Raw genomic sequence first — 86,667 nt, forward strand, 5'->3', positions numbered from 1 at the left:
ATCGGCAACCTGTGGGTGCTGCTGTCCAACGTCAGCATCAAGAGCCCGGCGGCACTGCAGGCGATCAAGTCGACCGGCTACAGCGAGACCGCCTGCCTGATGTTCTTCTTCGCCGGCTTCGCGCTCGTGGCCGCGACCCTGTTTGCGCTCGTGGCAAGGCGCTATCCGATGCTGAACAATTACCGCAGCTGAAGTGCGGCGGTGAATAGCCACCTTGGTTTCAGCGCCTGGCTCAGTAAGCTGCGCGGCACATGACAGACGCTCAAAATCGCCGCCCCTACGTCGATCCCACGCTGGTCGATCACCATGCACCACGCGCCGCGCCTGAGCCGGCGCCCGAAGCTGCGGCCTGGCAGCAGTCCTCGAACCGCCCGCGTCCGGCGGGCGCCCGGTCGCCGCGCACCCGCGTGATCCGCGAATCCAAGCGCGGCTACTTCGCCCGCCACTGGCATGGCGAGATGAGCCTGGTGCGTAGCTACTGGGTCAACAACTTCCTCGTCGCCACGCCACTGGCTTTCCTGCTGACGGGCCTGATGACCTGGATCAGCGTCAAGGGCGACTCGCTACAGGTCAGCGCCATCTCGCTGCTGGTGACCATGCCGCTGCTGCTGGCGCTGAACCTGTGGTGCATCGTCGGCGCCTGGCGTGCCGCGGCCAACTATCTGCGCGAAAGCGGCTCGGCACTCTGGGGGTGGCTGGCGCGCATCACGCTGGCATTGAGCACCCTGCAGTTGTTGGCCTCGGTGGTGTTCGGCTTCCTGCCCAGCGTGGGCGAGTACTGGTCCATGGCCCGCGGCGTCGACCCGCTGGGGCAGGCCAAGTTCAGCTTCTCCGCCGATGGCCGCAGCCTGCGGCTGGATGGTGTCATCGGCATGGGCGACGGCGAGCGACTGCGCCAACTGCTGAACAGCGAGGCAGCACGGGACCTCAAGCGCGTGGAGCTGGCATCACCGGGCGGCCGCGTGCGCGAAGCCGAGCGCATGGCCGCTGCCCTGAAGGCACGCGGACAGGCCAGCCGCGCGGTGGGCACCTGCGCCAGCGCCTGCACCCTGGTCTTCCTGGCCGGGCAGCCCCGCCATATGACGGCCACGGGCGAGCTGGGCTTTCATCGCGCATCCACCGGCACCTACAACCCGGTCTTCGAGGAACTGGCCAACCAGCAATTGGCCAAGACCTACACCGAGCTGGGCCTGCCACAGCCCATGATCGACAAGACGCTGCGTACGCCGTCGCGCAGCATGTGGTTCGTGCCGCGCGACGAGCTGGTCTCCTACGCCTTGATCGCGCCAGCGCCACCCACACTGGCGGTGCCACTGCCGGCCGCCAATGCCACGCTGGCCGATTTCGACGACGCGCTGCACATGCACCCCGTGTGGGAGGCGCTGGACAAGCGCACCCCAGGCACCGTGGACGACATCGCCAAGCGCATGCTGGCCGCCCACCAGGCCGGCGCCAGCGAGGAGGAGGTGCAAGCCACCGTGCTGTCGCCCCTGGCCCGCCAGATGCCGGATCTGCTCGGCGGCACCGACGCCGTGTTGCGCCACCGCTATGTGCAACTGGTGTCCGACCAGCTGAAGGCCCTGCGCACACCACCCGCGGGCGTCAGTGCCGGGGCCTGCCGCGACCTGCTCGACGGGCGCATGGGCGTGCGCCCGCAGCTCCCGCAGGCCTTACAGGTGCGCGAAGCCCAATGGCTGCAGGACGTGGCCAATGGCACGCTGCCACACCGGCAGCCCAAGCCGGTCAGCGCCCTTGAGATCGAGGTCCTTGAGCGCACCGTGGGGCCGACGGCCATGGGCATGCTGTCGCGCCTGTGGGTCGACGCGCCCGAGGCGGCCAAACCCAGCGTCGCTGCCAGCTGCGACCCCGCCATCGCCATGCTGGACCGCCTGCAGGGCCAGCCCCCGGCCCGCCGGGACCTGGCGGAGCGGCTGCTCTTCCAGCCATCGCGCTGATCAGGACCGCATAAGTTCGCTTGGGTGAAATTACCCAGGCCAGCTGATGCCGGTCGTCCCTTCGCCCTTTCTACGATACCGCTCGGTTGCCAATTCGGCACCGCTTTTCATGGAGTTGCTTTCGTGACCATCGCCTCCCCGCTGCGCCTGCCTTTGCTTGGCGCCCTGCTCGGCCTCAACCTCGCCGCCCAGGCGGCACCGAGCGCGCCCGCCGCCGTCAGCTTCGACACCACGCCACGTGCCGGCCAGCATCAACGACAGCAGATCGACTTGCAGGCCGTCATGAAGATGCGCGTCGAGGCCAGCCCCGAAGCCACGGAAGAGCAGCGCGCCAAGATCACCAAAGCCGCTGAGGGCATCAGCCTGATGGGGCCGATGAAGATGAGCATGCGCATGGAGCAGACCATGAAGGTAGATGCCCCGGACACCGCGGGCTGGCTGCCGCTGAGCTTGGCGGTCGGCGCCAAGGGCGGCAGCGTGGAAATCGGTGGCAAGCCCACACCGCTGCCCAGTCTAGGCAAGACCGACATGCGCATTGCAGCGCGCTTCAACCCCAAGGACTTCGGCTTCGAGGTGCAAAAGGTCGAGGGCGGCTCACCCGAGCTGAGCGAGGCCATGAGCAATCAGGGCAAGGCCGCGATCAGCGAGTCCCTGCAACTGCTCAAGGCCCTGAGCCAGCGCCCGTTGAAGGTCGGCGACAGCGTCGAGGTGCCGCTGAACATGGCCCTGCCCATGCCGCTGCCAGGCGGCGCCGGCGGCATGCAAGGCCTGGTGCGCTACACGCTGGCCCGCGTGGACAAAGGTGTGGCGCATTTCGACCTGAGCATGGATCTCAACATGAACATCGACACCCCGCTGCCCAAGCTCGCGGCTGCTGCATCCGCGGCCAGCGGCGCGGCCGCGGACGCTGCACCGCCGATGCTGCACATGCTGATCACGGGTGGTGGCAAAGGCACGAGCTCGCTGCGCCTGGCCGACCGCCTGCCACTGGCCAGCCAGCTCGCCATGGACATGAAGATGACGATGAACGGGCCCGACAACGGCCGGATGTTCATGGACATGGACATGGTCGTGCAGTCCAAGGGCGAGTCCCTCGCCAAGCCCGCTGCCGCCAAGCCAGCGGTCAAGACGGCGCCCTGAGCGGGGGCGCCAGGACTCGACTCTAAGGCGCCGACTTCTCCACGACGACAAAGGCGACGGCATAGTCCTGCTCGTCGCTGACCGTCACATGGGCGCTCAAGCCTCGGGCGGCGAACCAATCGGCCAGCGCCCCATGCAGTGCGATCTCGGGCTTGCCACTGCGCGCCTTGACAACCTCCATGGCCCGCCAGGTCATGGGCATGCGCATTCCCATGCCGATGGCCTTGGAGAAGGCCTCCTTGGCGGCGAAGCGCGTTGCCAGATAGGCCTCGCCGCGCGCGTCGACCTTGGCACGGCGCTCCCTGAAAACGGTCAGCTCGTGCGGGCCCAGCACCTTCTCGGCAAAGCGCTCACCGCGCCGCGCGAGCGTGGCTCGGATGCGGCGGATGTCGCAGACGTCGGTGCCGATGCCGTAAATCACTGGTACGCCGTGGCAATGACCTGTTGATAGCTACGCACCGTATCGGCGTAGCCCAGCTCCAATGCATCGGCGATCAGGGCATGGCCGATGGACACTTCCTGTACACCCGGGACATGGCGCAGGAACAGGCTGAGGTTGTCGCGATTCAGGTCGTGGCCGGCATTGATGCCCAGGCCGACCCTGAGCGCCGCCTCGGCCGTGGCCGTGAAACCGGCCAGCACGGCGTCCTGGCGTTCGGTACCGAAGGCGCTGGCAAAGGTCTCGGTATAGAGCTCGATGCGATCCGCGCCCAGCTCGGCCACGGCCGCCATCGCGGCCGGATGCGGGTCCATGAAGAGGCTGACGCGCACACCCAGGCTTTGCGCTTCACGGATCAACGGCTTCAGTCGCCCGGCGTCCTGCGGCAGCGTCCAGCCATGGTCGGACGTGAACTGCTCTTCCGAGTCCGGCACGAAGGTGACCTGATGGGGCCGGTGCTTGCGCACGAAGTCCATCAGGTTCTGCGTCGGGTTGCCCTCGATGTTGAACTCGGCTTGAGGCCAATCCTTCAGGAAGGCGGCGAGGTCCTCGACGTCACTGGCGCGGATATGGCGAGCATCGGGCCGTGGATGCACGGTGATGCCCTGGGCACCTGCCAGCAGGCACTGCTCAGCCGCACGCAGCACGCTGGGGATCCCGAGGTGGCGTGTGTTGCGCAACAGCGCGACCTTGTTGACGTTAACGGACAGCGCGCAGCGGGCGCCGGCGTGGGCAAGCGGGTTCATGCCCCCATCGTAGTGGAGCGTCACAACCCCTGGCGCGTCAGGGGGAGGTGCTGAGCACCATCAGCAGTCCGTCGCGCACGTCACCACCGGCCGGCAGCCAGACGACCGAGAAACTGCGCTTCGCGTCCCCGGCGGCCGTGAAGCGCTGCTGCCAGGCCGGGTTGCCGGTCTCCACGCGGCCGGCACTGGCGGCGAGCTTCCAGGCCGGCGTGGCAGCCTGCTGGTAATGGCCCAGCACGACCTCCCAGGCGGTATCGCCGGGCAGCCGGTAGAGCTGGGTGTCCACGACCCGCGCCTGCATCGCCTTGCTGACAACCACGTTGGCACGGCGAGCGGCGGACAGCGAAGGCTCACCGAAATGATCCCAGTCCACCGCCACGGCGCCGGCCGGCGGAGTGGGCAGCGCCACGACCGGCGTTGCGGTGGCGGCGGTGCTCATCATCAGCAAGCCCAGGCCGGCGAGCAGGCAGGCGCGGCGGGCCGGGTCGGTGGGAAGTTGGGACTCATGGCTTGGCATGTTCGCGGGTGACGATCCAGGTGCCGTTGAAGGCCGCACCGGCGCCGCTGCTGGCGGCCTGCTCCAGATCGGGACGGCCGTTGGGCAGGGTGCGCGTGGCGACGCTGGGCACCAGCGCCCAGAATAGCTTGTCGTCGGCACTGACCTGGTCGCTGATCTTGGCGTCCATGGCGGCCTTGACGCCGAACTGGGTCCATTCCTTCAGCACCGAGGCGGCAATGCCCACGGCCGGATTGGCACGGCCCGCGGTCTTGTCGACAACCGTCAGCACGCTCTTCAGCGTCGCATTGATCAGGTCGCCCTGCTCCTTCGCGTCCTTGGTGATGTCCTTGACCGCTGCGCTCACGGCGCCGGCGTAGTAGCCGGCCGTCTCCGCGTTGACGAAGCGCTGGCCGCCACCGGGAGCAGCAGTCTGGGCCTCGAAGCGCGCGGCCGGGTTCTCGTTCTTGCCGTTGCCCAGCGAGATCTGCGCCTGGATCTCGCCCAGGGTGTTGAAGTCCTTGGCGTTCAGCGAAGCCTTGGCATAGGCCGCCAGCGCCGAGCCGTTGGCCGTTTCGCGGTTGGCGGCCAGTTCGCGCATGACGCCATTGGTGTCGCTCAGGATCAGCTGGCCCATGCTGCGCCGCACGTTCTCGGCGGCGTCGGGCCGGCCGCGGCCCGCCAGATCGGTCATCACCGAAGCGGCGTCGGCGAAGACGCGGGCCTTGGTGTCGGCATCACCGATGCCGCTGGCGACCTTGAGCAACTGCTCCAGCGACTTGGTGTCGGTGCGCACCGCGCCGACGCCGCCACCCATGCCACCCGCGACGAGGAGGGTCTCGTTGGTGGCCGCCTTCAGTACCGCCTGGCGCTGCTCGGGCAGCAGGCCCTGCAGGGCCTGCTGGGCGGTGGCGGAATCCATGCTGCCGATCACCTCGGCGATCGCGCGAGCCTGCGGATCGTGCAGGCGCGACTCGTTCATCGTGTCGATGGCAGTTTGGTCTGTCGAGGCGCCGGCCAGCTGTTTGACGAAGTCGAGCTTGGTCTGGCTGCTGCCATGCTGACCGACGGCGGCGGCCAGGTCGGTGATGTTGTCGTCGGACAGCAGGCGGTCGCGCGAGGTCTGGCGGCCGGTGGTGCGGTCGAATGCCTGTGACAGCTTGGCCAGATCAGCGCCGCTGAGGTCGCGGGCCATCTCGTTGAAGAAGTCGCGCCGCTCGCCCTGGCTCAGCCCGCCATTGCCGAACCACGAGTCGTCGTTCATCTCGTCGGCGATCTGGCGCAACTCGTCCGCGCCGAGCTTCGCCATGACCGCCCGGCTGTCCGCCGCGTCGAGGTTGGACAGGATGGACTTGACGCTCTTGATGTCGCCGTTGGTGACGGGGTTGAACCAGCCCGTCTCCATGTGGTGGCGGATGTCCTTGACGGCGCTGTCGACGGTGTTGGGCGGCATGGTGGGCTCTCGGTCGGATTGCAAGGCGCCGGGCAGTCATGCAGCACCAGCTCATGCCGCGCATTCTTGGCAGTACCTGGCCGCGCCGAAAGCTGCGTCTGGCCCTAGCCGCGGCGCAACCCTAGCTGCGGCTGACCCTAGCCCCGTCCAGCAATTGCTGCACGTCGACCATCAGCGAGCGGGTACGCAGCTGCTGGTGGCCAAGGTGGTAGTGGAGCAAGCCGCGCAACGTGGTCTTCAGGCCTTGCAGCTCCGCCGCGCAGGCCTGACGCAGCGCGGCGGGGCTGCCGTGCAGCAGCGCGGCCTGGAGCTGGATGAGCAGCGTGCCGGGCAAGCTGGCGTCGCTGGTGGGCGGGATGAGGCCGGACTCGGGCGAGAGCTGGTAGCGGCGCGCGGGATCGATGGCAGTCTGCGTGGTCGTGACGACGCTGAGGTCGGGCAGCAGGCCCAGCTCGGCCAGCAGCCTGATCTCGAAGGCACGCAGCGCCGCGTCGCCCTCGGCCAGATGGGCCAGCGTGTCGGCGTAAGCATCGAAGAGCCGGGGATGCGGGTCGTGGCGGGCCAGCAGCTTCATCAGCAGCTCATTCAGGTAGTAGCCCGAGAACAGCGCCGCACCCGCCGGCAGGGTCGCACCGCCGCCCCACTCCGCGCTGCGCAGGGTCTGCACCTCACCGCCCTCCGCCTTGGCGGGCTTGGAGAGACTGACAGAGATGCGCTGCAACGGCAGCAGTACGGCGCGCAGCTGCGAGTAGGGCCGTTTGGCGCCCTTGGCCGCGACGGCGAGCCGGCCGGACTCGCGCGTGAACAGGTCGAGGATGAGGCTGGACTCGCTCCAGTCGTGCTGGTGCAGCACGTAGGCCTGCTGGACCGCAGGCGGGCGCGTCAGCCGCATCGGCTCGGCCGATGAACAAAGCCACAGAGGCACAGAGGCACAGGGAAATTCAAGGTTTTCCTCTGTGTCTCCGTGCCTCTGTGGCTGTGTTGTCTTTGACGATCACTCGTAGCCGTAGCTGCGCAAATGCTCTTCGGTATCCGCCCAGCCCGAGCGCACCTTGACCCACAGCTCCAGGAAGACCCGGCCATCCATCAGATGCTCCAGTTCCTGGCGCGATTCGGAGCCGATGCGCTTCAGGCGCTCGCCGCCCTGGCCGATGATCATGCCTTTGTGAGCGTCGCGCTCGACGACGATGCTGGCGCTGATACGCCGCAGCTCGCCCTCCTCTTCCCACTTGTCGATGATGACGGTGGAGGTGTAGGGCAGTTCGTCGCCGGTCAGGCGAAACAGCTTCTCGCGGATGATTTCGCTGGCGAGGAACTTCTCGCTGCGGTCGGTCAACGCATCCTCTTCGTAGAACCAGCCCTGCTCGGGCAGATAAGGCTTGAGGATCTTGAAGAGGCGGGTGACGTCGGATTCCTTCTTGGCCGACAGCGGCACGAACTCGCTGAAGTTGCGGCGCTCCTGCATGCCCTTGAGCCAGGGGGCCAGCTCCGCGCGGCGGTGCACGGCATCCAGTTTGTTGGCGATCAGCACGACCGGCTTGTCTTCAGGCAGCAGGCCCAGCACCTTGGCGTCGTCCAGGCCAAAGCGGCCGGCCTCGACGACGAAGAGCACGAGGTCGACGTCGGCCAGCACGCCGTGTACGGTGCGGTTGAGCGTGCGGTTGAGCGCGGCGTTGTGCTTGGTCTGAAAGCCGGGCGTGTCAACGAAGACGAACTGCGCCTCCTCGACAGTGCGCACGCCGGTGATGCGGTGGCGCGTCGTCTGGGCCTTGTCGGACGTGATGCTGACCTTCTGCCCGACCAGGGCGTTCAGCAACGTGGATTTGCCGACATTGGGGCGACCGACGATGGCGATGAGGCCACAACGCTGGGGAGGACCGTCAGCGGTGGCGGCGGCAGGGGGTACAGCGTCGGTGGTCATGATTTGCCTCGTTCGGCGGTGAGTCTATCCAGCAGGCGGCTGGCAGCCTCCTGCTCGGCGGTGCGGCGGGAGCGGCCTTCGCCGAGTTCGGCCACGTCCAGGGCCGGCACCGCACATTCGACCTCAAAGGTCTGGGCATGGGCCTGGCCGCGCGTCGCGACGATACGGTAGCTGGGTACGGCGATGCGGCGGGCCTGCAGCCATTCCTGCAACGCGGTCTTGGCGTCCTTGGCGAAGTCACCGGCACTGGTGGCGGTCGTGATGGTCTCGCCGAGCAGGCGGCGCACGATGGCCAAAGCAGCGTCGTAGCCAGCGTCGATGTAGGCCGCGCCCAGCACGGCCTCGACAGCATCGGCCAGGATGGACGGGCGCTGCGCGCCGCCGCCGCGGGCTTCGCCGTCGGACATCTTCAGCACCGCCGGCAAGCCCATGGCCAGCGCCAACTTGTGCAGGCTTTCCTCGCGCACGAGATGGGCGCGCACGCGGGTCAGGTCGCCTTCGTCGGAGCCGGCATAGCGCTCGTACAGCAGGCTGGATACGGCCAGGCTGAGCACGGCGTCGCCGAGAAACTCCAGGCGCTCGTTGTGATCGGCGCCGTAGCTGCGATGGGTCAGGGCGCGTGCCAGTAGTTCGGGTCGCTGGAAACGATGGCCCAGGCGCTGTTGCAGGGCCTCAAGCACGGCGCTCATCGAAGCGGAAGCAAGGTCAACGCGACTTGCCGTGGTACTTGATCAGCAGGTAGACCGGCCCGAAGAGGTCAATCTCCTTGTCCCAGGCGAACTCGATGACGACACGGTCATTGCCGTCCTTGGTCACGACGAGGTCGCTGCTCTTGAGGCTCTGGATCGAGTATTCGACGGCGATGGCTTTGTCGAACTCCTGGCGCACCTGAGGCACGGTGGAGGGGTTGCCGGCCGAGATACGATCGACCACGCGCTGCACGGTGTAGTACTCCAGCACCGTCGGGAAGACCTTCATGCCGACGACGGCCGTGGCGGCGAGAACGATGCCCCAGAACAGCAGGCCGAACAGCGTGACGCCACGCTGGCGGCGAGAGGAGGTCGGCGACGAAAGGCGGCTGCTGCTCATCTGCGTGTCAATTGAAGAAGGTACCGATGCGCTTGAGGTTACCGAAATTCATCCACACCAAGAAGGCCTTGCCGACGATGTTTTCATCCGGCACGAATCCCCAGAAGCGCGAATCACGCGAGTTGTCGCGGTTGTCGCCCAACATGAAGTAGTGTCCGGCAGGCACCTTGCAGGTTACGCCCTCGATGGTGTAGCGGCAATTCTCCTGGAAAGGGAAGGGGCCGTCGGCACGGTCGGCACGGAAGAAGGTCTGGGCCTGCGGCTGCACGAGGATCTCGTGCTCCTTGTCGCCGAGCTTCTCCAGGAAGCGGGGTCGGTAGACGCGCGGCGAGCCACTGTCGTCATAGAAATTGCCCTGGGGCTGCACCGGCGCGGCCTGGCCGTTGATATAGAGCTTCTGGTTGACGTAGCTGATCTCGTCGCCCGGGATGCCGGCCACACGCTTGATGAAGTCGGTGCTCGGGTCTTCGGGGTAGCGGAAGACCATCACATCGCCACGCTTGACGTCGTTGTTCGGGATGATCTTCTTGTTGATCACCGGCAGGCGGATGCCGTAGTGGAACTTGTTGACCAGGATGAGGTCACCGACCAGCAGCGTCGGCACCATCGAGCCCGATGGGATCTTGAACGGCTCGAACAGGAAGCTGCGCAGCAGGAAGACGACGAGGATGACCGGGAACAGGCCGGCGGTCCAGTCCAGCCACCAGGGCTGCTGCAGGATTTGCTGGCGGGCGGGCTCCACGTCGCCATCCACCCGGGCGATGCCCTGAGCAGCCAGGTTCTCGCGGCGCTTGGCGTCGTTGGACACCAGCGCGTCGGCTGCAGCGCGGCGTGCCGGCGCGAAATGAAAGCGCTCGGCCAGCCAGTAGAACAGCGTCACCGCCGTCAGGACAAAGAGCAGCAGCGCGAAGTTGCCGTTCCATCGGCCGGCGTACCAGCCGCCCAAGTAGGCCACCAGGGCCGCATACAAAACGCCGGTGAGAACGCTCATCGATTGAAGGGGCATGGGGAGTTAATCGTCGACTTGCAGGATGGCGAGGAAGGCTTCTTGCGGCACTTCCACGGAGCCGATCTGCTTCATGCGCTTCTTGCCGGCCTTTTGCTTTTCCAGCAGCTTGCGCTTGCGGGTGATGTCACCACCGTAGCATTTTGCCAGCACGTTCTTGCGCAGCGCCTTGATGTTCTCGCGGGCGATGATGTTGGCGCCGATGGCGGCCTGGATGGCCACGTCGTACATCTGGCGCGGGATCTGCTCGCGCATCTTGGCGGCCACGCCGCGGCCGCGGTACTGGCTCTGGCTGCGATGCACGATCATGGACAGCGGGTCGACCTTCTCGCCGTTGATCATGATGTCGACCTTGACGACGTCGGCCGCGCGGTATTCCTTGAACTCGTAGTCCATGGAGGCGTAGCCGCGCGAGGCGCTCTTGAGCTTGTCGAAGAAGTCCAGCACGATCTCGGCCAGCGGGATCTCGTAGGTCAGCATGACCTGCTTGCCGTGATAGGCCATGTTGAGCTGCACGCCGCGCTTCTGATTGGCCAGCGTCATGACGACGCCGACGTAATCCTGCGGCATGTAGAGGTGCACCGTGACGATGGGCTCACGGATCTCCTTCATGCGGCCGATCTCGGGCATCTTGGACGGGTTCTCGACCTGGATGACCTCGCCGTCGTTCATCTCGACTTCGTAGATGACGCTGGGCGCGGTGGTGACGAGATCCTGGTCGAACTCGCGCTCCAGCCGCTCCTGCACGATCTCCATGTGCAGCAGGCCCAGGAAGCCGCAGCGAAAGCCAAAGCCCAGCGCCTGGCTGACCTCGGGCTCGTAGCGCAGCGACGAGTCGTTGAGGCTGAGTTTTTCCAGCGCATCGCGCAGCTGGTCGTACTCACTGGCCTCGGTCGGATACAGGCCCGCGAAGACCTGAGGCTGGATTTCCTTGAAGCCGGGCAAAGCCTCGGTGGCCGGGCCGGCATTGTTGGGCAGCTTCTTTTCCAGCGTGACGGTGTCGCCGACCTTGGCCGCCGCCAGCTCCTTGATGCCGCAGATGATGAAGCCCACCTCGCCGGCCTTCAAGCCATCGCGGTTCTCGCTCTTGGGCGTGAACACCCCCATGTGCTCGATCGGGTACACCGTGTTGGTGTTCATCATGCGGATGCGCTCGCCCTTCTTGAGCTCACCATCCACCACGCGCACCAGCATGACGACGCCGACGTAGTTGTCGAACCAGGCGTCGATGATCATCGCGCGCGGCGGGCCGTCCGGGTTGCCGCGCGGCGCCGGCATGCGGGCAATGACGGCCTCGATGATCTCGTCGATGCCCATGCCGGTCTTGGCCGAGCAAGGAATCGCGTCATCGGCGTCAATGCCGATGACGTCCTCGATCTCCGCCTTGGCGTTCTCTGGGTCGGCGGATGCCAGGTCCATCTTGTTCAGCACCGGCACGACCTGGACGCCCAGGTCCAGCGCCGTGTAGCAGTTGGCCACCGTCTGCGCCTCGACACCTTGCGAGGCATCGACGACGAGCAGCGCGCCTTCGCAGGCCGACAGCGAACGGCTGACTTCATAAGAGAAGTCCACATGCCCCGGCGTGTCGATCAGATTGAGGTTGTAGATCTGGCCGTCCTTGGCCTTGTACTGGAGTGCCGCGGTTTGCGCCTTGATCGTGATGCCGCGCTCACGCTCGAGATCCATCGAGTCCAGCACCTGCGCTTCCATCTCGCGATCGCTCAAGCCGCCGCAGCGCTGAATGATGCGGTCGGCCAACGTGCTCTTGCCGTGGTCGATGTGGGCAATGATGGAGAAGTTGCGGATGTGATTCATGGAGTCGGCTGCGGCTCTGGAGTGCTGGAGACACAACGGCAAAGCCGTTGCACCGAAGACTCATATCGCGCAGCGATGTGAAGGCGCGGGAGCGCCGTGTCGCAGGTAAAAAAAAGGCACGTCGAAGAGGCGACGTGCCTTCCAACAAAAGGTATGGCAACTGCTTGTTGGGCCTTCATTGTAGCCAAAAGGCCCTGCCGGGAAGCCGCACCAGTATTGGTTTTCCGGTCGTTGCAGGCTGCCAACAAGGAATTTTAACCACAGGTTATCCACAAGTTCCTGTGGATCGCCTGTGGATCAAATCGAGGTGTTGCCGGTGGGCGTCGATTCCACCGCCAGACACCCTTTCCAGGGCGCATCGAGCCGCCATTTTAGCGGCGGGCGCGAACAATCCCCGCCTTTATCTAAGAGTTAGCCAGCGCCAACTTCCATATTCAGTGGACAACCCGGGTCGGGGCGCTCAGCGGACATACCGCATCGCGGAAAGCCCGAGCAGACAGCCCAGGTTTTGCCGCCTCACTTGGCCGGTTTGAGCAGCACGAAACTGGTGACGTCCTCCCGGCGCACGACCAGATTCATCGCCTTGTTCTTGTCCGCCTTGGCGATCTGGGCTTGGAAGACCTTCACCGAGGACACCTCGACGTTGTCCACCGACAGGATGAGGTCCCCCTCGCGCAGCCCGGCGCGAGCGGCTGCACCCGTGGCACTGTCGACCTTGACACCGGACTTGAGCTTCATTTCCTTGCGCTGCGCATCGGTCAGTTCCGACACCTTCAGGCCAAGGGCCGCGCTGGGTGCCGTCGCCGCCGGCGCCGGCTCGTTGCCGCCTTCGCTGCCGCTACCCGGCTTCTTGCTGCGCTCGTCTTCGCCAATGGTGACGACGACATCCTTGGTCGCACCGCGGCGGAAGACGGTCAGCGTCGTCTTGGCGCCGGGCTTCACATTGGCCACGAGGCGGCGCAAGTCGGCCGCCTTGTCGACGGTCTTGCCGTCGACCTTGGTGACGACGTCGCCGCCTTCCACTCCCGCCTTCTCGGCCGGGCTGCCGGCGATGACGGAGCGGATCACGGCGCCCTGCGGCTTGCCCAGACCGATGGCCTCGGCGATTTCCTTGGTGATGTCGTCCGGCAGCACGCCCAGGTAGCCGCGCACGACACGCCCGCCAGCGCGCAGCTCATCGGCCACGCGGATCGCGTCGGCGATGGGGATCGCAAACGAGATGCCCATGTAGCCGCCGTTCTGGCTGTAGATCTGCGAATTGATGCCAATGACCTCGCCGCGCATGTTGACGAGCGGTCCGCCGGAGTTGCCGGGGTTGATGGCCACGTCGGTCTGGATCAGCGGCAGCAGATCGCCGGTGTCGCGCTGCTTGGCGCTGATGATGCCGGCCGTCACAGTGTTCTCCAGGCCGAAAGGCGAGCCGATGGCCATGACCCATTCGCCGACGCGTGACTTGTTGCTGTCGCCGACCTTCACTACCGGCAGGCCGGTCGCCTCCACCTTCACGACCGCCACGTCGGAGCGCTGGTCGGCACCGATGAGCTTGGCCTTGAGTTCGCGCTTGTCCGTCAGCGTGACGATGACTTCGTCAGCGCCCTGCACGACATGGGCATTGGTCAGCACGTAGCCATCGGCGCTGAGGACGAAGCCGGAGCCGACACCACGGCGCATGGGGCCGTCGTCGTCGGGCGTGCCGCCACCGCGCGGCGCGCCGCGGCGCTGGTTGGGCACCGGGATGCCGAAGCGGCGGAAGAACTCCTGCATCTGCTCGTTCATCTCCGCCTGGCCTTCGGCCATCTTGACCTTTTCGGAGGTACGGATGTTGACGACCGCTGGACCGACGCGCTCCACGATCTCGGCGAAGTCCGGCAGCTCGCGCGACTGCGCCACGGCGGGTGCCTGCCCCAGCGTCAGCGCCAGCGCCAGCGCCGTGCCGGAAAACAGAAAGCGCGCGCGCGCGGGGTGAAGGCGGGTCTCAGCGTGCATAAGGGAGTTCCAGGGATTCAGCAGGACAAGGCAGATGGGGCATCGAAGCGTCACTTCAAGGACGGGACTGCGAGGCGGCGGATTCCGGCAGGGCCAAGCCCCAATCAATGATCTCTGCCGGCGCCTCTCCTGGCAATCCGGCCTCCCGCGCCGCGCCAACGGCAGGCAGGGTACGGCCTGCAGCGGTCTGCGCAAAGCTAAGGCCGCCAAGTCCCTGCGCGCGCGGTGTTGTGTTCGGTGCAGCGGCGACCTGGGCGTCCGGCGCAGGCGCAGGCCGCAGCAGGCCAACGCCCAGGGCCAGGGCCACGAAGCTGGCGGCCACCGCGACGGGCGCTAACCAGTCGCGTCGGCGCGGGTGGTCGACCACCTCGGCCGGTAATTGCGCATGCAGGGCTGCGAGCAGCGCTTGAGGTTGCCGGTGCAGTTCCGGCAGTTCGGTGGCGCGAAGGCCATCACCGGCCGCATGCCAGAGCGCCCAGCGCTCGCGCAGGCCCGGGTCGCTCGCCCAGGCCGCGTTCACGCGCGCCCAATCGACCGGCGTGGCGCGGCCGTCCATGACGGCGGACAGCGCTTCGTTCAGTGAGTTGTCGGCAGCGCTCACCATCGCCGCCCTCCGCCGCCGCCCAGCAGCGGCCGCAGCCGCGCCGCGACGGCCTCGCGGGCGCGGAAGATGCGCGAGCGCACGGTGCCCGGCGGGCAGTTCATCAGGTCGCCGATCTCGTCGTAGCTCAAGCCATCCACCTCTCGCAGCAACAGCGCCCGGCGCTGATCCTCGGCCAGGGCTGCGACCGCGTCGTCCAGTTCCCGTGCCAGCTGGCGACCGGCGAGCAGGGCCTCGGGGGTCGCATCGTCGCTTGGAGTCGCGTCGGTGCCGAAAGTTCCCTCGCCGTCGTCCAGGGATTCGACGGGCCGCTGGCGGGCGCGATGGGCGTTGTGGCGTTTGGCCGCGTTGATCGCGATGCGGTAGACCCAGGTGTAGAACGCGCTCTCACCGCGAAAGGCCGGCAACGCGCGATACACGGCCAGGAAAGTCTCCTGGCAGAGGTCGGCCACGTCTTCGGGCGAGCGCACGCTGCGCGAAAGCAGCCGCTCGACGCGACGCTGGTACTTCAACACGAGCATGTCGAAGGCCGCGCGGCTGCCGCCCTGGGCTTCCCGCACCAGCAGGGCATCGGCATCGGCGTCACTCATTGCGGCGCTCGCGGTGCGGAGAACAGCGTCGCGCGCAGTGCCGTCCATTGCGTGGGCTGCTGGGTACGCGACAAAGGCAGCCAGCGTGGGCCGGGGCTGGCGCGCAGCAACAGCCAGGCATCCAGATCGATCAGCACGGCCAGTTGCACTCGGGGCCCGTCATCGCGACCGGGCTCGTCCAGCCACCAGGCTTCGCCGTCCCAGCGCAGCCGTCGCGGCAGCACGGCGGCCATGCGCCAGGCCCACCAGGCGACCAGAGGCACGGCCAGCAGAATGGGCCAGGCCAGAGCCCGGTAACTGAGTGCCCAGGCAGCCAGGCCACCCGAGGCCAAGGCCGCGATGCACGACACGAAGGCCTGCACCGCCGGTTGGGGCTGCAGATGCACGACGACCGGCGGCGTGCGGCGCATCGCCGGCGAGCGCGATCAGACGCGCTTGAAGATCAACGTGCCGTTGGTGCCGCCGAAACCGAAGTTGTTCTTCGCTGCGACGTCGATCCTCATGGGCCGCGCCTCGTTGGCGCAGTAGTCCAGGTCGCACTCGGGGTCCTGGTTGAAGATGTTGATCGTCGGCGGCGCGACCTGGTCGCGGATGGCCAGCGCGGTGAACACCGACTCGATGCCGCCCGCGCCGCCCAGCAGGTGGCCGGTCATGGACTTGGTCGAGCTGATGACCATCTGCTTGGCGTGGTCGCCAAAAGCCAGCTTGATCGCGTTGGTCTCGTTCACGTCGCCGAGCGGCGTGGAGGTGCCGTGAGCGTTCATGTACTGGACCTGGTCGGGGTTCATGCCCGCATTGCGCAGCGCCGCGCGCATGGAGCGCTTGGGGCCATCAACGTTGGGAGCGGTCATGTGGTACGCGTCCGCACCCATGCCGAAACCGGACAGCTCGCAGTAGATCTTGGCGCCGCGCTTCTTGGCGTGTTCGTACTCCTCGAGCACCAGCACGCCGGCGCCCTCGCCCAGCACGAAGCCGTCGCGGTCCTTGTCCCACGGGCGGGAAGCGGTCGCGGGGTCGTCGTTGCGGGTGGAAAGCGCGCGGGCAGCGGCAAAACCGCCGATGCCCAGCGGTGACACCGCGCCTTCGGCACCGCCCGCGACCATCACGTCGGCATCGCCGTACTCGATGAGGCGGCCAGCTTCGCCGATCGCATGCAGGCCCGTGGTGCAGGCCGTCACGATCGCCAAATTCGGTCCCTGGAAACCGAACTGGATGGAGACATGGCCCGAGATCATGTTGATGATCGAAGCCGGGATGAAGAACGGCGAGATACGGCGAGGGCCGCGGTTCATCAGCTCGGTCTTGGTGTCCTCGATCAGCGGCAGGCCGCCAATGCCGGACCCGACGAGCACGCCGATGCGCTCGGCCTGCTCTTCGGTCAATTGATCGCCGGTCGGAAGACCGGCGTCGCGCACCGCCTGCATGGACGCCGCCAGCCCGTAATGGATAAAGATATCCATGTGCCGAGCTTCTTTCGCGGGGATGTAGTCCTCGATCTTGAAGCCCTTGACCTCACCCGCGAAGTGGCACGCCAGATTGCTGGCGTCAAAACGGGTGACGGTGGCGATGCCGGAACGACCGGCGAGGATATTGGCCCAGCCTTCGGCAACGGTATTGCCGACGGGACTGATCAGGCCAAGACCGGTGACGACGACGCGGCGACGGCTCATGCAGTGCGGATCAGAGTTGCGAGAGAAAGAAAGCCTTCAGGCCTTCTGGTGCTTGACGGCGTAGTCGATCGCCAGCTGCACGGTGGTGATCTTCTCGGCTTCTTCGTCCGGGATCTCGATGCCGAACTCGTCTTCGAGGGCCATCACCAGTTCCACGGTGTCCAGAGAATCGGCGCCCAGGTCGGCAACGAAAGCCTTCTCGTTCGTAACGTCGGCTTCCGCCACGCCAAGTTGCTCGGCGATGATTTTCTTGACTCGTGCTTCGATATCGCTCATGAATCCTCCAGGAGGGATTTGCTGAAAACAGCCCAGCATTCTACGGGCTCTAGATGGACGCCCCTAGATCAGGGCGCCCGGGCCAAATCAGGCCATGTACATGCCGCCGTTGACGTGCAGCTCGGAACCAGTGATGTAAGCACCGCCCGGTGACGCCAGGAAGACGACCGCGGCGGCAATTTCCTCGGGGGCGCCCAGGCGGCCCAGCGGGATCTGCGACAGCAGTGCGGCTTTCTGGGCTTCGGGCAAGACCTCGGTCATGTCGGTGGCGATGAAGCCGGGTGCGATGCAGTTGACCGTGATGTTGCGGCTGCCCAGTTCACGGGCCAGCGAGCGCGTCAGGCCGGCCACACCTGCCTTGGCGGCAGCGTAGTTGGCCTGGCCGGCATTGCCGGAGGCGCCGACGACGGAAGTGATGTTGATGATGCGGCCCGACCGCTGCTTCATCATCGGCTTGGTGGCGGCGCGGGCGAGGCGGAAGACCGCCTTCAGGTTGGTGTCGACGACGGCGTCCCAATCGTCGTCCTTCATGCGCATGGACAGGCCGTCGCGCGTGATGCCGGCGTTGTTGACCAGCACATGCAGGCCGCCTTCCTTGGCGACGATGTCGTCCACGGCGGCCTGGCTGGCGGCCGCGTCGGTCACGTTCAGCACAATGCCACGACCGCCTTGGGGGCCAAGGGCCTCGGTGATGCCAGCGGCGCCCGATTCAGAGGTGGCTGTGCCGATGACGCGCCAGCCTTCGTTGGCCAGGGCCAGCGCGATCGCGCGGCCGATGCCGCGGCTGGCGCCGGTGACGAGGGCGACGCCCTTGGGTGCGGATTCAGTCATTTCAGCCGCCTCCCAGCAGCGCACGGGCTTCGGCCAGCGAAGCGGGGTCGAAGACGCAGGCGGCCTGCAGCTCGGCGTCGATGCGCTTGGCCATGCCGGTCAGCACCTTGCCGGGGCCGGCCTCGATGATGTGGCCGACACCGCGGGCTTTCAGCGCCTGCACGACCTCGACCCAGCGCACCGGGCCAAAGGCCTGGCGGTAGAGGGCGTCGCGCAGTGTCGCGTCGTTGTCGGTGATGGCCACGTCGATGTTGTTGATGACCGGGAAGGCGGCGGCATGGAACTGCACGGTCGCCAGCTTTTCCTTCAGCCGCTCGGCGGCCGGCTTCATCAGGCTGGAGTGAAACGGCGCGGACACCGACAGCGGCAGCGCACGCTTGGCACCGGCGGCCTTCAGGATCTCGGCGGCCTTGTCGGCGCCCACTTTGCTGCCGGCGATGACCGTCTGCTTGGGATCATTGAAGTTGACCGCCTCGACCGCCTCGCCAGTCTCGGCTGCGGCCTGGGCGCAGCCCGCGCGGACAGCCTCGCCGTCCAGCCCCAGGATGGCGTACATCGCGCCGGCGCCGACAGGCACCGCCTCCTGCATCGCCTGGGCACGAAAGCGCACCAGCGGCAGCGCATCGGCCAGGCTCAGCGCGCCGGCAGCCACCAGCGCCGTGTACTCACCCAGCGAATGACCAGCCGCAGCGACGGGCACCGCACCCGTCTCGGCGACGAAAGCGCGCCAGCAGGCGATGCCGGCCGTCAGCATGACGGGTTGGGTGTTGGTGGTCAGGTCCAGCTGCTCTTTGGGACCGGCATGGATGAGCGCACCGATGTCCTCGCCGAGGGCGGACGAGGCCTCTTCCAGTGTGCGGCGGACTTCCAGGTGGTCGCCCCAGGCGTCGAGCATGCCGACGGCCTGCGAGCCCTGGCCGGGAAAGACAACGGCGAAAGGTGCGGTCATGAGAACAATTCCAAATCAGTAGCAGTCAGAGGTGCCGATGCGGCAGCATCTGGACGGCTAGTACTTCAGCAGGGCGGCGCCCCAGGTGAAACCGCCGCCGACCCCTTCCAGCATGAGGGTGTCGCCACGCTGGATGCGACCATTGCGCACCGCGACGTCCAGCGCCAGCGGCACGGAAGCGGCCGACGTATTGCCGTGCTCGTCGACGGTGGCGATGAGCTTGTTCAGGTCCAGCTTCAGCTTCTTGGCCGTGCCCTGCATGATGCGGATATTGGCCTGGTGCGGGATCAGCCAGTCGAGGTCGGCCTCGGTCAGGCCGGCCTTCTCGAGCACCGAGCGGGCCACCTTCTCCAGCACGCCGACAGCGAGCTTGAAAACGGCCTGGCCGTCCATCTTGAGGAAGGGGCTGCCCAACACCTGGCCACCGGCGACTGTGCCGGGCGTGCATAGCACGTCGACATGGCGCGAATCGGCGTGCAACTCTGTCGCAAGGATGCCGGGCTCGGAGCTCGCACCCAGCACGACGGCGCCCGCGCCGTCGCCGAACAGCACGCAGGTCGTGCGGTCCTTGAAATCGAGGATGCGCGAAAACACTTCGGCGCCGACGATCAGAGCCTTGTTGGCAGCGCCGCTCTTGATCATCGAGTCGGCCACGCTCAGCGCATAGACGAAACCCGAGCAGACGGCCTGCACATCGAAGGCCGCGCAGCCATGCACGCCCAGCTTTTTCTGCAGCAGGCAGGCCGTGGACGGGAAGACCATGTCAGGCGTGGACGTCGCGACGATGATGAGGTCGATCTCTTCGGCAGCGATGCCGGCGGCTTCAAGCGCCGCCTGCGCGGCCGGCAAGGCGAGGTCGCTGGCAGTCTGGTCAGGCGCCGCGAAATGGCGCGCGCGGATGCCCGTGCGCTCGACGATCCAATCGTCCGAGGTCTCGACGCCGTCGGCCGCGAGGCGATCGGCCAGCGCCTGGTTGGTCACGCGGTCGGCGGGCAGGAAACTGCCGGTGCCGAGAATGCGGGAATAGCGGGAGGTAGAGGTGGCGATGGGGCTCATGCAGCCTGCGCGACGGAGTTCGCCGCGTTGTCTCCAGCATCATTCGCCTTGGCCTGAAGCGTGGCGACGATGCGGTCGTGGACCCGGTCAAGCAGCCGGTTGCGGGCGGCATCATAAGCGCGGGCCAAGGCCTGCTCGAAGGCAAAGGCGTCAGCCGAGCCATGGCTCTTGAACACCAGGCCGCGCAGGCCCAGCAGGGCCGCGCCGTTGAAACGGCGGTGGTCGACACGGTGCTTGAAGGCATTCAGCACCGGCATGGCGATCAAGCCGGCCAACTTGGTCAGCCAATTGCGATTGAACTCTTCCTTGATGAAGCCGCCCATCATGGTCGCCAGGCCTTCCGACGTCTTCAGCATGACATTGCCGACAAAGCCGTCGCAGACGACGATGTCTGTCGTGCCCTTGTAGATGTCATTGCCCTCGACATTGCCGAAAAAATTCAACTGGCCGGCCGTACCAGCGGCACGCAGCAGTTCGCCGGCATGTTTGATGGTCTCGCTGCCCTTGATGGCTTCCTCGCCGATGTTGAGCAGGCCGACGCTGGGTTCCTCGTTGCCCTCCACGGCCGACACCAGCGCGCTGCCCATGACGGCGAACTGCAGCAGGTGTTCGGCCGTGCAGTCGACGTTGGCGCCCAGGTCCAGCACGGTCGTGAAGCGACCGCGCTGGTTGGGCATGACGGTGGCGATGGCCGGGCGGTCGATGCCGTCCAGCGTCTTCAGCAGGTAGCGGGCCACGGCCATCAGCGCGCCGGTGTTGCCGGCGGACACGCAGGCATGGGCCACAGCCGGGTTGCCATCGCGGTCGGCCTTGAGCTGCTGGATGGCGACGCGCATGGACGAGTCGCGCTTGCGGCGCAGCGCGACCTCGATGGGGTCGTCCATCGTGACGACTTCGCTGGCCGCGACGACACGGCAACGCGGCCAGGCCGCAGCGGCCGTCAGTTCCTCGGGCTTGCCCACAAGGATGAGCTCGGCGCCCGGATGCTTGTCCAGAAAGGCGCGGCAGGCCGGCAGCGTGACCGAGGGGCCGTGATCGCCGCCCATGCAGTCAACAGCCAGGCGGATCGGTTCAGGCGGGGGTACTGCGGTCATGTCAGTGGTTTTCGTGAGCCACAAAGACCAAACCCGGCGCTGCGCGGTACGCAGGCCGGGTCGGCAGATTCATCGATAGTTTGGCGCCGCGCCTGGCGGCACCGGGCACCATCAGGCCGCGTCGGCCTTGCTCTTCAGCACCTTGCGACCACGGTAGAAACCGGTGGGGCTGATGTGGTGACGCAGATGCACTTCGCCGGTCGTCGGCTCGATGCCGGTACCCGGGGTGACCAGGGCATTGTGCGAACGGTGCATACCGCGCTTGGAAGGCGACTTCTTGTTTTGCTGAACAGCCATGAAATTCTCCAGACTCTGCGGGATTTGGGGGCGGACTGTGGGGCCTTGTGGTCACAACCCCGGGGAGTGAGATCAAAGCTCGAACTCCAGACCGCAGAAAAGCCCACGAGTGTAGCACCGGATGAGAAACCCGCCAAGCTGCTACTGTCGACAGCGAGAGCCAAGCGCCTGAAGCCATGGCTTCAGGCGCTGCCGCCCCGCTTCAGGGTTGCGAGCTTGGCGAAAGGGTTGGGACGCTCCTCCTCTCCTGGCTCAATCACTTCGTCCACATGGGCCAGGGGCTCGGGGCAGATCTCGTGGCGCGGCACCAGCGGCAGGGCCAGCAGCAGTTCGTCTTCGATCAATTCGCGCGCGTCGAGGTGGCGCGGCAGGGCCAGCACATCATCGTCACTGTCCGCGTCGAGCGCGGCCGCCTCGACCTCGGTGTCGACGAAGCGGATCCAGCGGTCGATATCAATGTCTTCGTGGACCGGCTGCAGGCAGCGCTGGCAGGTCAGCGCGACCTGACCGGAGGCGGTCAGGTGCAGCCAAGTCTGGGCCTTGCTGCCCTTGGGCTGGCGGATCTCGCCGTGCAGGCTCCACTGCAGCGCTGGCCAGTCACTGGCCGGCGCTTCGGGAGCGGCCGAGTCGGCCAGCCGCTCCAGCAACGTCGCCGGCCATTCGCCAGACAGGCTGGCGTCATCATGAGCGAGAGCCGCGACATCGAGCTTCTCGGGAACAAAGGCGCGCGATTTCATGGTCGAGAGTTTAGGCGGGGGAGAATGTCCCGATGCCCCAGTTGATCCTTGCCTCGACCTCCCGCTACCGACAGGAATTGCTGGCCCGGCTGCGCCTGCCGTTCGAAGCGGTTGCGCCCGACGTCGATGAAACCGCCCTGCCCGGCGAGGCCCCGGCGGCCCTGGCCGAGCGGCTGGCCTTGACCAAGGCACGCGTGGTCGCGGCGCGGTTTCCTGGTGCCATCGTCATCGGCTCCGACCAGGTTGCCGACCTGGCCGGGGAGGCCATCGGCAAACCCGGCTCCCACGAGGCCGCCACCGCGCAGTTGCGGCGAATGAGCGGCCGCGAGGTCGTGTTCCAGACCGCCGTCGCCGTCGTCGCACCGGGTCTGGCGGCCATTGAGCGCGCCGAAGTTCGTGTGCGCTTGCGTGAGCTCAGCGACTCAGCCATCGAAGCCTATCTGCGCGCCGACCAACCCTATGACTGCGCCGGCAGCGCCAAGGTGGAGAGCCTGGGCATTGCGCTGCTGGAGGCCGTCGAGTCCGACGACCCGACCGCGCTGATCGGTCTGCCGCTGATCCGCACCTGCGCCCTGCTGCGGCGCGCCGGCCTGGAGCCTCTCGCATGAACAAGGGCCGTCTGATTCTGATGCCCAATACGCTGGATTTCGGCGTGGACGATTCCCTCGACCTGCGCGAGGTGCTGCCCCAGCGGGTCATTGAGCAGGCCGCGCGGCTGACGCACTGGGCTGCCGAGAGCGCCAAGACCACGCGAGCGCTGCTCAAGCGCGTCGATGCCATTGCGCCGCTCGTCCAGCCGCTGCAGGCCATGCAGATCGTCGAATTGCCACGCCCACCCAAGGGTGGCAGGGGCGGCGGCGATGACGTGGCCGCGTGGCTGGTGCTGCTGGACCCGGTGCAGGCCGGGTACGACCTCGGATTGATCTCGGAAGCCGGCCTGCCGGCCGTGGCCGATCCGGGCGCCCGCCTGGTCGCGCTGGCCCATGAGGCCGGCATCGAGGTGGTGGCGCTGTCCGGGCCGAGCTCGCTGCTGCTCGCCGTGGCGGCCAGCGGGCTCAACGGCCAGAGCTTCGCGTTTGTCGGCTATCTGCCGGTGGACGCCGCACCTCGTACGGCACGCATCCGCGAGCTGGAGGCCTTGTCGGCCAAGGCCCAGCAGACCCAGTTGCTGATCGAGACGCCCTACCGCAACGAGGCGCTGCGCCAGGCGCTGCTGGCGGCGCTGAAGCCCGGCACGCGGCTGTCGATCAGCGTCGGCCTGACGCTGCCAGGCGGCTGGACGCAGACCGCCACCGTGGCGGATTGGCGGTCCAACGGCACCAAGGTACCCGACCGCATCCCGGCCGTGTTTTCAATCCTGGCTTAGGACTCGACCGGCGCCGGCGCAGGCTTGGCACCGAACAACGCGGCCACTTGCTTCTTGGGCTTGATGTAGCTGGACAGGCCCTTGCCTGCGCCAGCCGGCGCCGCTGCAGCCTTGGTTTTTTCCCAGGCTGGTGCCTCACCGGCAGCGCTGGCCTCGTAGGGCTTGTCGAAGAAGGGATCCTTGGGCGGGGAAGGCGGGCGATAGGTGGGCCGCACGGCGGGACGGGCCTCGAAAGAAGCTTCTCCTCGCTCCTCGCGCGGGCGCTCGAAACGCGGCGGGCGGCTGTCCTGCAGCTCGAAGGGGTCGAGGTCGATCTTGCGCTTGAGCAGCTTCTCGATGTCGGCCACCAGGCGCGCGTCAGACTTGGTGACCAGCGTGACTGCCAGGCCCGAAGCCCCCGCGCGGCCCGTGCGGCCGATGCGGTGGACGTAGTCCTCGGCATTGAAGGGCACGTCGAAATTGAAGACCGCCGGCAGGTCGGCAATGTCCAGGCCGCGCGCAGCCACGTCCGTGGCGACGAGCAGGTCCACTTCGCCGCGCTTGAAGGCGTCGAGCGACTTCAGGCGCTCATCCTGCGATTTGTCGCCATGCAGGGCGGCCGTGCGCAGGCCGTCGCGCTCGAAGGAGCGCGCCAGACGGGCCACACCCAGCTTGGAGTTGCCGAAGACGATGGCCTGGCGGATGGAGCGCTCCTTCAGGATCTGCTTCACTGCGGCACGCTTGTCGTCATCGGTGACGCTGATGAAGCGCTGCTCGACGGTCGAGGCCGCCTGATTGGGGCGGGCCGTCTCGACCAGGATGGGGTCCTGCAGATAGCTCTGGGCCAGGCGCTTGATCTCGGGCGAGAAGGTGGCCGAGAACAGCAGCGTCTGGCGCGCCTTGGGCAGGTAGCTGAGGATGCGCTGCAGGTCGGGCAGGAAGCCGATGTCCAGCATGCGGTCGGCTTCGTCGAGCACGACGTACTCGACCTGGTTGAGCACACAGTTCTTCGCTTCGATGTGGTCCAGCAGGCGGCCCGGCGTGGCGATCAGCACCTCGACGCCGGCCTTGAGCGCGGCCGTCTGCGGCTTCATGTCGATGCCGCCGAAGACGACGACGGAGCGCAGATGCGTGTGCTTGGCGTACTTCTTGACGTTCTCTGCCACCTGGTCAGCCAGCTCACGCGTGGGCGCCAGCACCAGGGCGCGCACCGGATGGCGGGCCGGCGAGACGCTGGGGTTCTCGTGCTTGAGCATGCGCTGCAGCAAGGGGATGGAGAATGCCGCCGTCTTGCCCGTGCCGGTCTGGGCGGCGCCCATGACGTCACGGCCTTCCAGAACGATGGGAATCGCCTTGGCCTGGATGGGCGTCATCGTCAGATAACCGGAATCAGCCACCGCGCGCAGCAGCTTGGGGTCCAGCGGCAGGGTGTCGAAACGGGCAGGCGCGGGCGCCTCGGCGGGCACCGCGACTGCGGACTCAGGGGTTTCTTGCATCCGGTGATTATCCCGGATAGGGGAAAAGGCCTGCCAGCCCTACTCCGGCCGGGTCACCGGCGGCCGTAATTCGGCTCGCGTATTCAGCACCATCCAGCGGGGCGTGCGGAAGCGAACGATGCGCCAATACAGCAGCACGTAGAAGACAACGAACAGCCCGAGGATGACCTGCAGCATGACGGTGTCGTCCCACCAGATCGTCGCTGGCACGACGGACAGGCTGCACAGCACCCAGAGATAGGGCGCGGTCAGGGCATTGCGGCGCGTCAGCACGGCGGCGTCCCGGCTGCCGATGGCCCAGCGCATCAGGCGGCGGTAGATGAGGCTGTGCAGGTGGATGCCATCGGGCATGCCGACCGGCCGGCCACGCACCACCTTGCGCCGGTACATGGAGAACACCGTCTCCCAGACTGGATAGGCGCACAACAGCAGCGGGAACATCGGCGAGACCTCGGGGTTGCGCACCAGCAGCAGGATGGCCAGCTCCGACAGTATGAAACCGAGGAAATAAGCCCCGCCGTCGCCCAGGAAGATCAGGCCGAACGGGTAGTTCCACATGAAGAAGCCCAGCACGGCGCCTATGACCGCGATGGCCATGGCCGCGACGAACTGGTCGCCCGCCTGCAGGGCGACATAGGCCAGGCCCGCCAGCATGATGGCCGAGCACATGGACGCCAGACCGTTCATGCCGTCGATGATGTTGATCGAATGGGCCACGCCACTGACAACCAGCAGCGCAAGCAGGTAGCCGCCCACCGTCGTGGCCGCGATCAAGTCCAGCCCGGGGATCTCGGTCACCTTGATCTGCGCGCCCAGCAGCCAGGCGCCCAGGGCGGCTGCCAGCAGCGTGGCCAGCATGCGGCGCAGCGGGCTGACGCGCTTGGTCAGGTCTTCGATGACGCCGGAGGCGAAGGCTGGCGCGCTGCACGCGAGCAGCAGCCCAGCCATGTGGCGCATGGCCGGATAACGCCAGGTGAGCAAGACCGTGCCGACGGCAAAGCCACCGAAGATGGCAAGCCCGCCAATGCGCGGCACGGGGCGGGAGTGAAACTTCTGCGGGCCGGACAGGTCATGGTCGGCCGACAGCGCACCGTGCAGGTGCGATGAACGGATGATGAGCAGCGTTGCAGCAGCTGCAATCGCAAAGCTCAGGGCGAGAATCGGAAGCATGGAATAAGAGCGCAGGCCTGGATGCGGGGCAGCGGCTGTGACCACCGTTCGGCCGACATCAGCAGTGTAACGACGGGAGACTGCGCCGGGCGCTATCCGGGTTGCCCCCAGGCGCGTAGCTAGAATCCGCGCCGATTCGAGCCCCGTCGGACGTCCGGCGTCTGGGCTGCTCCTCTCAACTTCACGCAGCCCCCATGACTAGTCCCGGTCTCTTGGAATTGCCTAAATATTCACCATCCACCGTGACTCAGACATTCGCCAAGGTAAAGCGCGGGGCGTCCACCCATCTGGCCTGCCACCTGATGGCCTCGCTGGCATTCGGCCTGCTGGCCAGCATGACCTCGCTGAGCAGCCGTGCGGCCGAGACCAACAGCAACGATTCACAGGTAGGGCCGGTGCGGCTGGTCGCACCGTCGCAGACGCCAGCGCGCCCCGCAGGCAGCGACCCGGGCAGCGAAGCACCGCGGGAATCTCAGCGCGAGCTGCAGCGCGGGCCGCAGCGGGAGTCGCTGCGCGCGCTCGATCCTTCGGAACGCGATGCGCGTCGGATTCTCGAGATGAGCGAGTTCGAACGCTACGTGCAGCGTGCCGTCGGTGAAGACGTTGAAGTGCCTCGCTTCGGCATGGAGCTGCTGAGCCCGCGCGTCGGCACGCCAGGCGAAGGTTCCAGCCAGATTCCCGGCGACTATGTCGTCAGCGTGGGCGATGAGCTGCTGGTCAACCTTTGGGGCGCTGTCGAGGCCGACCTGCGCCTGACCGTCGACCGGAACGGACGCATCACCATTCCGCGGGTCGGACCGGTCATGGTGGCGGGCCTGCGCTATGGCGACCTGAATACAGCCATCGACCAGCGGGTGAGCCAGGTGTTCAAGAACTACCGACTCAGCACCTCGCTGGGCAGGCTGCGCAGCATCCGCGTCTATGTCACGGGGTTCACGCTCAAGCCCGGCGCCTATGCAGTCAGCAGCCTGTCAACCATCGTCAATGCGCTGATCCAGGCAGGCGGGCCTTCCGCAGCTGGCAGTCTGCGTCAGATCGAATTGCGCCGCGGCGGCAAGCTGGTCAGCCAGTTCGACCTGTACGACCTGCTCCTGCGCGGCGACAAAACGGCGGATCGCGTGCTGCAGTCGGAGGACGTCGTCCATATCGGCCCTGTTGGGCAGCAAGTCGCACTGATTGGCAGCGTCAACCGCCCTGGCATCTTCGAACTCAAGCCGAGCGAGACCATTGACGACCTGTTGCGGATGGGCGCAGGCTTCAATGCGGTAGCCGACCGGTCGCGCCTGGCCGTTGAAAGCCTGGATACGCGCAACGATGCTCGCATCACCGAGTTGACCCTGCCGCAACAACTGCGCGCAACGCTCAAGAGCGGCGACCTGGTGCGCGCCTTCAACGCGACTGCCGCCTTGTTGCCCCAGCACCGCCAGAACAAGCGGGTGCGAATTGAGGGCGAAGTCCAGCGCCCAGGGGAATACATCCTCCCGCCCGGAAGCAGCCTGACGGACGCCGTCAATGCCGCCGGTGGCCTGACGCCAGGCGCCTTTGTCTACGGCGCCGAATTCAACCGGGAAAGCGTGCGCGTCACGCAGCAAACTCAGTATGAACGCGCACTGCGGGATCTCGAAACCGAGTTCGCTCGCGTTCAAGTGAGTCAGAAGGCGCTGACAGCCGATGAAGCGAACGCGCAGGGCGCGCGAGTGCAGAGCTCCAATCGACTCATAGACCGACTGCGCGCCGTCAAGCCGACCGGCCGCATCGTGCTGCAAACCGCACCCAACGCCGCTCGCCTGCCAGACTTGATGGTCGAAGACGGCGACCGCCTTACCGTGCCTGCCAGGCCAACCACCGTTGGCGTATTCGGTAGCGTCTTCAATGGTGGCAGTTTCGTGTTCCGCCCGGATGCGAGCATTGAAGACATGCTGCGCCTGGCTGGCGGCCCAACCCGCGGCGCCGACACGTCAAGCACCTTCGTGATCCGCGCCAACGGCAGCGTGGTCAGCGCCAAACAGCAGTCCTCGGGCTGGATCTCCATGGGCTCCGGCTTCTCGACACTCGCCGCCTTGCCGGGTGACACCGTCTTCGTGCCCGAGGACCTGACACGCACGAGCTTCAGCCAGGAAGCCAAGGAATGGACGCAGATCCTGTACCAGTTCGGTCTGGGCGCTGCTGCATTGAAGACTCTCAAGAACTAACGGGCAGGTTTTTCGATGCTTCCCAACAATGCGGCAAACATGCCCGTCGAATCCGAGTTGACCCTCTCCGAGTTTGCAGGCGCGCTGGGCGCTCGATGGCGCCTGCTGGTGGTCGCACCGCTCGCGACTGCCGTGCTGGGCCTGGGAGCCAGCTACCTCATTGCGCCCACGTTCATGGCCCGCACGAGCATCATGCCGCCCCAACAGCAGCAGAGCGCCGCGGCCGGCGCCCTGGCTTCTCTTGGAGCGCTGGCCGGGATATCCGGCGGTGTTCGCAATACCGGCGACCAGTACGTCACCTTCGCGCAGAGCCGCACCATCGCCGACCGCATGCTTGAGCGCTTCGACCTGAAGACGGTCTACGAAGAAAAGCTGGCGCACGACGCTCGCCTTGAGCTCATGCGCAACACCCGGATCAATCTTGGCAAGAAGGACGGTGTGATCTCCATTGAAGTGGACGACCACGATCCCAAGCGCGCTGCAGACATGGCAAACGCCTATGTTGAAGAGCTGCGCAAGCTCACCGCCGGCCTGACCCTGACCGAGGCCCAGCAGCGGCGAGCCTTCTTCGAGGGGCAGTTGAAGCAGGTGCGCACCAAGCTCGACGCCGCCCAGGCTGTGCTGCAGGGCGTTGGTGTGTCGGCCGAGACTCTCAAGGCGGAACCCAAGGCTGCGATGGAAGCCGTGGCCCGCTTGCGCGCCGAGCTCACCAGCGCCGAAGTGCGTTTGCAGATGCTCAGCAGCAGCCTGGCCGAGCACACGCCCGAGGTGCAGCAGCAGACCGCCGCGGTCACGCGGCTGCGCAGCGAACTGGCGCGTGCCGGTCAGGCTGAGCAGTCCACCGCGGGGGCGGGCTACATCGGCGCCTATCGCGAGTTCAAGTATCAGGAGACGCTGTTCGACCTGATCGCCCGCCAGTACGAACTGGCGCGCGTGGATGAAAGCCGCGACGGTGGCCAACTGCAGGTCATCGACGTGGCCCAGGTGCCGGAGCGCAAATACAAACCCAAGCGCAGCCAGCTGATGATGGCCGGTTTTGCCCTGGCCCTGATCGCAGTGGCTGCTCATACCGCGCTGGTGCTGGTCCGCCAACGCGCCAAGAGCCAGATCTAGAGCGCTGATTGCCCGGCAGAACCGTTTCTGCCTGGAAATCCAGTTCCCCCATACCGAGCAGGTCCCTGCATGAACGCCCTTTTAAAACCCATTCTCGGCCGCAAGGTCCGATTCGCTCTGGTCGGCTGCGGCCGGATTGCGAACAACCATTTCGAGTCGATCAGGAAGCTCGCCGACGACTGCGAGTTGGTCGACGTATGCGACATCGAGCCCGACGCGCTGGCGGCCGCTACCGCGTCGACCGGTGCCAAGGGCCACGGGAACCTGACGGACATGCTGGCCGCCACCACGGCCGACTGCGTGATTCTCACGACGCCAAGCGGGCTGCATTCGCGCCAGGCCATCCAGGTCGCGCAGGCTGGTTTTCATGTGATGACCGAGAAGCCCATGGCTACGCGCTGGCAGGAAGGCCTGGACATGGTCCGCGCCTGCGACGAAGCCGGCGTGCGACTCTTCGTCGTGAAGCAGAACCGTCGCAACCCAACCTTGCAGGTGCTGAAGAACGCCGTCACAGCCGGGCGCTTCGGGCGGATCTACATGGTCAACGTCAATGTGTTCTGGACCCGCCCGCAGTCCTACTACGACAGCGCCGCTTGGCGCGGCACCTGGGAGTTCGACGGCGGCGCCTTCATGAACCAGGCCAGTCACTACATCGATCTGCTGGACTGGATCGTCGGCCCGGTGGAAAGTGTCATGGCCTACACGGGCACCCTGGCTCGGGACATCGAGGTTGAAGACACCGGCGTGGCGGCGGTGAAGTGGCGCAGTGGCGCCATGGGCTCGATCAACGTGACCATGCTCACCTATCCCAAGAATCTCGAGGGGTCGATCACCATCCTGGGCGAAAAGGGCTCGGCAGTCATTGGTGGCGTGGCCGTCAACGAGATCAAGCACTGGGAGTTCCAGACGCCCGATCCGGCGGACGCCAGCATCAAGGATGCCAGTTACCAGACCACGTCGGTCTATGGCATCGGCCACCCGCTCTACTACCTCAACGTCATCGACGTGTTGCGCGGCCAGGCCAAGGCAGAGACCGATGGTCGCGAAGGACTGAAGTCCCTGGAATTGCTGATCGGCATGTACCAGTCAGCCCGCGACGGCCGCCGCGTCAACCTGCCCCTGCAGTTCTGAGCCTGCATGAGCGTCGGCATCCACCCTTCCGCCATCGTTGACGAGGGCGCGCAGATCGGCGACGGCAGCCGCGTCTGGCACTTCGTGCACATCTGTGGCGGCGCGCGCATCGGGAAGGGCTGCTCCTTCGGACAGAACGTGTTCGTCGGCAACGACGTGAGCATCGGCAACAACGTCAAGGTGCAGAACAACGTCTCCGTCTACGACGCAGTGACGCTGGAGGACGACGTGTTCTGTGGCCCGAGCATGGTGTTCACCAATGTATACAACCCCCGCTCGGCAGTGACCCGCAAGGACGAATACCGTCGCACCGTCGTGCGCCAGGGTGCGACGCTGGGGGCCAACAGCACCATCGTCTGTGGCACGACGATCGGTCGCTTCGCCTTCATCGGCGCGGGCGCCGTCGTCAACCGCGACGTGCCCGACTTCGCCCTCATGCTCGGCGTGCCGGCGCGGCAGACCGGCTGGATGAGCCGCCATGGCGAGCGCCTCGAATTCATCGACGGCGAGGCGACCTGCCCCCAAACCCATGACCGCTATCGGCTCGTTGAAGGCCGATGCGAATTGATCCAAGACTGAACATGCAATTCATCGACCTCAAGAGCCAGTACCACGCGCTCAAGACCAGCATCGACGCTCGCATCCAGAAGGTACTGGACCACGGCCAATACATCATGGGCCCCGAAGTGGCCGAGCTCGAAGCCGCGCTCGCCCAATTGACCGGCGCCAAGCACTGCATCACCGTCTCCAGCGGCACCGAGGCCCTGCTGATTGCGCTGATGGCCGAGGGCATCGGTGCCGGCCACGAAGTCATTACCACGCCTTTCACCTTCGCCGCGACGGCCGAAACCATCGTGCTGGCCGGCGCCAAGCCGGTCTACGTGGACATCAAGCCGGGCGACTGCAACATCGATCCCGCCCTCATCGAGGCAGCCATCACGCCGGCCACGCGCGCCATCATGCCGGTGAGCTTGTATGGCCAAGTCGCCGACATGGACGAGATCAACGCCATCGCCGCCAAGCACAACCTATCGGTCATCGAAGACGCGGCACAGAGCTTCGGTGCGACCTACAAGGGCCGCAAGAGCTGCAACGTCTCGAAGATCGGCGCGACCAGCTTCTTCCCCAGCAAGCCGCTCGGCTGTTATGGCGATGGTGGTGCTCTATTCACCAGCGACGATGCCCTCGCGCAGGCCATGCGCGAGATCCGCGTGCATGGCCAGAGCCAGCGGTATACCCACACCCGCGTGGGAGTAGGTGGTCGCATGGACACGCTGCAATGCGCGATCGTGCTGGGCAAGCTTGAACGCTTTGAATGGGAGATCGCCCAGCGCAAGCAACTGGGTGATCGCTACGCGGAGCTGATCAAGGCCAGTGGCGCGCCGGTCGACCTGCTACCGGTGGCCGATGACCGCGACTGCGTGTGGGCTCAGTACACAGTCAAGGTCGAGGATCGCGCGGCCGTCATCGCCGCACTTAAAGAGCAGGGCATTCCGACGGCCGTGCACTACCCGCGCCCATTGCATCGCCAGCCGGCTTACGAAAGCCCGGGCTGCCCGGCGGACAGCCTGCCACATAGCAACGCGGCTGCAGCGCGCGTCATGAGCTTGCCCATGAGCGCGGACCTCACAGAAATTCAACAGCTGCAAATCGTCGAGGCTCTCTCACGCGCGCTCCGTGGCGCTTGACTGAATTCCGCACCATCCCAGAAGGCCGGGGCAGTCAGATGAAGCGATTACTCTTTGCGCTCTTTGTCTTCTTGTACGCCGCCTCCTTCGGCTATGCCTACGTGGAGTACCTCAATCCAGTTTGGGAGTACTTCGGCTTCAAGATGTATCCCATGGACGGTGCCCGCCTCGCGGTCGGTGTATCGATGCTGGCCCTTAGCGCTTTCGCTCAGGCCCCCCGGATCACGACACCGGCCAGCTTGGTCGTCTTCGTTCTCTATTTCAATGTCTACATCCCCTGCCTGATCACGTCGCTGATGCTCAGCAGTGACGCACTGAGGCTCTATGGCCCCATGCTGCTCGCACTGACCGCCATCTTTGTGTTGGCCGGCATAGCCGCCTCCTCGTCGCAACCCGGCACACTCAAAGGCACCGATGGACTCCACCCGGGATTCGAACGCTTCGTGCTCATAGCATGGGCGCTGGCCTTTGTCATCATTGCTGCCTATTCAGGCTCGTCTCTGAGCTTGACCAGTCTCGACGATCCGGCCGCGGTTTACGAGCAGCGCACCGCGGGCGCTACTGACAATCCTGTCATCCGCTACATACAGACTTATTTCAGCAACATCTTCACGCCCACCCTGCTATGCATTGGGCTGATCAGGCGCCGTCCCCTCTGGATTGCCGGCGCCTTCGCAGGTGGTCTGTTGATGTATGCAGTCAATGCCCAGCGCACCCTGCTGCTGCTGCCGCTGATTCTGGTGGCTGTTTTCTTGCTCATCTCTCGACCACGCCTGCACCAGTACGCCGCACACACGATACTGGCTGTGTTGTCCGTTGCGATGATCTGGTCGGCACACACACAGGAGGAGAGCCTCTTTGGTGCGGCGTTCGCGGTTTTGCTGACATTCCGTACCATCGCCATTCCGGGCCTGACCGTCAGTCAGTACGAAGACCTGTTCTCAGAGATTGGTCATACCTACTGGTCCAACGTCAAGGGCTTCAGTCTATTCGTGCCGCCACCGGACTGGGCCTTCAATGAGCCCCTTTGGCCAGACCTCGGCTACATCGTTGGGGACAAGCTCTACAACAATCCCATCTTCAACGTGAACGCCAACCTGTTCGCCGGCGACGGCGTCGCGGCAGCGGGCACGGTCGGCATCCTCATCATCGGACTTGTATTCATCGGCTGGATCAAGCTTGTAGATCGGCTGTCGATGAGATGGAATACCTTGTTTGCTGCAATGGTGACATTGCCGCCCGCGATCTCGCTGACCAACGGGCACTTCTTCACAACCATGCTCTCGTTCGGCGGCATCTTTTGGTTACTGGTCTTCAGATTCGTTGAGCCACCGAAGATATCTGCACGCATGCAGGAGACTGCTCCGCAGCCCGCAGGAGACACGCCATCGTGACGGCGCGTGCGTCGTTCTGGTCAGACGTTCGCTGGCAGGCAATCGGCAACACCTCGGCCCAGGCGCTCGGTGTGCTTGGCATGCCGCTGCTGACGCGGCTGTATACGCCGGCCGACTTCGCCGCGCAAAGTGTGTTCTTGCAGTTTGCGATGTTCTTTTCCGGGCTGATGACTTGGCGCTACGAGTACTTCGTGCAGCTCCCCCGGCGTGATAGCGATGCCCTAGCCCTGCTGCGCCTTACGCTGCTGCTGGCCGTAGCTGGCTGCGTACTGCTGACGCCGTTGACATGGTTGTCAGCGCCATTGCTATCCATGGACCCAGGGCAGACACATTGGCTGTGGTTGAGCCCGATGACTGCAGCGTTGATCTCCCTATCCCTAGCCCATCAGCACTGGACGCAGCGCAAAGGCCTGTTCAAGCTGTCGGGCATGGGTGAAGTGCTGGCCAAGCTCGCCTACATTGGCACCGGTGTGCTGGCGACGTTGTGCGGCCTGGCAACATTGGGGCTGATTGCCACGATTGCTGCGGGCGCTGCAGCCAAGCTGGTCTTGCATCTGTTGGCCGGCCGCGCCGACCGACATATTGCAGCCAAGGCAGGTGGCGCCTCCAGCGCCATTCAAGCGGCTCGGACGCACGCGAGACACGCCGGCTCCATGTTTGGCTCGCACCTGCTGGGCACAGTCACAGGCTTGGTGACCATCCTTTTCATCGGCCAGTTCTACGGCAGCATCGATCTCGGCCAATACAGCCTGGTTGCGGCCACCATCTTTCTGCCGGCCGGGCTGATCGGCAGCGCAATCGGCCAAGTCTATTACCAGCGGGCTGCAGCCCTATGGTCACGGGGCGAATCCTTCGCGCCACTTTGGCGACAAACCTTCGCACGGCTCAGCGCGATTGGCGTGCTTGCGTACGCACTCATCGCCCTGCTGTCGCCTTGGGCCTATCCCTTCATCTTTGGTGATGCATGGGAGGCGGCGGGCAGGTATGCGGTCTGGATGTCGATAGCGGCCTTCTTCTCCTTCGTCAGTGCTCCCATGGACCGCTCAAGCCTGGTCGTTGGTCGCCTGCACTACCTGCCGATCTGGCACGCAGCAAGAGCACTGACCACACTGTGCGCGTTGGCCCTCGCCTGGCGCTGCGCGCTGTCCTTCGATGCTTTCATGGCCCTGCACGCCGCTCAAATGTCAGTCTTGTATGTCGTTGACCTGCTCGCCGAACGCAGCTTCGCACGCCTGTGTCCGCCCGACATGGCCCTATCACCCGTTGCACTCGCCGCACAATGAGTCATGTGCTGATGATCTGCGACTTCTACAACCAGTCGCTCAGCTATCAGGAGAACTTGCTCGAAAGGTATTTCGGCAAGTTGGGCCATCGAGTCAGTATCGTCACGGCCACTACCACCGATGTGTTCGAGTTCGTAGAAAACCGCCACGACGCTCGGCGCCCTGCAAGTATCGAGCGCCACGGTACAACGACCGTCTACAGGCAACCCTATGCCTTCAACTTCGTTTCGCGAATTCGTAAGTTCAAGGGCGTGTCGGATCTGCTGGAGCGAGAGCGCCCCGACGTCATCTTCGTCCACGACATCCAGTTCAACCTGTCCGAAGTCAGCAGGTACAGACAACGCTACCCAGGCACGCGTGTCGTACTCGACTATCACGCAGACTTCAGCAACTCGGCACGCAACTGGCTATCCCTTGCGGTTCTGCATAAGGGCTTACGGAGGCCGCTGCTACACCGATACCTCTCGATGCTCGACGCGATCTATCCGGTCACCCCGGCCAGCCAGCGCTTTCTGAACGAGGTATACGGCGTCTCCAATGACCGCATGACGTTGCTACCGCTTGGTTGTGACATGGATGCGTGCCGCCGGATTCGCAACGAACGGCGTGGGCGCCAGCTGCGTCAACAATATGGCATTGACGCCAAAGCTTTGGTCATCTTCGGCGGTGGCAAATTAGCCCGTCCCAAACGCGTGGAACGCCTGCTCCGTGCCTTCCTGACCCTGCCTGGAGATTCGACATGGCTCATCATTGCCGGAGATGCCAGCAAGGCTGACGCAGCGTACCTTGAAGAATTGCGCGGACTTGCCGGCAGTCATCCACGCATCCGCTTCACCGGCTGGCTCGATCAAGAAGCCATCCTCGCCCACCTGGATCTGGCCGACCTCGCGGTCTTCCCTGGCAGCCAATCAATCCTTTGGCAACAAGCGATCGGCATGGGCAAGCCTTTGCTGATTGGAGAACCCAAGGCAGTCATTGGCGGCGATCAGGAAGTTGGCTACCTGAACCGCCACGCCAATCTGGAGTTGTGCATAGAACCAGAGGGTGCACATGCACTCCTGAGCGCCCGCTTGTCGGCCCTGGCAGCGGACCGCACGCAAGTAGAGGATATGGCCGCTGGGGCGTTGCGCACGGCCGATGAGTTGCTCGACTGGAACGTCATCGCTACGCAGACGCTTGGAACTTGAGCATGAAGGTCTTGTTCATTGCGCCACTGCCCGACCCGGTCACCGGCCAATCGCTGGCCTGCCGGGTATTTCTCGACGAACTCGAGAAGCAATACGAGATCGACGTCATCAACATCAACAAGACCAGCCTGAAGAGCGGTGTGATGGGTGGCGCACTGGGGCGCGTGCGCGAGGTGCTGGGATTTGTCTGGCAGGCTTGGCGCCGGGCCCGGCACTGCGACCTTGTCTATTTCACGATCTCGGAGTCGGTGGCCGGCAATTTGAAAGATCTGTTGATCTACGCCGTTTGCGCCAGCCGGCTGTCGCGCATGGCCATTCACCTGCACGGCGGCGCCGGCATGAAGGCTCTGCTGCGCGACCACCCTCTGCTTGCGGCCCTCAACCGCTTCTTCTGGCGACGCATGGGTGCTGTCATCCTGCTCGGCGAGCGGCACCTGCCACTACTGGAGGGCCTGCCGCAACGATGGCGCGAGCGGCACGCCCATCTCATACCCAACTTCGCGCAGGACTATCTATTCCGCGATGTCGCCGAGATCGAGACCAAGTTCGCCGCGTCCGGGCCGCTGCGCCTGCTCTACCTGAGCAACCTGATTCCCGGTAAAGGCCACGAGGAACTGCTGGGCGCCTACCAAAGCCTGAGCCCTGCGGAACAGGCGCGAATCCGGCTGGATTTTGCCGGCGCCTTCGAAAGCGAAGCCGCCCGCGGCGAGTTCCTGGCGCGGGCCGCCGGGTTGCCCAACGTCAGCTATCACGGCATCGTCGGTGGCACAGCGAAGGCTGGGCTGCTGGGCGACGCACATGTCTTCTGCCTGCCCACCTACTACCCTTACGAGGGCCAGCCAATCTCCATCCTGGAGGCCTACGCTTCCGGCTGCGCCGTCATCACGACGGACCACAGCGGCATCTTCGACGTTTTCGCGCCGGGCGAATGCGGGCTGGCGGTACAGCCACGCTCAGCGGAGTCGATCACTGCTGCGCTGCGGCAATGCCTTGCTGATCGCCAGGCGCTACTGAGGCAAGCACTTCATAACCGTCAACTGGCGGACGAGCGCTACAGGGTTGCTACCTACAATCGCCGTCTTCTCTCGGTGCTCTCCACGCTGGACGCAGCCGCCTGACCCCCATTTGCCAGAACCATGCCCTTGCGCCCTTACCAGATCTGCTCCAACTGCATCATGGACACGTCCGACTCCGGCATCGTGTTCGACGAGCGCGGCTGGTGCGACTACTGCAACAACTACCACCGCAACATCCTGCCCAACTGGCACACCGACGAGCGCGGCGAGCGCGAGATCATGGCGCAGGTCGAGCAGATCAAGCGCGATGGCAAGGGCAAGGACCATGACTGCCTGATCGGCCTCTCGGGTGGTGTCGACAGCTCCTACGTGACCTATCTGGCCAAGGAGAAGTTCGGCCTGCGCCCGCTGCTGTATCACGTCGACGCCGGCTGGAACTCGCAGCAGGCGGTCAACAACATCGAGAAGCTGGTCGACGGCCTGGGGCTGGATCTGTTCACCGAGGTCATCGACTGGCCCGAGATGCGCGACCTGCAGCTGGCCTTTTTCAAGGCCCAGGTGCCGCACCTTGACACGCCGCAGGACCACGCCTTTTTCGCGGGCCTCTACAACTTCGCGGCCAAGAACAACGCGAAATACATCCTGACCGGTGCCAACTACTCGACCGAGTGCGTTCGCGAGCCGCTGGAGTGGCATTACCACGCGTCCGACGTGCGCCAGCTCAAGGACATCCACCGCCGTTTCGGCACGCGGCCGCTGAAGAAGTTCCCGCTCGCGGGCATCTTCCGCTTCAAGATCTACTACCGCTTCTTCAAGGGCGTCCAGGTCGTCAAGCCGCTGAACTGCGTGCCCTTCTACAAGGAAGCGGCCATGGACGAACTGGTGGACAAGTTCGGCTGGCAGAAGTACGCGCACAAGCACTACGAGTCGCGCTTCACGCGCTTCTACGAGGGCTACTGGCTGCCCAGCAAGTTCGGCTACGACAAGCGCCGCGCGCATTTCTCCAGCCTGATCCTGACCGGCCAGCTCAAGCGCGAGGACGCGCTCGCCAAGATCGCCATCCCCGCCTATGACGAGGAAACGCTGGCGCATGACTTCGAATACATCGCCACCAAGCTCGGCCTGACCGTCGCCGAGTTGCAGGCGCTGCACCGCGGCGAGCCCAAGACGTACAAGGACTACGCCAACGACATGGCCATCATCGATCTCGGCACCCGGGTGCTGCGCGCGCTCGGCGTGCAAAGGGCCATCATTCGATGATCACCATCGTCAGCTACGGCGTCGGCAATATCGGTGCGCTGGCCACCATGTACAAGCGCATGAGCATCCCCACGCGCTTCGCGACGACGGCCGCCGAGATCGAGGACGCCACGCATGTCATCCTGCCGGGCGTCGGCGGTTTCGACGATGCGATGAACCGTCTCAACGCCTCCGGGCTGCGCGAGCCGCTGGATGCGATGGTCGCCCGTGGCGGCGTGCCGGTGCTGGGCATCTGCGTGGGCATGCAGATGCTCGGTGAGTCCAGCGACGAGGGCCAATGCCGCGGCCTGGGCTGGGTTCCCGGCCAGGTGAAGCATTTCGACAGCACCGGCAGAACAGCCGGCCTGCCGCTGCCGCACATGGGCTGGAACAACGTGAACCCGGTTGCCGGCACGCCGCTGTTCAAGGGCCTTGAGACCGACGCGCGCTTTTACTTTCTGCACTCCTATTACTTCGAGTGCAGCGACCCGACCCATGTCGCTGCTCGCGCCGAGTACGGCTCGACGTTCGCCGCATCGGTGCGCAATGGCTGCATCTACGGCATGCAGGGCCACCCCGAGAAGAGCCACCATTGGGGCGCGGCCATGCTGAAGAACTTCGCCGAACTGGAGTCTTCGACATGCTGAGGCCGCGCATCACCCCCTGCCTGCTCGTGCACGAGGGCGGCCTCGTGAAGACCGTCGGCTTCAAGGATCCCAGGTACGTCGGCGACCCGATCAACGCGGTCAAAATCTTCAACGAGAAGGAAGCCGACGAGCTTGTCGTTCTCGACATCGATGCGACACGCAACGGTGTCGAGCCCGACTACAAGCTGATCCAGGACCTGGCCGCGGAATGCCGCATGCCGCTGGCCTATGGCGGCGGCGTGCGTACGCCCGAGCAGGCCAAGCGCATCATCGAACTCGGTGTCGAGAAGGTCTGCATCAGCAGCGCCGCCGTCGAGGACCCGACCTGTATCCGCCGCATCGCCGACGCCGTCGGCGGCCAGAGCGTCGTCGTCGTGCTCGACGTGCGCAAGAAGTCGGGGCTGTTCGCCAGCGGCTATGAGCTGTGCACGCACAACGCGACCAAGGCTCACAAGCTCGACCCGATCGCCTTCGCGCGTGAATGCCAGGCCCAGGGTGCCGGCGAGATCGTGCTGAACTCGGTCGATCGAGACGGCGTCATGAAGGGCTATGACCTCGAACTCGCCAAGCAGATGCGCGCCGCGCTGCGCATCCCGATGAGCGTGCTCGGCGGCGCCGGCTCGCTCGCCGACATCGAGGCCCTGATCAAGGCCTGCGGTGTCATCGGCGCCGCGGCCGGCAGCCTCTTCGTCTTCAAGGGTCAGTACCGCGCGGTACTGATCAATTACCCGCAGCCGGCCCAGAAGGACGCCCTCTTCGCCGCTGCCCTCCCCCGCTGAACATGTTTGACGACAAGACTCTGCTCATCACCGGTGGCACCGGCAGCTTCGGCAATGCCGTGCTGCGCCGCTTCCTCGACTCCGGCCTGCGTGAGATCCGCATCCTCAGCCGCGACGAGAAGAAGCAGGACGATATGCGCAAGAAGTACGCATCGCCCAAGCTGAAGTTCTACATCGGCGATGTGCGTGACCCGCGCGCGGTCGCCGGCGCCATGCGCGGCGTGGACTACTGCTTCCACGCCGCCGCGCTCAAGCAGGTGCCGTCCTGCGAGTTCCATCCGATGGAGGCTGTGCGCACCAATGTGCTGGGCACCGAGAACGTGCTCGACGCCGCCATCACGGCCGGCGTGAAGCGCGTCATCTGCCTGTCCACAGACAAGGCCGTCTACCCGATCAACGCGATGGGCATCTCCAAGGCCATGATGGAGAAGGTCATGGTCGCCGCGTCGCGCAATCTTGAGGGCACGAGCACCGTCATCTGCGGTACGCGCTACGGCAATGTGATGGCCTCGCGTGGCTCGGTCATCCCGTTGTTCGTCGAGCAGGTTCGCGCCGGCAAGCCGATCACGCTCACCGACCCGGCGATGACGCGCTTCATGATGACGCTGGACGATGCCGTCGAGCTCGTGCTCTATGCCTTCGAGCATGGCCGCAACGGCGACATCTTTGTACAGAAGGCGCCCGCGGCGACGATCCGCGTGCTGGCCGAGGCCGTGCTCGGTGTCATCGGCGCGCCCGACCATGCCATCCGCGAGATCGGCACGCGCCACGGCGAGAAGCTCTACGAGGCGCTGCTGAGCCGCGAGGAGCGCGCCGGCGCCGAGGACCTGGGCGGCTACTACCGCATCCCACCCGATGGCCGCGACCTCAACTACACCAAGTTCGTCGAGCAGGGCGAGACACGCATCCAGGACGCCGAGGACTACACCTCGCACAACACCGAGCGCCTGGATGTGGCCGGCATGACGGCGCTGCTGATGAAGCTCGACTTCATGCGCCGCCTCGCCGCTGGCGAGGCCAACGTGACGGCGGAGGATTGACGTCGTGAAGATCGGCATCACCGGTGCGTCGGGCTTCGTCGGCCGAAACCTGCAATGGCGGCTGCGCGAGGCCGGCCATGCCGACGTGCGTCTGATTTCCCATCGGGCGGGCGACGCCGAGCTCATCGAGCAGCTGAGCGGCCTGGACTTTGTCTATCACCTGGCCGGCGTGAACCGGCCGCAGGACCCGGCCGAGTTCGATGACGGCAATGCAGACTTCAGCCTGCGCCTGATCGCCATCCTGGGCAGCCTGCCCGACTCGCCACCGATCGCCTTCGCGTCGTCTACGCAGGCCTCGCTCGACAACGTCTATGGCCGCAGCAAGCGTGCCGCCGAAGACGCGCTGCTGCACTACCAGCGCCAATGCCGCGTGCCGGTCTACATCTTCCGGCTGACCAACGTGTTCGGCAAATGGTGCCGGCCCAACTACAACTCGGTCGTCGCGACCTTCTGCCACAACATCGCGCGCGGCCTCACCGTCACGATCAACGACCCGGCCGCGCCGCTGCGCCTGGTCTACATCGACGACGTCATCGACCAGATGCTGGCACTGTTGGGAGCCACGCCGCCGGCCGCCGGCTTCGTCGATGTCGAGCCGACGTACGAGACGACCGTCGGCGAGCTGGCCCAGACCCTGAACGGCTTTCGCGCCACGCGCGAGGGCCTGCTGATCGACCGCGTGGGCACCGGTCTGACGCGGGCGCTATACGCCACCTACGTCAGCTACCTGCCCAGCGAGGCCTTCGCCTACCAGGTGGCTCGCCACGCCGACCCGCGTGGTGTCTTTGTCGAGATGCTGAAGACGCCGGACTGCGGGCAGTTCAGCTATTTCACGGCCGGCCCCGGCATCACGCGCGGCGAGCATTACCACCACACCAAGACCGAGAAATTCCTCGTCATCAAGGGCACGGCGCATTTCGGCTTCCGCCATATCGACAGCGGCGAGACGCATGAACTCGTCACGCGTGGTGGCGAGGCGCAGATCGTCGAGACCATCCCCGGCTGGACCCACAACATCACCAACATCGGTGAGGACGAGCTCATCGTCATGCTCTGGGCCAACGAGATCTTCGACCGCGCGCGCCCCGACACGACCGCCATGAAAGTCAAGCCATGAAGAAGCTCAAGGTGCTGACCGTCGTTGGCACGCGCCCCGAGATCATCCGGCTGTCGCGCGTCATGGCCGCGCTGGACGAACACTGCGACCACATCCTCGTCCACACGGGCCAGAACTACGACTACGAGCTCAACCAGGTCTTCTTCGACGACCTCGGCGTGCGCAAGCCCGCACACTTCCTGAACGCGGCCCAGGGCGGCGCGGCGCAGACCATCGGCAACATCATCGGGGGCATCGACACGGTGCTGGAGGCCGAGCAACCCGAGGCCATGCTGGTGCTAGGCGACACCAACTCCTGCCTGGCAGTCATTGCGGCCAAGCGCCGCAAGATCCCGATCTTCCACATGGAAGCCGGCAACCGCTGCTTCGACATGCGCGTGCCCGAGGAAACCAACCGCCGCATCGTCGACCACACGGCCGACATCAACCTCACCTACAGCACGATCGCCCGCGACTACCTGCTGCGCGAGGGCCTGCCGCCCGACCAGATCATCAAGACCGGCAGCCCGATGTTCGAGGTGCTGAACCACTACCGCGACGGCATCGCAGCGTCGGACGTGCTGAGCCGCCTCAGCCTCGATGAGCAGCGCTATTTCGTCGTCAGCGCCCACCGCGAAGAGAACATCGAATCGCCGCGCACCTTCGGCAAGCTCGTCGGCATCTTGAACGCGGTCGCCGAGGACCATGGCCTGCCCGTCATCGTGTCCACCCACCCGCGGACGCAAAAGCGCATCGATGCAGAGGGCGTCAAGTTCCACGCCGGCGTGCGGTTGATGAAGCCGCTGGGCTTCCTTGACTACGTGCGGCTGCAATCCTCGGCCATGGCCGTGCTGTCCGACAGCGGCACGATCAACGAGGAGTCGTCGATCCTCAACTTCCCCGCGCTGAACCTGCGCGAGGCCCACGAGCGCCCCGAAGGCATGGAGGAAGGCGCCGTCATGATGACCGGGCTGTCGGTGGAGCGAGTACGCCAGGGCCTGGCCGTGCTGGCATCCCAGGCTCGCGGCGAACAGCGCAGCCTGCGCCTGGTGGCCGACTACAGCATGCCCAACGTCTCCGCCAAGGTCGTGCGCATCATTCACAGCTACACCGACTATGTGAAGCGCGTGGTCTGGCGCCAGTACGACTGAGGATGCGCGTTCTCGTCGTCAGCCAGTACTTCTGGCCCGAAGCCTTTCGCGTCAACGAAATCGTCTCCGAGCTGCGTGCACGCGGCCATGAAGTGACCGTGCTGACCGGCCGGCCCAACTACCCCGGCGGCCAGGTCTTCGACGATTACGCGGCGGACCCGGCGGCGTTTGCCGAGTACCACGGCGCCGAAGTCATTCGCCTGCCCCTGCGGCCCCGCGGCAAGGGCTCGATCCGCCTGTTGCTGAATTACTGGAGCTTCGTCTTCTGGGGCTGCCTGCTGGGGCCGTGGAGGTTGCGTGGGCGTCACTTCGACGCCATCTTCTGCTTCGAGACCTCGCCCATCACCTCGGCCCTGCCGGCCGTGCTGCTGCGCCGCATCAAGCGGGCACCCCTGCTGCTGTGGGTGCTGGACCTGTGGCCCGACACCTTGTCGGCCGTCGGCATGGTGCGCTCGCCGCGGATGCTGGACTGGGTGGGTGGGCTGGTCGCCTTCATCTACAAGCGCTGTGACCTGATCCTGGGCCAGTCGCGCTCCTTCTTCGCACCCATCGAGCGTTGGTCGCGCGCACCTGAGAAGACGCGCTACTTCCCCCAGTGGGCGGAGGAAGCCTTCGACCGTGACCTGGCCGAAGTGGAGACCGCCACCGAACTGGCGCCGCACCGCGGCGCATTCAAGGTCATGTTCGCCGGCAATATCGGCGACGCGCAGGATTTCCCGGCCATCCTCGCGGCCGCCGAGACGATGCGGGAGCGCAGGGATGTCCACTGGCTGGTCGTTGGCGACGGCCGTGCGGCCGAGTGGGTGCGGGACGAGATCGCAAGGCGCCAGCTGGGCGACACCGTCTTCATGCTCGGCCGGCATCCGCTTGAGCGCATGCCCTCGTTCTTCAAGGGTGCCGATGCGCTGCTCGTGTCGCTCAAGGCCGAGCCCATCTTCGCCATGACCATTCCTGGCAAGGTCTCCGCCTACCTGTCGGCCGGCAAGCCGCTGCTGGCGATGCTCGATGGCGAGGGCGCCAAGGTGGTGGAGGAAGCAGGCGCTGGGCTGACCTGCCCTGCCAGCGACAGCGCCGCACTGGCCCATCAGGTGAGCCTGCTGGCCAGCATGTCCGAGCAGGAGCGTCTCGCCATGGGCTTGAAGGCGCGGGCGTATTGCCGCTCCCAGTTCCACCGCGACACGCTGATTGGCCAGCTCGAACAATGGCTGCAGGAGGCGAGCCAGGGCTTTCGCAAACAGCGATGAGCAGACCGCGCGTCCTGGTGCTCAACCCTCACTTCCTGCCCGGCAGCAAGGGGGGCGGTTCGGTGACGGCGGTGGTGAGCCTCGTCGCGCACCTGAAGGACGACTTCGACTTCGTCGTTGCCGCCAGCGCGCACGACCTGCACACCGCCGAGCCCTATTCCGCCGCGGCCTGCCTTGAGGCACAGAAAAAAGCCGGCGTCGCGTTGCACCATCTGCCGCGCGGCCTTGCCGGCCTCAGGTCGATGCAAAAGCTGCTGAGCCAGCCGTGGGATCTGGTCTACCTGAACAGCTTCCTGTCGCCGGTATTCACGGCCCTGCCGCTGCTGCTGCGGCGGCTGCGCCGGCTCGACCTGCCCGTGCTTCTTGCGCCCCGAGGCGAGCTCATGAGTGGCGCGCTGATGCAGCGCCGAGCAAAGAAGCTGCTCTACCTGCGGCTGCTGCGAGGGCTGGGCATGTTCCGAGGGCTGCAGTTCCATGCCACCAGCGAGACAGAGCGGCAAGGACTGCGCGACTTCGGCTTCGCTGCTGTCCACCTCGTCGCCGACCTCCCGCCGCGGGCGCAGGCATTGCCGACACCACTCTGTGCTGACGAATCAGCGCCCTTGAAGGTCGTTTTTCTCTCGCGCATCGAGACCAAGAAGAACCTGTTGTTCGCGCTGGAAGCGCTGGCCAAGGTCACGGCGCCCGTGTCCCTGGACATCGTCGGGCCTATCGGCAATGAAGCCTATTGGGACGCCTGTCGCGAGGCGACGACGCGCCTGCCCGACTGGGTGCACACCCGCTATCTCGGCCCGGTCGACCCCGAACAGGTCGTCGCCACGTTGGCGGACTACGAGTTGTTCCTGTTTCCGACCCGGGCAGAGAACAACGGCTATGTGATCCACGAGGCGCTGCTGGCGGGCTGCTCCCTGCTGATCAGCGATCAAACCCCATGGCGACATCTTGCTGCGGCCGGTGTTGGCGCCGATCTGCCGCTGCAGGTCTCGCAATTCGCACAAGCCGTGGACGCGTTTGCCGCCCTGCCTGCTGGTGAACGGCTTGCGCAGCGCCAGCGCGCTCAAGGCTACGGCGCAGCCAGGCTCAATGCCGAGGCCGACATTGCCGCGATGCGCACGCTGCTCACGCAGGCGGCGTCAGTGCATCGCTAGTGCCCGCCTTGTTCAACCTGCCCAGCAAGGGTTTCTCGACCCCTAGGTGCAGCCAGACCCCCGCCAGCACGGCGCCCGACAGCATCACGGGGTAGAGCACCCAACCCCAGGTTTGGCCGCGAAGGCCAACCCACATGGCGGCCTTGCATGCCGCGCTGATGAAGGGGTAGTGAACCAGGTAGATGCAGTAGGAAGCGTCGCCCAGAAGTTGCAGCGCGCGGTGTCGGCCGAACACGTGGCCGGCGCGCTCCGCGCTGACGAGGCCCAGCACCAGAATCGCCGCGCCGATGCCGAGCCAGAGCGTGGGCTTCAGGCCCGTGGTGACGTCGTACACACAGGCGCCCACGAATACCGCCGCACCCAGCAGCGCCACCATCCGCCCAGGCAGGGCCAGCCGACGCTGATCGAGGACGGCGCACAGCGCACCGGCCAGAAAGAGTGCCAGATAGACGGTGCCGTCAGGCCAGCACAACAGCGCCGCGGCGAGCGCGGCCACGCCCAAGGCCGGATGAAGAATCAGCGCCGCGAACAGCCCGTAGAACACCACCTCCCACTGCAGCGACCAGGCTACCGAAATGACCGGCGCTGATTCCGCCGGCACCAGCAGCAGGGCCCGCACGAGTTCAACCGGCGTCAGTTTGACGATGCCATGGGCACCGGCATAAGCCGCCAGAAAAACGATCCAGTAGATCGGGTAGATCCTGGCGAAGCGCTTCCAGAGAAATCGCCCGATCTGCCGCGGCCGATGGACGTCGCTGCGATGCGCCGAGGTGATGATGAAGCCGCTCAGCACGAAGAAGAACTCGACGCCGGCATGCCCGAACGGCGCCAGGAACGCGCTCACGCCGAAGTAGTGCTGGATGGCCAGGCCGAGGTGAAAGCACAGCACCATCAGTGCCGCAATGGCCCGGCCAGCCTGCAGGGACTGCAGCATCTGGCCGTCAGCCGAACATGTGCATTCGGGTCACCATCTCGTGCCAGTCGGGCGAGCGGTAGCCGGTGGCGGCCTCGAAACGACCGGCGTTCAAGGACCTGTCCAGGACGGGAAGCGGTTCGGCGTTGATCGTGTTGCCGCGGTCGTAGACGCGAGCCACCATCTGCAGCAGCTCGTACTTGCTGATGGCCGGCCCGGCCACATGGTAGATACCGCGCAGCTCCGGGTTGGGCAGCACGAACTCCTGGATGACGCGGGCGAGTTCGACCGTCGGCAGCGCCGAGAAGATGGCGTTGCTGAAGCCAGACACCGTACCGGACTGGGCCAGAAACCACCCCAGCAGCGCATGCGAGGTGTGGAGCTCATGGCCAATGATGGACGTCCGCAGCGTGACGGCGTTCTCATAATCCACCTCGCCCATGAGCTTGCTGCGACCGTAGAGGTCGGCGGCGTCCGGGACGTCCGACTCGGCGTAGTTGCCGGCGGCGCCCGAGAACACGCAGTCCGTGCTGATGTGGACGAGTCGTGCGCCGTGATCCTGCGCGAGCCGGGTGAGGCGATGAGGAAGCAATGCGTTGATCGGAATCGTCAGCGCGGGCGCATCGGCGCCGGCCAACTGCTTGACGATGCCGATGCAGTTGATGATGACGTCCGGACGCGCTTCGGCCAACAGCCGCCGCATCGCGGACAGGTCGCCGGCATCTTCGCAAGCAATGAACGATGCGGACGGCGCGCGCGCCCTCAGGCCCTCGACCGTTTCGACGCGCCGCACAGCGCCGACGACGGCATAGGACGGGTCTTGCGAGAACCAGCGCAGCACGGCGTTGCCCAGCATGCCATTGGCGCCGAGAACCAGGAGTCGCTTGGGGGAATGCGTCATGAGCAGGATGCCTTCAAACCACCAGACCGCGCACAGCCGTTTCCCAGTCGAGCTTCATCTCGACGAGGCGGGCAGCCAGGCGGGGTGGGGCCTCGGCCACGGTCGCGAGGCCATCGACGAACGGGCGCCCACCGGCGGCCGTCGGGCGCATGGCCCGAGCCAGGACATAGCGGATGCGCGCCTGTCTCAGCGTCCTTCGCTCGCGAGCGACCGCGGCCTGCAAACCCGGCAACGGCGTGCCCAGCATTTCGGCAGCTTCTGACGTCGCCTGCGCGATCTCCGATTTGAACTCCGGGTGACGCATGCTGCACGTGCCCAGCAATCGCACGAAGTTGAACTCGGTCAGGGTCGAGGGTGCCAGGTGCTTCAAGGTTTCGAGCGCGGCGTGCGCCCAGACGGTTTCCACCGAAAAGAACTTGGGCACCCCCGGGCTCCAGCCCGAGGCGACAAAGCTGCTGGTCTGCGACTCGGCGCTGAGTTGGCCCTTGTGGGTGTTCATCGCACTGCGCCCGGTATTGCTGCCACCGGAGGCGCCCGGGATGGACAAGGGGAAGTCAACGACCAGGAATCGATCGGCACAGGCCGCCAGGCCCACGGCGCCGGAGACGTCGGGGCTCGAACCATGGAAGTACTGCCCTGAACGCTCGCGAATGCGTTCCATCAGCGTGCGGCGAACGACGCCGTGATAGATCTTGGGCAGGCCGTCCGTGCCCTGCGCGGCTTCGCGCAAAGCCAGGGCCAGCGCCTCGGAAGCCAGGCAAACCTTGCCACCGCCCATCTGCTTGGCGAAATACAGCCTGGAGGCGTGGCTGGCGCCGAAATGGCGTGAGCGGAAGTCCGGCCAGACATAGTTGGCCACCACATTGGGAGCGATCAGGTCGACGCGCTTTTGATGCGCCCACTGCGTCGCATCAAGCAGCGCACCGGAAATGGTGTCGTCATCCCCGATCAGGCACAGGTATTCGCCCTTGCTGGCTGCGACGGCGGCGTTGTGGTTGCCGGTCATGTCCAGCTTCTGCGCAGGCCTGAAATAGTTCAGGCGCGGGTCACGGCCGAGCGGGTGTTCCGCCACCCAGCGCGCCAGTTCGCCGTCGGTGCTGGTGTCGCTGACCACCAGTTCCAGTCTCTCGTCGCCCTGGCTGAGCACCGACTCGATCGCATGCATTGCGTAGCGGGCACGATTGTGCGTGGGTATCACAACAGACAAAAGCGGCGGCATGGGGTCGTCAGAGCGGATCAAGGCTGGGCATTGTCTTAGATCGCTGCCGCAGGGCATGCACAGCGCCGATCACGCAAAGCACGCTCACCAGCAGCCAGGCAGATATCCGCAACGCCGAGTTGGGTAGCAGCAGCCCCACGAAACCGAAGGGGGTCAGCATCAGCAGGGCGAGCGCCCGCCTGTCGAACAGCCGCCCGCCTCCGTGCAATGGCAGGCGCTGCGCCGCCACGACCAGCAACACGGCATCGAGCACCACGCGCGCCAGCCAGACCCAGGCCGCGGCCTCAATGCCCAGATGAGACGCAGCCCAGGCCAGCGCCACGAGGAACAAAGGCAGTTCGAGGAGATGAAGCTTGGCCGTCGTCGCGGCCTGCCCGGCGCTTTGCAAGGCGGTGTAGGGCAGTTGGGCCAACCCGGTCACGAACATGCCGAGCGAGAAGATCAGCAGGCAGCCCTGGGCCTCGGTCGCAAACGCGGCACCAAGCCAGATCGACAGCAACGGGCCGGCAAAGGTGGCCAGACCCAAGGTGATGGGCAGCAGGACCAGACTCAAGCCGAGCACTGCCTGCCTGCACAGGCGCGCGGCGTCGTGCTCCCGCTGCGCGATCTGCGCCGCCAGCGCCGGGAAAAGCACCGCCGTCAGTGCGCCTGGCAGGATCCAGAGCTTCATCACCAGCTCCTGCGGCGTGGCGTAGTAGGCCAGGGTCGCAACCGGCACGAACAGGCCGACGATGAAGCGGTCCGCATAGCCCATCAGGGGGCCCAGCAGGTTGCTGACCAGCAGCCATTGGCTGGAGCGCCACAGCGAGCCCAGCAGATCGCGCCGCCATGCGATTCGACCCCGCAGTTGAGGCAACGCCTGCCAGGCGGCGGCGCCGTGGGCCACGGCGCCCAGCAACCGCCCGATCGTGAGCACGGCGGCAATCGCTGTCAGGTCAGGGCCGCACACGTACAGAGCAACGACGGGAGCGGCAAAGGTCCAGACACCCATGGGCAATCGAATGCCATTGACAAGGCCGAAAGCGCCGCGGGCCTCCAGCATGCCGCGCAATCCGGCCGTCAGGATCACCAGAGGCAGGGCCAAGGCCATCCATCGCAGGCTGGACTGCGCCTCGCCGATGTCGGGCAAATCGTGCAGGCTGCCCACGAGCCAGGGCGCCAACAGGTAGAGCGCCAATCCGGCCGCCAGGCCGACGCCGCCCATCAGGATCAGCGCCGTGCCGCACAGCGGCCCCACCAGCGCGTCCTCGCCCTTCTCCAGCACGACGGCCAGGCGCAGCGTCAGCGCACGCGCCAAGCCGAGATCGAACAGGCCGAAATAGCTGACCAGAGCCCAGATCAGCGTCAGCAACCCAAAACGCGCCGTGCCCAGCCCCGCCAGCAGGACGGGAATCGCAAACAACGCCACCAGGAGCGGGGCACCCAGTCCGATCAGGTTCAGCAGGGAATGTCGGACGATTCTCAAGGCGGGCCTCAGGGCGCGCGATTGTAGGTGGCGGGTCGGTGCCAGCCGGCTCGGCGGGCGTCGCCTGATAACATGAGTGCCCTGCTCCAGGCCCGGGCAACTCCCCCGATCCCGCCATGTATTTCTGCCGCCAAGTGCTTCTGGTTGTGCTGCTACTGCTAGCAAGCATGGCACCGGCCTATGCCTATATCGACGGGGGCTCGGCCCACCTCATCATCCAGGGCCTGATTGCGGCGGCTGTCGGACTCGTCTACTACATCCGCAATCCTCGCGAGATCTGGCGCGCCCTCAAGCGGCGTTGGAATCGGGACCGCTCCTGATGCGTGTGAGCTTCCGGGATCCCGACGGCAATGTCGAGGATGACGGGCAGCAGGTCTGGCGAAGAGTTCAAGCGCATGCCGCCACGCCTACCACCGAGCTGCTGACCAGCGCACTGTTTACCGAGCTGGTCCGGGACGGCCTGCTGATCGGGGTCGAGGAACAACATCCCCAACCGGATGGCAGCCTGTTGCTGCGGCATCGCCGCGTCGAGATGCCCACCTACGCCTTCGAATGGACGCCGGCCATGCTGGCGGACGCCGCGCGCCTGACGCTGGACATCCAGCGGCGCGCCTGGGCCGCGGGCTGGACCCTCAAGGACGCGGCCACCAGCAACGTGCTGTTCGAAGGCTGCAAACCCGTCTTTTGCGACCTGCTTTCGCTGCAGCGTCGTCAACCGGCCGATCCGCCGGGATGGCTGGCCTACGGCCAGTTCGTGCGTCATTTCGTGCTGCCCCTGCTGGCCGTGGCCGAGCTGGGCCGCACGCCGCGAGACGTCTTCCTGGCTCACCGCGACGGCCTGCGCGCCGCCGAGATCGCGCCGTTCATCCCTTGGTACGCCCATTTGGGGCTGGCGATGTGGCTGCATGTGCGACTGCCCGCACGGCTGGAGAGACGCCGCATTCGCCGTGACCAGAAGGCGTCGGGCGCAAGCAAGGCGAGCGGCGCTGACGGCACTCCCTGGCTGCTGGGCAACCTCGGGCGCTTCGTCGACCGCCTGGAGTCCCACGGCAGAGGCCTCAGCACCTGGAGCGAATACACGGGCAACCGCGATCACTACCTGGCAATCGAGCTGACGGCCAAGCGCAAGGCCATCGAGCAACTGGTGGGCGAAGGCCGCTATGCACGCGTGCTGGACATCGGCGCCAACAGCGGCGAGTTCTCGCTGATCGCGGCGCGCGCCGGCGCCCAGGTGCTGGCCTTGGACGATGACGTCAACGCCTTGCACGACCTGCACCGCCAGGCGCGCCAACTGAACCTGCCTATCCAGTGCCTGCACGCCAACTTTGCGCGACCCACGCCCGCAACGGGTTGGCGCCTCGCGGAAACGCTGGGCTTGCCGCAGCGTTTTGCTGGCCGCTTCGATCTGGTGCTGGCTCTGGCCGTGATCCACCACCTGACCGTGACGGAGCGCCTGCCGACGGCGCAGCTCTTCGAAGTGCTGGCCGACTGCTGCCGTGACACGCTGCTGCTGGAATTTGTGCCTCGAGAAGACCCGCGCTTCGTCGAGCTCGCAGGGCCAAACATGGGTCTGTACCAGCATTGGGATCTGGCCTTCGTGCTGGGCTGCGCCGAACCGTGGTTCGAGCTGCAGGACCAGCAGCAGATCTCGGAACATCGCACGCTGTTGCGCCTGCGCCGCCGCGGCGCGCACGCGCCATGAGCTTGGGCAAGGCGCAGCTCGGGCCTGCCGCGCGTCAGGCGCTGCGCTATGCCTTGCTGAGCTTCATCAGCCTCGGCGCGATCGGCGTGGGCGACGTGATCCTGCGCTACACCTACTCGCTGTATCTGTCGTTTCAGCCGGCCAGCTTCCTGCGGGAAGGCCATCTGCTGCTGGTGGCGGTGGCGCTCTTCGGCGCGCTCGGCGGCTGGCTGGATAGGCCGGATCGCGCCTTGCATGCCACCGCCCGAATGGCGCGCGCATTGCTGCTGACGCTGGTCTTCGTGGCGCTGTTCCAGGTCTTTCGCCAATCGCTGGCCACCTCCCTGCCCTTGCCTGGTTGGGCCAAGGCCGGCGCCATGGTCGGCTGCGCCATCGCTGCGGCCCTGATCGCTTGGCGCACGCGCCCAGAGTCGGCTGCGCGGCTGGGCAACGCGGCCTGCCTGGCCATGCTGACGCTGTTCGCGCTGCAGCCAGGCATGACGGGCTATCTGCTGGGCACCTTCTCGCCTCAAGCGCGTGACCATGCGCCCGCGGCGCAGGCAGCTCCCGCCCCGCGGCGCACCATCGTGATCGTGTTCGATGAATGGGACATGGAGATCTCAGAGCGCGAAGGACTCTTCAAGCGAGAGGCAATGCAGGGTCTGCTCAAGCAATCCTTCTTTGCCCAGAACGCCCTGCCCGCGGGGCCGAACACGCTGGAGTCCATTCCAGGCATGCTGTTCGGCCGGCCCTTCGGTGAAGTCGAGCTCGGCGGCAAGGCGTCGCTGCGCAGCAAGAGCGGCGAAGTCTGGAGCCCCGAAACCCCGCAGCTCTTCAGCGACCTGCAGGCCCGCCACATCAGCCACGCGGTCATTGGCTACTACCACGACTACTGCGCGCTGGTCACGACGGCACGCACCTGCCATGCCGAACCCGTCCAGTTCTTCCAGGGGTGGAAGGCCCAGCTCGAGCGGGTGTTCAAGCGCAGCGGGCAGTTCGACTTCCCCTACTCGGTGTTCCTGCAGCAGTGGCATGCGACCTATACCCGCCTGCACGAGGAAGCCCTGCAGGCTGTGGAAGACCGCGCCAACGCGATGGTCTGGATCCACATCAACGTGCCTCATCCGCCCAGCGCCGCGGCGCACCGCGCGCCGCGTGACCTGCGCCAGGACTACCAGGCCAATCTGGCGTTGACCGCCGAGATGATCGAAGAAGTGCGCCAGCGGCTCACAGCCCAGGGCGACGAGGCGACGCTCGTGCTGACGTCCGACCACTGGCTTCGGGAGCGCGAGCTGTGGTCGGCCATGTACGAGCAGCAGCGCGGTCCGGGAAGCGGGAGCGCCGGCAAGTCGTCCGACCAGCGCGTACCACTGATCGTCTGGTTCAGCGGTCCCACGCCGCCTGTACAGCACCAGCCACCGGTCAGCGCGCTGGCGACGCGCAACCTCGTCCTTGCGCTGCAGGACGGCAGCGTTCGCTCACCGCAGGACGTGGCCCACTTCTTCGCGCAGCAACCGGCGCCCGTGCCGCCGCGCTCAGGCGGCGCCGGCGTTCATTGACGTGATCGCCATCATCACGGCGACCATCAGCACGCCGATCACGCCGCCAATGAGCAGGATGGCAATCGGCTCGATCAAGGCCATGGCACGCTTCTGACGTTCCCGGGCCGCCTCGGACTGCATGCTGCCCAGCGAGGTCAGCATCGCGTCCAGGCTGCCGGCGCGCTCGCCCACCTTGATCAGGTTCAGCCGCGCCGCAGGAATCCAGGCCGAATGGCGCAAGCTGTCATACAGCGTTCGCCCATGTTCGAGCTCGCGGGTCGCGGAAGCGATCACCAGTGAAAATTCGCGCAGTTGCAGCGCACCCCGCGACAGCTTCAGTGCGTCAAGCAATGGCACCCGGTTGCGCAGCATGGTGCCCATCAACAGCGCCCACCGCCCCACTTCGGCGTCCCGCAGCCAGGGTCCCAGCACCGGCGCCGCGGCGGCCCATTCGAGCAGCGCCCGCCTGAAGCTGGCCCGTGCGAACAAGGTGACCAGCAAAGCTGCCACGATGCCCACGCCCAGGCCGAGCGCCAGCACATGGGCCTTCATGTACACGGCCGTCTCGATCACCCACACCGAGAACTCGGGCATCTGCCGGCGCGCGCCGCGCAGCAGTGGCGCGAATCGGGGGATGACACCGATGAAGATGATCAGCACCGCGAACAGGCCCGCCACCACCAGGATGCTCGGATAGACCATCGCGTTGCGCAGTTCCTGCCCCATGCGGCGGGAGACGTCCAACTGTTCGGCGCAATCGCTGAGCGCGGTCGCCAGGTCGCCGCTGGCCTCGCCCACGCGCACCACCGTCATCAGATGCTCGGCCAGGCCCAGGCCACTGGACTGCAAAGCGTCGTGCAGGCTGCCGCCCTCGCGCACGGTGCGGGAGGCTCGCGTCATGACTTCGCCCATGGCGCCGCCGACGTGGCCGCTCGCCAGCGACACCAGGGCCTCATCCAGCGAGACGCCGGCGGCCAGCAAGGTGGCCAGCTCGCGCAGCATCACGACCTTGTCTGCCAGGGTCAGGCGTTTAGGCGCGCGGCCGGCGCGCGGCGTTGCTGCCTCGGGCGGTGCGTCCAGGGCCTTCAGCGCCAGCGGCGTGAGCCCCTGGCGCAGCAGGTCGCGCGCCGCCTGTGCCGAGTCCCGCGCCTCGATCTGGCCGCTGACCATGTGGCCGGCGGTGTCTTGCGCGCGGTAGCTGAAGCTCTCCATCACCCGCCGTGCTCGCTGGCGGCGCGCAGCACTTCGTCCAGGGTGGACAGGCCACGCGCGCTCTTGATCAATCCGTCATCCACCATGGAGCGCCGCCCGTCGGCATCGGCCATGGCAAGCAAGCGCTCCGAACTGCCGCCCTGTGCGATCTCGTGCTGCATGGCCGCGCCGACCGTCACCAGTTCATAGATGCCGACACGACCGCGGTAGCCCGTGCCGCCGCAGATGTCGCAGCCACCGGCGGCGAGCCAGTCGGGCTCGTCTGGCACGTCGTGCAGCGCTGGCAATCGGTCGCGCAGCACCTGCCAACGTTGCTGCAGGCTCGCAGCCTCGGGGTGAGGCTTGGCGCAATTGCTGCAGAGCCGGCGGATCAAGCGCTGCGCCATCACTGCCCGCAGCGCTGCCGCGACCAGATAGGGCTCGATGCCCATGTCGACGAGCCGGTTCACGGCGGACAGGGCGTCGTTGGTGTGGACCGTGGCGAGCACAAGGTGGCCGGTCAACGCGGCCTGGATGGCGATCTCGGCGGTCTCGCGGTCGCGGATTTCGCCGACCATGATGACGTCCGGATCGTGCCGCAGGATGGAGCGCAGCGCCCTGGCGAACGTGTAGCCGATATCGGCCTGCGTCTGGATCTGGACGACGCCCGGCAGCCGCAGCTCGACGGGATCCTCCACAGTGATCAGCTTGCGAACGCCATCGTTGATGTGCGAGAGCGCGCTGTAGAGCGTGGTGCTCTTGCCCGATCCGGTCGGGCCGGTCACGAGCACCAGGCCATTGGGCCAGCCCAGCCACTGCTCGAACAGCGCACGGTGGTCAGACTCCATGCCGATGCGATGCATGCCGATGTCGCCGCGTTCCTTGGGCAGCAGGCGCAGCACCAGCGACTCGCCATGCACGGCCGGAATGGCGGAGATGCGGATATCGACTTCGCGCCCGGCCACGCGGGTGGAAATGCGCCCGTCCTGCGGCAGGCGCCTCTCGGCGATGTCCAGGCCGCCGATCAGCTTGATCCGCGAAGCGATGGCCGGGTAGCGATCCATGCCCAGGCTGCTGCGCGTGTGCAGCACGCCGTCCACACGAAAGCGCAGCGTGCATTCGCGCTCACCGGGCTCGATGTGGATGTCCGAAGCGCGCGCCTCAAGTGCCTGGGCCAGCGTGTTGTTGACGAAGGCCACGACCGGCGCGTCCTCGGCCAGCTCTCGCAGGCTTCGTGCATCCGCACCCACACTGTGGGGCGATGCGCGCAGGCGCTGGGCCCACATTTCGGCATCGGCCGGCAGCAGCAGATGCCAGCGCAGCGCATTCACATGCGGCTCGCCAGCCAGCGCTTCTGCCACGTCCACGTCAAGCGGATCGGCGCTGGCCACGCACAGACCTTCGTCGTCTCGCCACAGCAGCACTTGGCGATCCAGCCACCAGCTCGCGGGCGTACCCAGCTTGGCCATGCCGGCTCGCATGGCGTCTTCGTCCAGCGCGTTGGCAAGGAGCAGCGGGTAGCCCAGTTGCTCGGCCAAGGCGGCGTAAAGCACTTGCATGGACACGGCGCCCAGGCGGACCAGGATTTCTCCGACCCGCCCTCCCTTGCTGGCTTGCACCAGCAGCGCGTTCTCGACTTCAGCCGCCTTGACTGTGCCGCGCTCGATCAGCAGTTCGCCGATCAGCTTGGACGAGCTCACTGGCCCGCCTTCCCAGCCGGCGGCTTGGCGATCAGATCGAGAATGGGGCGGTTGGGCGCTACAGACCCGTCAGGCTTGGTGGCCGTGTCGGCCCACCCCCCCAGCTGCTTGCGGAAGGCCGCGGTCATGGCCTCGGCTTCGCTGCTGTCGTTGAGGATGTAGGGCGTGATCAGGATCACCAGCTCACGGCGATTGCCGCCACTGGTACGGGTGCTGAACAGGTTACCGATCAGCGGAATGTCCTTGAGGAACGGGATACCCGCGCTGCCCTGGCTGGTGTCGTTCGAGATCAGGCCGCCCATCATCACGGTGGCTCCATTGCGCAAGGTCATCTTGGTTGACAGCTTGCGCGTGCTGAAGGTCGGCGAGGTGTTGACGCCCGTGTTGGTCGCAGCAGCGGCGCTGACCTCTTGGTCCACCTCGATGTCGACCTGGTCGCCGGAATGGATGACGGGCTTGACCTTCAGGATGACACCCGTGCTGCGGTACTGGACCGTCTGCAGCACGCCCGTCTGAGTCGGCGTCGTGATCGTGCCCGTCGTGGTCTGCTGGCTCGTGATGATGGGCACTTCCTGGCCCACCTGGATGATCGCCTGCTCACCATTGCGGGCCTGCACACGGGGGCTTGAAAGGATGGTGGCCTGGTTCGTCGAGGCCAGTGCGTTCAGGGCTGCCTTCACGCTGCCTGCGGAGTCCAGCAGGCGGAAATTGAAGCCTGAGTTGCCGATGCCGGTGCCGCCCTGGGTGCCGAAGCGGCCGATCTTGCCGTTGCCATAGTCATGACTGGCCAGCCATTCGATGCCGAGCTGGCTGCTGTCGATGGTCGACAACTCCGCAACAGTAACCTCGATCAGCGCGGCCTTGGCGGGACGGTCCAGCATCTGCAGCAGCGAGCTGATCTGCGAATATTCTTCGGGCTCGGCCTGGAAGATCAGCATGTTGCTGGACTGGTCGACCACCACCGATGTCAAGCGTGGCGCAGCGGTGCTGCCCGACGAGGCCGTGCTGCTCTGACTCTGAGCCGGTGCCGCGCTGACTCGCCCACGGCTGCTGCTGAGCAGTTGATCCAGCGTCTTGGCCAGGTCGCCGGCATCCTTGTGCCGGACCTGGTAGGTGAAGAAGTTCTTGCCGACGCCGCGCTCACTGGGCTTGTCCAGCGTGCGCGCCCATTGCTCGACGTGCTTGAGCACTTCGTCGCTGACCGCAAAGACATAGACCGAGTTCACTGCCGAGACCGGAAGCAGCGTAACGGGATAGCGGATGCCCTGCTGTGGACCAAGCGGCGCCACGGCGTAGCCCTGCGCGGTCAGCACCTCGACGAGGCGCTTGGCCAGATCGTCGACCGACAGGTAGGCCGGCGTCAGGGCGATGCTGCGGCGCCCGCTCATCAGCGGCTGGTCCAGCATGCGGATCGCCTCGAGCGCCGCCTGCATGTTGTCCGGCGTGCCATTGAGCAGCAGCGCATTGCGGGCGACGTCCTCCTGGATGTTCACGCGATTGGCGAACAGGGTCTTGAGCCACATGGCGACCTCGTTCTGCCTGACCGACCTCATTTCGACGAGCTGGTAGACGGGCCGCAACGGCAGCGGGGTGTCGGGAAGGGCGTCACCGCGGCGGATCTCGGGCAGATTGCCGAGCTGGGCGTTGTCCGGCAGCACGCGCACCAGGCCGCCCACGTCGACAACGGCGATCTGGTAACTCTTCAGAAGCAGCTTGATCGCCGTCTCGAGCTGCGCCGCGCTTTGCGAAGCAGGTGCACGGAACGTCACCAGATCCTTGCGGGCGACTACCGCCGGATCGATGTTGACGTTGCGCTTGAGCATCTCGGTATAGACGATCTGCACGAAGTTCGGCAGCGGCACCTGCTGCAGGTTGATCGCTCCGACCTCATCACCTTGTCGGCTTGCGATGTCGGTGCTGACCTTGGCATCTGCGGCACTGCGCTTGGCTGCATAGTTGCTTGAAGCAACTGCCGGGGGCGACGGAAGATCATTGACCCGCATGCTCGATGTCGGGGTCTCGGCAGATCCAAAGGGCGAGGAGGCGGCGGCTTCGGGGCTGGCCGTTGCCAGGGGCGCCGGGACGATGGGCGCCAGGGGCGCGCAACCCGACAGGGCTGCCACCAAGGTCAAGAAGGTGCGCCTCCAGAAAGCCGGTACCGGCCTGGCTCTCAGGGATTCATTCACGATTTTCAACTCCAAAGGTCTCGCGTTTCTTTCCGAGACGCACGTGTACTTGGTTGCCATCGATCAACTCAATGACATGCCCGCTCGGTAACTTTTCGCCGACCTTCAAACGCTCGGCAGGCTTGCGATCACCCTCATACAAAACCAGCACGCCACCCACCTTGCCTTGGCCATAAATGCCCGCGAGGCGCCATCGCGGCGCTTCTTCCTGCGCACCGGGTGCGCTGGCCGCCTTCGCCGCACCCCATTGCGCAGAGGTCGCGACGATGGCAGCCCGGGTCGACGAACCATCAGCCTTCGGCAGCGCCGGCAGTTGCCAGGCATCGCGGCGCGCCTGCACGGGAGCCGGCGCCTTGTAGGCTGTCGTCTCCCCAGCGAACCAGCCGAGCAGCACGACGGCCACGGTCAGCAGCAGCTTGTTGCGTAACGTCATCATCTCAGGAAGCCTTCGCCTGCTCGCGATACAGAACGCGGACTTCGATCTCGGCCCGAGGTGGAGCAGCCTGAGGGCGCAGGCGCAGTGTGTCAACGATAATCAGTTGGGGCGACTGGCTGACCTCGGACAGGAAGCCCGTCAGTGCCACGCGATCGCTCATGTCCACGATCAACCGTACGCGCAACGGGCGTGCGCCATCGCTGGTTGGCTTGGTGTCACCGGCAACGATGCTCAGCTCGCGAATCGTCAGGCCCGCCTTTGCAGCCATTTCGCGCAATCGGTCCTGCAGCGTGGCCTCGGCCTGGCCCTGACTGGCGGCGGTCCAAAGCAGCGCCCGCGCGCTCTCGAGCTGCGTGCGCGCATCCTCGGCACGCTGCGGCCAGACCGTTTCCGATCGCAGCGAACTCAGGCGCTGCATCTGGGCCTGGGCTTCGTCGCCTTCCGCGCGCCATGCGGCCGCCTGGTCTTGCGCCAGCAGCGAGAACCAGATCCAGAGCGTGGCGAGGATCATTCGCACGCCCCAGCGCAGGCGCGCATTGCCCATCCACTCCCGGCGAGCCTGGAGCCAGGCTTCACCCAGCGTGGCCTGCAGGTTCTTGGCTGTATCGACTTTCACAGCTTCGTCCCTGCACTGCCGGGCGGTGTAGGCGGCGCACCTTCGCCGCTCAGGCGCTGCAAGCCGGCATCGGCACTGCTGCGCTGAGGCGGCGACACGGACGACAGCTTCATCTGCAGGTCAAGGCCAGCACGAGGCTGTCCATCTCGCGCTTCGGAGACCTGAGTGAACCAGCCACCCGCCTCCAGTCCAGCGATGACCTTGCTGCGCGAGACATCGGCCGGCAGGTCCAGCACGACACGGACTTCCATGCCCTGGATATCGGCTTCCCGGATGATGCCCGTGCTCGGTAGCAGTCGCAGCAACTCCTCGAGCACCTCCAGGGGTCGCGGCGCCTGCAAAAGCGAAATCAGTGCTGCACTCTGGTCTGCCGAGGCCAGGGCCTTGTCACGCGCCGCCAGCACCGGTGCAACCCCGACTTTCAGTTCCGCGAGCGCAAGCTGCGCCTGACGGCGTGCCTCGAAGCTGTCCCAAAGCGCTCGCGCGGACATGGCGCCGAACCCGATCAATACCAGGGCCAGGACGCCGACCAGCACCCGCTCGTTGCCCTGACCGACCTGCCCGAGCTGATCGGCAGAAACCGGAAGGCGACCAGGTTTTTGCCAATTGGGCGATTCAAGCTCAGGGGCGGTGCTCGCCGAGCCCGCCCAGCCAGCCTGCCGCAGGAATAGCGACCATTCCTGAGCGCTAGGCCGAGTCGCCCACCAACGGGTGACCCGCAGCACCCCAGACTTCCAGGCCTGGCCTTCGAATCCGTCGAGCGCTTGCACCATGCGCACCCCTTGCGAGTACGCTTCTCGCGCCAGGGTCTCAGGCAACCAGGCTGGGTTCTTCACCGCAACTTGGTCAAGGCGATGCTTCTCGATGGCAAACGCCTGCGCGACCGCCCCCTGCCAACTGATCAAATACTGCGCATCCGGCAGCGGCTCCCAGGCAGCCAGTTGGGCTCGCAAGGCGCCCAGCCGGTCTGCCTCGGGCAGCTCGGAAAGGTCGAATGCACGGTGACGGATCACTCCGCGCGAGATCAAAGTTAGCCCTCGCGCCTGCGCGCCCTGCGCACCGAGTTCCAGCCGGTCACAAAGAAGGCGGGGCAGACGGAGCGGGTCGAGCGAGGTCTTTGCTCGCGTCAGGAAACTTGGCGGCGGCTTGATGGGCATCAGGGGCGGCGAATCGATCCGACGGGCGAACTTCTTGGATCAGCCAGGGCGCGTAGGCCCCCGTCGGCAGAATCGAAAGAGTGTATTCGACCGCCATCGGCAGTCCGGGGGCCCACAACTGAACACGCAGCTCGTTGCTGGCATGGAAGTGCACGCTTTCGTCAGTGGGAAACGGGATGCCCGTTGCTGCGATTGCAGCAGTGGCATCGACAAATGGAGCCGTTCTTCTCAGTCGGTCGAAAAGATTCCATTGATCTGCGGATACTTTGGGCCAAAGCGCTCGAAGCAAATCCAATGGTGCTGTATTTGGATTGAACGAATCATTTCTCATAACGTTCGTCCATGAAACCATCCGCTGGCGCAACTGTGGATTTGCCGCCCAAACTGGCATCAGCGCAGTTTCATCGGTGGAAAGTATCCAGTCGTTGCGCGGCGGCGCCAGGCCGGCGGCCGCATAGTCAGGCGCCTCGGCACCGTTGAGCCGCTTCAGGGAGTCGGTGTCGGTGTAGTCCAGCAGGATGTCGATCATGGCGCTCGCCTGATCCAGGGAGGCCCCGGCGCCGATCAATGCGGCAAGCCAACGTTCGCGCTGCGGCACGTTCAAGGACAGCAGCCCGCGAGCGTCCTGCACCCGGATCCAGGCGCCATTGCGCATTTCGTAGCTCCGATTGTCCAACGCAAGTGGCTGCTCATCGGCGAATCCAGAGGACGCCAGGCCGAAGGGCCGCGTGCTCAACCAGAACAGGGCCCGGGCCTTTGCGCTTTCTACCAGCAGCCGTCCCTGTGCCAGGTTCTGCATCGAGGTTGCCTGCTGTCGCAATGCGTCCACGCGCAAAGCGAAACGCGTGGCGACGAAAGCCACCAGTGCCAGCGAGGCGATGACGAAGATGAGGACGTAGCCGCCCTCACGTTGAGAGACTCTTGAAGACTTCATCAAGGGAGCTTGGAGAGTTCGATCCGCTTGCCCAGCCGCTCCGGCGACGCCTGCATAGCTGCGACAAAGAGCACTGCTTCAGCGTCACCATGAACTGCAATGGCTCGGGGTATCAGCTGAGCATTCGGCACCTTGAGCGGCCATTCACTCAGCCACGCTCCGCTCTGGTCCAAATAACTAAAGTGGCCTGCATTACCTTTCCAGCGCGCCAGCACGGCCGTTTGCACACGCTTCTCAACTGGGCCCACGTCCATCGTGAGTTCCGTCTGGTCCGTGGATTGGCTATAGGTCATCGACAGCGTCACCGGCATAGGCCCAGCCGGTTCGACCATCGGCAGCAGACTGCTGATGCCCTGAACCTTGCGCGGGCCGCCCAGCACTTCATCCGCAGTGCCAGGCTCGCCGGCTCGCAAGCCTTCCAGGGACTGCTGCAGCCATAGCACGTGCAGCCGCTCGAGCCGTGGCTGCAACTGACCGGTGCCGAGGCGCCGCTCCAACTGCCCGAGCTGAAACAGGCCCTCGGCCATCAGCGTCGCCACCATCGCGGCGATGACCAGGGTGACCAGCGTCTCCAGGAGCGTCAATCCATGCTGGTGACGGCCGGCGCTCATGGCGGCTCCTCGCCGCGCCGCCTGGGCTGCACGTTCAGCGCATTCAGCCCAGGCTGCTCAAGGCTGAATTCCACGTGCGTGCCGGTCGACTCCTCGGTGCTCACGACGTCCAGCCGGTACAGGCCCACTTCCCAAACCGGGCTCTGGCTTCCACCAAAGGGCAGGCTGTGGCGCAGTGGCTCTATCAGTTCCGAACTCCAGCGCACGAGCACGGCGCCAACGCGCCTCTCCCCTTTAGGTTCGACAAATGGATTGATATTGGTGACCAGTCCCACCGTTGTCAGCTGCAAAGCTGCGCGGGCCTGCGCATCTTCAATGCGCCTGACGTCGGTCAGGTTCTGGCCGATCCAGGCGAACAAGGCCAGCCCGGCGCTGGCCAGGATGACCAACGCGATGATCGCCTCCAGCAGGCCGAAGCCGCGTTCATGCGGATTCATACCCGACGGTTTCAGCCCTGCACGTCGCCAGTGACGGCCATGACGCGCCACACCACCGGCGGTGCGCCACGTTTGCCGAACCGAATCTCCCCAGCGCTCGCAGCGCCCGTCGGACCGTAGCGCAGCGGCGCTGAAAGCTCGATGACCACATCTGTCGGAATATCCGGTACGAGCTCTCTCACAGACGACGCGTCCAGATTCAAGGCGCGCCCCTCATGAAAGGCCCGCAGAGGCAGATTCAAGAGTTGTGCGCGCAGATCGTCCTGCCAGGCGCGCTGGCGCGCCGCCTCCAACCACCTCACCCCCGATGGTGCGACGAGCCCAGCAGCCAGGGCGATCAGCACAAGGACGACGAGCATCTCCAGCAGGGTGAAGCCGCGAAACATGCGCACCTTGCTGGGGTGGAGACAAGTGCTCACTGAGCAGCCGGAAGAACACCCACGTCAGCCGCGTCGCCCGTGCCGCCGCGCTTGCTGTCGGCTCCCAGGGAGAACAACGCAAACGGCTGACCGTCAGCGCCGGGCACAGCATATTGATAGGGTTGGCCCCAGGGGTCTTCGGGAAGCGCGCCGTCCAGATACGGCCCGCGCCAACGGCTGGCCAAGGCCGGCTCCGGGGGGGGCTTTGTCAACAGGGCGAGCCCCTCTTCAGGCAGCGGGTAGCGGCCGATGTCCAGACGCAGGCTCTCTACGGCACCTCGAAGCATCTTGGCCTGCGTGATCGCCGCGGTGACCTTGGATTGATCGACCTTGCTGAACAGGCGAGGCCCGACGAGCCCGGCTAGCAGGCCAATGATCACGAGCACGACGAGCATCTCGAGCAAAGTGAACCCTGATGGGGCCGCCTTGCGGCTCCGCCCATGCTTGAACAATCTTGACATCTCAGAATCCGCGGCGACTAAAGCCGAGGGATTTTAGGTTGAGCGCATTTCCAACGAATTGCCACCGGCAAATAAAAAGGGCGCCCGAAGGCGCCCTTGACCAATGTCAATTGATCAGTTCGTACCCGGACGCAGCAGCGGGTAGGACGACATGTCAGTCACCTTGCCGGTCGTCGGATCGTAGGTGTACGAGTTGTACACGCCCGAAATCTTGTTGTTCGGGGCAGCGATGATGAACTTCAGGGCGAAGCGCGTGCCGGCGCTCAACGTCGGGCAGACTTCCGAAGCGTTGATGAACAACTGCTTGCCAGCCAAGAGCGAGTATTCAGTTTTACCGGCGCCACACTCCACATCTTTTTCGGTGATTACCGAAGCCAACACAGTCGCATCGGCCGAGTGCTGGCTCGTCAACACGGCACGGTTACCGTTAGTAAGCGGGCCGTAAATCGACGCCAACGGCGCTTGCAGTTCCGTACCGTCGCGGTCGATGGTACCGATCGTGGCAGCAGCGACGTCGGCAGTGGTCGCAGCCGTTGCAGCGGTCACGTCCAGCAGTGCAGTCACCGACTGGGACAGAACCGCGGTGTTACCGGTCACGACGTAGCACAATGCACGCGTTGTGTCAGCCTGGCCAGTCACGGGCAACGTGAACGATGCCGAAGTCTTGCCAGTATTGAGAGTCAGGGCGGTGGGAGCGGTAGCGCAGTCGTCAGTAGACGTACCCAACGTGCCAGCAGCGCCGAAATCGCCAGCGAACGTGACCTTGGTAGTTGCCTGCACCAAATCCTCAAGCTGCACTTGTGTGCCAGCCGTGTTCAACACACCAGTCACGACACCGTAGGTGAAGGAACCGATGCGAGCGGTCAGGAGGTCAGCGGTCGCGGGGGTCGCACCGGTCGTGGTGCCAGCGGTAAATTTCTTGAACGACTGCTCAACGGCCGCCGTTGTGTTGTTGGTCGTCAGCGTGAACTTGATACCCGTCGAGAACTTCAACAGGTCGCCAAAATTCCTGTACAGCCACGTCGAGGTGGCGTTAGCGACTGCAGCGACGGCAGTCTCGTACAACGAATACGTCGCGACGACGTTCGCAGCATTGCCGTTAGTCACATTGAGCGAGGGCAACGTGATCGTCAGAGCATCGCTTTGAGCATGGCCCGCGCCGGCTGCAGTCACCTGGTAAATCACGTAACCGTCGCCAATTGCGCCGCCCTGAACGACGATGCTGTTTGCAAACGCAAGCGTGCCGTTGACTACGTTGCCACCTGCTGCAGCGGATGCAAGCTTGGCGCCGCCAAGGTCAACACGAATGTAGCGGTCTTGACCACCACTGACACCGAAGCCAAGCTTCGTCGTGATGGTCTGGCCGGCAGCGATAGCGACGCCGGGAGCCACCGAGCTGTAGTTCAACTCTTTGGCAAACGTACCGGTCGTCACGGCCGTGTCCAGGTTGACCGAGGCAAACGCTCCGCCGCCAACCAGCGCACCGATCGCCAGAGCGGTCGCCTTAAACACAAATTTTTTCATTCGGTGAACTCCACAAGGGTTATGGAAAGAGATCGATGATTCGCGAATCACACGCGTTTAGAAACACGCCGCGGCATTCTAGACCGCGTTTTTAAGCGTTTGTCAATGAAACAGCTCGGCTTCGGGAAAACACGTGAGAACCACACGGCCTGCAGCCGGTCAGCTTAGGCCGTACAGCAGCGGAGTTCATAGTAGTAGCGTCGCGCGAAAGGCTCCTCATGGACTTACGACTTTCGTTGCCAGTGAGAGACACTTCGTACGGGTCACACACTTTGTACGCAAGCTTCACGCCATTGACGCGTCAACGCCGCGCGGCTCGACAACGTACTCTGATCCAAGGAGTACCGAAAGAAACCGTCGCACCTCCGCGTCCGAGGAGGGTGGATTTTCACCTTGCGCGACACCTTTTAACCATGCATGAACCGCCGCATGCCGGGGGCCATCGTCAAGCTTGGCAATCAACAGCCGCTTGACCGGAGTCGGCATCGTCGCGTCGGACTCGGACAACAGTTCTTCATAAAGCTTCTCGCCCGGCCGCAGACCGACATATGAGACAGGGATATCGCGCTCGCTATGTCCCGACATGCGGATCAGGTCCTTTGCGAGGTCCGCGATCCGCACGGGCGCTCCCATGTCGAGAACAAAAACCTGCCCTCCCTCGCCGAGCGCCGCAGCCTGAACGACCAGGCGCGCCGCCTCAGGTATCGTCATGAAATAGCGCGTGATGTCCGGATGCGTCACTGTCACCGGACCGCCTCTGGCGATCTGCTCCTTGAATTTCGGAATCACGCTGCCGCTGGAGCCCAGCACATTGCCGAAACGCACGGCCATGAAGCGGGTGGCGTGGCCCTGGGCCGCCATGTGGCTGATGACCAGCTCGGCCGCGCGCTTGGTGGCGCCCATCACATTGGTTGGATTGACAGCCTTGTCCGTACTGATCAGCACAAAGCGCTCGGTGCCACATTCGGCTGACGCCAGGCAGGCGTGATACGTGCCCATTACGTTGTTGCGCAGGCAGGCCGCGGCGTTGCCCACTTCCATCAACGGCACATGCTTATAGGCGGCTGCATGGAAGACCACTTGGGGCCGATGGGCGGCGAACGTGGCCCGCAAATGAAACAGATCCTTCACGTCGCCGATCAGCCGCAGCAGTGGCAGATGCGGAAAGTGCTCGCTCAGCTCCTGCTCTATCTGATAAAGCGCGAACTCGCTGAGCTCGTAGAGCACCAATTGGCGCGGCCGATAGCGCGCGATCTGCCGGCAGAGCTCACTACCGATGCTGCCGCCGGCGCCCGTGACCAATACCACCTTGCCACTCAGTGCCTCGCTGATGCCACCCTCGTCGAGTTGCACCGGTTCGCGGCCCAGCAAGTCCTCGGGCTCGATATCGCGCACCTCATTGACGCGACGACCAGCCATCAGCTCCGAGCTGCTGGGCACGGTCAACACCGGCAGACCGGTGGCACCCGCGACGTCAAGGGCCCGGCGCCGTTGCTCAACGGAGGCTGCCGGCATGGCCACGATGATGTGGGTTACGCCATGCACGCTGGCGAATCGCCGCGCGTGGCTCAGGTCGCCCAGCACGGCCAACCCAGCCACGCGCCCGCCCAGTTTGGCGGGATCATCGTCCAGGAAGCCCACGACCACCCAACCCTGGCTGTGCTGGATGCCCGCCACCAGCAGGCGGCCCGCGTCGCCGGCGCCCATCACCAGCGCCCGCCGCTGCTCCTGGGCGCTGCCGCTGATGCGGCTGCGCATGTGCTCGTAGAGCATGCGGTAGCCCATGCGCATCATGGCCAGCAGCATCAGCGTGAACAGCGGATGCAGGGCCAGTACGGCCCGAGGGACAGCATGCAAATGGGCCATCAGCACGGCCGCGGTGCCGATCAGGCCCGCCAGCGTGCAGGCCAAGGCCAGACGCTGGACCTCGCCGAAGCCGGAGAAGCGCCACATGCCCTTGGGCACGCGCAACAGGTACAGCACAGCCGCATAGATGGCCAGCAGCCCCAGCAGCACCCAACCGTCGTAGTCGGGGCGTGCCGAGAACCAGCGCTCGAAACCGAGGCGGAACAGATAGGTGGCCTGCCAGGCGATGGCAACGACAACGACGTCGAGCAGCAGGGCCAAGGCTTCACGGCGCGGTCGCAGGCGCGTGAGCAGGGTGTCGAGAAACTGCCAGTTCATTGGGAAGCGATTGTCAGCCGCGCAGCACGCGGGCCAACGTCGCCAGGATCAGCCGCAGGTCGGTCATCAGGCTGGCGCTGGCCGCGTACTCGGCTGACAGTTTGAGTTTTGCGGGCATCACGACCTCGCGGTATTCGCGCTCTGGGTCCTGCGCTGCAGCCAACATTTCGGCCTCGTGGCTGAAAGCCAGCGACGCGGGATCGGTGATGCCCGGCCGCACCGCCAGCACGCGTTCACGCAATTCGGCCGAGTAGAGCTCGACATAGCGAGGCAACTCCGGCCGCGGGCCGACCAGGCTCATCGCGCCGCGCAGCACATCCCAGAGCTGGGGCAGCTCGTCGAGCTTGGCCTGGCGCAACACACGGCCCGAGCGCGTGATGCGGGGGTCGGCGCCGACCGTGATGGCCGCACCCGGCTCGACGCGCATCGTGCGGAACTTGTGGATGGTGAAGGGCACGCCATGCCGGCCCACACGCGTCTGGCGAAACAGGGCCGGGCCGGGAGAGTCGAGCTTGATCCAGACCGCGGCCAGCAGCAGCAGCGGCGCGAGAACCAGCAGCCCCAGCGCCGCACTGACCACGTCGAACAGGCGCTTGATCAAGCCAGCAGGCCCCTCACGGCGGCGATGACGCGCTCGACGTCCGCGTCGCTCATCGCCGTGTACAGCGGCAGGCTGACCGTGCGCTCGAAGGCCTTCTGCGACTGCGGGAATTGCTCGGGCGTCAGACCGTAGCGGTCGCGCCAGTAGGGATGCAGGTGCAGGGGCACGTAATGCACGCTGCAACCGATGCCGGCAGCGTACATGCCCTCGATGAAGGCATCGCGTGTGATGCTGGCTTCGTCGGCCAGGCGAACGACGTAGAGATGCCAGGAGTGCGTGTCGCCCTCCGGCGCATCGGGCGGCAGGATCAGCGGCAGGTCGGCCAGGGCCTCGTGATAGCGCATCGCGATCTGCTCGCGGCGCACCTGGAAGGCCGGCAGGCGCTTGAGCTGATGCAGGCCCAGAGCCGCGGCGATGTCGGTCAGGTTGTACTTGAAGCCGGGCGCGACGATCTCGTAGTACCAGCTCGGCACCTTGGCCGTGAAGCGGTCGAAGGCGTCGCGGCTCATACCGTGCAGGCGCATGACGCGGGCGCGCTTGGCCAGTTCGGCGTTGCGCGTGACCAGCATGCCGCCCTCGCCGGTCGTCATCGTCTTGTTGGCGTAGAAGCTGAACACCGTGGCGTCGCTGCCCAGCGTGCCGATCAGCTCCTTCTCCAACGTCGTCGGCAGCGCGTGGGCGGCGTCCTCGATGACGCGCAGGCCGTGGCGGCGCGCGATGTCGAGGATGGCCAGCATGTCCACCGCAAGGCCGGCGTAGTGCACAGGCAGGATGGCGCGGGTCTTTGGCGTGATCGCGGCCTCGATGGCGCCAATGTCGATGTTCATCGTCGCCGGGTCGATGTCGACCAGCTTCACGTCGGCGCCCAGATAGCGCACGACCTCGGCCGTTGCCGTGAAGGTGTGGGTAGTCGTGATGACCTCGTCGCCAGGGCCCAGGCCGATGGCTTCGAGCGCCAGGTGCAGGCCGGCGGTGGCCGAGTTGACGGCGATGCACTCGATCTGCGGGTCACCGAGGAAGTCGGCAAAGGCTTGCTCGAAGCGCTTGGCCTTGGGGCCGGTGGTGATCCAGCCGGATTTCAGCGTGTCAACGACTTCGGCGATCTCGTCGTCGCCCAGGTCGGGCAAGGCAAAGGGAAGAAAGGGCTGGGCACTCATGAAGGGATTTTCGACGATCAGTGTTTGGCGATCAGCACCAGCCGGTGGGTACGCAGCCAGGGGATGAGGTTAAGCAGGCCATAGGCCGCGGGCAGCGCACGAGCCAGCGGTGGCGCCAGCGTCACGCGGCGGGCCGTGAAAGCGCCTTGCGGGAAGAGCTGTCGAACGCGTGCCAGCGGCACGCCGCGGACGTCGGGGTTGCGCGGATTGTTGACGGTGAAGTCGTACCAGACGACGACGCCACCCGGTTTGAGCCAGCGCCACATCGCGTCGGCCACTCGCTGCTGCAAGGCGTCATCGAGGATGGACGAGAAGACCGTGGATTGCAGCACCAGGTCCTGGCTGGCCGGTGCGACGTCGGCTTCTGAAGCATCGCCTGGGAGCAGGCGCACGCTTTCGGGCAGGGCGGCGCGCGCGGCGTCCAGGCGCTCGGGTAGCAGTTCGATGCCGGTCAGGTGCGCGGGCAGCAGCCCCAGGCGCAGCAGGTCCAGCAGATTGCCACCGGCACCGCAACCCACCTCGGTCGCACGCCAATCGGCCGGACGGCCGGGCCGTGCGGCCAACAGCTGCAGCAACACGCGCTGGCGCTCCTGCCACATCCGCCACACCTCAGGGCGCAGCAGGCTGTAGCGGTCGCCCGTATTGCGGCGAGCGTAACGCTCGGCGATCTGCTCCAACTCAGTCACGACAGGGCCTCGATGAAATGGGCAGCAAGCACGGGGTAGGCGTGGTGGGCCATCGCAAAGGCACGACCTCGCTCGCCCATCTCGGCGCGCTGCTCAGACGTCAGCGTCGCCAGCTTCAGCAGGCCCTGGGCCACGGCGTCGGCGTCTTCCGGCGCGACCGTCAGTCCGGCGCCGGCCTCGGCGACCGGGTCGTTGCCCGCCTGAACCGAATGCAGTACGGCGCGGCCGGCCATCAAATAGTCGATGAGTTTGTTGGGCGCGATGCCGAAGCGGTAGATGGGTGTGCGCTGCCAGCCGATGTAGGCAATATCGAAGCGGCTCAGCAGCGTCGGGATCTGGGCTTTGGGGATGGGAGCGAAAAAGCGCACCTGCTTCAAGCCCTCGGCATGGGCGCGCTCGGCCAGGCGCGCCGCCTCGTGGCCGCTGCCCACCAGCACGAAGCTGATCGGCCGATCGCGCAGTTGGGCGGCTGCATCGAGCAGCACGTCGAGTGCATTGGGCAGTCCCATGGAGCCGGCATAGCCGACGACGACGCGGCCGGCCGCGCGCTCTGCGTCAAGATGCGCCGCCAGCGTCGCACCGAATGGCGCGCTGTGGCCCTGCCATTCCTCGGGCGCAAAGCCATTGGGCACGATGCGCAGCTTGCTCAGATCCAGGCCCTTTGAGGCCATGTGCTCGTGCACGCAGGGCAGCATGGAGACGACGACATCGGCGTCTCGGTACGCATCCGCCTCCGCCTTGCCGCACATCAGCGCGAAAGGATGGCGGGGCGACATGCCGGACAGCTCGATCAACGACAGCGGCCACAGGTCATGCACCTCGTAGACCAGCTTGGCCTTCGCGAGTTTGGCGAGCTTCTTGGCAACCCACACATCCATGGGATAGGTGCTGGACGCGATGACGGCGTCAGGCCGGAACTCGCGCGTCAGCCGCCAGGCGTCAGCGCGCAACCGGCGCAGGAAGGACAGGATGTTGCGCAGCCGCCCAACGCCGTTGCCGTGATAGCTCGGCACGGGTAGCCAGCGGTAGCGAATGCCGTCGATGATCTCCTCGACCGGTTGGCCAGGCACTTCGGGCTGCACGGCGCGCACATGGGAGTAGCCGGCCGCGACGATGGTGACCTCGTGACCCGCCCTGACCCATTCACGGGCCAAGTAGTAGGGCCGGAACTCCATGCCGTGCGCAGGCGAACCGGCGTAATGGTTGACCAGGAGAATCCTCATGCCGGCGTGAGCTCCTTGAGCCGGGTCAGGAAGCGCTGCACATGGGGCTCGAAGAGGCCGTTGGCGGCAACCCAGTCGCGATTCGCAACGGCGAGTTTGGTCGTGTCCAAGGTCACCATGCGCGCCGGCAGGTCGTCCAGCGAGCCAACGATGAGGCCACGCGCCGAGTCGCCAATCAGCTCGATGTTGGCAGGCAGCGCGGACAGCAGCGGAACGCAACCATGGGCCATGGCCTCCAGCACCGAGACCGACACCGAATCGCTTGCCGGCAAGCTCAGGAACCAAGCCGAACGTGCATAGTGGCTGGCCTGAGCTTGCGCATCAAGGCGACCGACAAAGGTGACCTTGTCGCCTAGGCCACGCGCCGTGACGTCAGCCTCCAGCGCGGCTCGCAGCGACCCGTCATTGGCCACGACCAGCCGCGCTTCGGGCTGCGCCGCCGCGATGCGCGCGAAGGCGTCAATGACAAGCTGCGGCCGGTAGATGGGTTCCAGCCCCCGGTTCGCAAAGCACAGCCACGGCTGCTTCTTCGCGTTCTGCTTGGGCATGGCTTCCAAACCGAATGGGAAGGTCATCACCTCGCGCGCACCCAGCTCGCGCATGCGCTCGGCCATATGGACCGAATCCGACGTCGTCACGGCGCATTCCCGCAACGCCTTCTTCGTCAGCCAGCGCCAGGCGCCGCCACGCTGCGGCGTCACGAGGATGTCGCTGCCCCAGGCCGAGCCGGCAATCTGCGCGCGCAGCCGCCAACCCATGCGGGCCGCCCAGGCCAGTGAACCGTGGGAGGTCAGATAGTGGGCATGCAGCCAATCGGCGTCCGTATCGGCCAGCCAGGCACCCACGCGGGGCAGCTGCTTGATCAGCGCGACGTTGCCGCCGCCATGGTCGGGCGCCGTATTCAGCGCCAGCCGGCGTGCGTCGGGAAGCAGTTGGTGGAACTCGGGCAGGAAGCCACGCGACGAGATGGCATGCAATTGCACACGTGGGTTGAGCGCACGGGCCCACTTCAGCAGGTGCGGGCTTTCGCCGTCGCCGATCAGAACCAGTTTCAGGCCGGCACCCAAGCTCATCGAGGCACTCCGGCCCAGGCTTCGTAGGCTTCACGGAGTTCGGGATGGCGCGCCAGCAAGGCCGCATCGCGTTCCCGCGTGTCGCCCACCTGACGGGCGGGCTGGCCGGCCATGATGGCGAAGTCGGGTGCGGCGGCGCGCAGCTGCGAGTAGGCGCACAGGATGGCACCCTTGCCGAGCGTGCTGCCGGGCTCGATAAGGCTGTGCGGCCCGACAAAGCTATAGGCGCCCAGCCGGATGGGGCCTTTGCGGTAGCCCGGCAGCTCGCCACCCAGCACCGCGCTGCGGCGGCCGTTCACACGCAGGGCGTTGTGAGTGCTGTGGGTCACGATGGAACAGAAATTGGTGATCTGCACGCCTTCCTCGATGACCAGCCCCGCGCCGGCGTCGATGAAATTGAACTGGCCGATGAAGACGTGGTCCGCCAGCTGCAGGCCGCCCTCGCCTTCGATGCAGGTACTGGGCGCGATGCGCGAATGCGGCGCGCCGGCCTCGCCGAACAGCATGCGAAAGCCGAGCAGCCGCAGGAGGCGACGACGAAAGCGGTTGAGCCAGGATCGAATCATTCCCAGGTCCAAAGTGCCCAGAAGAAGTAGCCGAAGTAGAGCAGCATCGCCGCGGACACGCCCCAGCCGGCACCGGCCAGGCCGCCCAGGTAGATGCCGGCCGCCAGCCCGCCGATGAACATCGCCTGCCCGACCAGCGCCAGCTTCAGCGCCCAGGCCTGTGCACCCCAGGCCATGGTGACGACGGACAGCGGCGACGCGATGAAGTGCAGCGCGACATAGGGTGCCAGCGAGCGGGCCAGTTCGCCGGCGCCGCGCCATTCGGGGCCGAAGACGGTGGCGAACAGCCATGGCCCGAAGGCCAGCAGCGCGAGCATCAGCGGCAGCGCGATGGCCGTCAGCAGCAGCAGCTTCTTGCGCACCAGGGCGCGGGCTTCGCTGCGGCTTTCGGTCTGCGTGAGCCGGGGGTAGAGGGCCTGCGACAGCGAGCCACCGACGAGGCTGGCCGGCGCCTTCAGATAGCGCAGTGCCAGCGCCCAGGCGCCAGCCTCGGGCGAACCCAGCCAGGCGGTCAGCAGCGCGATGGCCAGGGTGTCCTGCAGCGCGCCGGCAAAGGCGTGCGGCGTGTTCAGCAGCGGGAAGTCGCGATGCTTCTCGGCCATGGCGCGCAGCGGCTGGGGTGCCAGCAGGCCACGCCAACCGCGGGCGGGGGCCGGCTGCGCCTGCAGGGCTGCGGCAGCAGCCGTGGCCAATGTGGCGCCGCCGATCAGCCCCCAGGGCCCCGCCTGCAACAGGCCGAAGCCAACCTGTGCAATGGCGCCGCCGCCCCACTGCACGACACGGCCCCAGGCCAGCACGCCAAACCGACCGGCTCGAGCCGCCCATTGCGCCAGCGCCTGGCTGGCCGCGGCCGCCAGCACGGCCGGCGGCAACGCGGCGGCAACGGGAAGATCCGCCCAGATCATCCAGGCCCCGCCGACGACGATGGCCATGGCCGTCATCGCCAGCAGCACGCGCAGGCACAACGCCAACAGCGCCGCGGCGCCCTCTTCGCCCGTCTCGAGCGCCAGCGCGAACTCGTAGCGCGCACAACCGACAACGGCCAGATTGCTGGCTACCGTCCACACCAGAGAGAACTGGCCGTACTCGGCCGGCGTGTACAGCCGGGCGATCCAGGGGCCCAGCAAGAGCGGCACGGCCTGGGCCAGCGCGCTGCCGGCAAGCAAGGTGAGAGTGGCGCGCGTCAGGCTGTGGGAGGTCATCAAGGCGCGAGATTCTAGAATCGCTGGTTCGACTGAAGGCCCGCAATGACCACAACGACTCCGACTCCTGTTTCGACCGCTCAGGCCGACGACAACCAATTGATCGCCGAGCGCCGCAGCAAACTGGCCGCACTGCGGGCCACCACAGCGGTGCCTTTCCCCAACGACTTCAAGCCCCAGCACCGCGCCCAGCCCCTGCAGGCCCAGTACGGCGAGGTGCCCAACGAGGAGCTGGAACCGCAAGCCGTCAAGGTCAGCGTGGCCGGCCGAATGATGCTCAAGCGCATGATGGGCAAGGCGAGCTTTTGCACGCTGCAGGACGCCACTGGCCGCATCCAGCTGCGCGTGACCATCGACAACGTTGGCCCCGAGGTCTACGACGCCTTCAAGCACTGGGACCTGGGCGACATCATCGGTGGCGAAGGCACGTTGATGAGGACCAAGACCGGCGAGCTGTCCGTCGCAGTGACGACGCTGCGCTTGCTGACCAAGAGCCTGCGCCCGCTGCCGGACAAGTTCCACGGCATGACTGACCAGGAGCAGAAGTACCGCCAGCGCTATGTCGACCTGATCACGGACGAAGACGCCCGCAAGCGCTTCACGGCGCGCTCCAAGGCGGTGTCGGCCATCCGCAGCTTCATGGTGGACCACGGCTTCCTGGAGGTCGAGACGCCCATGCTGCATCCGATCCCGGGCGGCGCCAACGCCAAGCCCTTCAAGACCCACCACAACGCGCTGGACCAGGAGATGTTCCTGCGCATCGCGCCTGAGCTCTATCTGAAGCGCCTGGTCGTGGGCGGCTTCGAGCGCGTGTTCGAGATCAACCGCAACTTCCGCAATGAAGGCATCTCGGTCCGGCACAACCCCGAGTTCACGATGATGGAGTTCTATGCGGCCTACTGGACGCATCATGACCAGATGGACTTCACGGAAGCCGTGCTGCGCCACGCGGCGATTGCCGCAACCGGCAGCGCCGCGCTGACCTATGCCGGCAAGCCGGTGGCGCTGGACAAGCCGTTTGCGCGCGTGTCGGTGCGCGACTCGCTGATCCAGTTCGCCGGCCTCACCGAAGCCGAGGCCGATGACGCCGACGTGCTGCGCGCCAAGGTCAAGGCCGCCGGCGAAGAAGCGCCCGCCCGCTGGGGCCTGGCCGAGCTGCAGTTCGGCCTGTTCGAGGCCGTCGTCGAAGAGAAGCTCTGGGAGCCCACCTTCATCATCGACTACCCCGTCGAGGTCTCGCCGCTGGCCCGTGCGTCGGATGCCAATCCCAAGATCACTGAGCGCTTCGAGCTCTTCATCACCGGCCGCGAGTACGCCAACGGTTTCTCCGAGCTGAACGACGCCGAGGACCAGGCCGCGCGCTTCCACGCCCAGGTCGCCAACAAGGATGCCGGCGACGAAGAGGCGATGTTCTTCGACGCCGACTTCATCCGCGCGCTGGAATACGGCATGCCTCCGACCGGCGGCTGCGGCATCGGCATCGACCGGCTGATGATGTTGATCACGGACTCGCCGTCAATCCGCGATGTGATCCTGTTCCCGGCGCTGCGCCGGGAAGGCGGAAACTAGGCTGCCGAGGCGGGCGCTTTGCCCGCGATGCATTCGCTGTCGATGAGCTGCGACAGCTGCGCGAAGGCGTCATGCGGCATTTGTTGCGGGGTCTGGTCAAGGGGACTTTGAAGCAGGCGCAAAGCAAAAAGGGAACGTTTTCTACACGTTCCCTTTTTATCTCCAGTCAGTGCCTTGATGCCCTAACTGTCTGGCATTGCCCTCTCGGGTCGCCTTTCGTCGGTTTGAAACCGCTTTGTTTCAGCGTTCGCTCAACGGCTGGCCAGGGCGGAGGCACGGCGCACGACAGGAGCCGGGAAATCACCCAGTTCGCGGGCGGCGTTTTCACCATGGTCGGCTGCCTGGGCGGCGGCGATCTTCTCGTCGGCGCGCACTTCGCTCGGCTTGACGGTCAGCACGGCCTGGCGGGGAAGCTTGACAGTGGCAACCGCGGCAGCCTTGGCCGCGCCCGGGGTCGTCACTTCGATGCCCTTTTCGCCCTGGATGGCGGCCAGTTCGCCGCTGTTACGGGCCGCAACCAGATCGGCAACGACTTGCTCGCGGGTCAACGGGGTGGTTTGGGCGGAGGCGGCGCCTGCGGCGATCAACAGGGTGGCGGCGATGAGGGTGGACAGCTTGCTCATGACGGGCTCCTTCAGTGTCTGGCAGGAACTTCCTGCTTTCTAGGTCACTCGGACATCGCGACCGCGGTGTCCATGGGCCGAACTGTAGGGAGTCGATCTCAGTAGAAATACTAGGCTGACGGGAACTGACTATTCATTCAATGCAAACAATCATCCCTAGATCGTCATCGCTTTGCCACAACTCATCAACGGTGTTCGAAGTTGGGCGGCCGCTTGGCCAGGAAGGCCTCCATGCCTTCGTGCTGGTCATGGCTGCCAAACAGCGCGTGGAAGTAGCGGCGCTCGACGGCCACGCCGTCGGTGAGCGGCGCCTGGTAGGCGAGGTTAACGAGTTCTTTGATCAGCATGACCGAGGGGCCGCTGAAACCGTTGATCGTCTCGGCGGCGGCCAGGGCCTCTTCGAGCAGCTTGTCAGCCGGCACGACGCGCGACACCAGGCCGGCGCTTTCAGCCTCCGTCGCACCCATCATGCGAGCGGTGAGCAGCATGTCCATGGCCTTGCTCTTGCCCACGGCGCGCGGTAGGCGCTGGGTGCCGCCGGCGCCTGGCACGATGCCCAGCTTGATCTCGGGTTGGCCGAACTTGGCTGTGTCGGCCGCGATGATGAAGTCGCACATCATCGCCAGCTCACAGCCGCCGCCGAGCGCAAAGCCGCCTACCGCAGCGATGACGGGTTTGCGCACCTGCAGGATGGTCTCCCAGTTCTTGGAGATCAAACCGCTCTTGAAAGCCGTGGCGAAGGTGTGGGGCAGCATGGTCGGAATGTCGGCGCCGGCCGCGAAGGCGCGCTCCGATCCGGTCAGCACGATGCAGCCGATGCCGTCATCGGCGTCAAAGGCGAGCAGGGCGGCGCCCATTTCGTCCATCAGTTGGTCGTTCAGCGCGTTCAGCGCCTTGGGGCGGTTCAGCGTGATCAGCCCGGTCTTGCGCGGGCCGTCGCCATGGACGGCGGTGATGATGCATTCGTAGGTCATTGGCTGAGTCTCCTGGGCGTGTCGTTGATTGATTCTGGCGCGGCTTGCAGCGGCGCGCTCTTGAGCATGAGATCGATATAGGTGTCGGCGTCCTGTCGGATGACCAGGCGCACGGGCAGGTATTGCAGGCCAGGTGCCAGCCAGACTTCAGCGGCCAGGTCGCCACCGGCGGGCGCACGGGTGGGCCTGAGATGCCAGCTGGCCAGCGGGCCCATCGGCGTATCCAGCGTCTCTTCGCCCACCACTTCGTATTGCCAGATGTATTGACGGCGAGCCAGCACCAGCGGGAACTGCACGGTGCGCCCAGCCTGGAGCAGCTCGCGGCCGGTCAAAAAGAGCCAGGTCAACTGGACGAACTGGCTGGCCGAATCTTGCGCGCCCCGCGAGGCCGGCTCGCGCGCACCGGTGGCGAGTTGGACCTCATTGCCCAGGAAGAACACGCTGGCGCGCCGGCTGTCACTGAGGATGACCTTGGTCTCCTCGTCGTAGCGTTGCGGCGCGATGCCCTCGGGCGTCAACTGGCCCTGGCTGCTCATGCGTCGTGTGATCAGCGGCGCGAAGCCGGGGCCGACGCCGACGTCGAGGTGGACTTGGTAGTCCCGCCCCTTGCGCAGCCATTCGACCTGGGCCTGGCCGCTGACTGGTCCCCGGTAGTTGCCGGTCAGCACATAGCTGAGCCGCGTTGACAGCGGCCATTCAGGACCGGGCTCGCCGTCCACCGACGGCGCCGACGCGGCCTGGGCAACGGAGGCGGGTTGTTCAGGCGCTGACGCTACGGACGCGACGGGCTCGGGGAACGGCGGTTCCGATGCGGCGACGGGCTCAGGTGCGGAGGCCGCCGGACCTGGCAGTTGGACGTTCGCTGACGGCGCCTTGGTACGCGGCTTAGGTGGCGAAGGCGGCCGCACGCGCAAAGCAGGCGGCTCATGCAACTGCATCTCGCGCACCAGGGCGATCTGCATGCGCGCCGGCATGGGTGGCGGGCCTTCGCTGATCCAGCCCTCGTGGATGCGCTGCACCTCGTGGCCGAGCAGCAGATGCAGTGCCAACACGGCCAGCACCAGCAGGCCCGGCGGCCGCGGTGTCTTCATGCTGCCTCAGGCGCCGAGCCAGTGGCGGCGCGCAGCGTGGGACCCGTCGGCCAGCGTCAAGGCAACCGCAGAGGACTGCGGCGCTGGGAGCTCGACATTGAGCTCGATCAAGCGCTGGTCGCGGCTGACGAGCAGGCGCAGCTGCGTCTCGCCGCTGCCCAGCAGGCCCGCCACCTCATCGAGGCGACGCAGGCGCCAGCCGTTACAGCCGAGGATCTCGTCGCGTGCATTGACGCCGCCCGCCTCGGCGGCGCCGCCAGTGAGTACATGAGTCACGCCAATGCCGGTCAACGCCGCCTCGCGCACGCGCAGGCCCAGGCGCTGGGCGACGTTGGTCCGGCCCTCGTCGCGCCAGACAATGCCATGTCTCTCCAGCAGCGCGCGCAGTGGCAGCTCGTCGCGGCCATGCACCCAGCCGTGCAATTGCGCCGCGACCGCGTCGATGGACAGCGCACGCACAGCGTCGAGGATGTCGGCCTCACTGACCGGGCCGCCGGCGCTGGCCGTCCACAGTCGCGTCATCAGCGCATCCAGGCTGGATTTTTGATCCCGCAGGCTCAGGTCCAGGCAGAGCGCGACAAGGGCGCCCTGGCCGTAGTAGTTGCTCGCGGCGTTGACGCTGTTCTCGTCGGGCCGGTAGTACTTGGTCCAGGCCTCGAAGCTGGCTTGGGCCAGCGGCTGCACGCGCCGGCCCGGCGAGGCCAGCACGCTGTTGACGCTGGCAGCGAGCAGTTTCAGATACCGCGGCGCATCGACCAGGCCGGCGCGGCACAGCATCAGTTCGTCGTAGTAGCTGGTGAACCCCTCGAAGAACCACAGCAGCTCGGTGTAGTTCTCGCGCTGGTAGTCGAAGGTCGCGAACTCCGCCGGGCGCAGCCGCTTGACGTTCCAAGCATGGAAGTACTCGTGGCTGAACAGGCCGAGCAGACGCACATAGTTGTCGCTGGGTGCAGCGCTTTCAGCGGCTGTCGGCAGTTCACGCCGTGCACAGATCAGCGCCGTGCTGGCACGGTGCTCCAGGCCGCCATGGCCGTCATCCACGGCCGAGAGCAGGAAGCTGTAATGCTCGAAAGGTGCACCACCCCAGAACGCGATGTGGGCCTCGCAGATGCGCCGCACATCGGCCAGCAGGCGCTCGCCGTCAAAGCTCGGCCAGGCGCCGGCCACGACGATGCGATGCGGCACGCCGGCGGCGATGAACTCGCCCTGCCAGTGCGGGCCGATCTCGAAAGGGTGGTCTAGCAGTTCATCGTAGTCGGCGGCCTCCCAGCTTCCCTCGGCAGCGCTCATCCCGGTTGCGGCACGCCAGCCCTCGGGCAGTTGCCCCAATGTCACGCGATGCGCCTCGCTCTCACGGCCATGGGCGCGCAAGCACAGGCTGCTGGCGTTGAAAAAAGCGCGCCGGCTGTCCAGCCAGGCGGTTCGCACCGAGGCGTCGAAGGCGTAGACGTCATAGCTCAGGGTCAATGCCTTGGCTCGCGGCTGGCCGCTGCAGCGCACGCGCCAACTGGCCTTGTCGAGTTGCTCGACGACCAGTTCGTTGCCGCCCTGACGGGCCGTCATCCCGCTCAGATGCTTGGCGAACTCGCGCACGAGGTAGCTGCCAGGGATCCACACCGGCAGGCTGAAGAACTGCTCAGCCGCTGGGCTGGTAAGGGTCAGCGTGACGCGATAGCGATGGGCCGCAATGTCGGCCAGCTCAATCTTGTAGCTTGGTCCCCGCATCAGCTACCCGCGGCGGCGAGAAAGCAGCTCAGCGCTGCGACGGCCGTGAGCCGAAAGCGCAAGGTCAGCCAGTCCGCCGCGCCGAGCTGCGGGTACACGCGGCGGTCGACGAGATAACAGGCGATCAGCACACCGCCATGCAGAGCCAGGCCCGCATAGGCCGGCATTACCACACCCAGCCAGCCCAGCAGCACGGCGCTGATGCCCCAGACCAGGGGCTGACGCCCAGGCAGGCCACGTGCAAAGGACAGGCCCCAGTGGATGCCGCCGAGAAAGGCAATGACCAACCCGGCATACGCTGACATCCCGACGCTCACAAACGTGTGCTGATCGAGGTCACGGTCGCCGATCAGCCAGATCAGGGCGCATCCGAGCATGAAGGGAACGAGGCCGGCGTAGCCCAACCGATGCGCGAGCTCGCGGCGATCCACGCTCATCGGATTCAGGATTTGCTGGCCGGCGCGGCCAGGGCTTGCAGGCGCTTCTCCAACTCCACCGGACCGACGGCACCAGGGATGCGATTGCCGTCCTCCAGCAGGATGGCGGGCGTACCGTTCACATGGATCTTGCGCGACAGCGCGAGGTTGCGCTCGATGGCGGCGTCGTCGCAGGAAGCCGGTGCCTTGGCCGGCTGCTCGCCCTTGAGCATCCAGCCGAGCCAGGCATTGGCGTTGTCCTTGGCGCACCAGATCGCACGCGTCTTCTCGGGAGAGTCGCCGCCAAGGATGGGGATGAGGAAGGTATAGACCGTCACGTCCTTGAGCTCCTGCAGGCCCTTCTCGAAGCGCTTGCAGTAGCCGCAGTTGGGGTCGGCGAAGACGGCGATCCGGCGCTTGCCGCTGCCGTTCTTCCACACCAGCGCATCCTTGAATGGCAGGCTCGCGAAATCGATCCGGTTGAGCTGGGTGATGCGCTCCTCGGTCAGGTTCTTCTTGGCCTTCAGGTCGTAGAGCTCACCTTCGATGAGGAAGCTGCCGGTCGCGTCGGTATAGCGCACCTCATTGCCGATGCGGACCTCCCACAGCCCGGGCATGGGGGCCGGGCGGATCTCGTCGACCTTGGGCGCGTTGGGCATGCGCTCGGCAAGGGCCTTGCGGATGACGGCGTCGTTGGCCAGCGCGGGAAGGCTGATGGCAACAAGCAGGCCGGCCAGGAGTCGAAGGAACGTAGAGGACACGATGGGAGAGCCGGTTGGGGTTCAGAGCCCGAGGGCGCGCTGGGTCAGCCAGCGCTTGACGGGGGTGAGTTGGTTGAGCGCATCCAAGCCGCGGTTGCGCAGGCTCTGGACGGCGGGGGAAGAGTTGGCGAAGAGACGCTGCAGCACGTCGGTCAGCTCGCCCATTGCCAGCGTCGGCGCGAGGCGCTCGCGGGCATAGCGGCGCAGCAGGCGTTCGTCGCCGAGGGGGCGCCAGGACTCGCGCGCAGCCAGCACGTGGGCAAGCGCGGCGACGTCGCCCAGACCGAGGTTCAATCCCTGGCCTGCCAGCGGGTGAACGATGTGAGCTGCATCACCCAGCAGCACCCAACCCGGGCCGCTGACGACATCCGCGCGGGCCAGAGCCAGCGGCCAACTCGATCGCTCGCTACCGAGGCCCAACTCGCCCACAGCACCACCGGTGGCAGCATTGAGTTCGCGTTCGAATTCGGCGGCCGGCAAGGCTTGCAGTTGTTCGGCCCGCGCCTCAGCGCAGGACCAGACCAGGCCATAAGACGCACCAAGCGCCGGCTTCTCGAAAGGCAGCAGGGCCAGCACCTCGCCACCCGGCTGAAACCACTGGCGAGCGACACCCTGATGGGGCCGATCGGCTTTCAGTCTTGCGGCCAGCGCGCGATGGCCATAGGGCTTGAGCTTGAAGTCGACGCCCAGCGCGGCGCGCGCGGTCGATTCGCGACCTTCGCAAAGGGCGATCAGCGCTGCCGAGGTGTTATCCGCGACGTTGTGAACATGAGGAGAGAAGCGCAGGGCCGTCGCGAGCTGCGCATCCAGCGCGGCGGCGTCGACGATGACGGCCAACTCACGCAGGCCTTGCTGCCATGCCGAGAAGCTCAGTCGGCCGGCAGGCTGGTTGGCGACGGCATCACCGCCGACGACCATGTCGTAGACGGGACTGATCGCGTCAGGGGGCAAGCTGTCCCAGACCTTCAGCTCCGTCAGCAGGGCGACCGAGGCGGCGTTGAGCGCATAGGTCCGCACGTCGTCGGCGCGAGGCGTTCCCGGCGCGCCGGTCATGCCCACGGTCAGCCCCTGAGCAGCCAGGCTGAGCGCGAGGCTGCCACCGACCGCCCCCCGTCCTCTGACCAACACATCCACGCTTTGCATCGGGCAATTGTAGGCAGCGGTGATGCCCGCATCGCCAGCTGGGCCGGCCCGAAGGAGTCGACAGCGCCGGCCGACTAAAATCCCCGATTCGGCGTCGGCCTGCCGTCGCCCGCCCTCCCCTACGGAAAGCCCCCGCCATGAGCCTCAAATGCGGCATCGTGGGCCTGCCCAATGTCGGCAAGTCCACGCTCTTCAACGCCCTGACCAAAGCCGGCATCGCGGCTGAGAATTATCCTTTCTGCACGATCGAGCCCAATGTCGGCATCGTCGAACTGCCCGACCCCCGCCTCGCGGCCCTGGCCGAAATCGTCAAGCCCGAGCGCGTCATGCCCGCCGTCGTCGAGTTCGTCGACATCGCCGGCCTCGTCGCTGGCGCGAGCAAAGGCGAGGGCCTGGGCAACCAGTTCCTGTCCCACATCCGCGAGACTGACGCCATCGTCAATGTCGTGCGCTGCTTCGAAGACCCCAACGTCATCCACGTGAATGGCAAGGTCGACCCGATCTCGGACATCGAAGTGATCCAGACTGAGCTCTGCCTCGCTGACCTCGGCACCGTCGAGAAGAGCCTGCACCGCTATAACAAAGTCGCTCGCGCCGGTGACAAGGAAGCCATCGCGTTGGTCAAGGTGCTGGAGAAGTGCCAAGCCGCACTGGACCAGGCTCAGCCCGTCCGCACCATCAACTTCAGTAAGGAAGAACTGGTCATTCTGAAGCCCTTATGCCTGATCACGGCCAAGCCGGCCATGTTTGTTGGCAACGTCTCGGAAGACGGTTTCGAGAACAACCCGTTCCTTGACCGCCTGAAGGAATATGCAGCGGCCCAGAACGGCCCGGTGGTGGCGATCTGCGCCAAGACCGAGTCGGAGCTGTCCGAAATGGAAGACGAGGATCGCGCCCTGTTCTTGGCCGAGATGGGCCAGGATGAACCCGGTCTCAACCGCCTGATTCGTGCCGCCTTCAAGCTGCTGGGCCTGCAGACCTACTTCACCGCCGGGGTGAAGGAAGTGCGCGCGTGGACCATCCACATCGGAGACACCGGCCCGCAAGCCGCCGCGGTCATTCACACCGACTTCGAACGCGGTTACATCCGGGCGCAGACGATTGCCTATGACGATTTCATCAAACACCGCGGTGAGCAGGGCGCCAAGGACGCGGGAAAGATGCGCGCTGAGGGCAAGGAATACGTCGTCAAGGATGGCGACGTGCTGCATTTCTTGTTCAACGTCTGATACCGGCGTCGGACCTTCTTCTGGAACCCGCTTCGGCGGGCTTTTCATTGCCTGGGTGTCCCGGAGAGGCCAAGGCTTGGTGGCGGCAGTTGCCATCGGGACTCGAATGGTTTTGACCTGCCCGGGATTTCCGAGACAGTAATTCCTAGAAGACGGCGGGTTGCGGGTCTTGACGGAGTTGGTGCTTGAACTCCGTCGGGGTCAAGTATTGCAGGCTGCTGTGCGGCCTGACCTCGTTGTAGTGCTGACGCCAGGACTCGATGACGACCTTGGCCTCGCGGCGCGAGCGGAACCATTCGACGGACAGGCACTCGTCGCGGAACTTGCCGTTGAAGCTCTCGTCGGTGCCGTTCTGCCAGGGCTTGCCAGGGTCGTTGAGCACGGTGGCGATGCCGGCGCTGGCGATCCACTCCAAGATGGCCTGGCTGACGAACTCCGGCCCGTTGTCCGAGCGCATGAACAGCGGCGCCCCGTGCGTGCTCACCAGGCGCGACAGCACCTCGATCACACGCTTGGAGCGGATGGACCCGGCTACGTCGATGGCCAGGCACTCGCGGGTGTATTCGTCGATGACGGTCAGGCACTTGAGCTGCTGGCCCGTGGCGGTCRTGTCGAAGACGAAGTCGTAGGCCCAGACCATGTTGGCCTTGAACGGCGTTTGCACGCGCGGCCCCGTGGAGGCAGTGCGCTTGCGCGAGCGTTTCCTGGGCACCAGCAGCCCGGCTTGGCGCCACAGCCGATGCGTGCGCGACCAGCTCAGCTCGAAGCCACGCCGTCGCAGGAAGATGCGGATACGGCGGTAGCCGTAGCGCGGGTACTGGGCCGAGAGTTCCTTCATCGCCTCAATCACCGGGGCATCCTTGGCCGGCAGGCGGGGCTCGTAGCTGGGCGTGGCGCGTGACATGCCGATCAGCCCGCAAGCCCGACGCAGGCTCAGGCCACGCTCGCGAGCGAGGGCGACCTGGGCGCGCCGAGCCAGCGGGCTCACAATTTTTTGCGTTGATCTCCTTCAGGACTTCGATGTCCAGATCACGCTCGGCCAGCAGTTTCTTGAGCCGGCTGTTCTCCACCTCCAAGGCCTTCAGGCGTTTGACGTCCGCGACCTCCAACTGGCCGAAGTGCTTGCGCCAGGCGTAGATCGTCGGCTCGCTGACCTTGTGCTTCTTGGCCGCCTCGGCCACCGTGGTGCGGTCTGCCTCGCGCAGGATCGCCACCATCTGCTCTTCCGTGAATCGACTCTTTCTCATGGGCTTCTCGGGGGATGGAGCCATCTTCTCTGGGAATCAATGCCTCGGAGAACCCGGGCAGGTCAACCGCCCGACCATCCAGATCGCCGTCACTCTGACCGAAATTACGCAATGGTCAAGCCGCGCTACCTTTTCATGTCCATGCCGCAGCAGCCGTTGTTGAATGCCATGCGAGTGATCGTCGATCGCTACGGACTGGCGACGCAACTTGGCCTGGCGCTTTTCGTGCCGACGAATTGGCATCAGTCCCTTTCGGACCGCCATTGGGAGGAAGACACGCCAGATCTGCGCGAGCGGATGCTGCGTGCGGGTGGCAGGGTTTCAGCGCAGGCGGTTGCCATGATGACCCTGTCCCAGGATCCCGTACCGTTCGGTAACAGAATCGACCGGCATGAAGAGGTCCTTGAATGGGCCAGGAGTTCATGCCATGAGGAAGAGCAAGTTCACTGAAGAGCAGATGGCCTACGCGCTGAAGCAAGCTGAGCTGGGCATCAGCGTCGAGGAGGTCTGCCGCAAGATGGGCATCAGTAGCGCCACGTTCTACAAGTGGCGCCAGAAGTACGCCGGAGTGGGCCCGTCCGAGTTGCGCCGCATGCGCCAGCTCGAGGAGGAGAACCGCAAGCTCAAGCAGATCGTTGCGGACCTGAGCCTGGACAAGGCCATGCTGCAGCACATCGTCCAAAAAAAAGTCTAGGGCCTTCGCGACGCCGCGAGCTGGTGCCGGAGTTGATGCGACTGTTCGGCTGCAGCCAGCGCAACGCCATGCACGTGACCAACGTCTCGCAGGGCAGCTTCTTCTACAAGCCGGTCAAGAAGGACGAGTCCGCGCTGCGCATGCGCATCAAGGAGATCACCAGCACACGCGTGCACTACGGCTATCGCCGGGTGCACGTGCTGCTGCGCCGCGAAGGCCACCCCGACAACGTCAAGCGCGTGTACCGCCTCTACCGGGACGAAGGGCTGTCGCTGCGGCTCAAAAGGCCCAAACGGAACAAGGCCGCCAAGCTTCGCCAGCCCAAGCAACTGGCCCATGCCATCAACGAAATCTGGAGCATGGACTTCGTCGCCGACAACCTCTTCGATGGACGCAAACTGCGCATGCTCACCGTCGTGGAGCTGTACACCCGGGAGTGCCTGGCCATCGACGTCGGCCAGAGCTTGAAGGGAGAAGACGTCGTCCGCGCCCTGACCGGCATCGCCGCGCACCGCGGCCTGCCGCAGACCATCAAGACCGACAACGGCAGCGAGTTCATCTCCAAGGCGATGGACAAGTGGGCCTACGAGCGCGGCGTCGAGTTGGACTTCAGCCGACCCGGCCGGCCGACTGACAACGCCACCGTCGAAAGCTTTAACGGGCGGCTGCGCCAGGAGTGCCTGAACGAGCATTGGTTCTTGTCACTGGACGATGCACGGGCCAAGATCGAGGCTTGGCGACGGGACTACAACGAGAACCGTCCCCACTCAGCGCTGGAGTGGGCCACGCCGACCGAATTCGCCCGCCGCAGCCGCCTGCAGGCGGCTGCGGCGAAGTCAGAGGAGCCGGAAAGTTCTACTTCCGAGCGGTACTGAATCGGGTGCAGGGTCAAGGAGCCGGAAAGTTCTACTTCCGAGCGGTACTGAATCGGGTGCAGGGTCAATGACGCTGAATCGCATCGTGGCCAATGGAGAGCATTGGTCGTTCAGAGCCAAAGGCAGCCCCCACGGTTTCCCCGGGTTGCTCGCTGCAATCCATAGGGCGCTAGCGGCCGAGGGAATTGATGATCGCGCGGGACACACCCCGCACGTCACTCTCAGCTATACAGCGCCCAAGCATCTGAAACCTCCAAAAAATCAAGGAAGCCATCGAATGGATTCTTGATGAGGTCTTGCTCGTTGTCGGAGGTGGATCGCCCTATCACTATGAAGTTCTGGGGAGGTGGGACTTGCGGCCCTTAGCGGCAAGTCACCAACAAAACCTGTTCTAGATTGGACGCCGAAACATAGAGTGCATTATTCGCGGCCCTCAAAGCGAAACCCCCACCATCTTTCAATGGTGGGGGTAGGCTTAAATAATAGCCTGACGATGACCTACTTTCACACGGGAATCCGCACTATCATCGGCGCTGGCTCGTTTCACTGTCCTGTTCGGGATGGGAAGGAGTGGGACCAAGTCGCTATGGTCGTCAGGCTTGACTGGTTGGTTCATTGACATGGTCAATAAACCCAATTCGTAGAGTCAGCAGAACTTGGTTTTATCCAATCTGCACGCTGCAAGTTTTATCGCTTGGCAGCGGAATCAGCTTAATTTGATTGCGTCTTC

85 protein-coding genes and 1 rRNA gene (1 of these 86 running past the window's edge) are annotated in these 86,667 nt (G+C 65.6%); 29 read left to right on the forward strand and 57 right to left on the reverse strand.

Annotated elements, in window-relative coordinates; translation table 11 throughout:
- The 3 genes from AC1DW0_RS14995 to AC1DW0_RS15005 all read left to right on the forward strand — a co-directional run.
- A protein-coding gene (locus AC1DW0_RS14995) for a POT-type proton-dependent oligopeptide transporter (protein ID WP_457355626.1) crosses the window boundary here: on the forward strand, window positions 1–192 show its end. 1,365 nt of this gene lie to the left of the window's left edge; only the last 192 of its 1,557 coding nucleotides appear in the window; the start codon falls outside the window, past its left edge; its stop codon occupies window positions 190–192.
- Between the two features lie 59 nt (window positions 193–251).
- A complete protein-coding gene (locus AC1DW0_RS15000; RefSeq protein ID WP_056204205.1) occupies window positions 252–1,955 on the forward strand; it encodes a COG3904 family protein in 1,704 nt (567 codons plus the stop codon).
- Window positions 1,956–2,078: 123 nt separating this feature from the next.
- Complete coding sequence (locus AC1DW0_RS15005) at window positions 2,079–3,095, forward strand: hypothetical protein (protein ID WP_477946669.1); 1,017 nt, start codon at window positions 2,079–2,081, stop codon at window positions 3,093–3,095.
- 22 nt (window positions 3,096–3,117) lie between these two features.
- Here the strand turns inward: AC1DW0_RS15005 and acpS are convergent, their stop codons facing one another.
- From acpS to AC1DW0_RS15115, 22 genes are all read right to left on the reverse strand, one after another.
- Window positions 3,118–3,516 (reverse strand): holo-ACP synthase, encoded by a 399-nt coding sequence (acpS, locus tag AC1DW0_RS15010; RefSeq protein WP_056204219.1) that lies wholly within the window; start codon window positions 3,514–3,516, stop codon window positions 3,118–3,120.
- A complete protein-coding gene (locus AC1DW0_RS15015) occupies window positions 3,513–4,280 on the reverse strand; it encodes a pyridoxine 5'-phosphate synthase (RefSeq protein ID WP_477946671.1) in 768 nt (255 codons plus the stop codon). The genes acpS and AC1DW0_RS15015 overlap by 4 nt, the downstream gene beginning before the upstream one ends.
- A 37-nt stretch (window positions 4,281–4,317) precedes the next feature.
- The gene (locus AC1DW0_RS15020; protein WP_477946673.1) at window positions 4,318–4,797 is read right to left on the reverse strand and encodes a hypothetical protein; all 480 of its coding nucleotides are present in this window, start codon (window positions 4,795–4,797) and stop codon (window positions 4,318–4,320) included.
- A complete protein-coding gene (locus AC1DW0_RS15025) occupies window positions 4,784–6,229 on the reverse strand; it encodes a hypothetical protein (RefSeq protein ID WP_477946675.1) in 1,446 nt (481 codons plus the stop codon). The genes AC1DW0_RS15020 and AC1DW0_RS15025 overlap by 14 nt, the downstream gene beginning before the upstream one ends.
- Before the next feature lie 121 nt (window positions 6,230–6,350).
- A complete protein-coding gene (gene recO, locus AC1DW0_RS15030) occupies window positions 6,351–7,121 on the reverse strand; it encodes a DNA repair protein RecO (protein WP_477946676.1) in 771 nt (256 codons plus the stop codon).
- A 102-nt stretch (window positions 7,122–7,223) separates the two neighbouring features.
- Window positions 7,224–8,150 (reverse strand): GTPase Era, encoded by a 927-nt coding sequence (gene era, locus AC1DW0_RS15035; RefSeq protein ID WP_457355642.1) that lies wholly within the window; start codon window positions 8,148–8,150, stop codon window positions 7,224–7,226.
- Complete coding sequence (gene rnc, locus AC1DW0_RS15040; protein WP_056204240.1) at window positions 8,147–8,839, reverse strand: ribonuclease III; 693 nt, start codon at window positions 8,837–8,839, stop codon at window positions 8,147–8,149. Before rnc ends, era begins: the two co-directional genes overlap by 4 nt.
- Window positions 8,840–8,855: 16 nt before the next feature.
- A complete protein-coding gene (locus AC1DW0_RS15045; RefSeq protein ID WP_457355644.1) occupies window positions 8,856–9,239 on the reverse strand; it encodes a DUF4845 domain-containing protein in 384 nt (127 codons plus the stop codon).
- Window positions 9,240–9,246: 7 nt separating this feature from the next.
- Entirely contained in the window at window positions 9,247–10,230 is a 984-nt protein-coding gene (gene lepB, locus AC1DW0_RS15050) for a signal peptidase I (protein WP_082533020.1), read from the reverse strand.
- A gap of 21 nt (window positions 10,231–10,251) precedes the next feature.
- On the reverse strand, window positions 10,252–12,060 hold the full coding sequence (gene lepA, locus AC1DW0_RS15055; RefSeq protein ID WP_056204249.1) for a translation elongation factor 4: 1,809 nt from the start codon (window positions 12,058–12,060) through the stop codon (window positions 10,252–10,254).
- Between the two features lie 516 nt (window positions 12,061–12,576).
- Window positions 12,577–14,046 (reverse strand): DegQ family serine endoprotease, encoded by a 1,470-nt coding sequence (locus tag AC1DW0_RS15060; RefSeq protein WP_457355647.1) that lies wholly within the window; start codon window positions 14,044–14,046, stop codon window positions 12,577–12,579.
- A 55-nt stretch (window positions 14,047–14,101) separates the two neighbouring features.
- Window positions 14,102–14,650 (reverse strand): RseA family anti-sigma factor, encoded by a 549-nt coding sequence (locus tag AC1DW0_RS15065; RefSeq protein ID WP_056204253.1) that lies wholly within the window; start codon window positions 14,648–14,650, stop codon window positions 14,102–14,104.
- Window positions 14,644–15,237, reverse strand: a complete 594-nt coding sequence (locus AC1DW0_RS15070; protein ID WP_457355649.1) for a sigma-70 family RNA polymerase sigma factor — start codon at window positions 15,235–15,237, stop codon at window positions 14,644–14,646. Before AC1DW0_RS15070 ends, AC1DW0_RS15065 begins: the two co-directional genes overlap by 7 nt.
- Window positions 15,234–15,647, reverse strand: a complete 414-nt coding sequence (locus AC1DW0_RS15075) for a hypothetical protein (RefSeq protein WP_056204259.1) — start codon at window positions 15,645–15,647, stop codon at window positions 15,234–15,236. Before AC1DW0_RS15075 ends, AC1DW0_RS15070 begins: the two co-directional genes overlap by 4 nt.
- A gap of 15 nt (window positions 15,648–15,662) precedes the next feature.
- Window positions 15,663–16,907: a beta-ketoacyl-ACP synthase II gene (fabF, locus tag AC1DW0_RS15080; protein WP_056204262.1), complete on the reverse strand. Its 1,245-nt coding sequence runs from the start codon at window positions 16,905–16,907 to the stop codon at window positions 15,663–15,665.
- A gap of 36 nt (window positions 16,908–16,943) precedes the next feature.
- Window positions 16,944–17,183, reverse strand: a complete 240-nt coding sequence (gene acpP / locus AC1DW0_RS15085; RefSeq protein WP_056204266.1) for an acyl carrier protein — start codon at window positions 17,181–17,183, stop codon at window positions 16,944–16,946.
- 87 nt (window positions 17,184–17,270) lie between these two features.
- A complete protein-coding gene (gene fabG, locus AC1DW0_RS15090; RefSeq protein WP_056204269.1) occupies window positions 17,271–18,014 on the reverse strand; it encodes a 3-oxoacyl-ACP reductase FabG in 744 nt (247 codons plus the stop codon).
- A 1-nt stretch (window position 18,015) separates the two neighbouring features.
- Complete coding sequence (gene fabD, locus AC1DW0_RS15095; protein ID WP_056204272.1) at window positions 18,016–18,963, reverse strand: ACP S-malonyltransferase; 948 nt, start codon at window positions 18,961–18,963, stop codon at window positions 18,016–18,018.
- A 57-nt stretch (window positions 18,964–19,020) separates the two neighbouring features.
- Window positions 19,021–20,019, reverse strand: coding sequence for a beta-ketoacyl-ACP synthase III (locus AC1DW0_RS15100; protein WP_457355652.1), 999 nt, complete (start codon window positions 20,017–20,019; stop codon window positions 19,021–19,023).
- Window positions 20,016–21,113 (reverse strand): phosphate acyltransferase PlsX, encoded by a 1,098-nt coding sequence (gene plsX / locus AC1DW0_RS15105; protein ID WP_457326064.1) that lies wholly within the window; start codon window positions 21,111–21,113, stop codon window positions 20,016–20,018. Before plsX ends, AC1DW0_RS15100 begins: the two co-directional genes overlap by 4 nt.
- Window positions 21,114–21,224: 111 nt before the next feature.
- Entirely contained in the window at window positions 21,225–21,410 is a 186-nt protein-coding gene (gene rpmF / locus AC1DW0_RS15110) for a 50S ribosomal protein L32 (protein WP_056204281.1), read from the reverse strand.
- A 182-nt stretch (window positions 21,411–21,592) separates the two neighbouring features.
- A complete protein-coding gene (locus AC1DW0_RS15115; RefSeq protein ID WP_056204284.1) occupies window positions 21,593–22,147 on the reverse strand; it encodes a YceD family protein in 555 nt (184 codons plus the stop codon).
- Between the two features lie 32 nt (window positions 22,148–22,179).
- Between AC1DW0_RS15115 and AC1DW0_RS15120 the strand changes: the two genes are divergently transcribed.
- On the forward strand, window positions 22,180–22,755 hold the full coding sequence (locus AC1DW0_RS15120; protein ID WP_457445515.1) for a Maf family protein: 576 nt from the start codon (window positions 22,180–22,182) through the stop codon (window positions 22,753–22,755).
- Window positions 22,752–23,513 (forward strand): SAM-dependent methyltransferase, encoded by a 762-nt coding sequence (locus AC1DW0_RS15125; protein ID WP_457445517.1) that lies wholly within the window; start codon window positions 22,752–22,754, stop codon window positions 23,511–23,513. Before AC1DW0_RS15120 ends, AC1DW0_RS15125 begins: the two co-directional genes overlap by 4 nt.
- Here the strand turns inward: AC1DW0_RS15125 and AC1DW0_RS15130 are convergent.
- A complete protein-coding gene (locus AC1DW0_RS15130; RefSeq protein ID WP_082533021.1) occupies window positions 23,510–24,988 on the reverse strand; it encodes a DEAD/DEAH box helicase in 1,479 nt (492 codons plus the stop codon). The two genes, AC1DW0_RS15125 and AC1DW0_RS15130, sit on opposite strands and share 4 nt — an antisense overlap.
- A 39-nt stretch (window positions 24,989–25,027) precedes the next feature.
- Entirely contained in the window at window positions 25,028–26,158 is a 1,131-nt protein-coding gene (locus AC1DW0_RS15135) for an MraY family glycosyltransferase (protein WP_056204295.1), read from the reverse strand.
- Between the two features lie 242 nt (window positions 26,159–26,400).
- Here AC1DW0_RS15135 and AC1DW0_RS15140 point away from each other — a divergent pair, with 242 nt between their 5' ends.
- From AC1DW0_RS15140 to AC1DW0_RS15220, 17 genes are all read left to right on the forward strand, one after another.
- Complete coding sequence (locus AC1DW0_RS15140) at window positions 26,401–28,350, forward strand: SLBB domain-containing protein (protein ID WP_457393734.1); 1,950 nt, start codon at window positions 26,401–26,403, stop codon at window positions 28,348–28,350.
- 39 nt (window positions 28,351–28,389) lie between these two features.
- A complete protein-coding gene (locus tag AC1DW0_RS15145) occupies window positions 28,390–29,463 on the forward strand; it encodes a Wzz/FepE/Etk N-terminal domain-containing protein (RefSeq protein WP_457355659.1) in 1,074 nt (357 codons plus the stop codon).
- A 69-nt stretch (window positions 29,464–29,532) separates the two neighbouring features.
- Complete coding sequence (locus tag AC1DW0_RS15150) at window positions 29,533–30,594, forward strand: Gfo/Idh/MocA family protein (RefSeq protein WP_056204304.1); 1,062 nt, start codon at window positions 29,533–29,535, stop codon at window positions 30,592–30,594.
- Between the two features lie 6 nt (window positions 30,595–30,600).
- Window positions 30,601–31,173 (forward strand): acyltransferase, encoded by a 573-nt coding sequence (locus tag AC1DW0_RS15155; RefSeq protein WP_477946685.1) that lies wholly within the window; start codon window positions 30,601–30,603, stop codon window positions 31,171–31,173.
- Between the two features lie 2 nt (window positions 31,174–31,175).
- A complete protein-coding gene (locus AC1DW0_RS15160) occupies window positions 31,176–32,282 on the forward strand; it encodes a DegT/DnrJ/EryC1/StrS family aminotransferase (RefSeq protein ID WP_457355663.1) in 1,107 nt (368 codons plus the stop codon).
- 38 nt (window positions 32,283–32,320) lie between these two features.
- On the forward strand, window positions 32,321–33,676 hold the full coding sequence (locus tag AC1DW0_RS15165) for a hypothetical protein (RefSeq protein ID WP_056204313.1): 1,356 nt from the start codon (window positions 32,321–32,323) through the stop codon (window positions 33,674–33,676).
- Complete coding sequence (locus AC1DW0_RS15170; protein WP_056204316.1) at window positions 33,673–34,959, forward strand: lipopolysaccharide biosynthesis protein; 1,287 nt, start codon at window positions 33,673–33,675, stop codon at window positions 34,957–34,959. Before AC1DW0_RS15165 ends, AC1DW0_RS15170 begins: the two co-directional genes overlap by 4 nt.
- Entirely contained in the window at window positions 34,956–36,146 is a 1,191-nt protein-coding gene (locus AC1DW0_RS15175) for a glycosyltransferase family 4 protein (RefSeq protein WP_457355669.1), read from the forward strand. The genes AC1DW0_RS15170 and AC1DW0_RS15175 overlap by 4 nt, the downstream gene beginning before the upstream one ends.
- Window positions 36,147–36,148: 2 nt before the next feature.
- Complete coding sequence (locus AC1DW0_RS15180) at window positions 36,149–37,264, forward strand: glycosyltransferase family 4 protein (RefSeq protein WP_457355671.1); 1,116 nt, start codon at window positions 36,149–36,151, stop codon at window positions 37,262–37,264.
- 18 nt (window positions 37,265–37,282) lie between these two features.
- Window positions 37,283–38,422 carry an N-acetyl sugar amidotransferase gene (locus AC1DW0_RS15185; RefSeq protein WP_082533023.1) on the forward strand — a complete coding sequence of 380 codons (1,140 nt, stop codon included), beginning with the start codon at window positions 37,283–37,285 and terminating at the stop codon, window positions 38,420–38,422.
- On the forward strand, window positions 38,419–39,048 hold the full coding sequence (gene hisH, locus AC1DW0_RS15190; protein WP_477946689.1) for an imidazole glycerol phosphate synthase subunit HisH: 630 nt from the start codon (window positions 38,419–38,421) through the stop codon (window positions 39,046–39,048). The genes AC1DW0_RS15185 and hisH overlap by 4 nt, the downstream gene beginning before the upstream one ends.
- Window positions 39,042–39,827 (forward strand): AglZ/HisF2 family acetamidino modification protein, encoded by a 786-nt coding sequence (locus AC1DW0_RS15195; protein WP_477946691.1) that lies wholly within the window; start codon window positions 39,042–39,044, stop codon window positions 39,825–39,827. The genes hisH and AC1DW0_RS15195 overlap by 7 nt, the downstream gene beginning before the upstream one ends.
- A gap of 2 nt (window positions 39,828–39,829) precedes the next feature.
- Window positions 39,830–40,867, forward strand: coding sequence for a polysaccharide biosynthesis protein (locus tag AC1DW0_RS15200; protein ID WP_457393742.1), 1,038 nt, complete (start codon window positions 39,830–39,832; stop codon window positions 40,865–40,867).
- A gap of 4 nt (window positions 40,868–40,871) precedes the next feature.
- Window positions 40,872–41,984, forward strand: a complete 1,113-nt coding sequence (gene wbjC, locus AC1DW0_RS15205) for a UDP-2-acetamido-2,6-beta-L-arabino-hexul-4-ose reductase (protein ID WP_457355677.1) — start codon at window positions 40,872–40,874, stop codon at window positions 41,982–41,984.
- Window positions 41,981–43,114: a non-hydrolyzing UDP-N-acetylglucosamine 2-epimerase gene (gene wecB / locus AC1DW0_RS15210; RefSeq protein WP_056204334.1), complete on the forward strand. Its 1,134-nt coding sequence runs from the start codon at window positions 41,981–41,983 to the stop codon at window positions 43,112–43,114. Before wbjC ends, wecB begins: the two co-directional genes overlap by 4 nt.
- A gap of 2 nt (window positions 43,115–43,116) precedes the next feature.
- Complete coding sequence (locus AC1DW0_RS15215) at window positions 43,117–44,358, forward strand: glycosyltransferase family 4 protein (protein ID WP_457393748.1); 1,242 nt, start codon at window positions 43,117–43,119, stop codon at window positions 44,356–44,358.
- Window positions 44,355–45,506: a glycosyltransferase family 4 protein gene (locus AC1DW0_RS15220; protein WP_457393750.1), complete on the forward strand. Its 1,152-nt coding sequence runs from the start codon at window positions 44,355–44,357 to the stop codon at window positions 45,504–45,506. The genes AC1DW0_RS15215 and AC1DW0_RS15220 overlap by 4 nt, the downstream gene beginning before the upstream one ends.
- Here AC1DW0_RS15220 and AC1DW0_RS15225 read toward each other — a convergent pair.
- From AC1DW0_RS15225 to AC1DW0_RS15240, 4 genes are read right to left on the reverse strand one after another with little or no spacing between them, the layout of a single operon-like run.
- The gene (locus tag AC1DW0_RS15225) at window positions 45,478–46,440 is read right to left on the reverse strand and encodes an acyltransferase family protein (protein WP_477946695.1); all 963 of its coding nucleotides are present in this window, start codon (window positions 46,438–46,440) and stop codon (window positions 45,478–45,480) included. The genes AC1DW0_RS15220 and AC1DW0_RS15225 overlap by 29 nt on opposite strands.
- Window positions 46,441–46,447: 7 nt before the next feature.
- The gene (locus AC1DW0_RS15230) at window positions 46,448–47,320 is read right to left on the reverse strand and encodes a dTDP-4-dehydrorhamnose reductase family protein (RefSeq protein ID WP_056204344.1); all 873 of its coding nucleotides are present in this window, start codon (window positions 47,318–47,320) and stop codon (window positions 46,448–46,450) included.
- A 13-nt stretch (window positions 47,321–47,333) separates the two neighbouring features.
- On the reverse strand, window positions 47,334–48,596 hold the full coding sequence (locus tag AC1DW0_RS15235) for a glycosyltransferase family 2 protein (RefSeq protein WP_477946698.1): 1,263 nt from the start codon (window positions 48,594–48,596) through the stop codon (window positions 47,334–47,336).
- Entirely contained in the window at window positions 48,547–50,004 is a 1,458-nt protein-coding gene (locus AC1DW0_RS15240; protein WP_477946700.1) for an oligosaccharide flippase family protein, read from the reverse strand. The genes AC1DW0_RS15235 and AC1DW0_RS15240 overlap by 50 nt, the downstream gene beginning before the upstream one ends.
- A gap of 167 nt (window positions 50,005–50,171) precedes the next feature.
- On the opposite strand from AC1DW0_RS15240, the gene AC1DW0_RS15245 reads away from it, so the two are divergent.
- The 3 genes from AC1DW0_RS15245 to AC1DW0_RS15255 are packed head-to-tail and all read left to right on the forward strand — an operon-like array spanning window position 50,172 to window position 53,244.
- Complete coding sequence (locus AC1DW0_RS15245) at window positions 50,172–50,324, forward strand: hypothetical protein (protein WP_157282128.1); 153 nt, start codon at window positions 50,172–50,174, stop codon at window positions 50,322–50,324.
- A complete protein-coding gene (locus AC1DW0_RS15250; RefSeq protein ID WP_457393359.1) occupies window positions 50,324–51,706 on the forward strand; it encodes a class I SAM-dependent methyltransferase in 1,383 nt (460 codons plus the stop codon). Before AC1DW0_RS15245 ends, AC1DW0_RS15250 begins: the two co-directional genes overlap by 1 nt.
- Complete coding sequence (locus AC1DW0_RS15255; protein ID WP_477946703.1) at window positions 51,703–53,244, forward strand: sulfatase-like hydrolase/transferase; 1,542 nt, start codon at window positions 51,703–51,705, stop codon at window positions 53,242–53,244. Before AC1DW0_RS15250 ends, AC1DW0_RS15255 begins: the two co-directional genes overlap by 4 nt.
- Here AC1DW0_RS15255 and AC1DW0_RS15260 read toward each other — a convergent pair.
- The 20 genes from AC1DW0_RS15260 to AC1DW0_RS15355 form a co-directional block, all read right to left on the reverse strand.
- The gene (locus AC1DW0_RS15260) at window positions 53,221–54,438 is read right to left on the reverse strand and encodes a type II secretion system F family protein (RefSeq protein WP_477946705.1); all 1,218 of its coding nucleotides are present in this window, start codon (window positions 54,436–54,438) and stop codon (window positions 53,221–53,223) included. The two genes, AC1DW0_RS15255 and AC1DW0_RS15260, sit on opposite strands and share 24 nt — an antisense overlap.
- Window positions 54,438–56,117, reverse strand: coding sequence for a GspE/PulE family protein (locus AC1DW0_RS15265; protein WP_477946707.1), 1,680 nt, complete (start codon window positions 56,115–56,117; stop codon window positions 54,438–54,440). Before AC1DW0_RS15265 ends, AC1DW0_RS15260 begins: the two co-directional genes overlap by 1 nt.
- Entirely contained in the window at window positions 56,114–58,120 is a 2,007-nt protein-coding gene (locus tag AC1DW0_RS15270; protein ID WP_056204364.1) for a secretin N-terminal domain-containing protein, read from the reverse strand. Before AC1DW0_RS15270 ends, AC1DW0_RS15265 begins: the two co-directional genes overlap by 4 nt.
- Before the next feature lie 175 nt (window positions 58,121–58,295).
- Window positions 58,296–58,739: a hypothetical protein gene (locus AC1DW0_RS15275; RefSeq protein WP_056204367.1), complete on the reverse strand. Its 444-nt coding sequence runs from the start codon at window positions 58,737–58,739 to the stop codon at window positions 58,296–58,298.
- A 1-nt stretch (window position 58,740) separates the two neighbouring features.
- A complete protein-coding gene (locus tag AC1DW0_RS15280; protein WP_457355703.1) occupies window positions 58,741–59,250 on the reverse strand; it encodes a GspMb/PilO family protein in 510 nt (169 codons plus the stop codon).
- A 101-nt stretch (window positions 59,251–59,351) separates the two neighbouring features.
- Window positions 59,352–60,512: a hypothetical protein gene (locus AC1DW0_RS15285; protein ID WP_477946710.1), complete on the reverse strand. Its 1,161-nt coding sequence runs from the start codon at window positions 60,510–60,512 to the stop codon at window positions 59,352–59,354.
- A complete protein-coding gene (locus tag AC1DW0_RS15290; RefSeq protein ID WP_477946712.1) occupies window positions 60,430–61,446 on the reverse strand; it encodes a type II secretion system minor pseudopilin in 1,017 nt (338 codons plus the stop codon). Before AC1DW0_RS15290 ends, AC1DW0_RS15285 begins: the two co-directional genes overlap by 83 nt.
- The gene (locus AC1DW0_RS15295) at window positions 61,446–62,057 is read right to left on the reverse strand and encodes a prepilin-type N-terminal cleavage/methylation domain-containing protein (RefSeq protein WP_477946714.1); all 612 of its coding nucleotides are present in this window, start codon (window positions 62,055–62,057) and stop codon (window positions 61,446–61,448) included. Before AC1DW0_RS15295 ends, AC1DW0_RS15290 begins: the two co-directional genes overlap by 1 nt.
- Window positions 62,054–62,494 carry a type II secretion system protein gene (locus AC1DW0_RS15300; RefSeq protein WP_477946716.1) on the reverse strand — a complete coding sequence of 147 codons (441 nt, stop codon included), beginning with the start codon at window positions 62,492–62,494 and terminating at the stop codon, window positions 62,054–62,056. The genes AC1DW0_RS15295 and AC1DW0_RS15300 overlap by 4 nt, the downstream gene beginning before the upstream one ends.
- Window positions 62,495–62,505: 11 nt before the next feature.
- Window positions 62,506–62,880, reverse strand: a complete 375-nt coding sequence (locus AC1DW0_RS15305; protein ID WP_477946718.1) for a prepilin-type N-terminal cleavage/methylation domain-containing protein — start codon at window positions 62,878–62,880, stop codon at window positions 62,506–62,508.
- Between the two features lie 29 nt (window positions 62,881–62,909).
- Window positions 62,910–63,374 carry a type II secretion system major pseudopilin GspG gene (gene gspG / locus AC1DW0_RS15310; RefSeq protein WP_457355711.1) on the reverse strand — a complete coding sequence of 155 codons (465 nt, stop codon included), beginning with the start codon at window positions 63,372–63,374 and terminating at the stop codon, window positions 62,910–62,912.
- Between the two features lie 114 nt (window positions 63,375–63,488).
- The gene (locus AC1DW0_RS15315) at window positions 63,489–64,898 is read right to left on the reverse strand and encodes a hypothetical protein (protein ID WP_457355713.1); all 1,410 of its coding nucleotides are present in this window, start codon (window positions 64,896–64,898) and stop codon (window positions 63,489–63,491) included.
- Window positions 64,899–65,183: 285 nt separating this feature from the next.
- Window positions 65,184–67,082 carry a polysaccharide biosynthesis protein gene (locus tag AC1DW0_RS15320; RefSeq protein ID WP_457355715.1) on the reverse strand — a complete coding sequence of 633 codons (1,899 nt, stop codon included), beginning with the start codon at window positions 67,080–67,082 and terminating at the stop codon, window positions 65,184–65,186.
- A gap of 13 nt (window positions 67,083–67,095) precedes the next feature.
- Window positions 67,096–67,683 carry a sugar transferase gene (locus AC1DW0_RS15325; RefSeq protein WP_056204400.1) on the reverse strand — a complete coding sequence of 196 codons (588 nt, stop codon included), beginning with the start codon at window positions 67,681–67,683 and terminating at the stop codon, window positions 67,096–67,098.
- The gene (locus AC1DW0_RS15330) at window positions 67,680–68,840 is read right to left on the reverse strand and encodes a DegT/DnrJ/EryC1/StrS family aminotransferase (RefSeq protein WP_457355717.1); all 1,161 of its coding nucleotides are present in this window, start codon (window positions 68,838–68,840) and stop codon (window positions 67,680–67,682) included. Before AC1DW0_RS15330 ends, AC1DW0_RS15325 begins: the two co-directional genes overlap by 4 nt.
- A gap of 17 nt (window positions 68,841–68,857) precedes the next feature.
- Window positions 68,858–69,526, reverse strand: coding sequence for a class I SAM-dependent methyltransferase (locus AC1DW0_RS15335; RefSeq protein WP_457355719.1), 669 nt, complete (start codon window positions 69,524–69,526; stop codon window positions 68,858–68,860).
- Window positions 69,523–70,749 carry a glycosyltransferase family 4 protein gene (locus tag AC1DW0_RS15340; protein ID WP_457355721.1) on the reverse strand — a complete coding sequence of 409 codons (1,227 nt, stop codon included), beginning with the start codon at window positions 70,747–70,749 and terminating at the stop codon, window positions 69,523–69,525. The genes AC1DW0_RS15335 and AC1DW0_RS15340 overlap by 4 nt, the downstream gene beginning before the upstream one ends.
- The gene (locus AC1DW0_RS15345; protein WP_457355723.1) at window positions 70,746–71,822 is read right to left on the reverse strand and encodes a glycosyltransferase; all 1,077 of its coding nucleotides are present in this window, start codon (window positions 71,820–71,822) and stop codon (window positions 70,746–70,748) included. Before AC1DW0_RS15345 ends, AC1DW0_RS15340 begins: the two co-directional genes overlap by 4 nt.
- Window positions 71,819–72,385 (reverse strand): acyltransferase, encoded by a 567-nt coding sequence (locus tag AC1DW0_RS15350; RefSeq protein WP_457355741.1) that lies wholly within the window; start codon window positions 72,383–72,385, stop codon window positions 71,819–71,821. Before AC1DW0_RS15350 ends, AC1DW0_RS15345 begins: the two co-directional genes overlap by 4 nt.
- Window positions 72,385–73,590 carry a lipopolysaccharide biosynthesis protein gene (locus AC1DW0_RS15355; RefSeq protein WP_457325201.1) on the reverse strand — a complete coding sequence of 402 codons (1,206 nt, stop codon included), beginning with the start codon at window positions 73,588–73,590 and terminating at the stop codon, window positions 72,385–72,387. The genes AC1DW0_RS15350 and AC1DW0_RS15355 overlap by 1 nt, the downstream gene beginning before the upstream one ends.
- A gap of 45 nt (window positions 73,591–73,635) precedes the next feature.
- On the opposite strand from AC1DW0_RS15355, the gene lysS reads away from it, so the two are divergent.
- Window positions 73,636–75,159, forward strand: coding sequence for a lysine--tRNA ligase (gene lysS, locus AC1DW0_RS15360; protein WP_457355725.1), 1,524 nt, complete (start codon window positions 73,636–73,638; stop codon window positions 75,157–75,159).
- A 251-nt stretch (window positions 75,160–75,410) separates the two neighbouring features.
- Here the strand turns inward: lysS and AC1DW0_RS15365 are convergent, their stop codons facing one another.
- The 7 genes from AC1DW0_RS15365 to AC1DW0_RS15395 all read right to left on the reverse strand — a co-directional run bounded on the left by AC1DW0_RS15365 (window position 75,411) and on the right by AC1DW0_RS15395 (window position 81,892).
- Window positions 75,411–75,782, reverse strand: coding sequence for a DUF4148 domain-containing protein (locus AC1DW0_RS15365; protein ID WP_056204416.1), 372 nt, complete (start codon window positions 75,780–75,782; stop codon window positions 75,411–75,413).
- A 185-nt stretch (window positions 75,783–75,967) separates the two neighbouring features.
- Window positions 75,968–76,756, reverse strand: coding sequence for an enoyl-CoA hydratase (locus AC1DW0_RS15370; protein WP_457355727.1), 789 nt, complete (start codon window positions 76,754–76,756; stop codon window positions 75,968–75,970).
- Window positions 76,753–77,847, reverse strand: coding sequence for a DUF3108 domain-containing protein (locus AC1DW0_RS15375; RefSeq protein WP_457355729.1), 1,095 nt, complete (start codon window positions 77,845–77,847; stop codon window positions 76,753–76,755). Before AC1DW0_RS15375 ends, AC1DW0_RS15370 begins: the two co-directional genes overlap by 4 nt.
- 6 nt (window positions 77,848–77,853) lie before the next feature.
- The gene (locus AC1DW0_RS15380; RefSeq protein ID WP_457355731.1) at window positions 77,854–79,572 is read right to left on the reverse strand and encodes a M61 family metallopeptidase; all 1,719 of its coding nucleotides are present in this window, start codon (window positions 79,570–79,572) and stop codon (window positions 77,854–77,856) included.
- On the reverse strand, window positions 79,572–80,009 hold the full coding sequence (locus AC1DW0_RS15385) for a DUF3429 domain-containing protein (protein WP_056204427.1): 438 nt from the start codon (window positions 80,007–80,009) through the stop codon (window positions 79,572–79,574). Before AC1DW0_RS15385 ends, AC1DW0_RS15380 begins: the two co-directional genes overlap by 1 nt.
- Window positions 80,010–80,014: 5 nt before the next feature.
- The gene (locus tag AC1DW0_RS15390) at window positions 80,015–80,749 is read right to left on the reverse strand and encodes a DsbC family protein (RefSeq protein WP_056204429.1); all 735 of its coding nucleotides are present in this window, start codon (window positions 80,747–80,749) and stop codon (window positions 80,015–80,017) included.
- 21 nt (window positions 80,750–80,770) lie between these two features.
- Complete coding sequence (locus AC1DW0_RS15395; protein WP_457355735.1) at window positions 80,771–81,892, reverse strand: FAD-dependent monooxygenase; 1,122 nt, start codon at window positions 81,890–81,892, stop codon at window positions 80,771–80,773.
- A 137-nt stretch (window positions 81,893–82,029) separates the two neighbouring features.
- On the opposite strand from AC1DW0_RS15395, the gene ychF reads away from it, so the two are divergent.
- Window positions 82,030–83,121, forward strand: a complete 1,092-nt coding sequence (gene ychF, locus AC1DW0_RS15400; RefSeq protein ID WP_056204434.1) for a redox-regulated ATPase YchF — start codon at window positions 82,030–82,032, stop codon at window positions 83,119–83,121.
- 145 nt (window positions 83,122–83,266) lie between these two features.
- Here the strand turns inward: ychF and AC1DW0_RS15405 are convergent.
- Window positions 83,267–84,368, reverse strand: a protein-coding gene (locus AC1DW0_RS15405) for an IS3 family transposase (RefSeq protein ID WP_477946725.1) whose coding sequence is annotated in 2 segments (ribosomal slippage) — window positions 83,267–84,116 and window positions 84,115–84,368 — 1,104 coding nt in all. Because the reading frame shifts where the segments join, the coding sequence is not laid out codon by codon here.
- Between the two features lie 111 nt (window positions 84,369–84,479).
- Between AC1DW0_RS15405 and AC1DW0_RS15410 the strand changes: the two genes are divergently transcribed.
- Together AC1DW0_RS15410 and AC1DW0_RS15415 are read left to right on the forward strand one after the other, a co-directional pair.
- Window positions 84,480–84,818 carry a hypothetical protein gene (locus tag AC1DW0_RS15410; RefSeq protein WP_056204442.1) on the forward strand — a complete coding sequence of 113 codons (339 nt, stop codon included), beginning with the start codon at window positions 84,480–84,482 and terminating at the stop codon, window positions 84,816–84,818.
- A protein-coding gene (locus tag AC1DW0_RS15415; protein WP_477946727.1) for an IS3 family transposase occupies window positions 84,796–85,937 on the forward strand; the annotation gives its coding sequence in 2 pieces (ribosomal slippage) (window positions 84,796–85,048 and window positions 85,048–85,937; 1,143 coding nt in all). Before AC1DW0_RS15410 ends, AC1DW0_RS15415 begins: the two co-directional genes overlap by 23 nt.
- 485 nt (window positions 85,938–86,422) lie before the next feature.
- Here AC1DW0_RS15415 and rrf read toward each other — a convergent pair.
- A 5S ribosomal RNA gene (gene rrf / locus AC1DW0_RS15420) occupies window positions 86,423–86,535 on the reverse strand.
- Between the last annotated feature and the right edge of the window lie 132 nt (window positions 86,536–86,667).

It is taken from the genome of Roseateles sp. P4_D2, assembly GCF_056401875.1.

What these genes read in the sequence shown, in the direction of transcription:
- AC1DW0_RS15000 (WP_056204205.1), top strand. Translation starts at nt 252, where the DNA reads ATGACAGACGCTCAAAATCGCCGCCCCTACGTCGATCCCACGCTGGTC.
- AC1DW0_RS15015 (WP_477946671.1), bottom strand. Translation starts at nt 4,280, where the DNA reads ATGAACCCGCTTGCCCACGCCGGCGCCCGCTGCGCGCTGTCCGTTAAC.
- AC1DW0_RS15020 (WP_477946673.1), bottom strand. Translation starts at nt 4,797, where the DNA reads ATGCCAAGCCATGAGTCCCAACTTCCCACCGACCCGGCCCGCCGCGCC.
- AC1DW0_RS15025 (WP_477946675.1), bottom strand. Translation starts at nt 6,229, where the DNA reads ATGCCGCCCAACACCGTCGACAGCGCCGTCAAGGACATCCGCCACCAC.
- recO (WP_477946676.1), bottom strand. Translation starts at nt 7,121, where the DNA reads ATGCGGCTGACGCGCCCGCCTGCGGTCCAGCAGGCCTACGTGCTGCAC.
- era (WP_457355642.1), bottom strand. Translation starts at nt 8,150, where the DNA reads ATGACCACCGACGCTGTACCCCCTGCCGCCGCCACCGCTGACGGTCCT.
- rnc (WP_056204240.1), bottom strand. Translation starts at nt 8,839, where the DNA reads ATGAGCGCCGTGCTTGAGGCCCTGCAACAGCGCCTGGGCCATCGTTTC.
- AC1DW0_RS15045 (WP_457355644.1), bottom strand. Translation starts at nt 9,239, where the DNA reads ATGAGCAGCAGCCGCCTTTCGTCGCCGACCTCCTCTCGCCGCCAGCGT.
- lepB (WP_082533020.1), bottom strand. Translation starts at nt 10,230, where the DNA reads ATGAGCGTTCTCACCGGCGTTTTGTATGCGGCCCTGGTGGCCTACTTG.
- lepA (WP_056204249.1), bottom strand. Translation starts at nt 12,060, where the DNA reads ATGAATCACATCCGCAACTTCTCCATCATTGCCCACATCGACCACGGC.
- AC1DW0_RS15060 (WP_457355647.1), bottom strand. Translation starts at nt 14,046, where the DNA reads ATGCACGCTGAGACCCGCCTTCACCCCGCGCGCGCGCGCTTTCTGTTT.
- AC1DW0_RS15065 (WP_056204253.1), bottom strand. Translation starts at nt 14,650, where the DNA reads ATGGTGAGCGCTGCCGACAACTCACTGAACGAAGCGCTGTCCGCCGTC.
- AC1DW0_RS15070 (WP_457355649.1), bottom strand. Translation starts at nt 15,237, where the DNA reads ATGAGTGACGCCGATGCCGATGCCCTGCTGGTGCGGGAAGCCCAGGGC.
- AC1DW0_RS15075 (WP_056204259.1), bottom strand. Translation starts at nt 15,647, where the DNA reads ATGCGCCGCACGCCGCCGGTCGTCGTGCATCTGCAGCCCCAACCGGCG.
- fabF (WP_056204262.1), bottom strand. Translation starts at nt 16,907, where the DNA reads ATGAGCCGTCGCCGCGTCGTCGTCACCGGTCTTGGCCTGATCAGTCCC.
- acpP (WP_056204266.1), bottom strand. Translation starts at nt 17,183, where the DNA reads ATGAGCGATATCGAAGCACGAGTCAAGAAAATCATCGCCGAGCAACTT.
- fabG (WP_056204269.1), bottom strand. Translation starts at nt 18,014, where the DNA reads ATGACTGAATCCGCACCCAAGGGCGTCGCCCTCGTCACCGGCGCCAGC.
- fabD (WP_056204272.1), bottom strand. Translation starts at nt 18,963, where the DNA reads ATGACCGCACCTTTCGCCGTTGTCTTTCCCGGCCAGGGCTCGCAGGCC.
- AC1DW0_RS15100 (WP_457355652.1), bottom strand. Translation starts at nt 20,019, where the DNA reads ATGAGCCCCATCGCCACCTCTACCTCCCGCTATTCCCGCATTCTCGGC.
- plsX (WP_457326064.1), bottom strand. Translation starts at nt 21,113, where the DNA reads ATGACCGCAGTACCCCCGCCTGAACCGATCCGCCTGGCTGTTGACTGC.
- rpmF (WP_056204281.1), bottom strand. Translation starts at nt 21,410, where the DNA reads ATGGCTGTTCAGCAAAACAAGAAGTCGCCTTCCAAGCGCGGTATGCAC.
- AC1DW0_RS15115 (WP_056204284.1), bottom strand. Translation starts at nt 22,147, where the DNA reads ATGAAATCGCGCGCCTTTGTTCCCGAGAAGCTCGATGTCGCGGCTCTC.
- AC1DW0_RS15120 (WP_457445515.1), top strand. Translation starts at nt 22,180, where the DNA reads ATGCCCCAGTTGATCCTTGCCTCGACCTCCCGCTACCGACAGGAATTG.
- AC1DW0_RS15125 (WP_457445517.1), top strand. Translation starts at nt 22,752, where the DNA reads ATGAACAAGGGCCGTCTGATTCTGATGCCCAATACGCTGGATTTCGGC.
- AC1DW0_RS15130 (WP_082533021.1), bottom strand. Translation starts at nt 24,988, where the DNA reads ATGCAAGAAACCCCTGAGTCCGCAGTCGCGGTGCCCGCCGAGGCGCCC.
- AC1DW0_RS15135 (WP_056204295.1), bottom strand. Translation starts at nt 26,158, where the DNA reads ATGCTTCCGATTCTCGCCCTGAGCTTTGCGATTGCAGCTGCTGCAACG.
- AC1DW0_RS15145 (WP_457355659.1), top strand. Translation starts at nt 28,390, where the DNA reads ATGCCCGTCGAATCCGAGTTGACCCTCTCCGAGTTTGCAGGCGCGCTG.
- AC1DW0_RS15150 (WP_056204304.1), top strand. Translation starts at nt 29,533, where the DNA reads ATGAACGCCCTTTTAAAACCCATTCTCGGCCGCAAGGTCCGATTCGCT.
- AC1DW0_RS15155 (WP_477946685.1), top strand. Translation starts at nt 30,601, where the DNA reads ATGAGCGTCGGCATCCACCCTTCCGCCATCGTTGACGAGGGCGCGCAG.
- AC1DW0_RS15160 (WP_457355663.1), top strand. Translation starts at nt 31,176, where the DNA reads ATGCAATTCATCGACCTCAAGAGCCAGTACCACGCGCTCAAGACCAGC.
- AC1DW0_RS15165 (WP_056204313.1), top strand. Translation starts at nt 32,321, where the DNA reads ATGAAGCGATTACTCTTTGCGCTCTTTGTCTTCTTGTACGCCGCCTCC.
- AC1DW0_RS15175 (WP_457355669.1), top strand. Translation starts at nt 34,956, where the DNA reads ATGAGTCATGTGCTGATGATCTGCGACTTCTACAACCAGTCGCTCAGC.
- AC1DW0_RS15180 (WP_457355671.1), top strand. Translation starts at nt 36,149, where the DNA reads ATGAAGGTCTTGTTCATTGCGCCACTGCCCGACCCGGTCACCGGCCAA.
- AC1DW0_RS15185 (WP_082533023.1), top strand. Translation starts at nt 37,283, where the DNA reads ATGCCCTTGCGCCCTTACCAGATCTGCTCCAACTGCATCATGGACACG.
- hisH (WP_477946689.1), top strand. Translation starts at nt 38,419, where the DNA reads ATGATCACCATCGTCAGCTACGGCGTCGGCAATATCGGTGCGCTGGCC.
- AC1DW0_RS15195 (WP_477946691.1), top strand. Translation starts at nt 39,042, where the DNA reads ATGCTGAGGCCGCGCATCACCCCCTGCCTGCTCGTGCACGAGGGCGGC.
- AC1DW0_RS15200 (WP_457393742.1), top strand. Translation starts at nt 39,830, where the DNA reads ATGTTTGACGACAAGACTCTGCTCATCACCGGTGGCACCGGCAGCTTC.
- wecB (WP_056204334.1), top strand. Translation starts at nt 41,981, where the DNA reads ATGAAGAAGCTCAAGGTGCTGACCGTCGTTGGCACGCGCCCCGAGATC.
- AC1DW0_RS15215 (WP_457393748.1), top strand. Translation starts at nt 43,117, where the DNA reads ATGCGCGTTCTCGTCGTCAGCCAGTACTTCTGGCCCGAAGCCTTTCGC.
- AC1DW0_RS15220 (WP_457393750.1), top strand. Translation starts at nt 44,355, where the DNA reads ATGAGCAGACCGCGCGTCCTGGTGCTCAACCCTCACTTCCTGCCCGGC.
- AC1DW0_RS15225 (WP_477946695.1), bottom strand. Translation starts at nt 46,440, where the DNA reads ATGCTGCAGTCCCTGCAGGCTGGCCGGGCCATTGCGGCACTGATGGTG.
- AC1DW0_RS15230 (WP_056204344.1), bottom strand. Translation starts at nt 47,320, where the DNA reads ATGACGCATTCCCCCAAGCGACTCCTGGTTCTCGGCGCCAATGGCATG.
- AC1DW0_RS15235 (WP_477946698.1), bottom strand. Translation starts at nt 48,596, where the DNA reads ATGCCCTGCGGCAGCGATCTAAGACAATGCCCAGCCTTGATCCGCTCT.
- AC1DW0_RS15245 (WP_157282128.1), top strand. Translation starts at nt 50,172, where the DNA reads ATGGCACCGGCCTATGCCTATATCGACGGGGGCTCGGCCCACCTCATC.
- AC1DW0_RS15250 (WP_457393359.1), top strand. Translation starts at nt 50,324, where the DNA reads ATGCGTGTGAGCTTCCGGGATCCCGACGGCAATGTCGAGGATGACGGG.
- AC1DW0_RS15255 (WP_477946703.1), top strand. Translation starts at nt 51,703, where the DNA reads ATGAGCTTGGGCAAGGCGCAGCTCGGGCCTGCCGCGCGTCAGGCGCTG.
- AC1DW0_RS15260 (WP_477946705.1), bottom strand. Translation starts at nt 54,438, where the DNA reads ATGGAGAGCTTCAGCTACCGCGCGCAAGACACCGCCGGCCACATGGTC.
- AC1DW0_RS15270 (WP_056204364.1), bottom strand. Translation starts at nt 58,120, where the DNA reads ATGCGGGTCAATGATCTTCCGTCGCCCCCGGCAGTTGCTTCAAGCAAC.
- AC1DW0_RS15275 (WP_056204367.1), bottom strand. Translation starts at nt 58,739, where the DNA reads ATGATGACGTTACGCAACAAGCTGCTGCTGACCGTGGCCGTCGTGCTG.
- AC1DW0_RS15280 (WP_457355703.1), bottom strand. Translation starts at nt 59,250, where the DNA reads ATGATCCTCGCCACGCTCTGGATCTGGTTCTCGCTGCTGGCGCAAGAC.
- AC1DW0_RS15285 (WP_477946710.1), bottom strand. Translation starts at nt 60,512, where the DNA reads ATGCCCATCAAGCCGCCGCCAAGTTTCCTGACGCGAGCAAAGACCTCG.
- AC1DW0_RS15290 (WP_477946712.1), bottom strand. Translation starts at nt 61,446, where the DNA reads ATGAAGTCTTCAAGAGTCTCTCAACGTGAGGGCGGCTACGTCCTCATC.
- AC1DW0_RS15295 (WP_477946714.1), bottom strand. Translation starts at nt 62,057, where the DNA reads ATGAGCGCCGGCCGTCACCAGCATGGATTGACGCTCCTGGAGACGCTG.
- AC1DW0_RS15300 (WP_477946716.1), bottom strand. Translation starts at nt 62,494, where the DNA reads ATGAATCCGCATGAACGCGGCTTCGGCCTGCTGGAGGCGATCATCGCG.
- AC1DW0_RS15305 (WP_477946718.1), bottom strand. Translation starts at nt 62,880, where the DNA reads ATGTTTCGCGGCTTCACCCTGCTGGAGATGCTCGTCGTCCTTGTGCTG.
- gspG (WP_457355711.1), bottom strand. Translation starts at nt 63,374, where the DNA reads ATGTCAAGATTGTTCAAGCATGGGCGGAGCCGCAAGGCGGCCCCATCA.
- AC1DW0_RS15315 (WP_457355713.1), bottom strand. Translation starts at nt 64,898, where the DNA reads ATGAAAAAATTTGTGTTTAAGGCGACCGCTCTGGCGATCGGTGCGCTG.
- AC1DW0_RS15320 (WP_457355715.1), bottom strand. Translation starts at nt 67,082, where the DNA reads ATGAACTGGCAGTTTCTCGACACCCTGCTCACGCGCCTGCGACCGCGC.
- AC1DW0_RS15330 (WP_457355717.1), bottom strand. Translation starts at nt 68,840, where the DNA reads ATGAGTGCCCAGCCCTTTCTTCCCTTTGCCTTGCCCGACCTGGGCGAC.
- AC1DW0_RS15340 (WP_457355721.1), bottom strand. Translation starts at nt 70,749, where the DNA reads ATGAGGATTCTCCTGGTCAACCATTACGCCGGTTCGCCTGCGCACGGC.
- AC1DW0_RS15345 (WP_457355723.1), bottom strand. Translation starts at nt 71,822, where the DNA reads ATGAGCTTGGGTGCCGGCCTGAAACTGGTTCTGATCGGCGACGGCGAA.
- AC1DW0_RS15355 (WP_457325201.1), bottom strand. Translation starts at nt 73,590, where the DNA reads ATGACCTCCCACAGCCTGACGCGCGCCACTCTCACCTTGCTTGCCGGC.
- lysS (WP_457355725.1), top strand. Translation starts at nt 73,636, where the DNA reads ATGACCACAACGACTCCGACTCCTGTTTCGACCGCTCAGGCCGACGAC.
- AC1DW0_RS15365 (WP_056204416.1), bottom strand. Translation starts at nt 75,782, where the DNA reads ATGAGCAAGCTGTCCACCCTCATCGCCGCCACCCTGTTGATCGCCGCA.
- AC1DW0_RS15370 (WP_457355727.1), bottom strand. Translation starts at nt 76,756, where the DNA reads ATGACCTACGAATGCATCATCACCGCCGTCCATGGCGACGGCCCGCGC.
- AC1DW0_RS15375 (WP_457355729.1), bottom strand. Translation starts at nt 77,847, where the DNA reads ATGAAGACACCGCGGCCGCCGGGCCTGCTGGTGCTGGCCGTGTTGGCA.
- AC1DW0_RS15380 (WP_457355731.1), bottom strand. Translation starts at nt 79,572, where the DNA reads ATGCGGGGACCAAGCTACAAGATTGAGCTGGCCGACATTGCGGCCCAT.
- AC1DW0_RS15385 (WP_056204427.1), bottom strand. Translation starts at nt 80,009, where the DNA reads ATGAGCGTGGATCGCCGCGAGCTCGCGCATCGGTTGGGCTACGCCGGC.
- AC1DW0_RS15395 (WP_457355735.1), bottom strand. Translation starts at nt 81,892, where the DNA reads ATGCAAAGCGTGGATGTGTTGGTCAGAGGACGGGGGGCGGTCGGTGGC.
- ychF (WP_056204434.1), top strand. Translation starts at nt 82,030, where the DNA reads ATGAGCCTCAAATGCGGCATCGTGGGCCTGCCCAATGTCGGCAAGTCC.
- AC1DW0_RS15410 (WP_056204442.1), top strand. Translation starts at nt 84,480, where the DNA reads ATGGTCAAGCCGCGCTACCTTTTCATGTCCATGCCGCAGCAGCCGTTG.